We start from the raw sequence: 115,343 nt of genomic DNA, 5'->3' as shown, positions 1-115,343 counted from the left end.
TCCGGTGCATTGCCCATTGCTACGCCTAATCCCACGCTTTCTAGCATATCTAAATCGTTAAAGTTATCACCGAAAGCAACACATTCCTCCATCTTCACATGAAAGTAATCTTCGAGAAAACGTACTGCATTACCTTTTGTCGCGGATTTATGCATCACTTCAAGGAAATTCGCATGAGAACGGCAAATACTTAAATGCGGGAATTTCTCTTTCAAGATTTGCTCAATAGCAATCACTTCATCTGTTTCACCAATGATTTGAATTTTATGTGGAGAATAGACTGCACTTTCATCATAAGGATCAATCTGAATGCCTGTCACGCTACGTTCATAAATCACCCATTTATTATCCAAATCGCGAGCGACGCAATCATCATAGGTATAATAATTGACACCTAGTGCAGGATAGTCTGCTAATACTTGATTAATGGCTTGAATATCAGCAGGATCAATTTGTACCGAATAAATAGGCGTAGCGTTTTTATCTAAAATCAAGGCACCACTGAATGCCACAATGATATTGTAATTTTCAATAAGTTTCGCATAAGGCCAAATACCCAGCGGCGAACGCGCAGAGATTGGTGTAAATGGGATACCTTGTTTTGTAATGCGTTGAAGTGCATCTAAGGTTTTAGGCGAAATTCGATGATCGGAAGTTAATAAAGTACCATCAAAATCGCTGAATACGGCTTTATACATAATTGCTCCAAATCGTCATTATTTTTCGGAAAGATAAGGGTCAGCAAAGCCCAAACCCTGCATAATTTCAGTTTCTAAACTTTCCATTTCTTCGGCTTCATCATCTTCAATGTGATCGTACCCCAACAAATGTAAGCTGCCATGCACAATCATATGCGCCCAATGTGCCATTAAAGGCTTTTCTTGCTCGATAGCTTCACGCTCCACCACTTGACGGCAAATCACCAAATCACCCAACAACGGCAACTCCACTTCATCAGGGCATTCAAAAGGGAAAGACAACACATTGGTTGGACGATCTTTACCACGATAAGTCAAATTCAAGTCATGACTTTCCGCTTCATCCACAATACGTACTGTCATTTCAACATTATCACTTTCTGGTTGAACTGCAGCGGTTGCCCATTGCAGAATTTGTGCTTCTGATGGCAAGCCTTCTGTATTTTCACAGGCCAGTTGCAAATCGATAATCATATTGCCCATGTTATTCTCCTAAATTCGTTTCATTTTCTGACCGCACTTTTTGTTCACGTTCAGCTCGACGCTGCGCTGCGATTTCTTGGCGACGAATTTCATCTTGAGCTTCCCATTCTTCGTAAGCTTGCACCACTTTTGCCACCACAGGATGTCGTACAATATCTTTACTCTCAAAGTAGTTAAAGCTCAATTCCGACACTTTGCTTAATACTTCCATGGCGTGGCGTAAACCCGATTTTGTGCTGCGCGGTAAATCGATTTGAGTCACATCCCCTGTAATCACGGCTTTAGAATTAAAACCAATACGGGTCAAAAACATTTTCATTTGTTCGACCGTCGTATTTTGGCTTTCATCTAAAATAATAAAGCTGTCATTAAGTGTTCGCCCACGCATATAAGCCAATGGTGCGATTTCAATCACATTACGCTCCATCAATTTTTGTACGCGTTCAAAGCCAAGCATTTCAAATAACGCATCATAAAGTGGTCGCAAATAAGGTTCAATTTTTTGGCCTAAATCACCCGGCAGGAAACCTAATTTTTCGCCCGCTTCCACCGCAGGACGAGTCAGTAAAATACGACGAATTTCTTGGCGTTCTAATGCTTCAACTGCCGCTGCTACGGCTAAAAAGGTTTTCCCCGTTCCAGCAGGTCCAATCCCAAAACTAATATCGTGCGTAAGAATATTGTGTAAATACTGAATTTGATTTTCACCACGCGGTTTAATCAAACCTCGCTTGGTTTTAATTGTGGTGCTATAAACGTGATTTTCACTGCGTGACTCACTGCCTTCTTGCGATAACATTCTGCTCTCTTGCAAGGCAATATGCACATCTTCTAAATCAAGCTCTTTCACTTTCCCTTTAATTGGTGCAGTCTCCACATATAATGTTTGGATTAATTTAGCCGCACGATCAATTAATTGCTCATGGTAAGATTTAGGATTTTCATCATTTGATTTCACGGTAAAAGTGAAATTATTGCGGGAAATATTGAGGTTAAATTCTTTTTCAATCAGTTTGATATTTTCATCAAATGCACCACAAAGGGATTGCAGACGATCATTTTCTTGAGGTTCTAAGGTAAAAGTTGTCATTAAATTTCATTTTAGAATTGTGAATACTATCTCCATTTTAGCCTAATTACGATGAATGTAAAACGGGCTTCACCAACTGATGAAGCCCGATAACCAAATTAAGGCAATTCAGGGAAAAGCATCTTAATCACATTCATTGTCAATCGTCGAGATTGTCCACTAAATGGGAAAATATGCATCATCATCATAGGATTAAAATTTGCCTCAATCACACCCCACGAACGCAAACTCGGTTCTGCCGGCTGTTTCAAATCAGGAATAATTAAATCTACGCCACAAACTGCCGCCCCCATTGCCTTGCTAATCCCTACCGCAATTTCTTTGTAACTGGCATGCATTTCATCCGTCATATCAATAGAATCACCACCTGTACTAATATTAGAATTTGCACGTAATTGAACAAGTTGATCTTTTGCAGGAATAGAATCCACGGTTAATCCTTGCTCCTTAAGCTGCAACTGCTCAATATCCCCCAATGCTATTTTTTTCAATGGCGTACGACTGCCATCGCCCCGTAAAGGATGATCATTTTTAGCGGCAACTAATTCAGCAACAGTATGTACACCATCTCCAATGACATTTGCTGGAACACGTAATAAGACGGCTAACGTTTGATCCCCCAGTACAAAAAAGCGATATTCAGTGCCAAGTAGATAATCTTCAACCATGATCTCTTTATCTTCACGGAAAGCAATCTCTACTGCTTTTGCAAAATCATCTCTATCCGTTACACCTTGTTGGAAAATACTGATCCCTAAACCAAAATTCGTTGATTTTGGCTTAATCACGACAGCTCGATTCTCAAAAAGTGGGAAATTTTCGACCGCACTTTTCACATCGGTAAACTCGATGCTTTGCGGTACATTAAATCCGGCTTTCGCTAACACTTTCTTCGTCACCACTTTATTTTCCATAATGAGTGGAGAAATATAGCTATCGTGAGAAGTCATATTACCGTTTTTCACATATTCCAAATGATCGCCAAATTGAAGACTGATAAATTGATCACGTTCATCTAAAATCTCAATCTTTAGCCCTTTTTGGATTGCATCAAACAATAACGCTTGTGTGGACAGTTCCATATTATCAAACGCAGTTAATGCATAAAAACGTTCAAAGGCTTTTGCTTTATTAGATTGCGCAATATCGGCCCCTAATTGTTGGTAACTACCGACCTGTTCAATTGCCGCAACCACTTTTGCACAAAGCGTTTGGCTTGGATCCGCAAATTGTCCTAATTTGTCTTTAACAATCGTTTTAATCTCATCACTCACATTAAGTTGCTCAAGCATTTTGAGCATTTCAAGGAGGACTAATTCACCTTCTACCGCATAAACACTTTGCTGTCTTGGATCTTCCCATGCCACTTCAGCAAGACGTGCTTTGCCTAATTTTATACCTTCTTGATCAGCGGTATCATCAAGCCATGCCATTAACAAAATAAAATAATGAATGAATTTCGCATCTGCAAGTTCCATTCCATAAGGTGCAAACGGATTGAGATCAAACAAACGAAATTCTAAATATTGAATTCCTTTTTCAAGTAAATCGCGCGCTTTTTTAGCGCCACGCAAACGTACGCTTGAGTAAAACTCTTTTTCCGCAATCAAATCACCCGATTTCACCCAGTGTTCTAACGTCTCAACATACTCTTGCAAACTGTCATAAGAAACGTGGATCTTCGGATCATTCACATAACCATATTTCCCTGAACGTAAACTCCGCACATATTGATGCGATTTAAGTGGTGAATTACCGCTGAAATATTTTTCCTCTACCGTCGGTGTCGCAGAAAACAGATAAAGCAGAATCCATTGATAGCGTAAGAAGTTTTTGGCTATTTTTAGGTAAAAATCATTTTGAAAATCAACCGCACTTTGTGTTTCATTTTGCGCATGAAATAAAGCATCAATAAACTTAGGGTCAATTTGAAAATTGTAATGAATACCACTGACCATTTGCTTATATTTACCGTAAGACTGGACTAAATGCTCACGATAAGCCACATCTTCCTGATTATCTAATTGTGCAACCTTAATGTGTTCTTCTGGCGGTAATCCTGCAGGCATACTAAAAGGAAAAATAAATTCATCCTCCGGTAAAGTTCGCAAAGTCACTTCATGAATGGCTGAAAGCCAACGTAGTGTATCCTCTAACTTTTTCATAGGGGGAGTCACCAATTCCAACTGACTTTCTGCAAAATCAGTTTGAATATAAGGGTGAAAACGACGATTACCAAAGGCTTTAGGGTGCAATGATGTAACTATTGAACCATCTGCATATACCCGTTGACTTTCCTTTTCAATCCCAAACGACCCTTGCTGGAATAAGAGCTCTAAATGATGTTGTTTAATGATTTGCTGAATATTCATATCCGTCCTTATTAGAAATTTCTACTAGACATTATGGAGAAAAATCAACATAGGACGAAGTAAAAAAATAGAATGGGATATGAAATTTTGATATAAGAGAAAAACATCTGAGAATTATTTGCATTATCTCTTTTAAATATATTAGAATGGGATGAATTTTATTTTCAGAAAATGGGCGATTTGCCCGATAACATAAAGGAGTTTTCATGAAAATTAAGCACTTCCAAATTGCCGCACTAACCGGCTTAATGGCGTTTGCAGGCTTCGCTTCTGCAGATATTACTGTTTACAATGGACAGCACAAAGAAGGTTCTCAAGCTGTTGCTGATGCATTTACAAAAGCAACGGGCATTAAAGTGACCTTAAACAGTGCTAAAAGTGATCAACTTGCAGGTCAATTAAAAGAAGAGGGCGATAAAACCCCTGCTGACGTATTCTTTTCTGAACAAACTGCACCTTTCGCTGCCCTGTCTGATGCAGGCTTATTAGAACCGCTTTCTGCAGATACTATTAAACAAACTGCACACAAGGGCGTTCCTCTTGCACCGAAAAAAGACTGGGTCGCATTAAGCGGTCGTTCTCGTGTTGTGGTTTACGATCACACTAAATTATCTGAAAAAGACATGGAAAAATCCGTGTTAGATTATGCAACACCAAAATGGAAAGATAAAATTGGTTACGTTCCAACTTCAGGCGCATTCTTAGAGCAAGTTGTTGCGATTACCAAATTAAAAGGTAAAGATGCCGCTCTTAAATGGTTAAAAGGCTTAAAAGAAAACGGTAAACTTTATGCGAAAAACAGCGTTGCTCTTCAAGCGGTTGAAAATGGTGAAGTACCCGCAGCGTTAATCAACAACTATTACTGGTATACACTTGCAAAAGAAAAAGGTGCTGATAACCTCAAAACACGTCTTTACTTCATTCGTCATCAAGATCCAGGTGCATTAGTGACCTATTCTGGTGCAGCGGTATTAAAAGGTTCTAAAAATAAAGAAGAAGCGAAAAAATTCGTTGATTTCTTAGCAAGTAAAGAAGGACAACAAGCGTTTGTTTCAGTACGTGCAGAATACCCACTTCGTACCGATGTGGTTTCTCCATTTAACATGGAACCTTATGCGAAATTAGAAGCGCCTGTTGTTTCGGCAACCACTGCTGAAGACAAAGACAACGCCAATAAACTTATTGAAGAAGCTGGTTTGAAATAAGTTTAATTTGCTATGCAATATAGGGCGTGTAATACACGCCCTTCTGTTATTTACTCTACACTAATATTTTCAAAGGATTTTTCTGTGTCTAATCGCCCACCTCGCTGGCTTATAGCCTTAATCGTGCTGATTAGTTTGCCATTATTACTCCCTTTTTTATATGTTATTGAGCGTGCTGCAGATGTCGGATTGGCTCGCAGCATTGAATTACTTTGGCGCCCAAGAATGTGGGAATTGCTCAGTAATACCCTACTTTTAATGGTATTTGTCACACTTTTTGCCATTATTCTCGGCACACTATGTGCGTTTTTATTAGAACGTTATCGCTTTTGGGGAAAAGGCTTTTTCCAAGTAGCCATGACGCTCCCTCTTTGTATTCCGGCTTTTGTCAGTTGTTTTACGTGGATCAGTCTTACCTTCAGAGTGGAAGGCTTCTGGGGAACCATCGGCATTATGACGCTGAGTTCTTTCCCGCTTGCTTATCTCCCTGTCGCGGCGACCTTAAAAAGACTCGACCGCTCTTTAGAAGAAGTGAGCCTTTCATTAGCTAAAAGCCATGCTTACACATTTTGGCATGCGATTTTTCCACAACTCAAACCCGCCATCGGTAGCAGCGTATTATTAATTGCGCTTCATATGTTGGTAGACTTTGGCGCCGTGTCTATTTTAAATTACCAAACCTTCACTACGGCAATTTTCCAAGAATATGAAATGGCCTTTAATAACAACACCGCCGCCTTACTTTCTGGTGTGTTAATGGTGATCTGTATCTTTGTTGTGATGGGGGAAATTCGTTTTAGAGGCACACAAACACTCTATCAAAGCGGCAAAGGCGTAATACGTCCGTATCCATTGAAAACCCTCTCAGCAGGAAAACAAATTTTAGTCGTAAGCTTTTTCACGACCATTTTTGTGCTCAGTATTGGTGTGCCGATTACTATGCTGATTTATTGGCTAACCGTGGGAAGTTCCATTGAAGGTGCGGTCGATTTTGGGGAATTTTTTACCGCCTTCACAAATTCACTGACTATATCAACACTGGGTGCAACACTTACCGTTATTTGTGCACTACCATTGGTATGGGCTGCGGTACGCTATCGCAGTAAATTGACGATTTGGCTTGATCGAATCCCTTATCTACTTCACGCTGTGCCAGGGCTTGTTATCGCATTATCATTGGTCTTCTTTACCATCAACTATGCCTATTCCCTTTATCAAACCTTTACCATGGTTATCGTTGCCTACTTTATGCTTTATCTTCCAATGGCGCAAACGACCTTGCGTAGCTCGCTTGAACAAATGTCTAGTAACATTGAAAAGGTAGGGCAAAGCTTAGGCCGTAGCAACTTTTATATTTTCCGTACCTTAGTCATTCCAGCTATGTTACCGGGGATTGCGGCTGCCTTTGCTTTAGTATTTTTAAACTTAATGAAAGAGCTCACCGCAACCTTATTACTGACCCCTAATGACATTAAAACGCTTTCAACTGCGGTGTGGGAATACACCTCTGATGCACAATATGCGGCTGCAACGCCTTATGCCATTATGTTAGTGCTATTTTCAGGGATTCCTGTATTTTTACTGAAACGATACGGTTTTAAATAACGAGAAGATAAAAATGACAACATTACTCGACATTAAAAATTTGAATAAATCCTTTAACGGACACCAGGTTCTGCACAATATCTCTCTGCAATTAGAGAAAGGTGAAATTCTATTTCTTCTTGGCGCATCTGGTTGTGGAAAAACCACCTTATTGCGTAGTATTGCTGGTTTTGAACAACCAACAAGCGGTGAGATTTGGTTAAAGAATCAACCTATTTTTAAAGAAAATCTCAATGTGCCGACCCAGCAACGCAAATTAGGCTATGTGGTACAAGAAGGCGTGCTATTTCCTCATTTAAATGTTTACCGCAATATTGCTTATGGCTTAGGCGATGGCAAAGGGAAAACGGAAGAGGAAAAACAACGCATCGAAGAAGTGATGAAACTCACGGGTATTAGCAGCTTAGCGGACCGTTTCCCTCATCAGCTTTCTGGTGGTCAACAGCAACGTGTTGCACTTGCTCGAGCACTTGCACCAAGCCCTGAGTTAATCCTGTTTGATGAGCCATTTAGTGCGTTAGATGAACATCTAAGAAATCAAATTCGTTACGATATGTTACAAGTATTAAGAGAAAGTGGTTCCTCTGCCGTATTTGTAACCCATGATCGCGATGAAGCACTATGTCATGCTGACAAAATCGCAGTGATTCAAGAAGGGAAAATTCTCCAAATTGCGACACCTAAAACGCTCTATTGGTCACCTCAGTATTTGTCTATTGCTAAATTTATTGGGGACAGCATTATTCTTCCTGCAACATTAAAAAACGATAGCATCGCGACCTGTCAATTAGGTGAAATTGCCATCGAAAATAAAGGAAATGGCCATACGCAAGGGAAAGTGTTATTCCGCCCTGAGCAATTCTCTCTTGCGAAAAAAATCCAAGACCCGACCGCTTCTTTTAAAGGTGAGATTAAGCGAATTGAATCAAGAGGACGAGCTATCAATATTTGTATTGATGTTTGCGGTTATGAATTGAATATCAATGAAGATCTCATCAACGAATACCATACTGACGAACAAGTCACCATGTATTTGTATGGGAAAGGGGTATTCTATAATGACTAAAAAAAGGCGGAACACATTGTTCCGCCTTTTTATATGATTTAATGACCAAGTGATTTTCGCATTTTGATGTTGAGCATTTCAACTACTGTTGAGAAGCCCATTGCAAAGTAAATGTAGCCTTTTGGAATATGAATATCCAAACTTTCAGCAATTAAACTTACTCCAACTAAAATTAAGAATGCTAAGGCTAAAATCTTCAATGTCGGATGGGTATCAACAAAATTACCAATTGGTTTCGCTGCAAACATCATCACACCTACTGCAATCATAATTGCCAAAATCATCACTGGAAGGTGGTTTGCCATCCCTACCGCAGTAATCACTGAGTCTAAAGAAAACACAATATCTAAAATCGCAATTTGGATTAATACACCCAAATAACTGACTTTCTTCTTATTATTCTCTTCTTCATGATGTGATTCAGGATGCATCGCTTCTTTGATTTCACCTGTACTTTTCATAATCAGGAATAAGCCCCCAAGGAATAAAATCAAATCGCGACCCGAAATTTCCTGACCGACTAAAGTGAATAGTGGCTCCGTTAATTTCATCATCCAGGAAAGAGAAACAAGAAGTAAAATACGAGTAATCATCGCTAATCCAAGACCGATAATACGACCAGATTGGCGTTGATTCGCGGGTAAACGTCCTACTAAAATACTAATAAAAATAATGTTATCAATACCCAAGACGATTTCAAGAGCGGCCAAAGTAAGCAATGAAATCCATGCTTCAGGATCAACAAGCCATTCAAACATAATATGTTCCTATATAAAATCCGAAAGGTTGAATCATAGACAGTTCACGTAGAAAATCAAGATTTTTCCTAACTTTTTAAGGTCTCGAAAATCTTTTCGGCTAACGCTTTAGAAATACCGGGTACAGAGGCGATTTCATCCAACGTGGCATTTTTGACACCTTGCAATCCACCTAAATATTTCAACAAGGCTTGACGTCGTTTAGCACCTACCCCTTCAATGGTTTCCAATCCACTTTGGGTAAAGGCTTTTTGGCGTTTTTGACGATGACCGCTAATCGCATGATTATGGCTTTCATCTCGAATATGTTGGATTAAATGCAACGCAAGACTATCATCCGGCAAATGGATTTCACGATCTTGTTTGCTGATAATCAACACCTCTTGTCCTGCTCGACGATCTACACCTTTTGCAACACCAATTAAGTGCGGTCGGTTTTTATCCCATTTTACGTTGAGGTGATGAAAAACCTCTAAGGCACGATTAAGCTGCCCTTTACCACCATCAATAAAAATAATATCGGGAATTTTATCTTCATCAAGATCGCGGTCGTAACGTTTCTTTAAGGCTTGCTCCATCGCTGCATAATCATCACCACCCGTAATACCTTCAATATTAAAACGGCGATAATCTGATTTCAGTGGGCCTTCTTGATTAAATACCACGCAAGATGCCACGGTTTGATTACCCATCGTATGACTAATATCAAAACATTCCATGCGTTTAATTTCAGGCATATCGAGCAATTCACAAAGCGCTTGATAACGTTCGTACATTCGGGAAGATTGTTTAAGTTGAGTCGCTAAGGCCGCTTTGGCATTAATTTGTGCCAACTGCAAATACTTGCCTTTATCGCCTTTAGCAGATTCTTGTATCACCACTTTTCGGCCGGCTTGTTCAGTTAATAAGGCCTCAAGCTCCGCTTTTTCATCTAATTTATGATCCACAATAATACTATTAGGAATACTTCTGCCCTGATGACCTTGCAAATAGAACTGCCCAACAAAAGTGGCTGTGAGTTCAGATAAATCTGTATTAGCAGGCACTTTCGGAAAATAACTGCGATTGCCCAATACTTTGCCTTGACGAATAAACATTACCTGAACACAAGCTAAACCGTGCTGATACGCAATGGACATAATATCCATGTCATCCAAACGCTCATTGGAAACAAATTGTTTTTCGATAACAGCACGAACCGCTTGAATTTGGTCACGATAACGTGCCGCGCCTTCAAAATCCAAGTCTCGGCTCGCCTGCTCCATTTTGCCAATGAGATAATCTAATACTTGCTGATCTTTTCCTTGTAAAAATAGTCGTGCTAATTCAACTTGTTGGTTATATTCCTCATCAGTCACATAGCCTGGCACACAAGGTGCGGAGCAACGCCCGATTTGATATTGCAAACAAGGGCGGGAACGATTGTTATAAACCGAATTTTCACATTGACGAACAGGGAATAATTTTTGCATTAACGACAAGGTTTCACGCACTGCACCCGCATGAGGATAAGGCCCGAAATACTCGCCTGCAATTTTTTTCGTTCCGCGATAAGAAGTAATGCGAGGATGGCGTTCTTTTGTCAATAAAATAAAAGGATAGGATTTATCATCTCGCAATAACACATTATAACGAGGTTGATAAAGCTTAATGAAGTTGTGCTCTAGCAATAACGCTTCAGTTTCTGAAGAAGTAATCGTCGTATCAATATGATGAATTGACGACACCAAGGCTTCTGTTTTTTTGCTGCTTAAGTTTTTTCGGAAGTAGCTGGAAAGGCGCTTTTTGAGATCTTTCGCTTTGCCCACATAAATAACCTGATCTTTATCGTCATACATACGATAAACACCAGGTTTATGAGAAACGTCAGAGAGAAACTTTTTAGAATCAAACATCAGTAAAAACTACGCCAAAATTGACCGCACTTTTTCTAAATCTTCTGCTGTATCCACACCAACAGCTGGAACTTCTTTCGCCAATTCCACATGGATACGCTCGCCGTACCACAATACACGGAGTTGCTCTAATTTCTCTAAGTTTTCTAATTGTGTTGGTGCCCATTGCACATATTGTTTAATAAAGCCTGCACGATAAGCATAAATACCAATATGACGGAGATACGCATCAGCCAGTTGCGCCTTTGAGGTATCTTCTAATTGCATAAACTGGTCACGATCATAAGGAATCACTGAACGGGAAAAATATAAAACGTAGCCATCTTTATCCGTAACGACTTTCACGGCATTTGGGTTAAATAACTCTTCCGCTTCGTGAATTTTTACCGCAAGTGTCGCCATATTCACGTTAAATTTCGCTAAATTCTCTGCCACTTGACTCACAATAACGGGTGGAATTAACGGCTCATCCCCTTGGATGTTTACAATAATTTCATCATCAGCAATACCAAGCTTACTTACCACTTCCGCTAAACGCTCAGTACCAGAATTATGTGCTTCTGATGTCATACACACTTCTGCCCCAAAAGCTTTTGCTACCTTTTCAACTTGTTCGTTATCTGTCGCAATAATGACTCGGCTCGCGCCTGATTGTTGAGCTTTCTCAAAAACATGTTGAATCATGGGTTTACCAGCAATATCAGCTAAAGGTTTACCTGGTAAGCGGCTCGATGCAAAACGAGCAGGGATAATAACTGTAAATGACATAAGTATTCCTTATTCTTTTAATGTTTCGGCTTTTTCTGCCAACAAAACCGGCACGCCGTTTTCAATAGGATACGCCACTTGCTCAAAAGGGCAAATGAGCCGTTGATTTTCTTGATCGTATTTCAATCTTGCCAAACATCGTGGGCAAGCGATCACGTCTAATAATCGAGGATTAAGTTTCTCACGCATATTTCACTCGAATAGAGTTAAACTAAATGACGGATTTTTTCCCACAATTGTGGAAGTTTTTGGCCTTGATTTTCAGCCTCTACAATCTCTGCATCAACGGGAACATACCACCAATTCTCTTTAGCAAAAGCTTGGCATTTTACTGCGTCCTTTTCGGTCATAAAGAGCGATTGGTTTTCAGCGAGTTTTTCTAATAATTGCGGCTCAAAATGTTGATGATCTTGAAAAGCTTTCGTATTTTCTAAACGAATATTTAAATTTTCCAACATCGTGAAAAAACGTTGTGGGTTACCAATTCCCGCGATGGCTGAACCTTGAGTAAATTCACTTAACAAGCGTTTTTCTGCCGTCACTAAATTAATCGCATAGTGAGGAACTAATTGCATAATGGCATCAGAATAAGCATTTTTTCCGCCATTAGTAATCACAAAGTCCACATTTTTTAAACGACTTGGTAACTCACGCAAAGGCCCAGCAGGTAACACAAAGCCGTTCCCTAAAGCGCGTTCTGCATCCATCACCACAATTTCAATATCACGTCGCAACTTATAATGTTGTAATCCATCATCCGAAATAATCAGATCGCAATCTTGTGTTTTCAAGAGTAATTCGATAGCTTGTTGACGATTCGGTGAAATCACCACAGGCACACCTGTTCTTTTGGCGATTAAAACAGGTTCATCGCCCCCTTGAAGAGGATCGGTTTCTGGTGTAACAAGTAAAGGATAGGTTTTAGATTGGCTACCATAGCCACGAGAAATCACGCCTACACGTAATCCTTGTTTTTGTAACTCTTCAACTAACCAAACAACGACAGGGGTTTTACCATTTCCACCAACAGAAAGATTACCGACAATAATGATGGGTTTCGGGGATTTATAAGAGGATAAGATATTAAGAGAAAATAGTGCTCGGCGAATTTGGCTAATCAACCAAAATAGCAGTGAAAAAGGAAGGAGCAACCAAGCTAGCTTTGAATTAGAGTACCAAAAAGGCATTTCATTTATCCTATATTGATTTTGGGCGAACTCATTGGTTCGCCCTTATTATTTTATCCGCTAAACTGCATACTGTGTAATTGTTTATACGCACCATCAAGCGCTAATAAATCTTGATGCGTACCACGTTCTTTAATTTCACCGTGCTCAATGACTAAGATTTCATCGGCATTTTCAATGGTTGATAAACGATGCGCAATCACCAATACTGTACGATCTTTTTTCAGTTCTTCTAATGCAGACTGAATCGCACGTTCAGATTCGGTATCAAGTGCAGAAGTCGCTTCATCTAAAATTAAGACAGGTGAATTACGCAATAACGCACGAGCAATGGCTAAACGCTGGCGTTGACCACCAGAAAGACTCGCGCCATTCTCACCAATAACGGTATCAAAACCTTGTGGAAGTTTCTCAATAAATTCTAGGGCATAAGCCGCTTTTGCTGCTTCGATAATTTGCTCACGGCTGTATTTATCTTCTGCTGCATAGGCAATATTATTGGCAATCGTATCATTAAATAAATGCACTTGTTGAGAAACAACAGAACAATTCTCACGTAAATTAGATAGACGATAATCTTGAATTCTCACGCCATCTAATAAAATCTCACCCTCATCAATATCGTAGAAACGCGTCACTAAATTGGCAATAGTCGATTTACCCGAACCTGAACGCCCCACTAAAGCCACGGTTTTGCCTGCAGGCACATTAAAAGAGATATTATTTAAGGCTTTCTCTTCTTTACCCTCATAAGCAAAACTTACGTTTTTAAATTCTAAATCACCTTTTGCGGGTTCTGCTTTATATGTGCCATTATCTTTTTCAGTTTCTAAATCTAAGATCGAAAATAATGTCTGACAAGCCGCCATGCCTCGTTGGAATTGTGAGTTTACATTCGTCAAGGATTTTAACGGACGCATCATCGCTAACATGGAAGAAAATACGACAGTGAAAGAACCCGCAGTTAAATTATCATCAGCAATTAATGGTGTCGTTGCTAAATAAAGCACTGCTGCCAACGCCAAAGAAGCAATCACTTGCACAACTGGATCAGAAATGGCATCTGCAGTGACCATCTTCATACCTTTACGACGCATATCGTTACTGACTTTATCGAAACGCTCTTCCTCCACTAATTGCCCACCAAAAGAAAGCACTACCTTATGCCCTTTCAGCATTTGTTCCGTCGCAGAGGTTAATTCCCCCATGGAATCTTGCATATTTTTACTGAGCTTACGGAAAATCTTAGATACCATGCGAATCAGTACTGCAATAATCGGGCCAATCACAAAAAGCACAAGTGTTAATTCCCAACTGGTATAGAACATCACAACAAGCAACGAAATTAAATAGGCTCCTTCGCGAACAATCGTCACTAATGAACTAGATGAAGAGTTAGCAATCATTTCTGAGTCGTAAGTAATACGAGAAAGTAATTTTCCTGTTGAATTACGATCAAAAAAGCTCACTGGCATAAACATTAAATGTTTAAACAAACGGCGGCGCATAATCATCACTACTTTACCGGATACCCACGCTAGGCAATAAGTAGAGACAAAGTTGGTCACCCCACGCAATATAATCATGCCAACCACAACAAACGCCATCAGTTTTAGGAAGGAATGATCGGCTTTCCCAAAACCATCATCGAGCAACGGTTTAAGCATATAAATCAGGCCAGAATCAGCCAATGCATTAAAAACGAGAGCGACAGCAGCGACAAATAAACCCGATTTAAAAGGTGAAATCATCGGCCATAAACGCTTAAAAGTTTGCGAGGTTGAAAAATCTTTATCTTGCATAGTTTGTTCTTGCATCACATTGTCTTAATAAAAATTGGCTGCATTGTACCTGTTATTTTGGGGATAATCCAATTACACGGGCAAACCAAGGTGAAAAATCCCCTCTCGCCTTTTCAACTTCAATCCTTTTTTCAATAAAATTTAACCTTATATGACCTGAAATAGCCGTATTTTCGACCGCACTTTGATAACGATTTAATCGTTCAATGACTGTTGGATGAGGAAAATTCCACGCATTCCATCGTCCACTTGAAATTAAGGCGATATCCGGTTTTGTCTGTGCCAATAAAAACTCGCCTGTTGAAGTTTTACTGCCATGGTGCCCTACCTGTAACACATTAATTTTGCCTAGTTTTTCAGCAAAAGATTTTTCTGTCGCCACATCCGCATCACCGGTTAAAAGAATCTGGTACTGTCCATCCGTGAATACAATCACGCAAGATTGGGGATTCTCCGCCCTATCTGTTATTTGCGTTGGTGAAAGAACTTTAAAATCAAGTCCTCGCCACTGCCATTGTTTCCCCTGAAGACAAAAAGTGCGGTGCGTTTCACCATAGTTTTTGCGAGAAGGTGTAATCAGATCAATCTCTGGATATGCGGCTAAAATCGCTTTAGCGCCACCTGAATGATCATTATCATCATGGCTTAAAATCAAGGTTTCAAGTTCAATGCCTTCCCGTTGAAGATAAGGTAATATCTCTAATTCCGCCATAGAAGAGCTACCTATTCCACTCTGCCAAGCAGGCCCCGTGTCATACAACACGCCTTTCCCCTCTTTCACAATTAAGGTTGCTAAACCTTGTCCAACATCTAACGTATCTAACTGCCATTTGGGTTTCGTGAGATATCGATACCCAAGCGTACTCATACAAACACTTAAAATAAGGATTACGCCCAATAGGGCTTGTTTATACTCTTCTGGCAGTAAGATTTTTGTGTTATTTAACGTGAAAAATCGACTCGATTTTAACGGTGTATTTTTTGTTTGTGCTTGAGATGCAAAATACAATCCATATAACACTCCGCCAAAAACAAGGCTTAAAAGTGCGGTCAAAATGAGGGATAAATTAATTGAAATCGGCATATACGATCCTTGGAAAACACTGAGGCATTGTGTAATACCTTGAGCAATCGCATTTGAAAGAGGCCAAGAAGAAAATGCGCCATTCGTTAACACCGCAAAGAGAATCAAGGGTACCAGTAAGAAGCTATACAAGGGCACGGCAATTAAATTCGCAAAAAAACCATTTAACGCTAAGCCATTAAAAAAGAAAAGCTGAATAGGCGTGAATAAAATCAACAGCCCTAACTGCAAATGAAACAAGCCTAAAATCCACCGCACTTTGCGGGATAATTTTTGATGTTGCCATTCAATGATTGATAAGGGAACATATCGATACCACACAATCAGACAGGTAACGGCACCAACTGAAAGCCAAAAGCTCACCGAAAGCGGCATAAGCGGCTCACAAAAAAGCAAAAATGCCACCACCAAACACAGCATTTGTAAAGGCGTGTAATATCGTCGCGAAAATTGAAGGATTGCAATAAAAAGCAATGCCATCATTGCACGAAAAGTCGGTAAACTAAATCCAGCTAAATAGGCGTAACCTAAGGCAATCAACACACCAAAGCAAAGCGGAAACCAGGGTGAAATAAAGCGTGTAGGCAGTGAGAGTTGCAATAATCGAGCAAAGAAAAAGCCTATCCCCATTGCTAAACCGATATGGAGTCCTGAAATGGCAATTAAATGTGCTGTATTCGTTTGTTGGTAAATCAGCCACGTTTTATTATCTAACCAAGCCCGCTCACCAAATGCCAATGCAATAAGCAAGCCTTGTAAAGAAAGCCCTTCCGTCTGCTTGAGGCTATTCTGTAGAAAATCTGTGCGGTAAGAAAAATCGTCCCCAATTTTGACCGCACTTTTCACATTCCCTACGGCAATAATTCTTTTGGAAAAATACCATTGCTGTCGATCAAATCCCCCATGGTTTAATCTCGCCGAAATAGGGCGAAGCTTTACATCCGCCCGCCAAGTTTCGCCAAGTTGTGGTTTTTCTGACGCTCTCCAATTAATAAAAATTTTTTGTTCTTTCCCATCAAATAAAGACGCCGTAGCAACCAACGTTTGATAATCTTGCTGATGAAGAATTTCTGAGATGTGGAGATCTAAGGTGATTTTATTCGGTAAACTTGAAATTCTCTCTGCTTGTCCCAATAACGATAAGGCTGATGAATGCGCATAAGCCAAAGTAAGTAAAAACAAGATACTACTTATGCAAAAATTTCTGGCTTTAAAATAATTGAACCAATGGAAACAAAGTGCGGTCATAACCAACATTAAAATGCTCAGCCCAGCCTGTTGCCAAGTGAGCAGTAAAAAATCTGGCACGACAAGCAAGGATAAGGCTGAGACAATGAGCATCATGCACAGTTGAAATAGCGTGATTTTCATTTTAAGTGTGATTTATAGCGAGAAAGTAAGGCAAACTAGCCTTAACCTCATAGATAAGCAAATAAACATACTGTTTTTTGCGATCACGATCGCAAATTTGAAATTTCTAAGCTAAATTTATTTGCTAAATAGGTGAAGTTCTGCTATTTATATCGCCCTTAAAAAACAGGGTTCTTATGTCAGCTATTTTTTAGCCGATAAGAATCAATCAAAACAACAAGACAGGAAGTCGTTAAAATCTTTACTACATTAGGAGTTATCAATGTCTAAGGCATCTCTAAGTTTGCTGGATTTAGCCGGTGTTACACCTTATCAACCAAAGAAAGGTGAAGAATACATGAATGAAGATCAAATTCTTCATTTCAGAAAAATTTTAACTGCATGGCATGAGCAAATTGTGGAAGAGGCATCAAGAACTGTTGCTCATATGCAAGATGAAGCTTCAAACTTCCCAGATCCAGCAGACCGTGCGACCCAAGAAGAAGAATTCAGTCTTGAATTACGTAACCGCGATCGCGAGCGTAAATTAATGAAAAAGATTGAATACACATTGAAAAAATTGGACACCGATGATTTCGGTTACTGCGATTCTTGTGGGGAAGAAATTGGCATTCGTCGCTTAGAAGCACGTCCTACTGCTGATCTTTGTATCGATTGCAAAACCCTTGCTGAAATTCGTGAAAAACAAGTCGCAGGTTAATTGATTCAAATAACCCAATGAAAAAGTGCGGTCAAAAACAACCGCACTTTTCGTGTTTTTATCAAATGTGCATTTAACACAGAGAATGGAGTAAATTATTCTTACTTATATAAAAAATTTATTTGGTAAAAAAACTAAAAAAGAAACTGAAACCAATATAAATTCGCCTGTCCCAAAAACAGCGCCAAAAACTGAAAAACCAAACGTTTCAAAAACAGAGCGTTCACAACCCAAGATCGCCCCGTCCTCTTCTCACCATAAAAAAACCAACACCCAAGCGCATCGTCACGACAAACATAGCGTGAAAGCCTCTCATTTCGGCATTAATCCACGTATGTTTAGCCGTAATGCCATCACTGTGGTAGAAAAATTGCAACGACAAGGTTATGAAGCTTATATCGTTGGGGGGTGTTTGCGTGATTTATTATTAGGTAAACATCCAAAAGATTTTGATGTGGCAACGAATGCACGACCCGACCAAATTCAAGCGGTATTCCAACGTCAATGTCGTTTAGTTGGTCGTCGTTTCCGCCTTGCGCATATTATGTTTGGTCGCGATGTGATCGAAGTGGCCACGTTCCGTGCTAGCCATTCGGATGCGCGCAGTGAAAATCAAGCGAAACAAAGTGATGAAGGGATGTTACTGCGTGATAACGTGTACGGCACCATTGAACAAGATGCTGAGCGTCGTGACTTTACCGTAAACGCCCTTTACTACAATCCGCAAGATAATACGTTGCGTGATTACTTCAACGGAATTGATGACCTGAAAAACGGGAAATTACGTCTGATTGGCGATCCCGTTACCCGTTATCAAGAAGATCCTGTGCGTATGCTACGCTCTGTGCGCTTTATGGCGAAATTGGATATGTTCTTGGAAAAACCAAGTGAACAGCCAATTCGTGAGCTTGCACCATTGCTGAAAAATATTCCACCGGCGCGTTTATTCGATGAAAGCTTAAAATTATTGCAGTCTGGCAATGGTGTAAAAACCTATAAATTACTTCGTCAATATGGCTTATTTGAACAGCTTTTCCCAAGCTTAACGCCTTATTTTACCGAAAAAGAAGATAGCCTTGCGGAGCGTATGATTTTAACGTCGTTAAATTCAACTGATGAACGTATTGCCGATAAATTACGCATTAATCCAGCCTTCTTATTTGCGGCATTCTTCTGGTATCCATTGCGCGAAAAAGTAGATGTGCTGAAAAATGAAGGTGGCTTAAACAATCATGATGCTTACGCCCTTGCAGCAAATGAGGTGCTTGATCAATTATGCCGGTCATTAGCCGCACCTCGTCGTCATACATCTGTCATTCGTGATATTTGGATGTTGCAATTACAACTGCTTAAACGCACGGGTTCGCACCCTGCTCGCACGATGGAACATCAAAAATTCCGTGCAGCCTTTGATTTATTGGCGATGCGTGCCGAAGTGGAAGGTGGCGAAACCGTTGAACTCGCAAAATGGTGGCATGAGTACCAACTCAGTAATCAAGAACAACGTCGCCAATTGGTTCAAGAGCAACAAAAATTGCATCCTGCACCGAAGAAAAAATATTATCGCAGACGTAAACCTAAGGCGGCTAACTAATGGTTCAAGTGTATATTGCCCTTGGCAGCAATTTAAATACGCCTACAGAACAATTAAATTCGGCATTAGAGGCAATCTCTGCGCTACCTAATACCGAATTAAAATCTGTCAGTGGATTTTATCAAAGCAAACCATTAGGCCCGCAGGATCAACCGGATTATGTAAATGCAGTGGCGATGATCGAAACCACTCGCCCACCTTTAGCTTTACTCGATGAATTGCAACGTATCGAAAATGAACAAGGTCGCGTGCGTTTACGTCGTTGGGGTGAGCGTACACTGGATTTGGACATTCTGCTTTATGGCGATCAAATCATTCAAAATGAACGCTTAACCGTGCCTCATTACGATATGAAAAACCGCGAATTCGTGATTGTGCCGCTTTTTGATATCGCACAAGATTTGATTTTACCGGAAGGCGAAAAAGTCGCCGATTTGGTGAAAGCTTTTGAAAATCATCAAATGCATAAAATCAAAAACAGCGAGAAAATTGACCGCACTTAACTCAAAACAAAAGGGCTGATATTTACTATCAGCCCTTCTTTTTTACCTATCAATCTAGGCGGCAACGGAAACAAAGATTTCTGTGCCGATAATCACACAAATAAAACCAACCAACATTGGGACAGACATACGTTTTACGATTTCAAATGGTGAGATTTTTCCCATACCGGATACCGCCACAACCACGCCGGAAACCGGTGATAAACCACGACCTAAGTTAGAGGCTTGTAACATTGGAATGGTTAAGAACGCTGGATTGACGCCCATTTGGGTAGCTAATTTTGGAATTAATTCTGCAAAAGCATAGAACGCCGCGTTACCTGAACCTGTCGCCATGGTGGCTAAAATGGTAATCACCGCAAGCACTAACATCATAAAGAATGCTGAACCACCGAAGGTTTGTGCTGAGTCGATTAAATTAGTGATAAAGCCGATTGTACTTAAACTTTGTGCAAATACACCTGCCGCCACTAAAAGCATCACTACGCCCGCAAAGGCATCTGCCATACCGCGATATGCCACCACAAGATTATCGAAGGTTTGTTTTGCGTTAAAGCTACGTAAGAAATCCACTACTGCAGTAATGATAAAGCAAAGCACCATCACGGTAACAATGTGTAAATTTGGCAAGCCCCATTTACCGTCAAAAATCAACACGCCAATAATAGGTAATAATGGCAAAATCGCATAGTAATTTGGTGCAGTGGTTTTAATTTCATCTGCATTCAAACGTTCTACTTGTACACCTTCTTTTTTATCTAAATAACGCTGCCAGAAGAAGTGCGCGACAGCAATCCCTAGAATCGCAAAAATCGAAACTGGTAATGCGGTGCCAAAGGCAAACTCACCTAAAGGAATTTTTGAAATTTCAGCAGAAAGCACCACGTCGCCCGATGTTGGAGAAAGGATAATAGAAATTGGCGATGCACAAATTGCCGCTGCAGCCCCACGTGAAATCCCCACGTTTACCATGACAGGGAATAATGTCGCCATTAATAACACACCTAAACCTGTTGCAGATGACACAGCAAAAGACATTAAACATGCAAGGAAATAAGCAAATACCATTAAAATATAAGGTGAACGGATATTTTTCAGTGGTTTTGACACCAATTTCACCACCACATCGTTCGCGCCAAGATGAGTCATGTACACGGAGAAACCACATAACACCATGATCATCAAGCCTAAACCGCCGCCACGATTACCGAGTAGATATTTCACATATTCTAAAATATCAAAATAGGTGGAACCGGTGCTTTTCACACCTTCTGGTAAAATCGAATGTCCCATCAGCACTGAAATGAATAACAAGACCAAGCCACCGAACATCAACACGCCAGTCGCTGAGTAGCCTTTCACGATATAATATGCCACCAAGACAATGGCAATCAAACCTATAATCAGATCCATAATTTACCTCTTTATTAAAATAATATCAGCAAGATAGCGATTGAATTGGCTGTTGTAAATCAGTTCAATACGAAAATTTGAGGTAGATCACAAAAAGAGTTTTGGGGAGAAAGTGCGGTTGGTTTTGGAGGTGTTTTAAGAAGTAGTTTTTACACACCTTTATTATTGCTATCATTCGATTAGAACTATGAAATATAGAAACATTATGAACATGTTTTTTTAGACATTTTTAATCTCTTGAGCATTTCCTTTTTATAATCATCAGAAGATTTTGAAAAATGACTCTCATCAAGATACAAACCAATAATCTCTGGAGGAATTAAGAATTTTACCTCTCGCTCTATTAAATATTCTAAAAGGAAGGTCACTTCAGAATCTTCATAATAATTAACTGCATATAATCCCCAACATTGATAAATAAAAGGGTCAATTATTTCATAAATATATTGTATTGAAAGTTGTGAACAATCTGTAGATTCTGGGTAAGCGAAATGCTGTATAGAATTTCTCAACCGCCCAAACTTTTTATATAAATCTACATTCTTAATAGTAACTCCTGTTGTAGCCCACAAGTGTTCTGGTAAATCTGAATACTGCACAGTTTTAGCATTATTTAATAATGATTCATAATCTAAATGCTTAACCTGGGAAGATTTAGGTAATGAATCAAAAATTAATAACGGATGTTCCTGCGCAATTCTCGCCTTGATTAATATCTCCATAGCATGTGCTACTTGCAAAACAGATAATTCTGCCCACATATCATTTTCAAATGAAAAATAATTTGCATGTGTATTAGCGTGACTTAACGCAGCCAATCCAAGACGTAACATTCTTTTAGGAACATCATCTAACTTATGCTTCATAAAATATCCACTATTTTATTGATTAAAATTCGTCCTCAGACACTAGCTAAAACTTATCAATAATGCCCAAAATCCGCTTATCCGACACCTGATACTTCGTGCCTAATTGTTGCGCAAATAAACTCACACGCAATTCCTCAATCATATAGCGAATCTCCGCAATTTCATCAGAAATTGGTTTAGATTTTGGCAGTTTAGTCAGCAATTGTTGGTAAGCCTGTTGTACCTGTTCCACGCGTAGCATCGCCGCACGGTCACGATTCACATCTTGAGCCAGTTTATCAATACGTTTATCAACGGCTTGCAGATAGCGCTGTAAATCAGGTAGGCGATCATAACCGCTCTTTTGCACAAAACCTGGATAAATCAGCCCGCTTAATTGCGCCTTAATATCGGAAAAGGCAAACGCCATCGTGAAATCCATTTTGCCTTTTAAACGTTGGTTTAAGGCATGGTTGAGGGAGAGAATTTGTTCCACTTTCTGCGCAATATCCACGGTCACTTCGTTAAGGTTTTCTCGAACGAAATCACGTAATTTTTCAAAGCCTGCTTCATCCCATACAAACCCGCCAAAATCGGCAATCAGTTTATCCACCGCACAAGCGATACAGTCATCGATCAAATCCAATACTCGACCGAATGGGGTAAAATACAGCCCTAATTTGGCTTTATTCGGCAATTTTTCATGCAGATACTTAATTGGTGATGGCACATTGAGTAGCAACAATCGACGCAAACCTTGTTGCATCGCCACCGCTTGCTCAAACTCTGTTTCAAATAGCTTAATACCTACCGCATCTTTTTCATCCACAATAGCAGGGAACGCTTTGACGCTGAAACCTCGTTGTTTTTGTTCGTAACATTGTGGTAAATCTGCAAAGCTCCAAATATGCAGCCCGCTTTGCTCAATGCCATCATCGGCCACAGCAGAAATACTTTCCTGCACGCGATCTTTTAAGTTGAATTTCAGCTCATCCAAATTCATGGATTCAGCAATTTTCTTGCCGTCTTCATCCACCACACGGAAAGTCATTTTCAAATGGCTTGGAATTTGTTCCCAATTCCAATGTTCCGCTTCTACGGTAACGCCCGTCATACGACGTAATTCATAAATTAGCGTATCTAATAACGGTTTTTCCAATGGCACAGCTCTGCTTAAAAAGGCTTGGGCATAATTAGGTGCAGGCACGAAGTTACGGCGATAAGATTTCGGCAACGATTTAATCAACGCAATCACCAATTCTTCACGCAAGCCTGGAATTTGCCAGTCAAAGCCTGTCATTTCCACTTGGTTGAGCAATGGCAACGGAATATGCACGGTCACGCCGTCCGCATCGGTACCCGGTTCAAATTGATAAGTTAATTTGAGTTTCAAATTGCCTTGATGCCAGAAATTCGGGAAATCTAGCTTACTCACTTGTTCCGCATCATCATTAATCAAAAATGAGCGTTCAAAATTAAGTAATTCGGGATCTTTTTGCTGCGCCTTTTTCCACCAGGTATCAAAATGTTTTTGAGAGACCACTTCCGTACCAATACGCTGATCATAAAATTCAAAAAGCGTGCGGTCATCCACCAAAATATCGCGACGGCGGCTTTTGTGTTCCAACTCTTCTACTTCTCGAACGAGTCGTTGATTTTCTTTGAAGAATTTATGTTTGGTATTCCAATCCCCTTCCACTAAGGCAGATTGAATAAAGATCTCACGGCTTACCGCCGGATCAATAGCACCGTAATTCACTGGTCGTGCAGCTACAATCGGCACACCGTAAAGCGTGACTTTTTCATCGGCAATCACGGCGCCACGGGATTTCGACCAACGCGGTTCGGAATAGGATTTTTTAATTAAATGCTCGGCAAGTGGTTCGATCCATTCTGGCTCGATTTCCGCCACCATACGCCCCCAAAGTTTGGAGGTTTCCACTAACTCTGCCGCCATCACCCATTTCGGTTGTTTTTTGAAAAGCACAGAATTGGGGAAAATCGCAAAATGAGCATTACGTGCGCCAAGATATTGTTGTTTCTCTGCTTCTTTTAAACCAATATGAGAAAGCAAGCCGCTTAAAAGTGCGGTATGAATTTGCTGATATTCTGCTTTTTCAGAATTAATCGGCAAGCCCATTTCACGCACGGTTAAACGAATTTGATGATAAATATCCTGCCATTCGCGAATGCGTAAATAATTTAAGAAATCCTTTTGGCATTGACGACGGAATTGGTTTTTACTTAATTCTTTTTGTTGTTCTTGTAGATAACGCCAAAGATTGAGGAAAGCCAAGAAATCCGATTTTTTATCGGCAAAACGACGATGTTTTTCATCGGAAGCTTGCTGTTTTTCTTGTGGACGCTCGCGAGGATCTTGAATGGATAACGCGGCAACAATAATCATCACTTCATGCAACGCACCTTGTGAGACAGCGGTCAGCAACATCTTCGCTAAACGAGGATCTACAGGGAGTTGAGCTAATTGACGACCTACTGCGGTTAATTGACGTTTCTCGCCCGCTTTGGTGCGAACCATTTCAAAAGCACCTAATTCTTCCAACAGTTTTATACCATCTTGAATATGGCGTTTATCTGGGGCATCCACAAATGGGAAGGCTTCAATATCATCCAAACCCAATGCTGTCATTTGCAAAATAACGGAGGCTAAATTGGTGCGCAGAATTTCAGGATCGGTAAACTCTGGACGAGAATTAAAATCCTCTTCCGAATATAAACGAATACAAATCCCTTCACTTACACGACCACAACGACCTTTACGCTGATTCGCAGAAGCCTGTGAAATGGGTTCAATCGGTAAACGTTGCACTTTGGTGCGATAGCTATAACGGGAAATGCGTGCTGTACCTGGGTCAATCACATATTTAATGCCCGGCACGGTCAATGAGGTTTCTGCGACGTTGGTCGCTAATACAATGCGATTTAATCCGCTCGGATGGAAAATTTTATTCTGTTCTTGTGCAGACAAGCGTGCAAAGAGCGGTAGAATTTCCGTGTGTTTTAGATTTTGTTTTTGTAAAGCTTCGGCGGTATCACGAATTTCTCGCTCACCGTTCATAAAGATCAAAATATCGCCCCGACCTTCCGCTTGCAGTTCATCCACCGCATTAAGAATGCCTTGTAGCTGATCTTGTTCGTCTTCTTCTACTACGGGACGATAACGCACTTCAACAGGATAGGTTCTGCCTGAGACTTCGATAATCGGGGCATTGTTGAAATGTTTGGAAAAACGTTCCACATCAATGGTCGCGGAAGTGATGATAAGTTTCAAATCACGACGACGTGGTAAAAGCTGTTTTAGATAACCAAGAATAAAATCATTGTTCAGGCTTCGTTCGTGGGCTTCATCGATAATCAAACAAGAATATTGATTGAGAAAACGATCGTTTTGAATTTCTGCTAACAGGATCCCGTCAGTCATCAATTTGATTTGTGTATCATCACTGATTTGATCGTTAAAACGAACCTTATAACCAACTAAACCGCCAAGTTCTGTTTCCAGTTCTTCCGCAATACGCGCCGCCACAGAGCGTGCAGCAATACGGCGAGGTTGAGTATGACCAATCATGCCCAAATTGCCGAAACCTAATTCCAAACACATTTTTGGCAATTGGGTGGTTTTACCTGAACCGGTTTCCCCTGCCACTACAATGACCTGATGTTCAGAAAGCAGTTTTTGAATTTCTGCTTTACGTTGGCTAACCGGTAAACTCTCTGGAAAAACAATCGGATTTTTGACCGCACTTTTACGATTTTCTACACGTAATTGGGCCTGTTCAATCTGAAGCTGAATTTCAGCAGCCACAGCTTGTTGAGCTTCTTGGCTTTTAATTTTTCCAATACCATGAATGCGGGCAGATAAACGACGTTGATCCACCAGCATGATATCCTTGAGTTTCGAAAAGAGAGATTGTTGTATCGGGTTTAATTCACGTCTGACTGATTTATTCTTCATATCTATTTACTTTTAAAACCACCGTAAGCCAAGCAAAGCCAACCAATTAAAAATAACGTTCCGCCAATTGGTGTTACCCAAACAAGGAATTTGCCTGCCCCAAGGGCAAGTGCATAAAGACTGCCGCTAAAAAGAAGGATTCCGTACGTCCAACTCCCTGCAGCAACATTAGCCATTTTGTTGGTAACCAATGACTCACGGCACAATTGCAAAATGCCAATCGATAAAATGGCGATAGTGTGGAATATTTGATATTTCACACCGGTTTCAATCCACGCCAATTCTTTAGGTTCTAAAACTTTGCTTAATCCATGAGCGGCAAAAGCACCAATACTCACACATAAAAAGCCGCTCAACGCGGCAATAAATAACCATTTATTTTTCATCTAAAATTTTCCTACTAATATCGCTAAAATACCGGCGGCGATAAGTGGACCTACCGGAATCCCACCTAAGAAAGACACACCAATAATCGTACCAATTAATAATCCAGTCACTAAAACGGGTTGTTCTCCCATTAATGGCACGCCTTTGCCTGCAAGCCACGCCACTAACGCCCCGATTAAAATAGAGATGCCCATTTTCCAATTTAAAAATGAACTGAGATCGGGCAGTTGGATTTTCCCCGAGACTAACGGCGCAAGCACACCAATCGTTAAAATGATGATCCCAATTTTTATCCCGTATTGCTCAAGTATGGGAATGTATTTGGATAATAAGGTTTGCTGCATGATTAATAACACAGCCGCTGAGATGGTGATTGCGCTGTTTTGACTCATTAAACCTAAAATGATTAAGAAAACCAACAACAACGCTACCATATTGAATTGTAATGACATAATACCTCTAAAGTGCGGTCAGAAAAATGACCATTTTTGGCATGTAAAGTTTTTGTAAATTATACCAATTTCTTGCTTTTCTGTGTTTTTTATTTACCCAAAAAAAGCTAGAATACAAAAGAACTTACTTCTCATCCTCCCTGTTTTTACTAAGGTTCCTTTGCCCTATGTCGAATGTCGTCAGCCCTGAATTGATTAAAACTGTTGTTCTACTCGCCACCAGCGTAACCATCGTGCCGCTTTTTAAGCGTATTGGCTTAGGTAGCGTATTAGGTTATTTAGTGGCAGGCTGTTTAATTGGTCCTTCGGTATTTGGCATGATAGAAGATGCGGAATCAGTTCTCCATATGGCGGAACTGGGCGTGGTGATGTTCTTATTCATTATCGGTTTGGAAATGCATCCAGAACGCTTATGGGCAATGAGAAAAGCAATCTTTGGGCGAGGTTTTCTACAAGTCGGGCTATGTGGTGTTCTGCTTACCTTTGCCGGTATCTATATTTTACATCTTCCTAAAGAAGTCGCGTTTATTGCAGGTATGGGCTTTACGCTCTCCTCTACTGCTATCGTAATGCAGGTATTAGAAGAACGCGGCATTACGAATACACCAAAAGGCCAACGGGTGATTTCAACCTTAATTTTTGAAGATTTATCCATTGTGCCATTATTGGCTTCTATTGCCTTTTTAACGCCTGAAACCAAACATATTGAACATCAAACCAACTGGACATCCATTGCTATTGCACTCGGTGCTGTTGTGGGTTTAGTGGTTGCGGGTAAATGGTTAATGAACCCTATTTTCCGCTTAATTTCAAAAGCTCACATTCGTGAAATGATGACAGCTGCCGCCTTGCTTGTGGTATTAGGCGCCGCCTTAGCCATGGAAGCGAGCGGACTTTCAATGGCGATGGGCGCATTCGTCGCCGGTGTGATGCTTTCAGAATCGGCATTCCGTCACCAACTCGAAGCGGATATTGAACCGTTCCGTGGTCTATTGCTCGGTCTTTTCTTTATGGGCGTAGGGATGTCACTTGATTTAACCTTGGTGTTCGACAATGCACTTTGGTTATTAGGTATCGTGTGCCTTTATATCATCGGCAAAGCCTTAGCCGTTTACACTGTTGCACGTATTACGAAACTTGATCGAAAAGAATCCGCTGGACGAATGACCATTATGGCGCACGGTGGTGAATTTGCATTCGTACTCTTCTCTGCCGCGACTACGGCTGGTGTAATGACAAAAGATCAAAATGCAACTTTTACTGCAGCTGTCATTATTTCGATGCTATTCTCCCCATTGATTGGTTTATTGATGCGTAAAATCAACCAACGTAAATCAACAAATCAAGAGGAAAAAGTAGATACTAGCGATCTTGATCCAATTGTGGATTTAGAAGATAGCGTACTCGTGATTGGTTTTGGTCGTTTCAGTCAAATCGTCTGTCAATCGCTTCTTGTTCGTGGCATTAACGTATCGGTGATTGACCGTAACATCGAAAACATCCGTGCGGCAGCCAAATTTGGTTTTAAAGTTTATTACGGTGATGGTATTCGTCTTGATGTGTTACGTGCTGCCGGTATCGAAAAAGCGAAATGTGTCGTCATCGGGATTAACGATACAGATCGTATTGAAAGCATTGTTCAGAACTTGAAAGATGCTTATCCGAAACTCCCTATTTTGGCGCGAACTTATGACCGTAAAACAACAGTAAGCCTGATTAAACGAGACGTAGACTTTATTGTACGTGAAACCTTTGAGTCTGCACTTACGCTCAGCCATGCAACATTAATGCAATTAGGTATCAATAAAATTGAAGCGGATGAAGTGATTGCAGAAGTTCGTTACTTAGATCAAGAACGATTGAATGAAGAAGTTTTGCATGGTTTTTCTACGGACATCATCCGAAAATATTGGATGCCTAAACCTTTCATTAAACCACATTCTGATGCTGAAGCACTAAACGAAGAAACGGCTGAGATTTTAGAAAAAGAAGATGACACCAATGACGAAGCAGCGGTTGAAACCCTTCTTCATGATGATTCTGAAGCCGAAAAACAAAAAGAAGTCGAATAATAAAAAAGCCCGATAAATCATTATCGGGCTTTTTGTTAGGCTTTCATTGTTACAATCCAGCAATTGTGGATTTGTTTATTACGCTCAAAATCAAGTGGTAAGGTTTTCGCTGAAATTTCGACCGCACTTAATCCCAATTCATCTAACGCCTCAAAATCCATTTTAAAACCTCGTTTATTGTTCGAGAACACGATGGTGCCGTTAGGGCGTAAAATACGTTTGAGATTACGCATTAATTTGATGTGGTCACGTTGAACATCCCAACTGTCTTCCATACGTTTAGAATTCGAGAATGTTGGCGGATCCACGAAAATCAAATCAAACTGGCGATCACATTTCTCTAACCACTGCAAACAATCTGCCTGAATGAGCTTGTGCTGCTTGCCTTCAATATCATTTAAAATCAGGTTTTGCTCTGCCCAGTTTAAATAGGTGTTAGACATATCCACGGTCGTCGTTGATTTTGCCCCACCTAATGCAGCATGCACCGTAGCTGAACCGGTATAAGCAAAAAGGTTGAGGAAATCTTTGCCTTTTGCCATTTCACCAACCATTTTACGGGTTAAGCGATGATCTAAGAATAACCCTGTATCTAAATAATCCGTTAAATTCACCCAAAGCTGTGCGCCGTATTCATTTACATAGAAATATTCGCCTTTATTGGCCAATTTTTCATATTGATTGGTGCCTTTTTGTTTTTGACGGACCTTCAAAATCAGTTTATTGGTTTCAATACCAGTGACTTGCAAGGTTGCAGTCACTGCATCCAATAAACGTTGACGGGCTTTATTTTCATCAATATTTTTCGGTGCGGCATACTCTTGCACCACAATATGATCGCCATAACGATCCACCGCTACGTTATATTCCGGTAAATCAGCATCATATAAACGATACGCATCAAGGCCTTGCTGTTTCGCCCATTTTTCAATTTTCTTGATATTTTTCTGTAAGCGATTCGCAAAATCCACCGCTACCGTTGAAGTGCGGTCAAATTCAAGAGGATTTTCAACCGCACTTTCTTTGCGTTCTGAAATTTGATAATTCTTTTGAACACAATCTAACGGACCATTTTTCGCTTTAAATTGACGATGTGAACGCATACGCAAGCAATCAAGCAACGTAGATTCACTACTGAAAATTGACGCATTCCAACCTCCAAATTCATTTTTAAGGCGTTGTCCAAAGACTGAATATAAAGCAATCAAAGCAGGAGTTGTGCCTAGACGTTCACCGTAAGGCGGGTTACAAATCACTGTTCCCACTTCATCTGGACTTGGATTTTTTAATGCGGCGACATCACCTTGTTTCCACTGGATTAAATGTGCCACACCTGCATTTTGTGCATTTTTTTGTGCTTTTTTCAGTACGCGATGATCGAGATCGAAGCCATAAAAATGCGGTTTAGGATTTTGATTAAAATAAGTTTCCGCTTGCTGTACCGCTTCTGCTTTCACCTTATCCCAAGCATCTTGATTATGCCCTTTCCAGCAATCAAAGCCCCAATGTAAACGATGTAATTGCGGTGCAATTTGTGCTTCCATCTGTGCCGCTTCGATTAACAAGGTACCTGAACCGCACATTGGATCCACTAAAGGCGTCCCTTTTTTCCAACCTGAACGCAGCACTATCGCAGAGGCTAAGGTTTCACGTAAAGGCGCTTGCCCTGTATCTTCACGATAACCACGTAAATGTAATGCTTCTCCACTTAAATCGAGTGAAACGACGAGCTCTTCTTTATTCAAATAAACATGAATTCGCACATCTGGATAGTCTTTATCCACATTTGGACGCGCTTTCCCTTGACGTTCAAAATAATCCACAATGGCATCTTTCACACGCATCGCACCAAATTGAGTGTGACGAATTTCTTGGTTTGTCCCGTTAAAATCGACAAAAAATGTGGATTTCTCATCAAAATAACTTAACCAATCCAGCCCTGTCACAATTGAATACAAGTCTAAATCACTATATATCTTGCCATTTACAATAGGTAACAAAATACGTGAAGCTAAACGTGACCATAATAAGCTGCGATAAAGTGTTTCATCATCAGCCTGAAAATGTACGCCGCCTTGTGCAATTTTACATTCCGTTGCACCAAGCTCTGTCAGTTCGACTTTTAAGAGTTCTTCAAAACCACGGGCAGTTGTGGCAAATAATTGTTTCATGCGTTTTCTCGATAGGGAAAAATTGGGCGGATTATAGCACGAAAGTGCGGTTAAATTTGGGGATATTTCAAGAATATTCCCCCTCTTTTGTAAAGAGGGGGCGAGGGGGAGATTTTTGATTATTTACTTAAACATTGAGCATAGCTATCAGCGGTGGCTTGAAGGAAATTCGCATAGGAATTTGGACCAAGCTGTACGTTATCACCAATAGGATCTAAACGACCAACATTAACTTTTGTACTTTGCGCAAGCGTATCAATCACTTTTGGTGTGAATTGAGGCTCCGCAAAAAGACAATTTACACGATGTTCTTCAATTTCTTCTTTGATGTGAGCAATGGTTTTTGCACCAGGTGCCACTAATGGATTAATGGTGAAATAACCGGTTTGATTTAAACCATAAGCATCGTTGAAATAGCTATAAGCATCATGGAATACAAAGAAGCCTTTATCTTTGAGTGGGGCTAATTGCGCTTTGATCTTATCGCTTTGCTCGGTCAACGTGCGGTTAAAATCGGCTAAGTTTTTCGCGATGAGCTCTTTTTTATCCGGGTGTTGTTCTGTTAATTTATCTGCGACTTTCTGTGCCACAATTTGGCTGATGGCTGGTGAATACCATAAATGCCAGTTCACGCTTAATCCATTTTCATCCACATCGTGGTGATGATGCTCATGGTCATGACCATGTTCGTGCTTATGATCGTGCCCATGTTTATGATCATGTCCGTGCTCGTGTTCATCGCCTTCATGATAATGTTCATGATGGACTTTGCTTAAAAGCGGTTTAATTTCTGGAATATCAGAAATATTGATGACTTTTTTGCTGTCAATTTGGCTAATCGGTTTTGCTAAGAAAGCATCAATATCTTCACCAACCCAAAGCACTAAATCCGCCGATTTCACTTTTTGCACATCTGAAAGTTTTAAGCTGTAATCATGTGGAGAAGCGCCTGCCGGCACTAAAACCTGTGTATCCGTCACACCGTTTGCAATAGATGATGTAATAAAACCGAGCGGTTTCACGGAGGCCAATACATCAGCATTTGCCATCATTGGAAGGGTTAAAAGTGCGGTAGAAATTGCACTCATTTTTAATACTTGTTTCATGTTTGTTTCCTTACTTTTATTGGGAATTATTCTCAAAGCCAACATAGACTACGCCTTTTTGATAAAATTGCAACATTCCAACTAAAAAAATGAAGTGATATTTCTTCATCTTGTTAAATACTTTCATTCATAAAGAAAAAGCAACGTTTTCACGTTGCTTCATTTCTTTATTTTAATAACTTATCGATTACCCTAGAAACGGCAAAAAATCCAAAGGTTGCGGTGATCATGGTTGCTGCACCAAAACCATTTGCACAATTCATGGTAGCTGATACTTCACAGCCCTCGCCCATTTTAGGGAAAATCAGAGGCTGGGTTGAAAACACCGCATCAACTGCAAATTTACGTTGTGGATTTTGGGTAAAATTAAAATCCTTACGTAAAACTGACCGCACTTTCGCCAATAATGGATCTTGGATCGTTTTGCTTAAATCAGCAATTTGGATTTTGGATGGATCTGTCTGACCACCTGCGCCACCAATAGTAATAATCTTGATTTTATTACGTTTGCAATAGGCAATCATCGCCGCTTTGGTTTTCACATTATCAATGGCATCAATCACATAATCATAGCCACGATTTAAGTATTCGGCTTGATTATCCGGTGAAATGAAATCATCGATAATATTCACCACACATTCTGGATTAATCAACTTAACGCGCTCTGCCATCACTTCCGTTTTAAGCTTGCCAATATTGCCGCTTAATGCAGGAAGTTGACGATTAATATTGGTGACACAAATATCATCCATATCAATCATAGTGATCTGCCCTACACCGCTTCGCGCCAATGCTTCCACCACCCACGAACCTACGCCGCCAATACCTATGACGCACACATGAGCCTGACACAAACGCGCCAAGCCTTCTGGTGTGTAAAGGCGGCCAATGCCGCCAAAACGTTGTTCGTAGTTATCGACTCGAGCCATTATTGTAGTACCCAAACGCGTCCATAGTGTTTTGATAACCCCGCAATATGACCCGCTTGATCGCCAATACCACGGTATAAGTCAAAGTGGTGACCATTAACTGCACCACCCACATCAAGCGCCACCATTAAGTGTAATTTGTGTGTGCCCATCCAGTTACCATCATTATCAATATCCGGCACTTCAACCAATAATACGGTTCCAGAAGGAATGACATTGCGATCAGAAGCAACAGCAGCCATTGGCACTAAAGGTACACCAGCAGAACCTTTCACTTTACCTGTCGGATCGTTTTTAAAGAAAACATAAGATGGGTTACGTTCTAACAATTCTCGTACTCGAGATGGGTTTGCTTTCCCCCATTCACGAATCGCTTGAATAGACATTTTTTCTTTTGGAATTTCACCATCTTCTACTAACAAACGACCAACCGCTTGATATTTATAGCCATTTTGGCCAGCATAGGCTAAATAATTTAAATTGCCATCACCGTAATCAACATAGCCACTCCCCTGCACGCCTAATAGGAAGTTATCCATCATTGAATCACTGTAAGCGAGCTCTAAGCCTTGTCCTGCCAATGCACCATTATAAATTTCTGCACGGCTATAACGTTTATAGCTTGGCATCGCATAAATTGGATGTTGATATTGACCTTGTGCAGTACGGCGTGCATGAATCACCGGCGAATAATAACCTGTCATCAACACGTTTTGATAACCATCAAAACCTTTCATAATCTGAGGATTAATGCCGTATTGTGCTAATTCATTTACATTTGCTCCTGCAAGCACCCAGTTAGTGATTTTGCCATAATTCGCCGCAAAGCGATTTGTTAATGAATTTGAATAATCTCGAACATTCGTCAACTGCGTTAAAAAATCACCTTGGTTAACGACCGCACTTTTGTTCTCCACGGAGGCTACTGGACTTAAAATAGCTTGTTGATAAGTACGTCCACTATACTTTGCTCCGAATTTTTGAGGATCGTCGCCTGTCGCAGTACGCGGCAAGCTAGAATTATTTTTTGAAGAGACTTTACTTGGTGCTGAACCACATGATGCAAGCACTGAAACAGCCGCCATCACAGAAAGAATTTTTACGGCGAGATTTTGACGAAATTTCATTCTTATTTTCCTAAATTAAACTAACTAATACAAAGTTGCATACGCTATCAAAAATTCCCTTTTTGGACTAGTACTATTTCATAAAATGATTAATTAATATTCACATTGTTTATTTTCTTAACAAACGGAAAGTCAAATTCAGTTTAAATCTTGCAATAATTTTTGAAACGAGTATATTACGCGCCATCAGACGCGGGGTGGAGCAGCTTGGTAGCTCGTCGGGCTCATAACCCGAAGGCCGTCGGTTCAAATCCGGCCCCCGCAACCAAATTACAAAGCACCGAAATTTCGGTGCTTTTTTTGTATTTGGATAAAGGTAAATTTAATCGAAATAAAAAAGCACAATGCTGTGAAACATTATGCCTTTATCCATCAATCTTATTAGATTTGATACTTTGTCTTATCGCCAATATCAAAATGCAATGGCATTCGCCATTTTTGAACCGCAAGAATCAATAATAATCCACCGACGATCAACGATAAAATTCGGGCAATCCAGCCACCTTCAAATACCCAAGCAAACCAAAGTGCGGCGACAAATGCAGGTTGTAAATTTAATAGCGGTACTCTAAAACAGAAGTATTCTTTAAAGCATAAACCGCCCAATGTGACCAATGCACCACCTAACGCTAATTCATGCCAACCTAAAAGCGCACATAAGAGTGCGAGCCACGTGGCAAATTGGAATGTTAAGCGGAAATGTTTTAAATAAATATGAAGGGATGATGCACAACAAGTTGCCGCAACCAACACGGCAATTTGAGCCTGTTGAGGATACCAAGTTAAAGCCAAGATGCTAAATGCCGCAATGACAAAGCCTGTGCGATAAATAATGACGGTGAGTTTATCCCAAACATCCATTGGAGATTGAATATGTGGATCGGCCATGTAATTTCCTTATTTTTGATGATAAAAAGTGCGGTCAAAAACACTCTCATTTTTGACCGCACTTTACATTGAGATTATTTTAATCGATCTAAAATCTTTTGATGAATGCCACCAAAGCTACCGTTTGACATCACAAGAATGTGATCCGTTGGTTTTGCTTCCGCCACAATCATATCGACTAACTTATCAATGCTTCCTGTGTAATGTGCCGGTTGAACACATTGTCCTGCAATTTCAGCCACATCCCATGGAATATTATCTGGTTGTAGCATAAATACGGCATCGGCACGTCCAAGTGCGGGTGCAATTTCATCTTTATGGACGCCCATTTTCATGGTGTTTGAACAAGGCTCTAATACGGCAAGAATACGTACGCCACCGCCAACTTTGTCACGCAACGCAGTGAGTGTCGCAAGAATGGCTTCTGGATGGTGAGCGAAGTCATCATAAACCGTAATCCCGTTTACTTCCCCCTTCACTTCTAAACGACGTTTTGCATTGATAAAGCTGCCTAATGCCTGACATGCATCTTCAATTTTCACACCCGCATGGTAAGCCGCCGCAATCGCCATTAAAGCATTGTGCATATTGTGCTGCCCAACAATATTCCATTTCACTTCTGCAACTTTTTGGCCGTGATGGAATACGGCAAATTCAGAGCAATCATTAGTAATACGTTCCGCAAACCATTCCTTATCTTTACCGATAAATTGCTGTTCTGACCAACATCCCATATTGAGGGTTTCTTTCACGCTCTGTTCATCTGCAAAAGAAAGAACGCGTCCTGTAGAAGGAATGGTGCGGATCATATGATGGAATTGACGCTGGATCGCGTGAAGATCATCGAAGATGTCAGCATGATCGAAGCTAATGTTATTAATGATCAAGGTTTTCGGATTGTAATGTACAAATTTAGAACGTTTATCAAAGAACGCCGTATCATATTCATCTGCTTCAATCACGAAGAACTCGCTTTCCCCTAAACGAGCAGATGTACCAAAATTCCCCGCAATACCACCGATTAGAAAACCGGGTTTTAATCCATTTTGTTCTAAAATCCAAGTCAACATGCCCGTTGTTGTGGTTTTACCATGTGTACCTGAAACCGCCAATACCCAACGATTACGCAACAAATGGTCGTGTAACCATTGCGGGCCAGATGTATAAGGCAACGCATTATCCAAAACATATTCCACACAAGGATTACCACGTTTCATGGCATTGCCAACAATCACCATATCGGGTGCAGGCTTAAGTTGAGCCACATCATAATTAGGAATAATTTCAATACCCTGCTCTTGTAAAAAAGTGCTCATTGGCGGGTAAACATTGGTATCGGAGCCCGTTACTTTATAACCCATTTGTTTGGCAATCATCGCAACACCACCCATAAAGGTCCCGCAGATGCCTAAAATATGAATATGTTTCATTGTTCTTCTCTAGTTGCTAAAAATGCTGACTATGATAAATCAACTCAAAGATTGAGTAAATAAGGGCTGTTTACATAAACAGCCCTCTTTCTTATTTGATTCGGTCAAAGCCTTCTTGAAGATCGGCAATTAATTCATCCGTGTCTTCAAATCCAATATGCAGACGAATTAATGAACCTGTTAATTTGCGCTCAATACTCGGACGAATTTTCGCAATTTCTTCTGGTTGATTACATAAAATGAGCGATTCAAACCCACCCCAAGAATAAGCCATTGTGAAAAGATCAAAATGATCCATAAAGGCAGAAAGCTCTTCATCGTTTAAACGTTTATGTAATTCAAAAGAAAATAAACCGCTTGCACCAGTAAAATCACGTTTAAAGTTTTCATGACCTGGACAGCTTGGTAACGCTGGATGATAAACTGCTTTCACTTGTGGTTGTTCACTTAACCATTTGGCGACTTTTAAACTACTTTCATGATGTTGTTTTAATCGCACACCTAAGGTACGAATACCGCGTGCTGTCGTATAAGCAGAATCCGCATCGACCATTTGTCCCATTAAATAGGAATGTTCGCGCAATTTATCCCAAGTACGCGCATTAGCCACTGCGGTACCGATCATAATATCAGAATGCCCCACTAAATATTTGGTCCCAGCTTGAATAGAAATATCAATACCGTGTTCTAACGCTTTGAATAGTACGCCTCCTGCCCATGTATTATCGATCATAATGACGATTTCAGGACTTACGGCTCGAACCGCTTTAACAATCGCAGGAATATCTGGCACCTCCATTGTTAAAGAACTTGGTGACTCTAAAAATAAGACTTTCGTGTTTGGCTGCACAAGTTTCGCAATCTCCGTGCCTATCATGGGATCATAATAGGTCGTATCAATATGCATTTTTTTCAAAATCACATTGCAAAAATCTTGTGTTGGCTCATAAGCAGCACCTGTCATTAAAACGTGATCGCCCGTTTCTACAAAGGATAAAATAGCATTGGTTACCGCTGCGGCACCACAAGGATAAAGGTAACAACCAGCCCCCCCTTCCATTTCACACATTAAATCTTGAAGTGCAAAGTGTGTTAACGTGCCACGACGTCCATAGAAAAGCTCTCCCTTGTAACGATTTTTTGTACAATGTTTTTTATCAGCAATAGTGTCAAACACTAAAGAAGAGGCACGTTGGACCACTGGGTTTACCGCCCCTTGGGTAAAACGTTTTTTACGTCCGGCATGAACCAGTGTCGTTGATAAAGTATGATGTTCTGACATATATTTCACCTGTAACTTAGACAATATTAATTAATTCAATAGATAAAAACAGCTGTTAAAGTGTGGTTAATTTTTTTAGAATACTAACCGAGTTTTTGCGTTAGCAAAATTTTTATTAACATTTATATAGGAATTATGACTATGGTATTAGTAACTCGTCAAGCTCCAGATTTTACTTCCTCTGCAGTTTTAGGCAATGGTGAAATCGTTAACAACTTCAATTTCAAAAAACACGTTAATGGTAAAGCTGCGGTATTATTCTTCTACCCATTAGACTTTACTTTCGTTTGCCCATCTGAATTAATCGCATTCGACCACCGTTATGAAGAATTCAAAAAACGTGGTGTTGAAGTTGTTGGTGTATCTATCGACTCAGAATTCACTCACAATGCATGGCGTAATACCCCAACTGAAAACGGCGGTATCGGTGCAGTTAAATATGCATTAGCAGCTGACGTTAAACACGAAATCGCTAAAGCATACGGTATCGAACACCCAGAAGAAGGTGTGGCATTACGTGCTTCATTCTTAATCGACAAAAACGGCGTTGTTCGTCACCAAATCGTAAACGACTTACCATTAGGTCGTAACATCGATGAAATGTTACGTATGGTAGATGCGTTACAATTCCACGAAGAACACGGTGAAGTTTGCCCTGCTCAATGGGAAAAAGGCAAAGAAGGTATGAAAGACAGCCCAGAAGGTGTTGCTAAATACTTGAAACAAAACGCTGACAAACTTTAATTTTAAGAAAAAGCCACATTAAGTGGCTTTTTTTATTTTTGTAGATCCTTTAAAATGAACGTATCTTTAACCAAAGTGCGGTTATTTTTATGAAATATAATGTTCCCATTTTCCTGACGATTCTCCGAGTGATTTTAATCCCATTCTTCGTTTTGGCGTTTTATCTCCCTATCCCTTCAGCGCCTTTTATTACCACTCTTATTTTCTTTATAGCTGGTGTCACTGACTGGTTTGATGGCTATCTTGCTCGAAAATTAAAACAAACAACTCGCTTCGGTGCTTTCCTTGATCCTGTAGCTGATAAAGTGATGGTGATTACTGCCCTTGTGTTAATCGTGGAATATCAACATTCTTTCTGGATTACTATCCCTGCTATTATTATGATTTCACGTGAAATTATTATCTCTGCTTTACGTGAATGGATGGCTGAATTGGGTGAACGTAATAAAGTGGCCGTTTCATGGTTGGGAAAAGTGAAGACAACCTCTCAAATGCTAGCTTTAGGTGGATTACTCTGGCGATATAACGTTTATATGGAAACATTGGCAATCATACTACTCTACTTGGCTGCGATTTTAACAGTGTGGTCAATGCTCCAATACTTGAAAGCAGCTAAAGGCAGCTTGTTAGATAACATTGAATTATAGAATTGGCTAAATTTTAAATAAAAGGTGCGGTTATTTTAATCGCACCTTTTGTTTTTGAATTATTTTTAACCAATCAAAAAAATTTTTTACGAATTTTATTTGACACAATAAGATAAATCCGTAAAATACGCCCCGTTGTTTGGCAACAAGCAAATGCGGGAATAGCTCAGTTGGTAGAGCACGACCTTGCCAAGGTCGGGGTCGCGAGTTCGAGCCTCGTTTCCCGCTCCAATTTGCCCGAGTGGTGGAATCGGTAGACACAAGGGATTTAAAATCCCTCGCCTTTCGAGGCGTGCCAGTTCAAGTCTGGCTTCGGGCACCATTTCAAAATCATACCAGTGGGTCGTTAGCTCAGTCGGTAGAGCAGCGGACTTTTAATCCGTTGGTCGAAGGTTCGAATCCTTCACGACCCACCACTTTAAATCAGCACCTTAACGGGTGTTTTTTTATACCTAAAATTTAGGGGAACGACTTACCTCCCCCTTTTTCTAAAACACATAAAAAAATAACCGCACTTGCGTACGGTTACTTATCTATAGTTATTTTAAACGATTAGCCGTGATAACGTCCTACGCCTAATTCATCTTCTTTACGAGTACGGTTCATCACTTCTTGTGGAGATTGAGCAATACGTAATCCCATTTGATCTTCAGTACGTACCACATCGCCACGTAGAGAGTTAGTATAAACATCGGTAATCTTGATATCGACAAACTTACCAATCATATCTGGAGAACCTTGGAAATTCACAATACGATTGTTTTCAGTACGTCCTGTTAATTCCATAATATCTTTCTTAGACGGCCCTTCCACCAACACACGTTGCTCTGTGCCAAGCATACGACGGCTATATTGCGCCGCTTGTTGGTTGATACGCTCTTGTAAAAGATAAAGACGTTGTTTTTTCTCTTCTTCAGTGACATCATCTGACATGTCTGCTGCAGGTGTACCTGGACGCGCAGAATAGATAAAGCTAAAGCTCATATCAAAATTCACTTGTGCAATTAGATTCATTGTTTGTTCAAACTCTTCATTGGTTTCACCTGGGAAGCCAACAATGAAATCTGAGCTGATTTGGATATTTGGACGCACTGCACGTAATTTACGAATGATCGATTTATATTCTAACGCGGTATGACCACGTTTCATCATGGTTAAAATACGGTCAGAACCAGCTTGTACCGGCAAGTGAACGAAGTCCACTAATTCTGGTGTATCGCGATACACGTCAATAATATCGTCAGTAAATTCGATTGGGTGACTCGTGGTAAAACGTAAACGGTCGATACCGTCAATAGACGCTACTAAACGCAATAAGTCCGCAAATGTACAGATACCGCCATCAAATGTCGGGCCACGATACGCATTTACGTTTTGGCCTAATAAATTGATTTCACGAACACCTTGATCGGCTAACTGCGCAATTTCAAATAATACATCATCAACAGGACGGCTCACTTCTTCACCACGGGTATAAGGCACCACGCAGTAAGTACAATATTTATTACAACCTTCCATAATAGACACAAACGCAGTTGGACCTTCTGCGCGAGGTTCCGGTAAGCGGTCAAATTTCTCAATTTCAGGGAAACTCACATCCACCACCGAACTTTTACCGCCACGAATTTGGTTAATCATTTCTGGTAAGCGATGTAAAGTTTGCGGACCAAATACGATATCCACATAAGGTGCACGATGACGAATATGCTCACCTTCTTGTGAAGCCACACAACCGCCCACACCAATCACTAAGTTTGGATTTTGTTTTTTTAATTCTTTCCAACGACCTAACTGATGGAACACTTTTTCTTGTGCTTTTTCACGGATAGAACAGGTATTTAGAAGTAACACATCTGCTTCTTCTGGAATATCAGTTAATTCCAAACCATGTGTATTTAAGAGAAGATCGGCCATTTTTGATGAATCGTATTCATTCATCTGACAGCCCCATGTTTTAATATGTAATTTTTGCGTCATATTGCTTAAAAAATAAAGATTAGTAAAAAGATAAAATCGGTCGGCTATTGTACAGATTTGTAGGAATGCTGGCTAGTGTAAAATGGACTTTTACCCCTTTCGGTATAGAAAAAGTGCGGTTAAAATCACCTGAATTTTAACCGCACTTTGTTTAGTATCCTTCTTCCTCCATATTTGGCAGGAATGTTTTTTGTTTAATTCGTTTCACTCTCGTTTCAATTCGTCCATCTGGATATAGCTCAATTTCACGCCAACCTGGTTGTAAGGTATCTAAAGCAAAATGGTTGCTGTCCGGTTTAAATTGAATACACGTCGCTGGTGTTGCCATGGTTTGATAACCTTGCCAATAGCCATCAACTTCTTGATGAATATGACCGTATAAAATCCCTTTTACATTGTTGAATTGAGCCAGAACCAATGAGAATTCATGAGCATTCCGTAAGTTATGCTGATCAAGCCATGCTGAATTTGTTGGCAATAAATGGTGATGTAAGACGACTAAGCTATGACGCGCTGGATTTTCCGCTAATTTCATTTTTAACCAATCTAGCTGATAAGCACTTAATTCGCCATGAGGCACACCAGAAACTTGGCTATCTAACAAAATCACTTGCCAATGTTTTCCAAGAAGTAAATGTTTTGACGCATTAATAGGCGGTTGGCTTAAATGCTCGACCATTTTGGGTTGAAAATCATGGTTACCCGGAAGCCAAAATACTGACTTATTTAACGGTTTAACCATTTCAATAAATCGTAGATAGCCTTCATCGCTACTATCTTGTACCAAATCACCGGTTGCAAGCACGACATCATAATTAAAAGACTCTGCCTGAATTTCTTTTAATACCTGAGAAAAGCTTTCATGCGTATTGATGCCTAATAAGTCTTTGCTTGTATCCTTAAATAAATGAGGATCGGTAATTTGTAATAATTTGACGATCTCACTCGCGAATTCGCATTCAAATGTATTGCTCATGGGACTCCTATTGCCAGCGCTGCCGCAATTGGGCGTAATTTAATTGAAGCCATTGCAAGCCCATTACTGCAATGCCATTATCAATTTTGCCATTACACATCCATTGATAGGCTTGCTCACGTTTCACCACATGAACACGGATGTCTTCATTTTCTTCAGCTAAACCATGAATACCCTTGGCTTGCGAGCTATCTACTCGACCGACAAACAGATGAATACGCTCGACTACGCCACCCGGGCTATCCCATACACTTAAACAATGAGTAAGATCTTGAACTGATACACCAGCTTCTTCTTCACTTTCACGCAAAGCCACTTCTTCAGGTTGTTCACCCTCTTCGACCATGCCGGCGATCAATTCTAATAACCAAGGAGAACGAGCTGAACCAGGTTGATATGCACCAATACGTACTTGTTCCACTAAAACCACCGAATCTTCTTTCGGATCGTAAGCAATCACGGCAGAAGCGGCACCTTTGACCAACAACTCTCGTGTTACGACACCACTTTCGCCACCAGCAAAAAGCTTATGTTTAAACTGTACTTTCTTAAGTGTAAAAAAACCTTTATAAACAGTTTCTTCATTAAGAACTTCTATATCATGCTGACTAAACTGTTGAATTTCTGACATCATTACTCTCCTAGTATCGAGGTCGCATAATACTCCCATAAAAAAATAAAAAAAACTGAACCCTCTATTTTTTTGTCGAAACTTTGAAGCCGGTCACAAAAAAAGAAAACCTATGATGATTTATTATTCATCATAGGTTTACATTAAAAATTTATTTAAATTAACAAACGCGGCTGGTTATTTCCCCATCTGCCACCTTCGTTTTAATGGTGTCGCCTGTTTTGACTTGTTTCACACTCACAATAGCATGTCCTTTGACATCTTCCGCGATGGAATACCCTCGCGCTAATACTTTTAATGGGCTTAATCCATCTAACTTGCCACACAATGTCGCTAATTTATTTTGACGTTCCGTGACTTGACGATTCGCCCCTAAATTTAACCGCACTTGTAACTGAGCTAAATACTGCGATTGTTTTTGCAATCGATAAGGCAACGGATTTTGTTTTAAGCGCGCTGAAAGTGCGGTCAATTTTTGCTGCGTTTTATCCATTTGACGCTGCATCGCTAACAAGAGACGATGATGTAATTGCGCCGTTTTGGCTTTTTGCATCAATAATTGATTTTGCGGATGTTGGTTTTGCAGGCGTAAACGTAACTGTTGTAAACGTTGTTGTTGATGACTAAAAATACGATCCAACGCCATCTCTAAGCGCTGTTGTTTATAGGCTAACTGTTGAAGTAATTCCTGCTGATTGCGACTCACTAACTCCGCAGCAGCAGAGGGGGTTGGTGCACGTAAATCAGCCACAAAATCGGCGATAGTGACATCGGTTTCGTGACCTACTGCGCTGATAATCGGTAAATTTGAACGAAAAATCGCACGAGCGACTTCTTCTTCATTAAAGCACCAAAGATCTTCTAAAGAACCACCACCACGGCCGACAATCAATACATCCACTTCTTGACGTTCATTAGCGAGTTCAATCATTTGGACGATTTCAGCCGTTGCCTCTTTGCCTTGCACTGCTGTTGGATAAATCACTACTTTTAAACTGGGATCGCGGCGAGCCAAAATATGCAGGATATCTTGTAAAGCTGCACCAGTAGAAGACGTAATAATCCCCACCGCTTTAGCAAAGTCCGGTAAGCTTTTCTTCAAGTTTTGTGCAAACAATCCTTCAGCCGCCAATTTCATTTTGAGTGCTTCAAATTGCTGTTGCAATAATCCTTCGCCAGCAGGGTGCATGGATTCAATAATCAGCTGATAATCACCGCGAGGTTCATATAAACTGACATTTGCCCGTACCAAGACTTGCATGCCGTTTTGCGGACGAAATCCCACTCGCAAATTTTTCATGCGGAACATCGCACCGCGAACCTGGGCATTTTCATCTTTCAGCGTTAAATACCAATGCCCAGATACAGGTTGAGTGAAATTGGAAATCTCCCCTGTAAGCCAAATCTGTGAAAAATTCCCTTCCAGCATTTGGCGGGCGGCGCTGTTCAGTTGGGAAACAGAGTAAATGTTTTCAGACATTATTCAATCAATACCCAACCGTCATCCAGCCAGTTACAAATCGAATCAAGTAATAATTCCATCGTGCTTTCAGGATCTTCTGTATCATTCACTAAATTATTTAAGAATGTCCAATCTAGCGCTTCACCATCAGAAAGACGTTTCAGCACTTCCGCTTCAATAACATTCACTTCATCTAACCATTCGCCATTAGCATAAATTCGGAGCGGATTTTCGGTGTAAAGCAATTTGCAGTTATTGTCCTGCATTAATACACCTTGTTCCTCTTCTAAAATTGACCGCACTTCATCAGGATCGGACATTTCATCGGATACTAACATTTCATAGTAACGCGAACTCACTGTGCCTGCTACCGCTTGTTTGAACAAGGCATCAAAGGCTTCAGACTCTGCCAATTTTGCTAAGAATTGTTTTTTCATTGCCTGAATATTTTCATCTGCCAATTTGCCCGTACTCTGCTCTGCTTGCGTTAAACGTAACGGTAATTGGAATTCGCTTAAATTCAATTCAGGATCTTGATGACAAAACGCTTTATTCACGTTATCGAAAATATCCGCTAAATTCGGATAACGCAAACCAAAAGAAAAGGTCAAACAATCATCTTCAGCCACACCATAATGCGACATGCGAGCTGGAATATAAAGAATATCACCTGGATTCATCACTTCATCAATCACCAATTCGCCCATATCATCAAAAATACGAATCGGCTGATTCGGTTTAAATTCTGTAGAAGAATCACACCATTTACCTAACTGCCAACGGCGATGACCATAACCTTGCACCAAGAATACATCATATTCGTCATAATGCTTACCAACGGAACCGCCTTTAGGTGCATAAGACACCATAATATCATCGCGTTGCCACTGTGGTATAAAGCCAAACTTATTCCAAAGCTGACCGAGTTCAGTGCTCCATTGTTCTAGATTTTGTATAAGCACCGACCATTTCTCCGGTACATCCGCAAAATCATCTTCGGATAACGGACTGAAAAACACTTTCCAATTATCATCTGAAAAGGTTTTCACTAAACGTGCAGTCACATCTTCGCCTTGTGCTAATTCGATAATATCATCAGGCTCGAATTGACCAACAATTTCAGGCAAACCATTACGAATAATCAATGGTTTTTTCTGCCAATAATCACGCAGGAAAATTTCAGGGGTCATGCCATCAGGCAGACAATATTGGTTGGAAAGTGCGGTCATTTTTTTACTCCTTTTCCTGTTTTTCTTGTTGGGCTTTTTCTTGTGCGGCTTTGGCTTGTTCTGCTGCACGTTTACGACGAATTTCTTTAGGATCCGCTAATAATGGACGGTAAATTTCAATACGATCGCCATCTTTTAATTGATCCGTTAATTTGGCTGGCCGGGAATAAATCCCCACTTTATTCTCGCGCAAATCAATCTCGGTAAACTGTTGTAAAATGCCCGATTGTAAAATAGCCGTTTGGATCATCGTGCCTTCATCCACTTTGAAGGATTTTAAATAATAACGATCCGGCAAGGCATAAGCGATTTCAATATTAATTTGGTTCATGTCTTATTCTGTCTTGATGAGTTTTCCGTTATTATAGCGGAAAAGTGCGGTCAATATTAACGATAAAATAGGAGCACATTATGAATTGGGTATTTTTTGCTATTGGTTCAGCCTTTTTCGCTGGACTTACCGCTATTTTAGGCAAATTAGGGGTTGAAGGCATTAACAGCAATCTCGCGACCTTTATCCGTACAATTGTGGTTTTACTGGTCACGGCAGGCATCATTAGTGCCCGTAATGAATGGCAACTACCACAACATATTGCGGCAAAACCACTCACCTTTTTAATTCTTTCAGGTGTTGCTACGGGTCTCTCTTGGCTTTGTTATTATCGTGCGTTGCAAATGGCGCCAGCCTCTTGGGTTGCCCCTATTGATAAACTCAGTGTCGTGATTGCCATCATTTTAGGTGTAGTTTTGTTAGGCGAACCCTTAAGTATGAAATTAGTCATGGGAAGTCTATTAATTCTCTCAGGCGTTTTAGTCTTAGCCTTATAGATTGAGAAATTAGCCCTTTTTCGCTACAATACGCCACTATTTTTATTCAAGCAGAAAACTATGTCTGAAATTAAACTCATCGTGGGGCTGGGAAACCCTGGCGATAAATATGCAGAAACCCGCCACAATGCAGGTGAATGGCTGATTGAGCGTTTGGCTCGTCGCTTTAATGTTTCGCTTAATGCAGAAAATAAATTCTTCGGTTATGTAGGAAAAACACTAATTAATGGTAAAGAAGTCCGTTTTTTAGTGCCCACAACGTTTATGAATTTAAGCGGAAAAGCTGTGGGGGCACTTGCTAATTTTTATCGCATCAAACCAGAAGAAATTTTAGTGCTACACGATGAATTAGATTTACCGCCGGGCACCGTAAAATTAAAACAAGGTGGCGGACATGGCGGTCACAATGGTCTAAAAGATATCGTGGCTCAGCTTGGTAACAGCAACAATTTCTATCGTTTACGCATTGGTATTGGTCATCCAGGACATCGTGATTTAGTTTCAGGTTTTGTGCTTAATAAACCTGCGCCTGCAGAAAGAGAAGCACTCGATAAAGCGTTAGATGAAGCCACCGATTGCATCGAATTGCTTTTTAAAGAAGGCATGGTGAAAGCCACCAATCGCTTAAACAGTTTTAAAATTTAACTCAAAAGTGCGGTAAAAAAATACCATAAATTTTAACCGCACTTACGCTTACAATAAGGAAAACATCATGGGATTTAAATGTGGTATCGTTGGTTTGCCAAACGTCGGTAAATCTACCCTTTTTAATGCATTAACCAAAGCCGGTATCGAAGCGGCAAACTATCCGTTCTGTACAATCGAACCAAATACTGGTGTGGTACCAATGCCGGATCCGCGTTTAGATGCATTAGCGAAAATTGTTAAACCTGAACGTGTATTACCCACCACCATGGAGTTTGTGGATATCGCTGGTTTGGTTGCGGGTGCAAGTAAAGGTGAAGGCTTAGGGAATAAATTCTTAGCTAACATCCGTGAAACTGATGCAATTGGTCATGTTGTTCGTTGCTTTGAAAATGATGACATCGTGCATGTTGCGGGTAAGATCGATCCATTAAGCGATATCGAAACCATCAATACTGAATTAGCCCTTGCTGACTTAGACAGCTGCGAACGTGCGATCCAACGTTTACAAAAACGTGCTAAAGGTGGCGATAAAGACGCAAAATTTGAGCTGTCTGTGATGGAAAAAATCCTTCCTGTACTTTCTGAAGCAGGCATGATTCGTTCTGTTCCTTTAGATAAAGATGAGTTATTAGCAATTAAAAGCTATAACTTCCTTACATTAAAACCAACCATGTACATTGCGAACGTGAATGAAGACGGTTTTGAAAATAACCCATACTTAGACAAAGTACGTGAGTTTGCAGAAAAAGAAGGCTCTGTTGTGGTGCCTGTGTGTGCGGCGATTGAAGCGGAAATTGCTGAACTTGATGACGATGAAAAAATCGAATTCTTACAAGATCTTGGCATTGAAGAACCAGGCTTAAACCGTGTAATTCGTGCAGGTTATGCTTTATTAAATCTTCAAACCTACTTCACTGCGGGCGTGAAAGAAGTACGCGCATGGACGGTTTCTGTTGGTGCAACCGCTCCTAAAGCAGCAGCCGTAATTCACACTGACTTTGAAAAAGGCTTCATCCGTGCAGAAGTAATTGCTTACGATGACTTCATCCAATTCAAAGGTGAAAATGGTGCCAAAGAAGCAGGCAAATGGCGCTTAGAAGGTAAAGACTACATCGTCCAAGATGGTGATGTCATGCACTTCCGCTTTAACGTATAAAAACGCTTCAGACCGCATAACTATGCGGTCTTTTTGTATTTATAAAAGGAAAAAACAATGTCGGATAAATTAAATCAGCTCATCGAATTGTTAAAATTAGAAAAAATTGATGATCTTATCTTTCGCGGAGCCTGTGAAGACTTAGGTTTTCGTCAAGTGTTTGGTGGCCAAGTCGTGGCGCAATCTCTTTCTGCCGCGATGCAAGTTGCACTACCTGAGCGCATACTCCATTCCTGCCATGCTTACTTTTTAGCACCTGGCGACAGCCAATACCCGATTATTTACGATGTAGAAACATTACGTGAAGGACGCAACTTCTCTGCATTACGCGTAAAAGCGATTCAGCATAAAAATGTGATTTGTCATGTCACTGCTTCATTTCAAGTCCCTGAAGAAGGCTTTGACCATCAATCAGCCATGCCGCAGGTACCAGGCCCTGAACAATGTATTGATGAACACGAAATCATGTTAAAGGTAGCGCAGACCTTGCCTGAAAGCTTGAGTGAAAAATTTGCTCAAGAGCGTCCATTTCAGATTCATAGCCGATATTTGAATAATCCATTTGATGGTCGAGAACTGCCACCGGAACAATATGCTTGGTTTAAAACCAACGGAGAAGCACCATTAGATTTGCAGACGCAACAATGTCTTTTAGCGTATTTTTCTGATTTCCACTGTATTTTGACCGCACTTCACCCACATGGGAAAGGCTTTTTGCAGAAAGGAATGAAAGTGGCTACGATTGACCACAGTATTTGGTTCCACCGTCCTTTCAATTTAAATAATTGGCACTTACATGCCATTGAAAGTAACAATGCTTTTGCGGGACGAGGTTTAGCGAGAGGACAAATTTTTGCTGCAGATGGCACATTAATTGCCACCACACAGCAAGAAGGGTTAATTCGTTATCAAGAATAACCGCACGTTAAAACCAGGTGCAGACTACCCTTCGTAACCGATATCTTCGAAAGTTGGGTTTTCTGCGCCTTGTTTGGCTAATTCATCACAAATTTCATTTTCACGATGACCTGAATGCCCTTTCACCCACTGCCAATCAATGTTATGAGTTTGAATCGCCTGATCTAATGCAATCCATAAATCCTGATTTTTTACCGCTTTGCCCGTACTCGCTTTCCAATTGTTTTTCTTCCAATTGTAAATCCATTGTGTAATGCCATTTTTCATATATTGGCTGTCGCTATAAAGCGTCACATGGCAAGGCTCTTTTAAGCTATTTAAAGCCTCAATCACAGCTCGTAATTCCATGCGATTATTGGTGGTTTTGAAATACCCTTTTGAAATATGTTTTTCATGCTGTTTATAGCGCAAGACAATTCCTATTCCCCCTGCGCCTGGATTGCCTAGGCAAGATCCATCCGTAAAAATTTCAATCTGTTTTTGCATAACTAATTCGAGCTTGTGTAAAATAGGCCGTATTTTAAAGGAAACAGATAGGTAGAACAATGATAAATCCGGATCGCCAAATTGTACTGGATACTGAAACCACCGGTATGAACCAAATTGGTGCGCATTACGAAGGACATTGCATTATTGAAATTGGTGCCGTGGAAATGATCAACCGCAAATATACGGGCAATAATTTCCATATTTATATTAAGCCGGATCGTTTGGTTGATCCCGATGCCATTAAAGTTCACGGTATTACGGATGAAATGCTGGCGGATAAACCGGATTTCAAAACGATTGCACAAGACTTTATTGAATATATTCGTGGTGCTGAACTACTTATTCACAACGCCCCCTTCGACGTGGGCTTTATGGACTATGAATTCCGTAAACTTGGGTTAGATATCAAAACGACCGACATTTGCCTGGTCACCGATACGTTGCAAATGGCGCGCCAAATGTACCCTGGAAAACGGAATAGCTTAGATGCGTTATGTGATCGTTTAGGCATTGATAACAGCAAACGAACACTCCACGGCGCGTTACTGGATGCGGAGATTTTAGCCGACGTTTATTTGTCCATGACTGGTGGGCAAACCAGCTTATTTGATGAAGAGCATGCGGATAGTTCGATTATCCAAACGACAGCCAATGTTCAAGATCTTCAAAGTGCGGTCAATTTTTCGCAAAATTTAAAAGTGTTACAACCCACTGATGACGAACTCCAAGCTCATTTAGATTTCCTTAAATTGGTCAATAAAAAAAGCGATGGCAAATGTTTTTGGTCGATTCGTACGGGGGATGAAACCTCACATTAATCGGTCATCTATTAATCAGATAAACATAAAAAAGAAAAAAAAGATTGACGGTTTTAACGTTCATCATTATTATACCCAGCACTTAGCGGAGTGGTAGTTCAGCTGGTTAGAATACCTGCCTGTCACGCAGGGGGTCGCGGGTTCGAGTCCCGTCCATTCCGCCAATTTAAAACTTGTCTTAATATACTCACGGAGTGGTAGTTCAGCTGGTTAGAATACCTGCCTGTCACGCAGGGGGTCGCGGGTTCGAGTCCCGTCCATTCCGCCAATTAAGCCGAGATAATGAAGCACCTGAAGGTGCTTTTTTTATGCCCGAATTTTACCTGCCAGCCAACATTCGCTATAATTAACCAAATTTACATTTTACAGAGATATTTTTTATGACAACTCCTGTCGTTGCCTTAGTGGGTCGCCCAAACGTAGGTAAATCCACCCTATTCAACCGTTTAACCCGTACTCGTGATGCACTTGTTGCTGACTTCCCTGGCTTAACCCGAGATCGTAAATACGGCCATGCCAATATTTCTGGCTATGATTTTATTGTGATCGATACCGGCGGTATTGATGGCACAGAAGAAGGCGTTGAAGAAAAAATGGCGGAACAATCCTTATTAGCGATTGAAGAAGCCGATGTCGTGCTTTTCTTAGTGGATGCGCGTGCAGGTTTAACGGCTGCAGACATTGGCATTGCCAACTACTTACGCCAACGTACTAATAAAACAACCGTGGTTGTAGCAAATAAAACTGACGGTATTGATGCAGACTCACACTGTGCGGAATTCTATCAATTAGGCTTAGGTGAAATTGAACAAATTGCCGCATCACAAGGTCGTGGTGTAACCCAGTTAATGGAGCAAGTACTTGCCCCTTTAGCAGAGAAATTACAAGAAAATGAAGCAGAAAATGACCGCACTTCTGATGAAGAAGAAAAAGATGAATGGGATCATGAATTTGACTTTGATTCAGAGGAAGATACGTCATTAATTGATGATGCATTGGACGAAGAGCTTGAAGAAGAACAAGATAAAAATATCAAAATTGCGATTGTAGGCCGTCCAAACGTCGGTAAATCGACATTAACCAATCGTATTTTAGGTGAAGATCGCGTGGTAGTTTACGACATGCCAGGCACAACACGTGACAGTATCTATATTCCAATGGAACGCGATGGTCAGCAATACACCTTAATTGACACAGCAGGTGTGCGTAAACGTGGTAAAGTGCATTTAGCCGTTGAGAAATTCTCTGTCATCAAAACATTACAAGCGATTCAAGATGCAAATGTGGTGTTACTCACAATTGATGCGCGTGAAAACATTTCAGATCAAGATCTCTCTCTACTTGGCTTTATCTTAAATGCAGGTCGTTCGCTCGTGATCGTCGTAAATAAATGGGATGGTTTAGATCAAGATGTGAAAGATCGCGTCAAATCCGAATTAGATCGCCGTCTTGATTTCATCGACTTTGCCCGTGTGCATTTTATTTCAGCTTTACACGGCAGTGGCGTGGGTAATCTTTTTGATTCGATTAAAGAAGCTTATGCTTGCGCAACGCAAAAAATGACGACGTCCCTTCTTACCCGCATTTTACAAATGGCAACGGATGAGCATCAACCACCAATGATTGGCGGTCGTCGTATTAAATTAAAATACGCTCACCCAGGCGGCTATAATCCACCGATTATCGTGGTACATGGTAACCAAATGGATAAATTACCGGATTCATACAAACGTTATTTATCTAATTATTATCGTAAGAGTTTGAAAATTATTGGTTCGCCAATTCGCTTGCTATTCCAAGAAGGTTCAAACCCATTCGCGGGTAGAAAAAATAAACTCACACCAAACCAATTACGTAAACGTAAACGCTTGATGAAGTTTATCAAAAAAGCAAAACGCTAATCTTAACAAACAAAGAGCGGTCAAAAATCTCTGTGAATTTTGACCGCTCTTTTTATTGAAAAATAAATTATTCGTCTATAACCACTTTACCAATATAGCCTAGATTACGATAACGTTGAGCGTAATCAATACCATAGCCGACAACAAATTCATCCGGAATAGAAAAACCAATCCATTCAACCGGTACTTCCACTTCTCGGCGAGAAGATTTATCTAATAAGGTACAAATCGCCAAGCTTGCAGGATCGCGTAAATTTAAAATGCTGCGCACTTTTTCAAGAGTGTAACCCGTATCAATAATGTCCTCAACAATCAGCACATGTTCATTACGAATATCCCCTTCAAGATCTTTCGTAATTTTCACATCGTGATTACTTGTCATTCCGCAACCATAGCTTGAAGTTGTCATAAACTCCACTTCTACCGGTAATTTTAATTCACGCACGAGATCGGCCATGAACATAAATGAACCACGTAAAAGCCCGACAACAATCAGTTTATCAATGGCTTTTTGTTGATAAAAACGCGTAATTTCCGCGCCAAGTTCAGCTATGCGACTACGGACATCCGCTTCTGAAATCATAATATCGACATGGTGTTTTTTCATGGTCTTTCCTTTTTAATTTAATCGTTTGCGTATTCTACAATAAAAAAGGCTGAAGTTTAAACCTTCAGCCTTTTTAACCCTAACGAATTTACTTTCTACTCTACCTGTTGAAGCAACCTGCAATCGCTACGAAACAGATGTGCGTATAGTAGCAGAAAGAAATTACATGTCAATAAGAATTATTATCATTTTAAAAAAATATTAATTTCCTGAAATTTTCATCTTATCTAACAAGATTGAACCGGTTTGGATATTGGAACGATGTTCAATATCATCTGCTACTGCCACAATATTTTTTAACATATCCTTCAATTGACCAGCAATAGTAATTTCAGCAACTGGATATTGGATCTCGCCATTCTCCACCCAGAAGCCTGCTGCGCCACGGGAATAATCCCCCGTCACAATATTTACACCTTGCCCCATGACATCTGTCACCAATAAACCGGTGCCCATTTGGCGCAAAAGTGCGGTCAATCCGCCCGTTAAATTTGGTTTCACAAGCCAGTTATGAATACCGCCTGCATGACCGGTACTTTGCATGCCCATTTTTCTACCGCTGTAACTGGTGAGCAAATAGGTTTGCAATACGCCATCTTGAATAATTTCAAGATCCTGCGTTCGCACTCCTTCGCTGTCAAAAGGCGTGGAGGCTAAACGTTTTAACAAATGCGGACGCTCACTAATTTGGAACCAATCTGGCAATACTTGTTTTCCAAGATGATCGAGCAAGAAACTGGATTTACGATATAAGCTGCCGCCACTAATCGCGCCCGTTAAATGAGAGATTAATCCTGTTGCCACATCATTTAAGAAAATCACGGGCACTTCACGTGTCGTTAATTTTTGTGGATTTAAACGCGCAATCACTTTTTTAGCACAATTCTGCCCTACCCAATCCGCGGAAGAAAGCGCATCAAACTCACGTGAAACCGTATATTCGTAGTCATTTTCAAGTTGATCTAGCTCGCCACCAATCACCGAACAAGATAAAGAATAACGGCTAGATAAGTAACTTTGTAACATGCCATGTGTATTCCCATAAACACGCACACCGGTATGTGAATTAAAGCTTGCACCATTGCTATTCACAATTTTTGCATCGTATTCCAAAGCCGCTTTTTCAGCTTCTAAAGCTAATTTCGTAGCCTGTTCAACATCAACACTTGCCCCATGATAAAGTGCTAAATCTGGCGCTTCAAAAGCCATTAGTTCTTTATCGGCTAGCCCTGTACAATCATCTGGCGAGGTATATTTTGCAATAGTGATCGCGGCTTCAACGGTGTTTTTGATGGCTTCTTCGCTTAAATCTGAGGTAGAGGCATTACCTTTTTGTTGGCCTAAATAAACAGAAATGCCTAATGCCCCATCGTTAGTAAATTCAACATTTTCAATCTCTTGCAGACGGGTTGAAACCGATAAACCACTCACTTTTGTCACGCCAACTTCCGCGGTAGCGCCCGCTTTCTGTGCAGTTTCAATCGCAAAACTGACTGCATCACGCAATGTTTGCTCTTGAGATTTTAAAAGTGCGGTTAAATTTTCTGCTGTTTTCATGGTGATAATCCTATTAAAAATTTGCGCCATTTTATCTTATTTTGAAAGTTTATGCTAAAATGCACCAAATTTTTCATAAGGTAACAGAATGGCAAAACGTAAGAAAAAAGAAGCCTTTGATTGGGAAGATGAAGACCAAGAAGAGATTATTTGGGTAAGCAAAAGTGAAATCAAACGTGATGCTGAGGATTTAAAACAGCTCGGCGAGAAATTGGTGAACTTAACCAAAGCAAATCTGACTAAGGTTCCATTAGACGATAGCTTGAAAGATGCCATTGAATTAGCGCAACGTCTACAAAAAGAGGCACGTCGTCGCCAATTGCAATACATCGGTAAGCTCTTACGCTCAATTGATGCAGAGCCTATTCGTGAAGCTTTAGAAAAAATTGAAAACAAACATAATCAACAACAAGCGATGCTGCATAAGTTGGAAATCTTACGTGATGAATTGATTGCAAAAGGTGATGCAGCTCTGACTGATTTGTTAAATGAACATCCTTCTGCAGACCGCCAACACTTACGCAATTTGATTCGTGCAGCGCAGAAAGAGAAGGAACAAAATAAGCTGTCAAAAGCTTATAGAGAGATTTATCAGATCTTAAAAACACTTATTTTAGAAGACTAAAATACAGCTATTTTTGACCGCACTTTGTGTCAAAAAAGTGCTATGATTAGCTACCCTTTTAATAAGGAAAAAACATTATTTATGAATATTCGTTGGAATATTATTTTAGGTGTCATCGCCCTCGCTTTATTAGGTTGGTATTATTCGCTTAATCAAGATCATAGCGATTTACAAAGCCTAATTAAAAAACCTGATAGCCCAGAATACGTCGGTAATAAAATGGAAACCACTGTATTCTCGCCTGAAGGTAAAAAACAATATCTCGCGATTTCCGACAAAGTGGAATATTACACACAAGACGGTCATACGGATTTTATTTCGCCGTTAGTCTATCTTTTTGATGTCTCTTTAGATAATAAAGACAAAGAAGCGAAAACCGATAAAATTCAATTAGAAAAACAAAATTGGAAACTTAGCGCGAAAAAGGCAAAATTAACGAAAGATCAAATGCTCTATCTTGAAGGTGGTGTGGTTGCCGAGAGCCTTGATCCTTTATCTCGCCTACAACGTGTTGAGACTGAAGCCGCAGTAATTAATTTAAAAACACAAGACATTACTTCCGATACGCAAGTAAAAATTAACGGATTAAACTTTAACTCTAGCGGATTGAAGCTCGTCGGAAATTTACGTCAGCAAATTGCAACTCTAAAGGAACAGGTAAAAACATATTATGAAATCAACAAACAATAAAATTCTGCTTTTAACGGCGTTAATGATGACTTCTTTGTCTGCTTTTGCGTTAAAAGACGATACCAATAAACCGATTAATATCGTCTCAGATAATCAATCTTTAGATATGGAAAACAGCGTGGTAACCTTTACGGATAACGTTGTAATTACGCAAGGTTCCATTTTGATTAAAGCCAATAAAGTGATCATTACTCGTCCACCTGAAAATTCAGGTAAAAAAGAAACTGTTGAAGCATTTGGTAGCCCTGTTACCTTCCATCAACAACTTGATGATGGTAAACCTGTTGACGGTAGAGCGAATAAAGTTCACTACGATTTAGGCACTGAATTCTTAACATTGACCGGTAATGCTGAATTAAAACAATTAGATAGCAAAATTAACGGTGAACGCATCACTTATGATGTGAAAAAACAACAGTTAAAAGCCAATGGTAATGGAAAATCACGCGTGCAAACCGTCTTAATTCCGACCCAATTACAACAAAAAGGTAAAAAATAACCGATGTCTGTATTACAAGCTGAATTTCTCGCAAAAAGCTATAAGAGCCGAAAAGTGGTTTCTGATGTGAGTTTAACCGTAAACTCCAATGAAATTGTTGGCCTACTTGGTCCAAATGGTGCAGGTAAAACCACTACTTTCTACATGGTCGTCGGTTTAGTGCGTCATGATCAGGGAAAAATCACCATTGATGGCGATGATATTAGCGTATTACCTATGCATGAACGTGCTCGTCGAGGAATTGGCTATTTACCACAAGAAGCCTCTATTTTCCGTCGTTTAACGGTGTATGAAAATCTTATGGCGGTATTAGAAATTCGCAAAGATCTCACCGCTGAGCAACGCCGAGAGAGAGCGGATGAGTTAATTGATGAGTTCAATATTGGCCATATTCGTGATAGCCTGGGACAATCACTTTCTGGTGGTGAACGTCGTCGTGTGGAAATTGCACGCGCATTAGCGGCAAATCCAAAATTTATTTTATTAGATGAACCTTTTGCAGGTGTAGACCCAATTTCGGTGACGGATATTAAGAAAATCATCACAGATCTCCGCAATCGTGGCTTAGGCGTGTTAATTACCGACCATAACGTACGCGAAACCCTTGATGTTTGTGAACGTGCTTACATTGTTGGTGAGGGGAAAATTATCGCGACCGGTACACCGGAAGAAGTCATGAATGATGAGCACGTTAAACGTGTCTATTTAGGCGAACAATTTAAACTATAACCTATGAAATTTACGACATTGCTCTCCCCTGATGATATTCGTCAGGGGGTTGCTTTTTCTAGCAAGAAACGATTATTTGAATCTATTGCCGCTTTCGTTGTGGAAAAACTTCACTGCGAAAATGGTGAACAGGCTTGTTTTGAATGTTTATTTGAGCGGGAAAAATTAGGTAATTCAGGATTAGGTAATGGCGTTGCCATGCCTAAAGCCAAGTTACCTGCGACTGTCTCAGATAAAATCCTAACGGTATTTATGCAATTAGAAACGCCTGTCGAATATGATGCTGCCGATAATAAACCAGTGGATATCGTTTTTGCTGTGCTCGTACCCGAAAATCACTGCCAAGAATATATTCCTGTTCTGGCAGAACTCAATGAAAAATTAACTGATAAAAACTTAATTAAGCAACTTCGTTCAGCACAAAGTGCGGATGAAATTTGGCAAATTTTTGAATGTGCCGATCATTCAGAGGAATCTGAAGACGACACAAATTTAGATAATATTGAACCTCAAGAGGTATAACCTAACCAACTAACCATAAGGAATCACGCAGATGGAAATTATTATTATCAGCGGTCGCTCCGGCGCAGGGAAATCTGTCGCATTACGAGCTTTGGAAGATATGGGCTATTATTGCGTGGATAATCTCCCTCTCGATTTACTTCCTCAACTCACCAATATTCTCGCCAAAACTCAAACGGCTGTTGCCATCAGCCTCGACATTCGAAATCTCCCTCATTCAAGTGCTGATTTAGACAAGATTCTGACAGATATTCAAGCCACTTATTCCGTCAAAATCATCTTTCTGGACAGCGATCGTAGTACACTTATTCGCCGTTACAGCGATTCACGTCGTCTTCATCCACTTTCAGCACAAGATCTCCCACTTGAATCAGCGATTGATCTAGAATATCAACAGCTTGAGCCTTTAATTCAACATGCTAATTTTATTATTGATACCGCACCACTTTCTACTCATTCATTATCTGAACGGTTAAGAGAAGTTTTACGCGGTAATACAGATAAAGAACTTAAAATCGTGGTTGAGTCATTCGGCTTTAAATATGGTATTCCGCTTGATGCCGATTATGTCTTTGATGTACGTTTTCTACCTAATCCGCACTGGAACCCGGAACTTCGTCCAATGACGGGGCTTGATGAACCTGTTGCACAATTTTTACTTGTGCATGATGAAGTAAATAATTTTATCTACCAAACGCGTAATTACATTGAAACGTGGTTACCGATGTTAGAGCAAAATAATCGAAGCTATCTCACCATTGCCATTGGTTGTACGGGTGGTAAACATCGTTCTGTTTACATTGCTCAACAAATTGGTGAATATTTCCAAGCCAAAGGCAAGAATGTGAAAATTCAACATAAATCCTTGGAAAAGAATAAAAAGAATTAATCAAACCATAAAAAACGCAGCGACTCGCTGCGTTTTTTGTTAAACCACATATTGCTCAAAAATCTCAGGCAAGTGTGTAATTAACGTTTCTTTTCCAGCCACGGTTTCATGCTGCCAAACCTGCAATAGCACATCTGGCGTAAATAATCGTGATGCCTGCTCTGCCAACGGTAAATAACTAATATGCCAAGGCTCTCGGCCAATTTTTTTACCTTCTGGCTGAATTATAAATGGCAAAACAAAATCAAAATGCGGTAGATTTTCAGTGAGAAATTCACTAAGTTCAAAGAAATAACCACCCTTTTCATATTCCCAAGGTTCAAGTTGTAAAGATTGACCTTGAGGCAAAAGATCAGGATCAAAAATATCGATTTCCGTTCCCCAATGATGACGACTTCCTCCTGGAAGCGCTGACCAACGTAAAATAGCTTGTGCTTTTTGCCAATCATCGAACGACGCTAAATCTAATGGATTTCCTTCATCATCATGAACCTTGCGTTCGCCGTTAAATTTACCGTTCCAAATGAGTTGTTGACGTTCAAAATCACGAAAGCTACTCGCAGGTTGCAAATTAAAGCCATTTTTGGCCGCACTTTGTTGCAATCCTTGAAATGCTATCATTGCCTCTGCTTGCAAAAAATGATTCGGAGAATGAGGGGCAGGCAAATTGATCAAATGTTCACGAGATTTGCCGGTTAACATTTCTGGCGTTAATTTCATCTTACTAGTCCAATAAATTCACTAACATTTGATGATAAATCTGACCGCACTTGGCTAGATCATCAACGTTTACACATTCATTTACTTTATGAATCGTCGCATTAAGTGGCCCAAATTCCACCACTTCAGCCCCCATTAACGCAATAAAACGCCCATCAGAGGTGCCACCGCCTGTTTCTGCTTGTGGTGCAATACCGGTTGTTTGCTCAATAGCCGTCGTTAATGCATCTAATAATTTGCCTGGTTTCGTTAAAAATGGTTTACCCGATAAATTCCAATCAATACGATATTTCAAACCATGTTTTTCGAGCATTTCTGCCACTTTCTGCTTAATAATTTCATCAGTCACTTCCGTACAATAACGTAAATTGAATTGCACATAAAGCTCACCAGGAATGACATTATTACTCCCTGTGCCTGCATGAATATTCGCAATTTGCAAACTGGTCGGCGGGAAAAATTCGTTGCCATTATCCCATTGATATGTGGTTAATTCATGTAAGAACGGTGCTGCTTTGTGAATTGGGTTTTCCGCTAAATGAGGGTAAGCTACATGACCTTGAATACCTTGAATATAGAGGTTACCTGTAATCGAACCTCGACGACCATTTTTGACTACATCGCCTAATATTTTCGAACTAGACGGCTCACCTACCATGCAATAAGTGATTTTCTCACCGCGCGCCATTAAGGTTTCAACAACACGCACGGTGCCATCTTTCGCGGCAGCCTCTTCGTCAGAAGTAATCAACAAAGCAATCGTACCCTTATGATTCGGATTGGCTTTCACATATTCTTCCGCCGTCACAATCATTGCTGCTAATGAGCCTTTCATATCTGCCGCACCACGACCATAAAGCACATCATCTACAATTTCGGCAGAAAACGGCGGATAAGTCCATTGCGTTTCATCGCCCGTTGGCACCACATCGGTATGCCCTGCAAAGGCGATAACGGGCTCACCACTACCATGCTTCGCCCATAAATTTAAGGTATCGTTGAAAGGCATCCATTCAATGTGAAAGCCGAGTTTTTCCAAACGCCCAGCAATCATTTGCTGGCAGCCCTCATCATTTGGACTAATAGAGGGGCGACGAATGAGATCTTGTGACAAAGAAATCACTTTTTCTTTCATAAAAACTCCTAAGAAATACTACTCTTTTAAGCAAATGCTGCACTATATTCTTTTTCGTTGAAGCCAATCAATGCTTTACCATCTTGCAAAATAATCGGACGTTTAATTAACGTTGGATTTTCAGCTAATACTGAAAATGCGGTGGATTTTGAGAGTGTATTTTTCACATTTTCATCAAGATTACGCCACGTTGTACTACGTTTATTGACTAAATTTTCCCAACCAAATTGTGCTTCTGCTTGTTGTAAGAATTGAGTATCTAATCCATCAACACGGTAATCATGCAATTTATGTTCAATATTATGTTCAGCTAGCCACTTCAATGCTTTTTTCACCGTATCGCAGTTTTTAATGCCATAAACGATAATCATATTCTCACCTCTAAAAATAAAAAATCCTCGATTTCATTTAGAACGAGGATTTTAACTGCTACATGAATTAATCACAAATAGATTAACCCTATATAACTTATGCATCCAAAAGAAAAAGTGCGGTAAAAATCAACCGCACTTTTCAAAAGGGAAATTAGAATTCGTAACCTACGCCCACTTTAGCGCCATAGTTATTCACTTTAGTATCGTCAAAGCTACCTAAACGGTTATATTCTAAACCACCGTTTGCATACACTTTGTCTGCTAATTTATATTTAGCACCCGCAACTACACCATACCCCACTTTGGTTTCAGAAGAGCTTTTATAACGTTGTTCTGCGCGATCTTCAAATTTAAAACGGTTAGCCGCAAGACGAGCACCTACATAAGGTTCAATTTGAGAGTTGGTATCGAAGTCATAGAATACTGTCGCACCTAAACCTTGAACTTTAGTGCCTTGGAAGTTACCGTGATGAGTATAATCACCCGCTACACGCACATTACCTAATTTGTAACCTACTGCAACACGAGGTTCAATTTTAGTTTTGCTTGAACCTCCATTGGTTAATTTAGTTCTTGAAAGACCAAGATCACCTTCTGCATATAAACCTGCATTTGCAGTTGAAGCAACCGCTAATGCACCGACAACGATAGCTAATAATGATTTTTTCATTGGATAACCCCTGTTATTTGATTGAAAACACTAGAAATATACCACACTGCTTATGAATTTTCACTATGAAAAACCAATTTCCCCTGACATTTTCGGCATAAATAGGCAATTTTATCGCGTTGAATACGATTATGCCGACGAATCGTTAAGTAATGGGTCTGACATTCACATTGATAAGCAAACATTTTGCCTTGCACATTCTCTACATTAAATTGATGACAAGTATCAGCCGGAAGATTAAATAACTGCGTCATCACCGCTTGCCATTCCTGTCCATGCGGTTTCACTCGACCAAATACTTGATACACAATAAGATGGGCTAATTCATGGGGAACAACCTGACGAATAAATTCATCTAAGTTCTCAAGTAGCAAAGTGCGGTTAAATTTAATCTCATTTTTCTGCAAGTATGCGACACCTGCCTTTACACCTCGCAAGTCATAACTGATTGTCGGGACTGGAAACTTCCTTTGAAAGTGATTTTCAGCGAGTTGTAATGTTTCTGCAAGCTTGCGTTGCACCTGCATTTTTAAATGCCGAAACTGAGTTTGAGATGACATCATCATACTAAGTAAACAAAAACCGCTAAATTAGCGGTTTTTATCATATACATTTAATTTACTTATTTTAGACCTGCTGCACGCAATTCTTCTGCACGATCTACTTTTTCCCATGGGAATTGTTCACGACCGAAGTGTCCATACGCCGCAGTTTGGCGATAGATTGGTTGAATTAAATTTAACATTTTAATTAAACCATAAGGACGTAAATCGAAGAATTCACGCACTAACTTAACCAATAATTCGTTTGATACTTTTCCTGTACCGAAGGTTTCCACCATGATAGAGGTTGGCTCAGCCACGCCAATTGCATAAGAAAGTTGAATTTCACAACGATCTGCAAGACCTGCTGCAACAATATTTTTAGCCACATAACGTGCTGCATAAGCAGCTGAACGGTCTACTTTTGATGGATCTTTACCAGAGAATGCGCCACCACCATGACGAGCCGCACCACCGTATGTATCGACAATGATTTTACGACCCGTTAAGCCACAGTCGCCCATTGGGCCACCAATCACAAAACGACCAGTTGGGTTAATGAAATATTTTGTTTGTTGAGATAACCATTCGCTTGGCAAAATTGGCTTGATGATTTCTTCCATCACACCTTCGTAAATTTCTTTTTGTGACACTTCTTCACTGTGTTGTGTAGAAAGAACAACCGCATCCACGCCCACGATTTTGTTATCTTCGTATTTTAAGGTCACTTGGCTTTTCGCATCAGGGCGTAACCATGCTAATTTTCCGCTTTTACGCACTTCTGCTTGTTTTTCCATTAAACGATGCGCATAAGTAATCGCCGCAGGCATCAAGACTTCGGTTTCATTTGTCGCATAACCAAACATAATCCCTTGGTCACCCGCGCCTTGATCTAATGGATTCTCACGATCCACACCTTGGTTAATATCAGATGATTGCTTACCAATCGCATTTAATACCGCGCAAGAATTGCCATCAAAACCCATCTCTGAGTGTTTGTAACCAATATCACAAATGACTTGGCGAGTGAGATTTTCAATATCAACCCATGCTGATGTCGTAATTTCACCACCGACTAACGCCATCCCTGTTTTTACATAGGTTTCGCAAGCCACACGAGCTTTAGGATCTTGTTTTAAAATTTCATCAAGTACCGCATCAGAAATTTGATCGGCAATCTTATCTGGATGTCCTTCTGAAACGGATTCAGAAGTAAATAAATAGCTAGACATAAGTTCTCTTCTTTTGGATGTATTGACGTATAGACGTCTATAATACGCTTTTTTGACTAATAAGCAAGCATTCCTATCAAGTATTTTTGAAATGTGACAAGAAAATAAGCTTTCAGGCAAAATTCATCTACTTCACTAAATCCAACATTTCTTGCGCATTCGCCAAGGCAAGCTCTGTAATTTCACTGCCACCGAGTAATCTTGCAAGGGCAGAAACGCGTTCTTCTTGAGAAAGTGCGGTCATTTTAGTTTCAGTTTTATCATCAACGGTAAATTTCTCTACATTAAATTGATGATGCCCATGGCATGCCACTTGTGGTAAATGGGTTACGCAAAGTACTTGGCATTTATCGCCTAATTGACGTAATAATTTACCCACTACACTCGCCGTTTTACCGCTAATGCCAACATCGACTTCGTCAAAGATCAGCGTTGGAATCGCCGATTGATCGGACGTTAATACTTGAATCGCTAATGAAATACGAGACAACTCACCACCAGATGCCACTTTTGCTAGCGGTTGTGCTTGTTGTCCTAAATTACTGCGTAAAGTAAAGACAATATTATCTGCCCCATTTGCCGTCACTTTAGTTAAATCTGAATTCACTTCAATGAAAAACTCGGCATTTTCCATTGCAAGCCCTTTGATAGAATGTGTAACCTGTTGTGCTAATTTTCCCGCAGCTTGGCTACGGCTTTCATGTAATTGTTTTGCCGTATGTTGCATTTTCTCAAAGGCAGCTTTTTCTTCTAAAATCAGGCGTTCTTCACTTTCTGAAAAATCTAAAAGTGCAGTCAATTCCGCTTTTAATTTTTGGTGCCGCTCCACTAACTCTTCAGGTTTCACATTGTGCTTACGTGCAAGTTGTAAAGCTTGCCCCAAACGTTGTTCAATCTCTTGTAACAACATCGGATCTTGCTCAATATGAGAAGCAAGATGCTGCACTTCACTTGTCGCCTCTTGCACTTGGATAAGTGCATCATTCAACATTGTTTGAACGGAAGCATAGCGAGGATCTAACTCACTTAACTCATCAATATACTGCGTCGTACGATAAAGCATAGAGTCAATACTCACTGTCTCATTTTCGCTGAGTAGCTGTAAGGCTGATTGTGATAACTGTGTCAATTGTTCGCTATTTGATAGACGGCGTTGATCCTCTTCCAACTCCAAATATTCATTTGGACGAAGGGCAAACTCATCCAACTCCTCAACCTGATATTGTAAAAGCTGTTTCTTCGCTTCATTTTCAGAAACTTTTTGTTGGAAGGTTTTAACTTGCGTTTGAAGATTTTTCCACGAGCGATAATCTTCTCGCATTTGTGCGAGCAAATCATGGTGATGTGCAAATGTATCCACCAACTGAAGCTGATAATCATTTTTCAATAATAATTGTGAAGCATGCTGCCCATTAATATGAATAAGATATTGACCAATTTCTTTTAATTGAGAAGCTGATACAGGCGTGCTATTAATAAAGGCTTTAGAACGCCCATCTGCATTAATGACACGGCGTAAAATACAATCAGAGGGATTATCAGGATCTTGCAATTCTTGCTCTTGCAACCATTGATAAGCGGGGTTCGTTGGTTCAATAAAAAAGGTGGCGCAGATTTCGGCTCTTTCCTGCCCTTCTCGAACCATAGACGTTTCAATACGTTGCCCTAAGCATAACCCCAATGCATCAATAGCAATGGATTTTCCTGCGCCAGTTTCCCCCGTGATCACAGACATTCCTTTCGCCAATTCAATCTCTAATTGACGAACAATTGCAAAATTATTGATGGTAAGTTGGGTTAGCATAAAAAAATCTCCTTAACTGTATATCCATATATTATAACTGATGTAATATACAGTAAAGAGGTTTTTAAACTTTTGGGATTAGAAATTTTTAAGCCAGCCTAATTTTGTGCTTAATACATTGTAATAATTATAATTTTTTAGGTGTAATAGGCGCAGTTTATGCGGGCTTTTTTCAATATGAACGATATCATCAGGAGAAAAATCTAGCGCAATTTGACTATCACAGCCTAATTCCAACTGTGAAGTATTATGTTCTGCAAAGCGAATTGAAATTTTGCTATCGCCATCAATTACTAATGGTCGAGAAGAAAGTGTATGTGGGAACATCGGCACAAGGGCAATCGCATTTAAATTTGGCGTTAAAATTGGGCCGCCTGCGGAAAGCGAATAAGCGGTTGAACCTGTGGGAGTGGAAACAATTAAACCATCTGAACGCTGAGAAAACGCGAATTTATCATTGATGTAAACATGGAAATCAATCATGTGCGCAATTTTAGCCGGATGAATCACCGCCTCATTTACGGCATTGCTACTGGAGATAATTTCGCCGTTTCGTTCAATTTTAGCTTCCAATAAAAAACGCTCTTCCACAAAAAACTCACCATGTTCTAAACACGCTTCGAGCTGTGCATAAGCATTTTTCGGGTCAATATCGGTCAAAAAGCCTAAGTTGCCTCGGTTAATACCAATCATTGGAATATTATATTTAGCCAAAATGCGAGCACGCCCTAGCATATTGCCATCACCACCGATTACAATCACGAGTTGAGCTTGCTCTCCAATTTCTTCAACCGTTGCTAACACCTCTTCCGGTAAACCGAATTTTTCACCCACCTCTTTTTCGACTAAAACTTGATATCCTCGCTCTTTCAGCCATTGATACAAGTTTTTATGCATTTGCAAATTAATGTCGCGACGTGGTTTTCCCATCAAGGCGATGGTTTTAAATGATTTGACTAATTCATCCATAACTATGATTGCTCCCAAGTGCAAACTCACCGATTTCTGACCGCACTTGAATTTAAAATTTTAGCCATTATATTACATAGCAATTCAGTTTTGCTAAAATAGCACTAATTTTTGATAAATGGAGAAAAAGATGTCAGAACAAGCACAAAACTTAAATGAAAATGAAGAACTTGTTGAAGAAGTTCAGCAGGAAACCACCGCAACGGAAGATCCGTTAGAAGAAGCGATTGCCCGTGTACAAGAACTTGAAGAACAATTAAAAGCACAAGTAGAAGAAACCTCTAAAAAAGAGCAAGATTTATTGCTCCGTACGCGTGCAGAAATTGATAATATGCGTCGTCGTAGCGAACAAGACATCGAAAAAGCACATAAATTTGCGCTCGAAAAATTCTCAAAAGACATTTTAAATACCATTGATAACTTAGAGCGTGCGCTTGCCACACCAGCCAATAAGGAAGATGAAAACATCAAAGCCCTATTCGATGGTGTCGAGCTGACTTTAAAAGAGTTACTCTCAACGGTTTCTCGCTTTGGTGTCGAGCCTGTTGGTGCAGTAGGCGATACCTTTAATCCGGATCTTCACCAAGCTATCTCTATGCAACCAGCAGAAGGCTTTACAACTAATCAAATCACCACCGTTTTACAAAAAGGTTATACCTTAAATGGTCGAGTGATTCGCCCAGCCATGGTAATGGTTGCAGCTTAATTTCTTTTCTATGACTTAAAGAGCGGACGATTTTTCGTCCGTTTTTTTATTGCCAAAAATCTTGACATAGATCAAATTTATTAAAAAATAATTTGAGAATAATTCTCAATAAAAACTCTCTTGATTTCCAGATTTAGCAAGGTTCCTCCACAATTTCAAGCATCAAAAAACATAAAACAACACTACATATTGTGTGTTGATCTATTAAATAAAACTATATATAGTGCTTTCGTTTTTTTTTAAAGTTAGCCTATATAGGAGTCATAAAATGAATGCTTTCTTCGTGATTAAGCGTGATGGTTCACGAATTGGGTTTGACCTACAACGTATTACTAATGCAATCAGAAAAGCGGCAAGTGCGGTCAATATTGTTGATGAAATTTATATCCATGATCTGAGCCAGCGAATTAATACCGAGATTTTTAGTCACTATCAGCATGAAATTGATATCAACCAGATTCAAAAAATCGTTGAAGATCACTTAATGACAAGCAAGTATCCACAAATTGCACGTGCTTATATTGAATATCGTCACGATCGTGATCTTGCTCGTGAAAAACGCAGCCAATTAACCAAAGAAATTGAAGGGCTGATTGAACAAAGCAACGTCGAATTGCTTAACGAAAATGCGAATAAAGATGCGAAAGTGATCCCGACCCAGCGGGATTTACTGGCAGGTATTGTGGCCAAACATTATGCTAAACGTCACATTCTGCCAAGAGATGTCGTGGAAGCTCACGAAAAAGGCGAAATCCATTATCACGACTTAGACTACGCGCCATTTTTCCCAATGTTTAACTGCATGCTCGTTGATCTAAAAGGCATGCTTTCACATGGTTTTAAAATGGGTAATGCCGAAATTGAACCGCCTAAATCTATCGGCACAGCAACAGCAGTTACCGCACAAATTATTGCTCAAGTAGCCAGCCATATTTATGGCGGTACAACCATTAATCGTATTGATGAAGTGCTTGCACCTTATGTTCAACTCAGCTTTGAAAAACATTTGAAAAATGCCGCCCAATGGCAAATTCCAGATGCTGAAGGTTATGCAAAAGCGCTAATTGAAAAAGAATGTTTTGATGCGTTTCAATCCCTTGAATATGAAGTTAACACGCTCCATACGTCCAATGGCCAAACGCCGTTTGTTACCTTTGGTTTTGGCTTAGGCACAAGTTGGCAAGAACGTTTAATTCAGCAATCAATCTTGAAAAACCGTATTCGTGGCTTGGGTAAAAATCACAAAACGCCAGTCTTCCCTAAACTGGTCTTTACCATTAAAAAAGGTGTGAACCAAAACGAACAAGATCCAAACTATGATATTAAAAAACTGGCATTAGAATGCGCATCAAAACGCATGTATCCAGATATTTTAAACTATGATCAAGTAATCAAAGTCACTGGCTCATTCAAAGCGCCAATGGGTTGTCGTAGCTTCTTGGGTGCTTATGAAGAAAACGGTCATGAAGTGCATGATGGTCGCAATAATTTAGGTGTGGTGAGTTTGAATCTACCTCGTATTGCTCTTGAAGCACAAGGAAACGAAGAAAAATTCTACCGCACTTTAGATGAACGCTTAGCCCTAGCCAAGAAAGCCTTGCTTACACGTATTGCTCGCTTAGAAAATACCAAAGCCCGTGTCGCGCCAATTCTTTATATGGAAGGTGCTTGCGGCGTTCGATTAAAAGCTGATGATAACGTTGCCGATATTTTCAAAAATGGCCGAGCATCAATTTCTTTAGGCTATATTGGCATTCACGAAACCATCAATGCACTGTATAAAAAAGGACATATTTTTGACGATGAACAACTACGCGAAAAAGGCATCGCAATTGTGCGTCGTTTAAGTGAAGCAGTCAAACAATGGCAGAAAGAAACCGGCTATGCATTTAGCCTTTATTCCACACCAAGTGAAAACTTGTGCGATCGCTTCTGTCGTTTAGATACCAAACAATTTGGTGTGATTGAAGGCGTTACCGATAAAGGCTACTACACTAATAGCTATCACTTAGATGTAGAGAAAAAAGTGAATCCATACGATAAATTAGACTTTGAAATGCCTTATCCTGAATTAGCAAGCGGGGGCTTCATTTGTTATGGCGAATATCCAAATATTCAACATAACCTAAAAGCACTCGAAGATGTGTGGGATTATAGCTACGATCGCGTGCCTTATTATGGCACTAATACGCCAATAGATGAATGTTACGAATGTGGCTTCACAGGAGAATTTAATTGCACAAGTAAAGGCTTTGTTTGTCCGAAATGTGGCAACCATGACAGTGCAAAAGTCTCTGTAACCCGACGAGTTTGCGGTTATCTCGGCAGTCCTGATGCTCGCCCATTCAATGCGGGTAAACAGGAAGAAGTAAAACGCCGTGTAAAACATCTATAATGGTCGTTTCGTTATTATGATAAAATAGCTCATCAGAAATGAGCTATTTTTATTTCAATAAATAAGGAAGAATCATGCCAACACTTAGTCAAATCACACAATCCATTATGCAAGACCCCGACAATCAATCTTTTACGTTACAAGGCATTGAACCGCTTTTTGCTGCACCAACGACAGCTCGCATTAACATTGTCGGACAAGCTCCCGGAATTAAAGCCCAAGAAAGTCGTTTATATTGGAATGATAAAAGCGGTGATCGCCTACGTGAATGGCTCGGTGTGGATCGCGATACCTTCTATCATTCTGGTTTGTTTGCTGTCATCCCGATGGACTTTTATTACCCTGGAAAAGGCAAATCCGGTGATTTACCACCGCGCAAAGGCTTCGCAGAAAAATGGCATCCGCTAATTCTCGCTAATTTGCCTAATATTGAGCTGACGATTCTTATTGGACAATATGCACAAAAATACTATTTGCCAGAAAATAACCTTAATGTCACTGAGACAGTTCAGCATTTCCGTGATTTTCTCCCTCACTTTCTCCCGCTCGTTCATCCTTCTCCACGGAACCAAATCTGGCTCAAGAAAAATCCATGGTTTGAACAAGAGATAGTGCCAACATTGCAAAAGCAAGTGAAAGCGATTTTATCTCGTTAAACAAATATTCCACTCATAAAGTGCGGTCAAAAATCAGGAGGTTTTTGACCGTACTTTGCTTTAATACTAATCAATTTTTAGTATGCATTATTTTCTGATTAATTACTCTTGTGCTACAATCGGCGGCCATAAAAAATATAAGGAGAAATATGCAATCAATCCCCGTCACCAATTCTCAACGAAAAGCATGGAATAAACAAACCATTATATTCCTCTTTGATGTCGCGCTCTTTTTTATTTTACTTAATACCCTTCCTTTTGAACCTGCGGCAAACAAAGGATTATCTTTACTCGCGTTTGTAGCTATTTTATGGCTTACCGAAGCCGTCAGTGTAACGATCACTGCATTGTTCGTGCCCATTTTATCTGTCCTGTTAGGATTGGCTAATAGTCGTGAAGCGCTTGTTGCCTTTGCGGATCCGACCATTTTCTTATTCTTTGGTGGTTTTGCCCTTGCTACTGCATTAAATGTGCAAAAAATTGACAAAATGATTTCGAATAAAATCATGCAATTAGCAAAAGGTCGTCTCTTTGTTGCGGTGCTTTACCTCTTCTTAGCAACAGCATTTTTATCTATGTGGATGAGTAATACGGCCACGGCGGCGATGATGATCCCACTTTCAATGACTATTTTGAGTCAGTTAGATCGTAATGAAGATCACAATACTTACGTATTCGTGTTATTAGGGATTGCCTATAGTGCCACCATTGGAGGGATGGGAACACTTGTGGGAAGTCCACCTAATGCGATTGCAGCCTCCCAACTTCATTTAGGTTTTGCTGACTGGTTAATGTATGGCACGCCAGTCATGTTAATTTTATTCCCGCTTATTATTGGTTGGTTATATCTTGTATTTAAACCCAAATTAGGCCTTCGTTTTGCTGCTGAATTTGAAAAAATTCACATGACCAAACAACGAGTTTTAACGTTGGTTATTTTTATCACTGTAGCAATTCTGTGGATTTTTGGTGGGTACCTTAACCCTATTATTTCTCAATCATTAGGCTTACCCAAACCTATTGGCAGCTTTGACAGTATGGTTGCACTCTCCGCAGCAATTGTCATTTGTGTAACGGGGATCGCAAGCTGGAAAGAAGTACAAGACAATACAGAATGGGGCGTATTATTCCTCTTTGGTGGCGGCTTAACCTTAAGTTCTGTACTCACCCATTCAGGTGCAAGTAAAATCATGGCAGATGGTATTGTCTTTATTATTGAAGGCGGTCACTACTATGTAATGGCATTAATTGTTGCTGCCTTTATTGTCTGCTTAACTGAGTTTACGTCAAACACAGCAAGTGCAGCTTTACTGGTTCCAATCTTTATTTCTATCGCACAAGCACTGAATATGCCACCACTTGGTTTTGCGATGATTATTGGCCTAGGTGCATCTTGTGCCTTTATGATGCCAGTTGGTACACCACCGAATGCAATTGTGTACTCGACAGGTTTTGTTAAACAATCAGAAATGATCCGCGTGGGTAAATTTATTGATTTAACCTGTATGCTAATCATCGGGACAATTGCTTATATCTTCTGGATGTAACCCTTAAAATCGAATAAGTGCGGTTAAAAACAAGATGATTTTTAACCGCACTTTTTTATTTTATTTACGCAAACGTTTGCCTCAAATCAAAATTAACGTATAATTCGCACAATTTTTTTACTTAGGGAAACCAAATGAATAACAACCTGCTTTATACGGTGGAAGACAAACCACCTTTCGGATTGAGTTTACTCCTTGCCGCACAACATTTACTTGCTGCACTAGGGGGAATTATTGCCGTACCATTAGTCATTGGTAACGTCTTAAAATTACCGACTGAAGATACCATTACATTAGTTAATGCGGCGCTTTTAATTTCTGGAGTGGTAACCGTTATCCAATGTAAAGGCTTAGGGCCTATTGGCATTCGTTTACCAAGTGTGATGGGGACCAGTTTTACTTTCGTTGCTGCTGCACTTGCCATTGGTTTCAGTGAATATGGCATCGCTGGTATATTAGGTTCTTCTCTCATTGGTTCCTTAGTGATGATTATCGGCAGTTTCTTCATGCCATATATTCGTAAATTGTTCCCACCACTTGTGACGGGGACTGTCGTCATGATGATCGGCTTAAGCCTCATTCCTGTTGCCGTTGACTGGTTCGCAGGTGGTCAACGTGGTGATGCAAATTATGCGACGCCAGAAAATTTAATAATGGCGAGCTTTGTCTTAGTGATCGTGGTAGCCCTCGTACAATGGGGAAAAGGGATTTTCTCTGCAGCAGCCATCGTTATTGGGATGATGACTGGTTATATCGTTTGTTTAGCCATGGGCTGGGTAAGCTTTGAAGGCGTAAAACAAGCGCAAACCTTCGCAATTCCACAACCACTACACTTTGGTTTAGCCTTCCCTATTTCAGGGATTATCGGCATGTCCATCGCGTACTTAGTCACGATTGTTGAATCAAGCGGTAACTTCTTAGCGCTAGGTAATGCCACTAAAACCGAAATCACTGGCAGACATTTACGCGGCGGAGTTTTAGCCGACGGTTTAGGATCTGCCTTGGCAGCCATTATGTCCACCACGCCATTCTCTTCATTCTCACAAAATATCGGCGTGATTTCCTTAACTGGTGTAGCAAGCCGCCACGTGGTTGCGCTAACCGGTGTGCTTCTAGCACTAGCGGGCTTATTCCCTGTATTCGGTGCATTAATTGTTTCAATTCCATTGCCTGTATTAGGCGGTGCAGGCTTAATGATGTTTGCGATGATTATCGCCGCGGGTATCCAAATGTTGGATAAAGTGGCGCGTAGCAAACGTAATGGTTTAATTATCGCGATTTCAATTGGTTGTGGCTTAGCCGTGACAACTCGTCCAGAATTACTTGATAAATTACCGCACTTTTTCAAAGAAGTGCTTGGTTCAGGCATTACTGTTGGCTCATTACTTGCCTTAATTCTTAACCTTGTGCTTCCAGAAGATAAAGTGGAAGAAACAAAAGAATAAAAATGCATCTCAACTAAGGGCAGATTAACACTGCCCTTTTCTTTTCCTGTAAAACATTTCTAAAACTGACCGCACTTTGTTAAAATCAAGCATCATTTTCCATTTATGAAGGAATAAAAATGGCAGATTTACCTTTCTTAGTTGAGCTCAACGAACAAAATCTTACTGAAACGTTGCAACGTTCTGTTGAAACACCACTTGTCATTAACTTTTATGCACCAAGTCATAAAGAATCAGCTGATTTTGCAACAGTCCTACAACGTGTTGCAGAACAACATCAAGGACAATTTATCCTCGGCTTAGTGAATTGTGAGACTGAGCAAATGATTGCCGCACAATTTCGTATTCAAGCGTTACCAACAACCTATCTTTTCAAAGAGGCTCAAGCAATAGATGCGTTCCCTGGAGCATTAGATGAAACCAGCTTATTGCAACGTTTGAGTGCGATTTTGCCAAAAGAAGAAGATTTAAAATTCCAAAAAGCCTTGGATTTTTTACAAGTAGAAGATTACAACTCGGCCCTTCCATTACTGAAAGAAGCCTGGGAACTTTCGGATAAGAAAAACAGCGATGTGGCATTACTTTATGCGGAAACCTATATTGCGATGAAGAAAACGGAGCCGGCGGCAGATATTTTAGCGCAAATCCCTATTCAGGATCGCGACAGCCGTTGGCATGGATTACAAGCGCAGATTGAGCTTTTAATTAAAGCGGCTGATACGCCAGAAATTCAGCAATTACAAGCAGATTATGCGAAAAATCCAACGCCTGAAATTGCGTTGAAATTGGCAGTTCAGCTACATCAAGCTAATCGAAACGAAGAAGCATTGGATTTATTATTTAGCATTCTTAAACAAGATCTTTCTGCGGAAAATGGTGAAGTGAAACAACAGTTTTTATCTATTTTATCAGCCATTGGTAACGCAGATCCTATCACCAATAAATATCGCCGATTGCTGTATTCATTGCTTTACTAATACGATCAACTATTTTTTTATGCATGAAGGCTTTATAATGAACGAATTCCAAAAGCCTCATGCTTTATTTTATAAACAAAGGATTCTTTATGTCAGACGTTAAACACAGCAAATTATTAATTTTAGGTTCAGGCCCGGCAGGTTATACCGCCGCTATTTACGCCGCACGTGCAAACTTAAAACCTGTTTTAGTGACCGGTCTTCAACAAGGTGGCCAACTTACTACTACGGATGAAATTGAAAACTGGCCAGGTGATTTTGAAATGACCACGGGTCCAGGTTTAATGCAACGTATGTTGCAACACGCTGAAAAATTTGAAACGGAAATCGTGTTTGATCATATTAACAAAGTCGATTTATCTTCTCGCCCATTCAAACTTTATGGCGATATGCAAACCTTCACATGTGATGCATTAATCATCGCAACAGGCGCATCAGCACGTTATATCGGATTAGAATCTGAAACCGCTTATAAAGGCCGCGGCGTTTCAGCTTGCGCAACCTGTGATGGTTTCTTCTATCGTAATAAACCCGTTGCCGTTGTCGGTGGCGGAAATACCGCAGTGGAAGAAGCACTTTACTTAGCGAATATTGCTTCTGAAGTACATTTAATCCACCGTCGCGATAGTTTCCGCGCAGAAAAAATCTTAATCGATCGCTTATACAAAAAAGTCGAAGAAGGCAAAATCGTGCTTCATACTGACCGCACTTTGAATGAAGTGTTAGGCGATAACATGGGCGTAACAGGTGTACGTTTAGAAAACGTGAAAACTGGCGAAAAAGAAGACGTGAAATTAGACGGTTTATTTATTGCTATCGGCCATGCACCAAATACTGAAATCTTCCAAGGCCAGCTTGAACTTAATAACGGTTATATCGTCGTTAAATCAGGTCTTGAAGGCAATGCGACAGCGACCTCTGTGGAAGGCGTATTTGCAGCAGGTGATGTGATGGATCACAACTATCGCCAAGCCATTACTTCAGCAGGAACAGGCTGTATGGCGGCATTAGATGCTGAACGTTATTTAGATGCACAAGAATAAGTGCACTAAATTCTCATGTAAGGTGCGTAAAACAAGGTTTCACGCACCTATTATTTTTCAAAGGTAGATTTTTTAATCCTCCATCCAACTCATCCTATCCTAGGATAAATAAAAACAATGGATAAACTTCGCCAAAAATATTTACAAAAATGGCTTCGTGCGCAACAAGAACCTGTTAAAAAATTAATGCGCACCAATATTGCCCTTGCCACACTTTCCTCCTTAATTCTTGTGGCTCAAACCTATTTTCTTGCGACATTGCTCGACAAGCTCATTATGCAACATGTCGATCGCGCTGAACTGGTTCCCTATTTTATTGCATTAATCATCACTTTTGCTTTACGTGCGGTCATTTTATGGCTACGCGAAAAAATTGGCTTTAAAGCAGGTCGATTACTGCGCAATCACATGCGTCAAAAGATTTTAGATAAAATCCATCAAGTGGGACCTGCGACTATCAATAACAAACCAGCTGGTAGCTGGGCAAGTATCATGCTTGAACAAGTGGAAAATCTGCATAACTTCTATGCGCGTTTCTTACCACAACAAAGTTTGTCTGCCATTGTACCAATGGTGATTTTAATTGCTTTATTCCCGCTCAACTGGGCCGCAGGACTGATTTTGATGGTCACTGCACCGCTTGTACCGATTTTTATGATTCTAGTAGGGATTGCAGCAGCAGATAGCAGCCAAAAAAATATGGCCACTCTTTCTCGCTTAAGTGCACAATTCTTGGATCGCTTACGCGGTTTAGAAACCTTACGTCTTTTCAACCGCACTTCAGAACAAACACAACATATTGAAAGCACAACGGAAGACTTCCGTGAAACGACCATGACTGTACTTAAAATGGCGTTTCTCTCTTCTGCCGTGTTAGAGTTTTTCACCTCCATTTCCATTGCTTTAATGGCGGTGTACTTTGGTTTTAGCTATTTAGGCCAAGTCGAATTTGGTACTTATGGCACCACGCTAACCTTATTTACCGGCTTTTTCTGCTTAATTCTTGCGCCAGAGTTTTATCAACCATTGCGAGATCTCGGGACTTACTATCACGATCGTGCAGCTGGTATTGGTGCAGCTGATGCCATTGTCGATTTCTTAGAAGCAGATTATTTAATTGCACATCAAGGTAATGAACAAATTCCAGCACAAAGTGCGGTCGAGATTCAGGCTGAAAATTTAGTAGCACTTTCACCACAAGGTCAACCATTAACGAAGCCTCTTTCATTCCATATTCCGAAAGAAAGCCATATTGCTCTTGTCGGCCAAAGTGGTGCAGGAAAAACCTCTTTAATCAATGTATTACTCGGTTTCTTGCCTTATGAAGGAAGCTTAAAAATTAATGGTGTAGAACTTAACCAAAGCTGTTTAAGCGACTGGCGTAAACAAATTGCGTGGGTAGGACAAAACCCATTACTGCTACAAGGTAGCATCAAAGAAAATCTACTTTTAGGTGATATTCAAGCAACTGATGAGCAAATTGAGCAAGCCTTGGTTTCTGCTCAAGCGAAAGAATTTACTGATAAATTAGGCTTGGATAGTGAAATTAAAGATGGAGGCATTGGTGTATCCGTAGGCCAAGCCCAACGATTAGCTATCGCACGCGCTTTACTACGCAAAGGCAATTTATTATTACTCGATGAGCCAACGGCTAGCCTTGATGCTCAGTCTGAAAATCTGGTACTTGCTGCCCTTGCAGAAATGAGCCATAACCAAACCACCTTAATGATCACACACCGTATTGAAGATCTAAAACAATGCGACAACATTTTAGTGATGCAAGAAGGTGAAATTGTTCAACAAGGCCATTTCAACCAATTAAAAGATCAAGGCTTCTTTGCCGAATTATTGGCTCAACGAAAAGAGGATATTCAATAATGCGTGCCTTACTTCCCTTTTTACGTTTATTTAAATTCGCCAAGTTGCCTTTATTTTTAGGCTTGGTTTTAATGATCACTGGCCTCGCATCCAGCATTGGCTTGCTGACTACTTCGGGTTGGTTTTTAGCGGCAACGGCAATTGCGGGTCTTGGCACGTTATTTAATTTCTTCTACCCTTCCGCTTCTGTGCGCGGACTTGCTATTAGCCGCACCCTTTTCCGTTATTTCGAAAAGTTGGTGACTCACGATGCGACTTTCCGCATTTTAGCTAAATTACGGGTACAAGTTTTTGAGAAGATTATTCCCTTAAGTCCAGCTGTGTTAAATCGCTACCGTAACAGCGATTTATTAAACCGCTTAGTGTCAGATGTAGATACACTCGATAGCCTTTATCTTCGCTTAATTGCGCCATTTATTACGGCTATTTTTGTGATTCTAGCTATGTGTATTGGCCTAAGTTTCGTCAATGCTCCTTTAGCCTTAGGTCTAGGTGTGAGCCTGCTTATATTGGTATTCGTTATTCCAACCGTTTTCTACCAACTGGGTAAAAAATTTGGTGACAAACTCGTGCATTCTCGTGCACTTTATCGCACGCAATTCTTAGAGTTTATTCAAGCTCAAGCGGAATTATTGCTCTTTAATGCTGAAGATAAATTGAAAGATAATATGGCTAAAACCGAAGCAAATTGGCAAGCAGATCAACAAAAAGAAGCCAATTTAAGCGGATTTTCAACCGCACTTTCACTCTTCTTAAATGGTTTGATTATTGCCGCCATGTTGTGGTTTAGCTCACAAGCGGAATTTGGCAACGATGAATATCGCATGGCGTTTATTGCGCTCTTCACTTTTGCTGCCCTTGCATCGTTTGAAATCTTAATGCCATTAGGCTCGGCGTTCTTACATATCGGGCAAGTAATCGCGTCAGCTGAACGTGTAACAGATATTATCGAGCAGCAACCATTAGTGACTTTTAATGGCAAAGCGGAGTTCGATCAAAACGCTACTACATTAATTGAAGCAAAAGATCTTTCTTTTACTTATCCTGAACATCAAAATCGTGCTTTAGAAAACCTGAATTTAACCATTCAAAAAGGCAAAAAAATCGCAATTTTAGGTAAAACAGGTAGCGGAAAATCCACGTTATTACAGCTTTTAGTGCGTAATTATGATACCAACCAAGGAGAATTATTCCTTGCAGGTAAGCCAATTGCTGATTATGCAGAAGACACATTACGCAGCCAATTCTGCTTTTTAACACAACGTGTACATGTATTTAGCGATACACTTCGTCAAAATCTGCAATTCGCAAGTGCGGTCAATATTCCTGATGAAAAAATGATCGAGGTGTTAAATCAAGTTGGTTTAGGCAAATTGTTGGAACAAGAACAAGGCTTAGATATTTGGTTAGGTGATGGCGGCCGTCCACTATCAGGTGGAGAACAACGTCGCTTGGGCTTAGCGCGTATTTTGCTTAATGATGCACCAATTTTATTATTAGATGAGCCAACCGAAGGTTTAGATCGCGAAACGGAACGCCAAATTCTGCGTTTGATTCTTGCCCATGCTGAGAATAAAACCTTAATTATGGTGACTCACCGCTTAACGGCGATTGAGCAATTTGATGAACTTTGTGTGATTGATGAAGCGAAGCTAATTGAAAAAGGCACTTATACAGAATTATTGCAATTAGAAAAAGGGTTCTTCAAACAATTAGTTGAGCGAGTGTAAAATAAGAAAGGATAAGTTGGGTGGAAATCTTCCCAGCTTATTCTCGGCACACAGAAATTCCGACTTTGGCTGCTTTCTTCCGAACCTGACCGAGTAAACCGGACACCGTTGCGAGAGACCGAGAAGATTTCCATTGATATCGCAATGCGATTAGGTGGGCTATTATGCAAGAATTGGCCCTGTATTGCAAAGGTTAATTTATCAATTCGGTGAATTTGACGAGAAAATCAACCGCACTTTTAAGGCAAAACCATGAACTATCTCCAATACTACCCGACAGATGTTGTAAATGGCGAAGGCACCCGTTGCACCCTTTTCGTTAGCGGCTGTACGCATGGTTGCCGTGGTTGTTACAATCAAAAGAGCTGGTCTTTTGATAATGGCGTATTATTCGATGAAGCGATGGAACAACAGATCATCAATGATTTAAAAGATACGCGCATTAAACGTCAAGGGCTCACGCTTTCAGGTGGAGATCCGATGCATCCTCGTAATGTTGAAGCCTTACTTCCTTTTGTACAGCGTGTAAAAAAAGAATGCCCTGATAAGGATATTTGGGTGTGGACGGGTTATAAACTGGATGAACTTGATGATTATCAACGTCAAATGTTGCCTTATATTGATGTGCTTATTGATGGAAAATTTATACAAGAACAGGCTGACCCAAGCTTGGTTTGGCGTGGTTCAGCCAATCAAGTGATTTATCGTTTTAAGGTTTAACCGAATAAGGTTAAGCTATTTTGCCAAGCCGTTTCTTTAATGACTTCAGCATTTTCACTTCTTAAACGGCATAATGCCTCAAAGGTGTGAACTATCCGCTCTGGTCGATTAGGTTGTCCTTGAAAGCCAAACACTGGCATATCAGGCGTATCCGTTTCTAACACCAACGCCTCTAATGGTAACTTCGCAATCGCTTGGCGCGTTTTATTCGCGCGTTCATAAGTAATGGTACCACCTACACCAATTTTATAGCCTAAATCCACAAATCGTTTTGCTTGATCGTAACTCCCTGAAAATCCATGCACCACACCATATTTTGACAAATTGGCCTGTTTTAAAAAGCGGGATAATTGCTCATGGGATTTTCGACTATGTAAATTGACCGACAGATTGTATTTCTTCGCTAAATAAAGCTGACTTTCTAAAAAGTGCTGTTGCTTTTGCCATAATTCATCAGTCAATAAATCTGGAATCGCACATTCTAAGCCTATTTCTGCTACGGCTGTACAATTTTGATTACGAACGGATAATGCCGCATCCAATATCTCTAAATCATGCTCTTGGTGTTCTTTGATATAAAGAGGATGCAACCCAAGCCCACAATAAAGATGCTCAGGGAAAAGTGCGGTCATATTTTGGATCGTTTTAAAATCCGACTCTTTTACCGCCACAATTAAGATTTTCTGTACATCAGCTTGTTTAGCATTCTTCACGAGCAGAGCTAATGGATCTCCCGTGTCATGATGAAGATAATCGAGGTGGGTATGAGTATCGAAGAAAGGCATAGTGTTATTTCACTTAAGAAAAAAGGTGTGTAGATTACGCATCCACACACCGAGTTAATTATTCTACAGACACCGATGTAATTACGACATCTTCTGTTGGAACGTCTTGGTGGAAACCTTTATTACCAGTTTTTACTTTTTTGATTTTATCAACCACATCCATGCCTTCAACCACTTCACCGAATACGGCATAGCCCCATTCTTGTACCACTTCACGACCAAACATCTCTTTTGAACGGTAGTTTAAGAAGTCATTATCTGCCACGTTAATGAAGAATTGTGCCGTTGCAGAATGTGGATCAGAGGTACGCGCCATGGCGATTGTGCCACGTTTATTGCTTAAACGATTGTTTGCTTCATTTTGGATCGGTGCATTTGTTGCTTTTTCACGCATTCCGCTTTCCATACCACCGCCTTGGATCATAAATCCATCAATAACACGGTGGAAAATTGTGTTATTATAGAAACCGTTTTTACAATAATTTAAAAAGTTTTCTGCGGTGATTGGCGCTTTATCAAAATCAAGTTTAATTTTAATATCGCCAAAATTTGTGTGTAATGTAACCATGTTGTTTTCCTCTTGAAAATTAAGGCATTCATTATTCCACAAATGGCGAGAAAGTGCCACCATGAGCAGAAAAAGTGCGGTCGTTTTCCAACCAGTTCTAAGAGAAAAAATATGTTAAAGATCTTTAATACCCTCACTCGAGAAAAAGAAGTGTTCAAACCTATCCATGAAGGAAAAGTGGGTATGTATGTGTGCGGCGTGACCGTTTACGATTTATGCCATATTGGCCACGGCCGTACCTTTGTGTGTTTTGATGTGATTGCTCGCTACTTACGCTCTTTAGGCTACGATTTGACTTATGTGCGTAATATCACGGATGTAGACGATAAAATCATTAAACGTGCATTAGAAAACAAAGAAACCTGCGATCAACTTGTGGATCGTATGGTGCAAGAAATGTATAAAGATTTTGATGCATTAAACGTATTACGCCCTGATTTTGAGCCTCGTGCAACACACCATATCCCTGAAATTATTGAAATTGTGGAAAAATTGATTGCTCGTGGTCATGCTTATGTTGCAGACAATGGCGACGTGATGTTTGATGTGGAAAGCTTTAAAGAATACGGCAAATTATCGCGCCAAGATCTCGACCAGTTACAAGCGGGTGCACGTATTGAAATTAATGAAATCAAGAAAAATCCAATGGATTTCGTGCTTTGGAAAATGTCAAAAGAAAACGAACCAAGCTGGCCATCACCATGGGGCGCAGGTCGTCCAGGTTGGCACATTGAATGTTCGGCAATGAACTGTAAACAACTTGGTGAGCATTTTGATATTCACGGTGGCGGTTCTGACCTAATGTTCCCGCATCACGAAAATGAAATTGCGCAATCTTGCTGTGCTCATGGCGGCCAATATGTGAATTATTGGATCCATTCCGGCATGATCATGGTAGATAAAGAAAAAATGTCGAAATCTCTCGGCAACTTCTTCACTATTCGTGATGTATTAAACCACTACAATGCAGAAGCGGTGCGTTATTTCTTATTAACGGCACACTATCGCAGCCAGCTTAACTACAGTGAAGAAAACCTGAACTTAGCACAAGGTGCATTAGAACGTTTGTACACGGCTTTACGTGGCACCAATCAAAGTGCGGTCGCTTCAGGCGGTGAAAATTTTGTGGAAGCCTTCCGTGAAGCAATGGACGATGATTTCAATACGCCGAATGCCCTTTCTGTCTTATTTGAAATGGCGCGTGAAATCAATAAATTGAAAACTGAAGATGCAGAAAAAGCCAATGGTCTTGCTGCTCGTTTACGTGAATTAGCGGGTATCTTAGGTTTACTTCAACAAGATCCAGAAAAATTCTTACAAGCTGGTTCTGACGATGATGAAGTCGCAAAAATTGAAGCGCTTATCAAACAACGAAACGAAGCCCGTGCCGCTAAAGATTGGACTGCAGCAGATGCGGCACGTAATGAACTTACGGCAATGGGAATTGTGTTAGAAGACGGCCCTAACGGCACGACGTGGCGTAAACAATAATCTCACTTTGATACAAAAACTGCGGTCAAATTGACCGCAGTTTTTCTTTTAAGAAGAAAGCATTACATTTTCGGTTTTTCCATTGTTTTTGCTTTTTTCTTCATTTCTTTTACTTTCATTTCTTTTGTTTTCATATCATCAGATTTCATTCCTTCTGATTTCATATTATCCATTTTCATGTCGTGAGATTTCATATCATGAGATTTCATCATCCCATCAGATGCCATTTTGTCATTTTGCATTGGCATAGCGTCTTTTGTCATCGGCATGGAATCTTTTGCCATCGACATTTCATTAGATTTCATATCGGTCGCATAAAGACTGGTTGCGAAGAAAAGTGCAGCAATAGCAGTAAAGGTTGTTTTTGAAGTAATATTTTTCATTTTGAATCTTCCTTAATTTGTGAATAATTAGCATTGGATGGAAAGGTTTCCCCTTTCATTATCATTAGACGAATGAGAAATCTATTTCTTACACTTTTTTCAAGGAAAAAATATGGAAACTGGAATTTCCAATAAAGACTTGGCTCAAATTAGAGAGCAAATGCTGAAATTTGCCACATTACAGGTGGGCGATTCTGTATTAGCTGAAGATTTGGTGCAAGAGAGTTTTTTAAGTGCATTTAACCATCTTGAGCAATTTAAACGACAAGCGGCATTTAAGACCTGGGTCTTTGCTATCTTAAAAAATAAAATCATTGATTTTCTTCGCCAGAAAGGCAAATTAGTGCTAGAAACCGAAATTGAAGATGAAGAACAAACTAATCATTTCTTTGATGAAGGTGGACACTGGAAAGCTGAACATTCTCCACTCGATCTCGAACTGAGCGAAAGTGCGGTCTATTCTGAAGAATTCTGGCTGATTTTTGAAACTTGCTTAACTTGCCTGCCCGCCAAACAAGCCAAGATTTTTATGATGAGAGAGTTTTTGGAATTATCTTCCGAAGAAATTTGCCAAGAAAATCAACTAAGCATAAGTAACTTGCACACGACACTCTATCGTGCCCGCTTACAACTTCAAAACTGCTTATCTCATAAACTTTAGGGAGTGACTTTATGAAATGTCGCCAAGCAACTCGCCTCATTTCAGATGCGCAAGAACGCCCATTAATGACTAAAGAAAAAATTGGGCTCAATTTGCATCTTGCCATCTGTACACACTGCCGTAAATTTCAACGAAATTGTGGCACATTGAGAAAATTAATGAAGGATTTCAAAGGATAAAAAAGCGGAAGACAACTTCCGCTTATTACTTTATTACTTCGCCATTAACGCTGTTGCACGTGAAATCACTTCTTTGACTTCATCATCCGTCAATTTCCCTTCTTTCACAAATTGCACTTTGCCGGTTTTATCAAGCAAAATAATCACGCTGTCTTTTTCACGTAATCCCCATGCATTTTTAACCGCACTTTTATCATCTAAAATCACTTGGCTATGGGCATTTTCTTTTTTACCTTTTTCTGCACTACTTTTTACAAACATGCCCGTGCCCACAACAGCATCATCAGCGTTGATAATCGTCGTGGTTTGATATTTAGCTTGGTTAAAATGAGCAGCTTTGATGGCTTCGATCATCGCTTGATTTTTCTCTTTCGCTGCACTTCTGCCCGCAATATGTTGAATCACTCGTACTTTTCCTGGCAATGCCGTTGAGCTCCACGATTTATACGCTACATCATTACCATCTAAAGTGATTTCACCTTTATCCGAAACCGTTACATTGGCTAAAAGTTGGTTAGGTTGAATATTGTGCGCGAATGCATTAACTGAGATTAAACTCCCCATCACAGCGCTCAAAAGCATAATTTTTTTCATAAATACCTCATAAATTCCGTGAAATTGCCCATTTTTTGGCGAATAGTCACTTTTTTGTTATACTCCGTGCGCATTATACTTTGCTTAAATCAGATAAAGAAGGAAAAAGAAATGGATCAAATGCCAGCTTGCCCAAAATGTAAAGGCGAATATGTTTATCACGATTCTGTGAATTTTGTTTGCCCTGATTGCGGTAATGAATGGAATGGTAACGAAGCAGTTGAAGCCGATGACGATCAACTGATTGTTAAAGATAGCAACGGTAATTTATTAGCCGATGGTGATGATGTGCTTTTAATTAAAGATTTAAAATTAAAAGGCTCATCTGAAGTGTTGAAGAAAGGCACTAAATTCAAAAATATCCGTTTAGTTAACGGAGATCACAACGTCGATTGTGGCAAAATCATGTTGAAATCCGAATTCTTGAAAAAAGCTTAAGAATTCACAATAAAAAGAGCGGTCGATTTTAACGTTGTTTTAAATCGACCGCTCTTTTTTTATTTTCGTTATACCTTCGCAGGTTTCACAATTTCACTTGGATAACAACCAAGCACTTTCAGATAATTACTGAATTGCTTAAGCTCCTCCAAGGCAATTTGGGTATCTGGATGATGAATGTTTCCTTCAATCTCCAAATAGAACATTTCTTCCCAAGGTTTGCCATAAATTGGACGAGATTCAAGCTTGGTCATATTAATACCGTGCTTTTTAAACACAAGTAAAGCATCCACTAGAGAACCCGCTTGTTGCGATGTTGTCATCAACAATAAAGTTTTCGTATGAATTTGTGGTGAAACTTCACGAGCTTGTTTGGCTACCACAATAAAACGAGTAATGTTGTTTTCTTGGTTAGCAATATTATGTTTTAACACATGTAAGCCGTAAAGCTTGCCGCCATCTTCATTACCTAATGCCGCAATATTCGGTTTATTCAAACTTGCTACGAGCTGCATTGCATGAGAGCTACTTTCGCAGTACTCGATATGCACACGCTCAAGACTTTGAATAAATTGACTACACTGCTGGATCACCTGTGGATGGCTATAAAGTGTATCAATTTTGCTTAAATCATCTTGCTCATTCACTAAAACACAATGCTTGATAGGATAAGCCAACTCGCCTACCAAAGATAAGGTGGTATGTTGAAGCAGATCATAAACTTCATTAATTGCACCTGACGTGGTGTTTTCTAAAGGCAGTACACCATAATCAGCTTCTCCACTTTCAACCTTTTCAAAAATTTGAGCAAAGGAATCACAACTGATTTCAGCAAACTGCTGATTATAACGAGCCGCATAATTACGCGCAGCCAAATTAGAGTAAGAACCACGCTTGCCTAAGAAAGCAATATGTAACGTTTCTTCTCGTTGCTCATTGAGCTTTTTCTGCAAATACACTTGTTGTGTTAATACAGAATCTTCAATGATTTTTTCGAAGACTGACGTAATATACTGTGGTTCAAGCTGATAATTTTGACTTTCAGCAAATTGCACAAGCTCTTGTAAGAGCTGTTGTTCACGCTCTAAATCACGCAACGCTTTTTGCGTCACTTCTTTGCTTCTTACTACATCATATGCCAGGCGGTGGCGCTCTGAAAGCAGCTTTAACAAGCTGCGATCAATTTGCGTAATTTGCTGACGAATTTCTGATAAATCTAATGCCATTTCATTCCTTATTTAAAGGTTACTTCATTATGAGGGATGTATTTTTCAGCATTAATAGGTGAATTTTTCTCAAAAAATTCTTTTAAAACATCCGCATCAATAAAACCAGTGTTTACGAAAGTTGGATTTTTTGTCATGACTGGATAACCATCTCCACCCGCCGCATTATAACTTGGTAAAGAAATACGGTAAGTTTTATTTAAATCTAATGGTTTACCTTGAATTTTCACATTTTCAACTTTCTTCTCCGCACGATTTACTGTCATGCTGATACCTGAATATTGTGCATAGGCACCAGAATCCACTTCTTTCAATGCGACTACATTTAAATAATCCAGTAATTCTTTACCGGTTAATTCAAAATAGCTCACAATATTACCAAATGGATGGATTTTTAAAATATCTTTATAAGTTACATCACCTTCTTGGATAGAATCACGAATACCACCTGAGTTCATAATACCAATGTCAGCTTTCGCTTTTTGGCGTTGTGCTTCTGCAATTAAGTGGCCAAGGTTAGTTTGTTCAAAACGGATGATAGTACGATCGCCTTCTAACTTACCTTTTAGTTTACCCACTTTTTGGCTTAATAACGCATCACCCTTATCTTGGTAAGTTTTTAAAAGTTTTTCCATTTCTGGATCTTGTGGAATCTCTTCGGCATAGTTCACATATTCTGTTTTACCATCTTCTTTTTTCACTTTTTTCTTCAAGTTCACTGGAATTAATTGATAATTCACTAATTTTAATTCACCATTTTTGAACTCAAAGTCAGCACGACCAACATATTTACCCCATTCAAATGCTTGCATAATCCAAGTACCATTTTGGAAATCTGGTTTACATGGCTGAGTTGGTTGATAATCTTTAATCCATACGCCTTTATCATCCACACAAATCGGATCATGACTGTGGCCACCGATAATCATATCGAATGCGCCTTTATCTAAATTACGTGCAAGACTCACATCACCCGGCGCATTTGAACCATGTTTAGCATCATAGTAATAGCCCATATGTGTTAAAGCAATTTTTACATCTGGCTTAACTTTTTCATTTAGCTCTTTTAATGTGGCTTTTGCTACCGTTGTTGGATCTTCAAACTTCACATTATGAAGGTATTCTGGGTTGCCTAATTTTGCAGTATCCTCAGTAGTTAAACCGACCACTGCAATTTTAAGATCTTGTTTATTTAAAATCGTATAAGGCTTAACTAAGGTTTTACCTGTTTTCGTATTAATCACGTTTGCAGATAAGAATGGGAAGTTTGCCCATTTTTCTTGCATATCAAGAATTTGTAGTGGATTATCAAACTCGTGGTTACCTAATACAGTTGCCTCATAGCCCATTGCGTTCATTGCTTTAATATCTGGTTCTGCTGTTTGCATATCTGACTCAGGTACACCAGTATTAAAATCACCTGCATTTAATAAAATGAGTGAGCCCCCTTTTTGCTCCACTTCAGCTTTTACGCGATTAACAATTGTTTTGTGAGCAGGAAAACCATATTCACCTTTTGCATTCGGCCAAAAATGTCCGTGCGTATCATTAGTGTGCAATATGGTAAATTGATAGGTTTTGTCCTGTTCATATGCCATTGCAGCAGAAGTTGCTAGCACAAGAGGAAGCACGGTAAATAATTTTTTCATATAAAAATACCTCTATTTTTGACCGCTCTTTACCTTCGCAGAAAACAAAAATAATAGAGCAAGATGAGAAATAAAAAAGCTATACTCCCGAAAGAAGTATAGCTTTTCAACAAAACATTGTTATATGAGTACCTGCGCAGGTGCAACATAACCTTGTGGAACTTGTTTCTTATCTTCAAAGGTAACAAATTCCCACGCTTCCTGATCGGCAAGTACAGCACGGAGTAACTTATTATTTAAACCGTGACCAGATTTATAAGCTTTGAAATCACCGATGATATTATAGCCACACATATAAAGATCACCAATTGCATCAAGCATCTTGTGACGAACTAATTCATCTCTAAAGCGTAATCCATCTTCATTTAAGATTCGGTAATCATCTAATACGATAGCATTATCTAAGCTACCACCTAATGCAAGACCTTGAGATTGAAGATACTCAATATCTTTCATGAAACCAAAGGTTCTTGCACGACTGATTTGATGTACGAATGCTTGTGCAGAAAAATCCATCACATAATTACGTACATTTTTACTAATCGCTGGATGATCAAAGTCGATGGTGAAATCTAAACGGAAACCATTATAAGGTTTGAATTCTGCCCATTTATCACCGTCTTCTACTCGTACGTTTTTCTTAATACGAATAAATTTCTTCGGTGCATTTTGTTCTTCAATACCTGCATCTAAAAGCAAGTAAATGAATGGGCTTGCACTACCGTCCATGATTGGAATTTCAGGTGCATCAACTTCAATAATAATATTATCGATACCTAAACCTGCTAATGCTGCGTTTAAGTGTTCTACGGTTGAAACACGCACACCTTGTTCATTCACAAGTGCAGTACAAAGCATTGTATCGCGCACTGAATCCGCATTCGCAGGGAAAGTCACCGGCGGATTAAGATCAGTACGGCAGTAAATCACCCCAGTATTTGGCATAGCCGGACGCAACGTTAACGTTACTTTTTTGCCGCTATGTAAGCCTACACCTGTGACTTTAATGCTTTGTTTTAATGTTCTTTGTTTAATCATCTCTTTTACCTTATTGCTTCACAACAAGATTACTTCTACTCTTATTTCTCATCACGACCAAATGATGCCGGATTAAAGAAATTAGGATTATTTCTTAACTGTTCTAAACGGCTTGGATCAAGCGGTTTATTTAAGTTACCGTATTGCGGATTTTGTTCCTGTGCTGGTTCTGGCTGTGAATTATGTCTTAATGCATCTAAACCATGTAAACCAACTGGCGGTTGTGGCTGAATCGTTTCTTGTGCTACAGGTTGTTGAACTGGCGCTTGTTGCACTGCTGCTTGAGGACGAGCAATCACTACCGGCTCAGCCGCAACAACATCACCCAAACCTGTTGCAACGATCGTTACACGAATTTCATTGCTCATTTCAGGGACTAAACTGGTACCCACAACGATAGTCGCGTCTTCTGATGCAAAGCTACCTACTGTATCACCTACCACGTTAAATTCGTCAAAGCCGAGATCCATACCTGAGGTAATATTAACAAGAATACCTTTAGCATTAGAAAGATCGACTTTCTCTAATAAATCATTTTTAATCGCAAGACGCGCTGCTTCTTCTGCACGACCTGCACCTGGTTCACTTTGAGCTGAACCGAAACCAATCATTGCTTGGCCCATTTCCGACATAACGGTTCTTACGTCTGCAAAGTCCACGTTGATTAAACCAGGAGAGGTAATCATATCGGAGATACCCATAACAGAGTTACGTAATACGTCATTTGCAGCAGCAAAAGCATCAATTAACGTTGCATTTTTCGGGAGAACTTTTTGGATTTGTTGGTTAGGAATAATGATCATTGAATCCACGTATTGTGAAAGATCTTTAATACCTAATTCAGCAAATTGCATACGTTTTTTGCCTTCAAAGCTAAATGGCTTAGTAACAACAGCAACAGTTAGAATACCTAATTCTTTCGCAACTTTAGCGACGATTGGTGCGGCACCAGTACCTGTACCACCGCCCATACCAGCAGCGATAAAGACCATGTCTGCACCTTCAAGCATTTTACGGATTTCTTCTTGGTCATCTTCAGCCGCTTTACGACCTACATTTGGGTTTGCGCCTGCACCAAGACCTTTAGTTGTTGCCCCACCGATTTGTACAGTTTGTTGAACTTGGCTTTTGCGTAATGCTTGCGCATCGGTATTCACCGCATAGAATACGATTTTACCGTGTTCTTCGCTATCAATTGCACTTTCGCCCAAGAAATTACCATTGAATTCTTGTTGCACCATGTTAGCAACCATGTGGTTAACTGCGTTACCGCCGCCTCCACCGACACCGACAACCTTAATCAGTGCACCTGTTTGCTCTTCAAAATCACCATACTCTGGGTATAACATTTGCTGTTCTCCGTTACTGCTAATACTCTGCTAGCACATTAATAAAAGTTAAATTTTTTCTATTGTAAATGAAAAAGCCAAAATGATCAAAATTCTGATTTCACTTTATTGAAAATATTTTTAAGACCTTTCCAGAATTTTTTGCCTAATGCTTCATCGCCATAGTTACTATCCACAGGATCATTATCACTATTCTGATGATGGTATTGTAATAATCCCACTACAGTTGAATATTGTGGGCGATTCACATAATCTGTTAAACCCGTAATATTTAATGGACTACCAATACGTACCTGGCAACCAAATACACTTGAGGCACAATCTTTTAAGTCTTCAATCTGTGCACCACCACCGGTGATAACAACACCCGCAATTAATTCAAATTTAATATGTTTGGTTTCTAAATCTGCTTTGAGCTTATCTAATTCGTCCTTAACAACGCCTAATAGTTCAATATATCTTGCTGAAGTGATTAAAGATAAATCACTTTTTGTTAAAGCGCGTGGTGCTCGACCACCAATACTTGCCACTTCAATTTTCTTATCACCATGTAAACGTGCCGGATACAATGCACTCGCATAATTCACTTTAATGCGCTCTGCCTCTGCACGAGAAACGGTACATGCATGAGCAATATCGTTCGTTACAATATTTCCAGCGTAAGGAATAACCTTGCTGAAACGCAATGAGCCATTGGTGTAAACCATCATATTCATGGTGCCTGCACCGAAATCAACTAAGCAAACACCAAGATCTTTTTCATCTTCAGTTAAAACAGAATGTGTTGCTGCAAAGCCGGAGAACACAACTTTATCAACTTGTAATCCACAACGCTCAACTGCTTTTTTCAAGTTATTTTGCCAGTCTTGGTGACACGCAATTAAGTGTACGTTTGCTTTTAAACGAACACCTTGTAAACCTAATGGATTTTTAATATTAACTTGCTTATCTACTGCATATTCTTGTGGAATGATGTGTAATAAAGAAAGGCCTTCAGGTAATTTTACTGAGCTCGCTGTATGCAAAGCATCATCAATTTCATCTTGAGTTACTTCATTTTCAGAAATAGCAACAAAGCCGCTCTCATTCAGGCTTTGAATATGTTCACCTGTAATCGCAAGAGTCACGCTCATAATTTGACAATCGGCCATTGATTCAGCTGCCTCAATGGCACGTTGGATAGAGTTAACGACGGCATCTAAATCAGTAATACTGCCACGATCAATCCCTTTTGATGGACAACTACCCACGCCAAGTACATTTACTACTCCATCAGGAAGCACTTCCCCAACGACAGCAACAACTTTTGATGTACCAACTTCAAGACCTACAATTACTTTCGGTTCCAACTCTTTTGCCATTTTCTTATTACACCCAATGAATTATTTTTTATTTCTCTGTCAATCCAACCGCTGCTGATGCAGATGCATAGCGCAAATCTACATAATCAATTCGTTTACCTTCAGGCACTTCAATTTGTGGATAAATCGTTACAAATCGATCTAATTTTGCTTTCCAATCTCCACGCCCAAGTTTCAATACTATATCATTATCTAGCGTAACTTGCCACGCACCACGATCATCAATTGTCACGCCTTTAACCACCAAATTTTTCGCCTTAAAATCAGCAAAAATTTGATTCCAAGCTTCTAATACTTTTAAGCTTTGATAATCAGGCCCACCTAAATAAGGTAAAGCTTTTTCTTTTAACTTATCCATCGGTAATTGGAAAACCGTTCCCTCTTTTGTGACAAACTCTGTTTTGTTCCAAATGGCGACTGGCTGATATTCTGATAACCAAATACTTAAACGATTTGGCCAAATTTTACGAACCACCGCACCTTTTACCCAAGGAATCGTTTCAAGCTGCTCTTGAATTTGCTTAACGTCCTGTCCCCAGAAACCCTTAAGTGAACCCATTTTGAGCAATACGTCTTGCACATCCGGATAAGTAGTAAATTCATTTTGACCTACTAATGCATAGGCAGTAATTTTTCTATCACCGTCTAAGCTTTCGAGCCAACTTTGCCAGTTTGAATAAACGAAATACCCTAACCCCGCACAAAGTAACACCAAAGCAAGTTTAATCTGCAACATAAAACGGAATTTACCTTCTCCATTAGATGAGCGACCAAATTGCGTTGGCGGTGTATTTTTGCGCTTAATTACATTCATTACGCACTCAACTCCAAAATTTTCACGACGAGTTGTTCAAATGAAATGCCGACTGTTGACGCAGATTTAGGGAACAAACTGTGACTTGTCATGCCAGGATTTGTGTTTACTTCGACTAAACGGAAATTACCTTGTGCATCAGTCATCACATCAATGCGGCTCCAACCACGACACCCTACGACGTCATAAGCACGTTTAACTAACTTCGCTAATTCTTGCTCACGTTCAGCTGAAAGGCCAGCAGGGCAAAAATATTGAGTGTTATCTGAAATATATTTCGCATCGTAATCATAAAACTCACCTTCTGGCACAATGCGAACAGCAGGCAATACTTCGCCACCTAAAACAGGCACAGTTAGTTCATCACCCGCTAACCATTCTTCAATCAAAATAGTGTTATCAAATTTAAGTGCGTAATCGACCGCACTTTTTAATTCTTCGACTGCTTTTACTTTTGTTAAACCCACACTTGAACCTTCAAGAGATGGCTTAACCATCAAAGGTAAACCTAATTTTTCGACCACAGCTTGTGGGTTTAGTTCGTGAGCGTTTTCTTTGGTCACGATCTCCATATCGGCAACAGGTAAACCAAAAGCTTTCCACAACATTTTGGTACGCATTTTATCCATAGTTAATGCTGAAGCCATCACACCACAACCAGTGTAAGGCAAACCAATTTGTTCTAATAAACCTTGCATGGTGCCATCTTCACCACCGCGACCATGTAAAATGTTAAAAACGCGATCAAAACCATCTGCTTTTAAATTCGCCACATTATATTCTTTAGGATCGATACCGTGTGCATTATAACCTTGGCTTACTAAGGCGTTTAACACAGCTGCACCAGAATTAAGAGACACTTCACGTTCAGCTGATGTGCCGCCTAACAACACGGCAATTTTTTCTTGTTTTAAATTCATTGTTTTATCCTGTTTTCTTTTTATTTTTCATCAAAAGTGCGGTTATTTTTCGATGTATTTATGCTTTCCAACGTTCTGCTAAACCGCGAGAAATTTTGCTTACACTTCCCGCGCCTTGGGCAAGAATTAAATCGCCATCTTGAATAATTTGATCTAATACATCGCCAAGTTGTTCCGTATCAGAAACTAAAATTGGATCGACTTTTCCTAGATTACGAATAGAACGACAAAGTGCTTTACTATCTGCACCGACAATTGGCGTTTCGCCAGCCGCATACACATCTAACATAATCAATGCATCCACTTGGGATAATACCTGTACGAAATCATCAAATAAATCGCGAGTACGTGAATAACGGTGTGGTTGGAAAATCATCACAATACGTTTATCACCCCAGCCTTCACGTGCTGCTTTGATTGTCACGCCAACTTCTGTTGGGTGATGACCATAATCATCCACTAAGCGTACTTTACCATTTGGACGAATAAACTCGCCTAATTGGTCGAAACGTCTGCCTGCGCCTTGGAAATCTGCAAGCGCTTCTAAAATCGCTTCATTGCCAATGCCTTCTTCTTTTGCGACTGCAAGTGCCGCGGTTGCATTTAACGCATTGTGTTTACCTGGCACATTCAATAATACATTGATGCGTTCACCACTTGGACAAACTACGGTGTAATGACCTTGGAACCCCGTTTGTTCATAATCTTCGATACGATAGTCAGCATGTTCACTGAAACCATAGGTTAATACTTGACGTCCAACTTGAGGAACTAGTTCCATTAACACAGCATCGTCAGCACACATCACCGCTAAGCCATAGAACGGCAAGTTATGTAAGAATTTTACATAAGTGGCTTTCATTTTCTCAAAGTCACCTTCATAGGTATCCATATGATCCGGTTCAATATTAGTCACCACAGAAACCATTGGCTGTAAGTGTAAGAAAGAAGCATCACTTTCATCTGCTTCAGCGATTAAATAACGACTTGCACCTAAATGTGCGTTTTTACCAGCTGATTTAACTAAACCACCATTAACGAAAGTTGGATCCAGTTTCGCTTGAGTATAAATCATCGAAATCATGGCTGTTGTTGTGGTTTTACCGTGAGTTCCTGCAACCGCAATGCCATGACGGAAACGCATAATTTCCGCTAACATTTGTGCTCGCTGAATCACGGGAATACGATTTTGTTTTGCGGCGATTAATTCAGGGTTATCTTCATGGATCGCGCTTGATACCACAACCACACTCGCCCCTTGCACATTTTCAGCTTGGTGACCGATGAAAATTTTTGCGCCAGCTTGAGCAAGACGTTGAGTCACAACACCATCTGCAATATCGGAACCAGAGATATCATAACCTTCATTTAATAAAATTTCGGCAATTCCACTCATACCGGCACCACCGATACCAATGAAATGGATTTGTTGAACCCGACGCATCTCAGGGATAATCTTTCTAATTTCGTCCGAAATATGTTTCATATTATTTCACCTTTATTTTTAACCGCACTTTTAGATTAAGGGTCTATTTACTTCCCCTTAACTTCTCTGTTCTTATTTCGCGTTCTCTACAATGACATCAGCTACACGTTTAGCCGCTAATGGTGCTGACATTTCTTTTGCCTTAATTGCCATCGCTAGCAAGGTTTCACGATCTATTTTTTCTAAGAAATCAACTAACACATCCGCATTTAATTCATTTTGTTGAACGATTTTTGCTGCACCGACATCGGCAAGATATTTGGCATTTAAATATTGTTGTTGATCTTTATGCTGGAATGGTACGAAAATTGCTGGAGCCCCCACTGCAGCTAATTCACATACTGTTAAGGCACCAGAACGACAAATCACCACATCCGCCCAGGCATAGGCTTCTGCCATATCATCAATAAATTCTGTAATTTTGACCGAGCCAGCGTGTTCACCATAAAGTGCGGTCACACTTTCAACTGAACCTTTACCCACTTGATGACGCACTTCTAGTTTATCTGCCAAACGTGCTACTACTTGTGGAATCGTTTGATTGAGTACGCGAGCACCTTGACTCCCCCCCACGACAAGCACTCTCAATTTTCCACTTCTTTCTGAAAAACGCGCTTGTGGTGATGGCATTTCAAATAAATCTTGGCGAACCGGGTTTCCTACCACTTCGGCATCTTTGAATGCAGTTGGAAAAGCTTGTAATACACGTGTCGCAATTTTAGCTAACCATTCATTGGTTAAGCCCGCTACGGCATTCTGTTCATGTAAAATAACCGGCACGCCACAAAGTTTTGCAGCGATACCACCTGGGCCTGATACATAACCGCCCATACCTAATACTGCATTAGGTTGATATTCTTTGATAATTTTGCGAGCTTGCAATACCGCTCTTAAAATAGCAAAAGGCGCACCAAGTAACGCTTTAATGCCTTTACCACGTAACCCTGAAATTTGAATGAAACGAATCGGAATACCATGTTTTGGTACAAGCTGTGCTTCCATTCGATCTTTTGTGCCTAACCAGCAAATTTCCCAACCTTCTTTTTGTAAGGTTTGAGCAACCGCGATGGCGGGGAAAACATGTCCACCAGTACCACCCGCCATAACTAATAATTTTTTACTCATAAATATTCCTAGTCATCTCTCAAACGAGCTTGACCACCTCGTTGTAATCTATTCTCATGGTCAATACGCAATAAAATCCCTACGGTTGCCGACATAATGATGATACTTGAACCACCGTAACTCACTAATGGGAAAGTTAAACCTTTTGTTGGTAACATCCCTAAGGCCATGCCTAGATTGACAAAACCTTGGAAGAAAATCCAGAAACTAATACCTAAAGCAAAAAAGCCTCGGAAACGTTGTTCTAACATGAGTGATTCACGTCCGATTTTCATCGCTCGGAAAATCAATAGACCTAAAAGAATCACAACAACCAAAATACCAATAAAGCCGAACTCTTCACCAATAATCGCCATGATAAAGTCGGTATGTGCTTCAGGAAGATAATCGAGTTTTTGAATGGAGTTACCGAGCCCTTCTCCGCTAATTTCACCACGACCAAAGGCCATCAAAGAGTTAGTCAGCTGGAACCCTGTTCCGTAAGGATCTTTAAACGGTTCTAAGAAACCGGTAAAACGTTTTAAACGATAAGAGGCAGCGAGAACCAGCCATACAAAGAGAAGTATGCCTGTACCAATTAGCAAAATAAATTGCCAAAAATTTGCACCGACAATAAAAAGCATACCAAAGGTAATAACGAAAAGTACGACGGTACTACCTAAGTCAGGCTGAGCTAGTAAGAATATCCCTAATACGCCCATCACAATGAAAGGCTTAGCAGCACTGAATTTTTTACCACGTACTTCATCATAACGACGCGTAAAATAGCTCGCCAGGAAACAAGTCAACGCTAACTTCGCAAATTCCGCAGGCTGGAAATTTAAAATTCCTAAAGAAACCCAACGTTTAGCACCATTAACAGAAGTCCCGATACCAAGAACCAGTATTAATAAAACAATAGCTAACAAGAAGACTTTTGCGTGCCACTTTTCCCATTGGGAAGAAGAAATTTGGAGAGTTAAATAGCAGGTTGCTAAAGAAAGCAAGACATAAACGGCATCACGTTTAGCAAAATAGAATGTATCATTAAATACGCGTGCACTGTAAGGCATAGAGGCAGAAGTTACCGCTACTAAACCAATCAGTAATAGCACGACAAAAAGCCAAAACAATGCGCGATCATAGAGCAACCCTTGCGGCGTCACTCTCGCCCATTGTTCATAATTTTGTTTAATTTTATTGATAAATTCCATTACTACCCTAATTTTTTAAGCTAATTTTGCTAAACGAGTAAACTCTTCGCCACGTTTTTCAAAAGAGACAAACTGATCCAAACTTGCACAAGCAGGAGATAATAACACCATATCGCCTGATTTTAAATGTGGACGTAAAAATGAAATGGCTTGTTCCATGGTTTCAAACAAATGACTTTGGCTTGAAAGTGCCGCAAGTTGTTTGCCATCTCGACCAAAACAATACGTTGAAATATGAGGTTGATTGATTAAATCAGCGAGTTCAGAAAAATCAGCACCTTTGCCATCACCACCTAATAAAAGATGTAATGTTCCTTCAACATATAAACCAGCCAATGCCGCAACTGTACTGCCCACATTGGTTGCTTTGGAGTCATTAATCCAACGAATACCATTCGCTTGGTGTGCTAATTGGAAACGATGATCTAAGCCTTTAAATTGACGAAGTGCGGTACGAGTTGCCTCTAAATTTATCCCTACTGCTTGTGCTAATGCTGTAGCAGCTAAAATATTCATGTAATTATGACGACCAACCAAGGTGGCTTCATCACAAGGTAAAATGACTTCCTCTTTTGCCATTAAGTACTGTTTACCATTTTCGGTTTTCAACCAGTAATCCGCTTGATTTTCAGCAAAAGACACCACCTTCTTAGCCTGATTTTCACCTTCGCCAAAAGTGAGTTTATCTTCTAAATTCACTACTGCTGTTTCCGCATTGTGGTAAATACGTAATTTTGCTTGGCGATAATCTTCTAAATCCACATAGCGATCCATGTGATCTTCTGTCACATTAAGCACAGTCGCTGCAGCCGCTTTCAAACTGTAAGTGGTTTCAAGTTGGAAACTGGAAAGCTCTAACACATAAAGATCGCAATCTTCATTTAATAATGACAACGCAGGAATGCCAATGTTTCCGCCCATGCCCACTTTTATTCCTGCCGCTTTTGCCATTTCATAGACTAATGTTGTTACGGTGCTTTTACCGTTAGAGCCCGTAATTCCGACAATTGGCTTGGTGGCAGCTCGGCAGAATAATTCGATATCCCCAATCACTTCCACACCAGTTGAAAGTGCGGCCTGAATTTCAGGTGTTTTTACCGCGAGTCCTGGGCTAATGACAATAATATCGCTTTCAAGTAACCATTGTTGATTTAGGCTACCTGTATGTAAGGGAACATTTTTAGGTAATTTATCCGCACCTGCTGGATGTTGACGTGTATCAATCACTCGGATGTTAGCTTGTTGAGATTGAAGATATTCAACGCAAGAAAGGCCTGTTTTCCCAAGGCCTATGATGGTGATAGTTTTATTTTGGTATAGAGTTGTCATGTTATTTTTCTTCTCTCGTATTCTGGGATCACGCAGGGTGCAACAAGTGCACCCTACAAAAATTATCTTAGTTTGAGCGTTACAAGCCCCATCAACACCAACATCAAGGAAATAATCCAAAACCGAATAATCACTCTTGGTTCTGGCCAACCTTTTAATTCAAAGTGATGATGAATCGGCGCCATTCTAAAAATACGTTGTTTTCTTAATTTATAAGAACCCACTTGTAAAATCACGGACAAGGCTTCAACAACAAATACACCGCCCATAATCACTAATAAGAACTCTTGGCGAACAAGGATGGCAACAACACCAAGTGCGCCACCTAGTGCTAGAGAGCCAACATCGCCCATAAAGACTTGAGCCGGATAAGTATTAAACCATAAGAAACCTAAGCCTGCGCCTACGATTGCAGTACAGAATACCACCACTTCAGAACTATGTTTGATGTAAGGAATATGTAAGTATTCTGCGAAATTAACGTTACCTGTCGCCCATGCGATTAAAGCAAATGCACCTGCGACTAACGCTGTTGGCATGATAGCAAGCCCATCTAAACCGTCAGTTAAGTTTACCGCATTACCTGTACCGACAATCACAAAGTAAGACAGCACAATATAGAATAGACCCAATTGCGGCATAATATCCTTGAAGAATGGAATCACTAAACGAGTTGCATCTGTATCATGACCTAACCAATACAACCAAATGATTGCCACTAATGCCACCACTGACATCCAAAAATATTTCCAACGAGCAATTAAACCATCGGTATTTTTACGCGTGATTTTACGGAAATCATCCACAAAGCCAATTGCACCATAGCCAAACAATACAAATAAGCAAATCCAGACGTAAGGATTCGTTAAGTTAGCCCATAATAATGTACTCACACCGATGGAGAATAAAATCATCACACCACCCATGGTTGGCGTACCTTTTTTCGCAAAGTGACTTTCAGGACCGTCATTACGCACTTCTTGACCAAATTTTAAAATTTGAAGGCGTTTGATCACTTTCGGACCAATCCATAAAGAAATGAAAAGTGCGGTTAATAATGCCAAAATCGCACGGACGGTAATATAGGAAATGGCATTAAATGCCGTTTCATAGCGAACTAAGTATTCAGCAAGCCAAACTAACATAAGCTATCCTTTAATGAATAAATCGTCTCTTCCATTTTCATTGAGCGAGAGCCTTTCGCTAACACGACGATTTTTTGGTTTTCTTGTAATTTCTGTTTAATAATATCTAACGCATAAGCTGTCAATTCAGCTTTATCTTTAAAATGTTTTCCCAAAACAGCTTCAGAAATGACCGCACTTTCTGTTCCGTAAGAAAGCACCAAATCTAATTGAGCTTGTTTTGCATGCTCACCCACTGCTTGATGACATTTTAGGCTATCCTCGCCTAATTCTTTCATATCGCCCACAAGTAGAATACGGAAAGCATCATAACCTTTTAAAACATCAATCGCAGCTTGTAAAGAATCAACATTCGCATTGTAAGTATCATCTAATAAAAGTAGATTTTCATTCACTTGAATCGGGAATAAGCGTCCTTTTACTTGAGAACGATGTTCAAGACCTACTTTTACATCAGCAAGACTCGCGCCCACATTCATAGCAAGTGCGGTCGCTGCCAACGCATTTTTTACATTATGCTCACCTAAATAAGGCAAATTAATTTCAATGCTGCCTTTTGGCGAAACTAACGTAAACGTTGATCCATTAGGTGAATGTTTTACATTTTCAGCTTTGTAATCGCCACCATTAAAATATTGAATAGCATGCGAACCAATTTCTTTTTGCCACAATTCAATATAATTATGTTCGCTGTTAATAATGGCCATACCATTTGGGGTTAAACCGCGATAGATTTCACCTTTCGCACGCGCTACACCCTCAATTGAGCCAAAGCCTTCTAAATGTGCGGCTGCCACGTTATTCACTAACGCAGCTTCTGGCTGCGCAAGATGCGTGGTGTAATCAATTTCACCTTGATGATTTGCACCTAATTCAATAACAGCAAATTTATGTTGTTCGGTTAAGCGTAATAACGTTAATGGTACGCCAATATCGTTGTTGAAATTACCATTCGTGAATAACACGGCCTCAGGATTGCCTGCTGTTTGTTGCAGAATCGACGCAGTCATTTCTTTCACTGTGGTTTTACCCGATGAACCTGTCATCGCCACGGTACGAGGATTAATTTTTTCACGCAACCATTTTGCTAATTGACCAAGGGCTAAGCCCGTATCTGCAACAACTAATTGTGGCGTTGCAATTTCGGTGTTAGCTTGTTGCACAACTAAGGCCGCCGCACCTTGCTCAACGGCTTTATCTAAGTATTGATGGGCATCAAAATGCTCACCTTTTAATGCAAAAAACAGCGAGTTAGATACCGCTTTGCGCGTATCTGTATTGATATTTTCAACAACGGCCTGCCCATCACCAATAAGATTGGCATTTAAAATTTGGGCAAGCTGTTGGGTAGTAAGTTTAATCATTATGTTTATTTTTTTGTTAAATAGGCTTCAGCCACTTCTTGATCAGAGAAATGAAGTGTTTTATCCCCAAGGATCTGATAGTTTTCATGACCTTTACCGGCAATAACAATCACATCATTTTCAACTGCATTCTCAATGGTAAATCTGATGGCTTCTTCACGATCCGGAATCACACCAACATCTTCCATTCGACTAAAACCAGTAAGGATATCTGCTTCAATTTTATTTGGATCTTCTGTACGCGGATTATCTTGGGTTACGATCACTAAATCTGCAAACTGCTCAGCCGCTTTTGCCATCAGCGGACGCTTGCCCGCATCACGATCACCGCCACACCCAAAGATACACCAAAGTTTACCTTTACAGTGTTCACGCGCAGCATTTAATGCCTTTTCTAATGCGTCCGGAGTATGGGCATAATCAACGATAACTGTTGGCTTTCCTGCTTTTTTAATCAATTCCATTCTTCCATTTACCCCTTTTAGCTGTGAAACAGTACGGATAAGATCATTGAAAGAATAACCTAAAGCCAATAAAACGGCTGTGGCTAACAACAGATTACTCACGTTAAAAGCGCCAATTAATGGGCTATGTAATATGCCATTACCCCAACTTGAAGCAACATCAATTACAGCACCTTCGTGAGTAAAACGAATCTGTGTTGCATAAAGCCATTGTTTAGATGTTGGATGGAAATCTGGGTGACAGCTGACTGCGATACCATTTGGTAATTCACTTAACCATGCGGCTCCAATTGGATCGTCAGCATTAAGAATTTGTAATTCGGGCGCTAAATCAATGAAAAAGCGTTTTTTAGCTTCTGCATACTTTTCCATTGTTTCGTGATAATCCAAGTGATCACGACTTAAATTGGTAAAAATAGCAACTTTAAATTTGAGTGCTTCAACGCGATGTTGAACCAACCCATGTGAAGACACTTCGATAGAAGCAAAATCTGCCCCTTTCTCTACAAAATCAGCGAGGTTTTCTTGAACTTCAACGGCTGAACCTGTGGTGTTTTTTGCTTCTTTGACTTGACCTAATAAACCATTGCCAATGGTGCCCATGACAGCTGCTTTGTGGCCTAATAGCGTAGCCCATTGGGCTAATAATTGAGAAACCGTAGTTTTACCATTTGTTCCAGTGACACCAACTAACGTCAATTTTTCGGAAGGATTGTCATAAAATTGACCTGCCAATGCTGAAAGATTAGCTGATAAATGATTGAAATGAATCACTGGCACATTATTTTGCCATTGGATGTTCAAATGCTCGTTTTCTAAATCTGTCTCTAAAACGACCGCACTTGCACCAGAAGAAATAGCTTGAGGAACAAATTGACTCGCATCAAAACGATGCCCTTTTACTGCCACAAATAGATCTCCTTGAGTCACTTTGCGGCTATCTAACACCATCGCCTTCACATTAATGTCTGAAAGCACCGGAAGATCAAAAAGTGCGGTCAATTTTTTCATTGTTTTGCCTTTTCTTAATTCATTTTTTCAAGTTTTTGATCGCTTAAGCGAACAGTGCGTCTTGCTGTTTTTTCTGTTGGTTCTGCATCTGGCGCAATACCATTTGCGCGCAATGCATAGCCCATAATGCTTGAGAATACTGGCGCAGATACCGCACCACCATAGTACTGCCCTGCTTTCGGATCGTTGATCAAAATAACTAATGCATAACGTGGATCGCTAATTGGTGCAATACCCGCTGTAAATGCCACATATTTATTAACATAGTGACCATTTTCAATTTTACGTGCCGTACCTGTTTTCACACCAACACGATAACCTTCAACCATCGCACGTTTATTTTTGATCGCGACTTTTTCTAACATGCCCACTACGTCTTTCGTGATTTTCTCAGAGAATACACGTTGACCAATGACTGGTGGATCAACTTTCGTGATAGAAAGCGGACGATAAATCCCGAAGCTGCCTAAAGTGGCATAAGCACGTGCAATTTGTAATGGCGTTGAAGTAATACCATAACCATAAGCCACCGTTGCACGTTCGATATCGGCCCAACGTTTACGGTTTGCATTTAATACCCCACGTTGTTCACCGATTAAGCCTAACTCAGTATCTTTACCTAAGCCTGCATTTTGGTAGGTTTCCATTAATGCTGAAGGTGGCATACGTAACGCAAGGCGGCTCACACCACGGTTACTAGAGTTAATCAAAATCTCATCTAAGGTTTGTTGTGGGCGAGGTGCCACGTCGACAATTTCTTTACCACTTACGGTAAATGAACCCGTATTAATTACCTCATCACGTCTCACTGCGCCACGTTGAAGTGCGGTCAACACAACGAAAGGTTTTACGGTTGAACCAGGTTCAAAGGTATCGGTAATTGCACGGTTACGTTTTAACTCATCTTTTACATTAGCTAAGTTATTCGGATTGTAGGAAGGCGCGGTTGCCATGGCTAATACTTCACCCGTACGTACATCCACCAATACCGCAGTACCAGATTCAGCTTTGTTCTCAGTTACTGCTTTTTTGATTTCACGATACACCATGGATTGTAATTTTTCATCAATACTTAAGGTAACATCTTGTGCATCGTATTTTTTCTCATCGGCAATATGTTCAACCACATTACCACGTTTATCTTTACGAACAACACGCGCACCGTCTTTACCCACTAGCATTGAGTTAAAGCTTGCCTCAACCCCTTCAATCCCTTTACCATCAATGTTGGTAAAGCCGATTAATTGTGCCGCCTCTTCTACACGAGGATAAAAACGACGTGGTTCAGTTTCTAATGAAATACCTTTAATTTTGAGATCACGGATATAATTTGCCTTGCTCGCTTCTACTTGGCGCGCTAAATACAAGAAACCTGATTTGGCATTTTTCTCAATTTTTTTCACCAACTCGGCTGGCGTCATATTTAATTCATTTGCGAGAGCTTTAATACGTTCTTTATCATCTAATGCATTTTCTTTTAACATTAAACGAGGTTCAGCCACAATTGCACTCATCGGTACACTCACCGATAACAATTGGCCGTTACGATCTAAAATTGAACCACGAACAGAAAGGACGTCATCTTTACGTAATGAACGTTTGTCCGCTTCACCAGAAAGGGTTTCAGAATTAACTGATTGCACATAAGCAGCACGAGCCACTAATGCGCCTAATCCTAAGAAAATAAAACTTGTCGCAATAAGATAACGACCACGAAGGAAGCATTTCTCAAACACCATCTTCGGTTTATTTGGTTTTACTGACGCAGGTTGAGCCAATTTTCTAATTGTTTTCTTTGGCTTTCCTGGTTTCTTAGAGGAATTAAATCTAACCATTTTATTCAAAATCCCTATTCAAAAATAACTACTTCTTGTTCACTTTGAACACGTTGCATTTTTAATGTATCGATTGCAATGGATTCAACTCTTGTATTATCACTTTCGGTTGCTTCTTGTAATTGCAAATTGCGATATTCGTTTTCAAGGGCTTGGTGTTGTAATACCAACTGCCCGTTTTCAGAAATCAAGCCTCGTGTTTGATGGGTCATCCAAATTGTGCCCATTGCAGAAGCTAAAATTAATAAAAGTAGGACGACAATTAATTTATTAGAAGAAAAAATATCTTCAACGAGAATATGTTGTAAAGGATAACGTTCGCTATTATCTAACATCTTATTTCACCCTTTCCGCTATACGTAACACCGCGCTTCTTGAACGTGGATTCGCTGAAATTTCTGCCTCACTTGGCTGAATTGCCTTACCAATGATTTTTAATTTTTGATTACGTTGGATTTGATCTTCACGTAATGGTAAACCTCTCGGGATATCCTCACCTTTACTTTGTTTACGCATGAAATGTTTTACCATTCTGTCTTCAAGTGAATGGAAACTGATAATCGATAAACGCCCTTCTGGTGCCAACATATCTAATGCAGAATTTAATACACTTTCTAATTCATCTAATTCTGCATTAATATAAATTCGAATGGCTTGGAAACTACGCGTCGCTGGATGCTTATGTTTATCTTTAAACGGTACGGCTTGAGCAATTAATTCAGCGAGCTGAGAAGTACGACTTAAACATTCTGTGCCATTTTTAACCGCACTTTTATTAAATTCGACGATAGCAGTAGCAATTCGTTTTGCAAAACGCTCTTCACCAAAGGTTTTTAACACCCAAGTTAAATCATCAACAGATACCTGTTTTAGCCACTCTGCCGCTGATAAACCTTGTGTGGTATCCATGCGCATATCTAAGGGGCCATCTTTCATAAAACTGAACCCACGCTCGGCTTCATCAAGCTGTGGAGATGATACGCCTAAATCCAGCAAAATACCGTCAATTTTACCAACTAAATCGAGTTTTTGACAGATATCTGGAATGTGTGAAAAGCTATTATGTTCAATATGAAAACGAGGGTCTTGAATTTTTTCAGCTTCAGCAATCGCACGAGGATCACGATCAACGGCAATCAAACGACCATTTTCAGAAAGCTGAGAGAGAATTAGACGAGAATGACCACCACGACCAAAGGTCCCATCAATATAAATCCCATTTTCTTTCAACGCCAAACCATTCACCGCTTCGTGAAGCAAAACCGTGATATGTTCAGGTGCAGAAAAGGAATTTTGCGTAGTCATAAGTAAAAAGTAAAAGTTAAATCAAAATCGATAAAGAGAAGATAGAGCGGCGCAAGCACCGCTTATCCTGCTAGTGCTGCTGTTCTATAATGACAGCATTTTTAGTTCTTCAGAAGCACCGAATTCAGCACTTGAGCCAATTTCGATATCCTCATCAATTTGTGCGTACCATTCAGTATCGCTCCAAATTTCAAATTTGTTCAACTGCCCTACCAACATTAAGCCTTTTTCTAATTTTGCGTGTTGACGTAATGGACCACTTAATAAGATACGACCTTGCGCATCCATTTCACATTCTGTGGCATAACCGAGCATTACACGTTGTAAGCGGCGTTGATTTGGGTCAAAGTTGGAAAGTGAAAGTAGTTTTTGTTCGATTTTTTCCCATTCATCTAAAGGATAAAGTAATAAACAAGGCTGACGAATATCAACGGTACAAACCATTTGACCTTGGTTCTTTTCCATGATTTCAGCACGATAACGAGTAGGAATCGCTACACGACCCTTCGCATCTAAATTTACCGCTGCTGCACCACGAAACATTTCTCTACCTTTAAACGTCTATTTTTGGAAAAATTTGGCAGAATTTTCCACAAAATTCCACTTTTCACCACTTTGCGTAAGTTTATCGGTTGTAGCCTTAACTTGCAAGCAATTAAAACGTAAAGATTGGTAAATTTTGGCAATAAAATAAACAAAAAAACCGTTTAAGGTTTCCCTCAAACGGTTTTTCAATTTTTAACTCAATTTAATTAGTTATTTACATACGCTTCTTCATCACGATCACCTAATGGTTTAAGCTGTGTGAAGAATAATATCAAGCAAAGAACAGTTAAGCCTAAGCCGATATAAACAGATAATTGATAGTCTAAACCGAAACCGATTTTGTTGTATGCAAGATAAGTAAAACATACAGTACTGATAAATGCCGCAGGGATTGTACATACCCAGTGGAATTTATTATAACGGTATAAGTACGCTGCTGCAGTCCATAACATAACCATCGCAGTGGTTTGGTTTGCCCAAGTGAAGTAACGCCATAAGATAGAGAAATCCACTTTTGATACGATATAACCAACCACGAATAATGGTACAGCAATAATTAAACGTTTAGCTAAGGTTTTTTGTTCTAAATGGAAAAATTCTGCAATAACAAGTCGTGCTGCACGGAATGCTGTATCACCTGATGTAATAGGAAGAACAACCACACCTAATACTGCAAAAATACCACCAACAAGACCTAAGAAGTGGATTGAAGAATCATAAACCACTTTAGAAGGCGAACCCGCTTTAATCGCAGCTAACAAATCTGGTAAAGAATCATAGAAACTTAAACCAACTGCACACCATACTAATGCAATCACACCTTCACCGATCATGGCACCGTAGAAAATGAAACGCCCTTCTTTTTCGTTTTCAGTACAACGCGCCATTAGCGGGCTTTGTGTTGCGTGGAAACCAGATAATGCACCACAAGAGATAGTTAAGAACAAGAGTGGCCATAATGGTAAATCTGCACGGGTTTCAAAGTTTTGGAAGAATTTCTCAAAAGACATACCGTCCACAGAACGATAGAAAGAAATTGGATCTGCTGAGCTAAGATCTGCACTTACTAAACCATATACCATACCTACAGACATAAAGAGTAATAATGCACCGAAGAATGGGTAGATACGACCGATGATTTTATCAACTGGAAGTAATGTCGCAAGAATATAGTAAATGAAGATGATACCAGTCCAAACACTGATAACTGTCGCTTTATCCATACCCCAAACGGTAATACCACCTGCTTCTGCTACTTGATGGATTTCTTCTGCATTACTAATAGAGATGCTACCTGATGCAGCACCGAATACATCCATTGTAATCGTCCCCATTAACTGCGCTGGACTTGCAACGAATACCACACCTACTAATAATAAAAGTACAACAGCTAAGATATTAATAAATGCTTTAACCGGACGACCTAAGTATTTACCTGCAAGATTAGGCATAGATGCCCCGCCATTACGCACACTTAACATCCCGCAGAAATAATCGTGTACCGCACCAGCAAAGATACAACCCACTACAATCCAAAGCATTGCAACTGGTCCGTATAACGCACCAAGAATTGGACCAAAGATTGGACCTGTACCAGCAATGTTTAATAATTGAATTAACCAAATCTTAGTTTTAGACATTGGCATATAGTCAACGCCATCATTCATGGTATAAGCTGGCGTTTGACGGTTTGGATTGATCACAAAAATGCGCTCAATGACACGACTATAAATGAAATAACCTGCTAGCAATAACGCCACGCAGAAGAAAAACCACAACATAAAAAATACTCCTCAGGAATAAATGAATACCGAAATTTAGTCATATACTAGACTTCGTCGGCGGTATTCTAAGTGAAAATCATCAAAATCAAAATTTTAATTTTTATATTGTTTCAATTTTGTGATCCATGTCACGTTTATCATTACGTTTTTTTCACTTACAATATATTTATAAATTAAAATAATTAAAAAAGGATCATCAATGGCTCTCACCCGCTGCCCAGAATGTCGTAAAAAAATCAGCGAGTCCGCTCAATTTTGTCCAAATTGTGGGTTCTCTTTTAAAAAAGAAGATCTTGAAATTTACAAACAAAAACTCGAACAACGACGCCAACAAAATGCCGAAATTAATCGAAAAAGCACTAAGCTTCACCTTATTTGGTTGGCTATTTTTACTATCGTTATCTTATTGGCAAGTTGGCTAACTGGAGAATAAAAAGTGCGGTCAAAAAACAATCAGAATTTTGACCGCACTTTATCTTTATTGCTTAGCTACAGATTAATCTTTTATTTTATCTAACAATACGCTCACTACTTTCGGTACGCCCTTCCCTGCTTTTTCTTTTATTGCGATGACTTGTTTACGGACAAAGCCTGTATTGGGATTTGGATCGATCAAGTAAATTGGCGCTTTGCTTGGCGCTTCATTAACTAAGCCATTCGCAGGATACACTTGCAAAGAAGTACCAATCACTAACACGACATCTGCTTGTTCTACGATATCAATTGCTCGCGCTAACATCGGCACCATTTCACCGAAAAAAACAATATATGGACGCATTGGATGCCCATTTGGATCTTTATCTTCCAATTTCTGATCACCAAAACAATCTACGATATAGCTTTCATCAAAGCTACTGCGAGCTTTATTTAATTCTCCATGTAAATGTAAAACATTTGAGCTTCCTGCGCGTTCATGTAAATCATCCACATTTTGCGTGATAATTCTCACATCATAGGCTTTTTCTAATTCAACTAGTGCGAGATGTGCAGCATTTGGCTTAGCTACAGCCGCATTTTTTCGTCGTTGGTTATAGAAATCTAATACTTTCGCACGATTCTTTTGCAAGGCTTCAGGCGTACAAACCTCTTCGACTTTATGCCCTGCCCATAAACCATCTTCCGCTCTAAATGTGGGAATACCACTTTCGGCACTAATTCCTGCGCCTGTTAATACGACACAAATAGGTTTCATAATACCCTCCTCAGTACTTTATATTATAATCCTGAAAAACAGATTCACTTCGAATTTATAATAAAAAATCGGGCAATTTTTAAACTGCCCGATTTGTTGCTATTTTTGACCGCACTTTATGCTTTTGCGGTATCAATACGTTCAAATGCTAACACTTTATTTTCTAACTGACGAAGTAATAAAGTGGCAATGCCGGTAATGATGAGATAAATTCCACCTGCGATACCGTAGATAGTGAGTGCATCATATTCGGTACCGTAAAGTTGGCGTGCATATCCCATGATATCCATGATCGTAATAGTAGAAGCTAATGCTGTACCTTTAAATACTAAGATAATTTCATTGGTATAAGAAGGAAGCGCACGTTTTAATGCATAAGGAATTAGGATTTTTAACGTCTGCATACGACTTAACCCTAATGCCGCACAGCTTTCCCATTGACCTTTAGAGATCGCTTTGACTGCTCCATGGAATAATTGGGTTGAATAAGCGGCACTATTCAATGCTAAAGCTAATGCTGCACAGAACCATGCGTTGGAGAATAATCCCCATAATGGGCTGTCCACCAACCATTGGAATTGTCCTGGACCTGCATAAATTAAGAAAAATTGCACTAAAAGTGGGGTACCTGTAAATAAAACAAGGAACAAATTGACCGCACTTTTCACCAATTTATTGCCGATAGAAAGCAAGAAGGTTAAACCCAATGCTAAGAAAAAGGCAATAAACAAAGACACAACTGTAAGCAACAGGCTAGTCGGAATGCCTTGAGCAATCACTGCTAAATACTCTTGAAACATTATTCGACTCCCCGTTCAAATCGAGTGAAACGTAATTCTAATTTGCGAATACCCGCTTGGCTGATCAACGTAATCACTAAATAAATTAATGCTGCAATGCCATACCAAGTGAAAGGCTCATGGGTGTTTGTATTGATATATCCAGCCTGACGCATTAAATCATCGACACCGATTAATGACACCAATGCCGTATCTTTTAATAACACGAGCCATTGATTGCTTAAGCCTGGTAAAGCATGTCGCCATACTTGTGGCATAATCAAATTAATGAAGGTATAAGGACGGCTTAACCCTAAAGCTGCACCTGATTCCCACTGTCCTTTTGGAATGGCTTGAATCGCACCACGTAAGGTTTGTGAAGCATAAGAGGCAAAAATCAAAGACAATGCAAATACACCACAACCAAAGGCGCTGAATTCGATATACTCACCCGTTAGCATTTCTACCACTTGGGTTGAACCAAAATAAATCAGTAGAACCACTAAAATTTCGGGTAAACCACGCAATAAAGCGATCACAACAGAAGCTGGTTTTGCAATAAAGACATATTTATTTGCTTCTAAAGCCGTAAAAATAATACTGAGCAATAAACCGACAATTAACGAGCAAATAGCAAGCCCTAAGGTCATTAGGGCTGCATGTCCAATTAATGTAAGATAATCATAAAACATAGATTATTTTGTCATCCATTTGTCATAGATTTTTTGGTATTCACCATTTGCTTTCACAGTTTCTAAACCTTTATTTAAGCTTTCTAGCAATTCTTTGCTTGATTTATTCACCGCGATACCTAAACCATTACCGAAATATTTTTTGTTAGTCACTTTCTCGCCAACAAATTGAATTTCAGGCTCTTTAGAAATCATATCAGACAATACGGCTGTATCACCGAAGATGATATCAATACGGCCATTTTTTAAGTCTAAGATCGCATCTTGTAAGCTTGCATAAGATTTTGCATTATATTGTTTGGTTTCTGCTGCGGTATATTGTTGGAATGTTGTTCCGTTTTGAACACCAATTGTTTTTGCCGAAGCTAAATCTGCTTTGCCTTTTAAAGCAACATAACTTGCTGTGCTGTCATAATACGCATTAGAAAATGAAACTTGTTTTGCGCGCGCTTCAGTAATATCCATTGCAGAAATCGCTGCATCAAAACGTTTTGCTTTCAAGCTTGGAATCAAGGCATCAAAAGCTTGGCTTTTGAAGTGACAAGTTGCTTGGATTTCCTTACAAATTGCATTCGCCACATCAACATCAAAACCAATGATTTCGCCTTTTTCATTTGTTGTTTCAAATGGTGGATAGCTCGGCTCCATCGCAAAAGTGATTTCTTGTGCATTCGCAGCAAAAGCTGCCCCCATTAACATTGCGCTTAAAAGTAATTTTTTCATGTTGTGTTTCCTTATTCTGAGTGTGAAAGATATTGTTTAAATTGTTCGGTTTTTGGATTATCAAAGCAATCTGCACTGCCCATTTCAATAATCTTACCTTGTTCCATATAGACGACCTTAGTCGCCACTTTTTGTGCTACGTTCACTTCGTGGGTCACAATCACCTGAGTAATACCGGTTTGTTGAAGTTCTTTAATGATATCAACCACTTGAGCTGTAATCTCAGGATCCAGTGCTGCCGTTGGTTCATCAAACAACAACACTTGTGGTTTCATCATTAATGCTCGAGCAATAGCAACACGTTGTTGCTGACCGCCTGATAAATGAAGAGGAAAACGATCGGCATGCTCTTCCAAACGTAAACGCTTTAAAAGTTCTAATGCATCTTTTTTCGCTTCTTCTTCGCTAATGCCTAATACTTTTTGGGGCGCTTCAATCAGGTTTTCAATTACCGTTAAATGCGGCCAAAGATTGTATTGTTGAAATACCATGCCGACATCTTGACGAAGTTGACGAATGGCTTTCGGATTATTATTCGCTTTAGATAAATCAAAATGATTATTCGCAATATGCAATTCGCCAGAGGTCGGCACTTCTAATAAATTTAATGTACGTATTAACGTACTTTTTCCTGCGCCACTTGGTCCGAGTAACACCACGGTATCGCCTTCTTGTGCATCAAGATTGATATCAAACAATGCCTGTGATGAACCATAAAAGAAATTCAAATTTTTAACACTAATCGCCATACTAAGTTTACTGCTATCCTCTCTTGATTCTTAAGAATGAATAAATATTACTTTTTAATGATTAATTATGCAAGTGTTTTGATAAAAAAATCCCAAAAAAGTTTTTGGGATCTTTAAATCATTGAATTTTAAACCGCACTTATCGCGAATTAGGCCTCTTTCGCCATCTCAAATTCAACTAACATCATCAAAATATGAATCACTTTGATGTGGATTTCTTGAATACGATCTGCATAACCGAAGTGTGGCACACGAATTTCAACATCCGCTAAGCCTGCCATTTTACCGCCATCTTTACCAGTCATCGCAATCACTTTCATGCCTTTTGCTTTCGCGGCTTCGATCGCATTTAAGATATTTTTAGAATTCCCAGAGGTCGATAATCCAAATAAAACATCGCCTTCTTTACCCACTGCTTCAACAAAGCGAGAGAATACATATTCATAACCAAAGTCATTACTTACACAGCTTAAATGACTTACATCTGAAATCGCAATCGCAGGATAACCCGGGCGGTTTTCACGATAACGACCAGTGAGTTCTTCTGCAAAGTGCATGGCATCACAGTGAGAACCACCATTACCGCAAGATAATACTTTACCGCCATTTTTAAAACTTTCTGCTAATAATTTAGCCGCTTTTTCAATGAGTTTGATGTTGTTATCATCTGAAACAAACTTATTTAATACGTCTTGCGCTTCCACAAGCTCAGCTTTAATTTGATCAAAATACATTTTATTCTCCTTAAAAATTAAAATTCGAAATAGCGTTGGCATTGTATAGCGTTCATTTCAAATAATCTAGCGCTCTTTTTATCACTCCCTTTTTCAGCTTACGTATCATTATTTTGCGATATCTATCGCAAATCCAGCTAAAAACACTGTAAAAAATGACCGCACTTTTTAAACTCAATAAATTTAAAAAGGAGAGATTATGCGAGCGATTTACTTATTACTTTACCTTCTATTCAACCAAATAACTTGGGCGAACGAGCGTGATTTAATGCTATTAGGCACTTATGAAAACCAAGATATTCAAGGTTGGGTAATGTCTGAAAAATTGGATGGGATACGAGGTTATTGGGATGGCAAAACATTATTAAGTCGTCAAGGGCTGCCCTTGCCCGCACCGACCTATTTTACTGCTCAATTTCCGCCTTTTGCCATTGATGGTGAGCTTTTTAATGAACGTAATCAATTTGAAGAAATTGCTTCTATCACAAAATCCTTTAAAGGTGATAATTGGGCAAAATTAACACTTTATGTTTTTGATGTGCCTAATGCATCAGGAAACCTTTTTGAACGTCTCAAAACCTTAGAAGATTATTTGAAAGATCACCCTACGCCTTATATCAAGATTATTCCGCAAATTCCGATACGAGATAAAACACATTTATTCGAGTATTTGCATGAAATTGAAGGGAAAAAAGGTGAAGGGATTGTATTACGTAATCCTCATGCGCCTTACGAAAGAAAACGCAGTACACAAATTTTAAAGTTAAAAAGCACTTATGATGAAGAATGTACCGTGATAGCACATCACAAAGGGAAAGGACAATTTGAGAATATACTCGGATCGCTCACCTGTGAAAATCATCATGGAAAATTCAAAATCGGTTCAGGATTTAATCTGAGTGAGCGCGAAAATCCACCGCCTATTGGTAGCACGATTACCTACAAATATCGTGGATTAACTAATTCTGGAAAACCTCGTTTTGCCACTTATTGGCGAGAGAAAAAATAAGAGCGGTCAAAAACATCACTATTTTTGACCGCTCTTTATGTTTAATAACTCAATTATAGGTGTTGATTAATAAACGCCGCTAATTGATTTTTTGGTAATGCACCCACTTGTGTTGCAACAAGTTGGCCATTTTTGAAAAGTAGTAAAGTTGGGATACTACGTACACCAAATTGACCTGCCACTAATTGGTTGTCATCTACGTTGATTTTAACGATTTTTGCTTTACCTGCGAATTCAGGTGCGATTTCATCTAAAATAGGCGCAATCATTTTGCAAGGGCCACACCATGGTGCCCAGAAATCTACTAATACAGGGATATCAGATTGCACAACAGTAGTTTCAAAATCTGCATCATTAATATGTAATACTTCGCTCATTTTTGTTTCCTTATTTAATAAGGTGCTGACGAATCAACACCTAACGTTAATTAATGTTGTGCATAATAACACAAGGTATATTGGATTGCACAGATTAGTCCGATTGATAAAAACTAATTACTTAAGCTGTGCAAATGCCTGTAATAAATCGGCTTTAATGTCTTCTACATCTTCTAAACCAACAGAAAAACGCAATAATGTGTTTGTAATACCACGAGCGACGCGTTCTGCTTCTGGAATATCCATATGGGTTTGGGTTGCAGGATAGGTAATAAAACTTTCTGTACCGCCTAAGCTTTCCGCAAAGGTAATCAATTTGATTGATTTTAAGAACGTATTTACCCAATTTTCATCTTTCAAACGGAAAGACAGCATACCGCCTTTGTTTGGATATAACACACTATCAATTTGTGGCTGTTCGCGTAAGAATTCCGCAATCGCCTTCGCATTATCTTGATGGCGTTTCATACGTAATGAAAGGGTTTTCATTCCACGCACGGTTAACCAAGAATCAAACGGTGAAAGTACGGCACCTGCACCATTTTGAATATAGGCGATACGATCACAAAGCGCTTGTCCTTTTGCAATAATCAAGCCAACTAAACTATCATTGTGACCTGCAATATATTTTGTGCCACTGTGGATTACAATATCCGCGCCTAAATCTAATGGACGAGATAGCACAGGAGTTAAGAAAGTATTGTCTACAATCATTAACAAGTTGTGTTTTTTCGCTAATTTTGAAATTTCTACCACATCACACTCTTCCATTAATGGATTTGATGGGGTTTCAATAAAAATCGCTTTTGTATTCGCTGTAATCGCAGCTTCAATTTCAGCTAAAGAAGCAGTATTCACATAAACAGGTTTTACGCTGTTGTTATTTTTATAGGCAAAATCCAATAGGCGATAGGTTCCACCATATACATCACTTGACACAATCCATTCATCTGGGCCTTTAAATAAATTCATCAGCACTTGAATTGCCGCCATGCCGGAGGAAAAGGCAAAACCACGATCACCATTTTCTAATTTTGCTACGGTATCTTCCAAAACACTACGCGTTGGGTTTTTCGTGCGCGTATAATCGAATCCGGTGCTTTCACCAATCCCGTGGTGGCCATAAGCCGTTGAAAGATAAATCGGCGTAGAAACCGCACCAGTGCGCTCATCACTGCGATTTCCCGCTTGGGCTAATAATGTATCAATAGAATATTGTTGTGTCATAATTTACCTCTAAAACATGCAAAAATTTGACCGCGCTTTTCTTGATTTAATGGCGAACAAAACGCTCCAATTTTGTCACAAACCCAATCACGATAAAAGTAGAAATTGAAAACTAAGCTAAAATTATATTCTTGTGTCAAATTTTGCTGTAATTTCAACCGAAACGAAGATTTTTTCAACATTTGAATTTTTTTTTCATATCTTCGATTGACAGAGTTTAAAATTTCCGTAAAATTCACCGCACTAACAGCGTATGCGGGAATAGCTCAGTTGGTAGAGCACGACCTTGCCAAGGTCGGGGTCGCGAGTTCGAGCCTCGTTTCCCGCTCCAAACTAACGGCGTGTTAGCAAAGCGGTTATGCACTGGATTGCAAATCCATGTAGCTCGGTTCGACTCCGGGACACGCCTCCATAACCACGCAGTTAGTTAATCACTCGATGCCCGAGTGGTGGAATCGGTAGACACAAGGG

Annotated in this window: 108 protein-coding genes, 8 tRNA genes and 1 other RNA gene (1 of these 117 only partly in view); 45 read left to right on the top strand and 72 right to left on the bottom strand. The window is 39.8% G+C overall.

Annotation, left to right across the window (positions count from 1 at the left end; all coding sequences use genetic code 11):
• The 4 genes from HMPREF3020_RS05395 to gshAB all read right to left on the bottom strand — a co-directional run.
• Positions 1 to 698, bottom strand: the 5' portion of a protein-coding gene (locus HMPREF3020_RS05395) for a Cof-type HAD-IIB family hydrolase (protein ID WP_049385136.1). 88 nt of this gene lie to the left of the window's left edge; 698 of the gene's 786 nt are visible here — the first part of the coding sequence; it begins with the start codon at positions 696 to 698; its stop codon lies beyond the left edge, outside the window.
• An 18-nt stretch (positions 699 to 716) separates the two neighbouring features.
• Positions 717 to 1,181: an rRNA maturation RNase YbeY gene (gene ybeY / locus HMPREF3020_RS05390; protein ID WP_049374391.1), complete on the bottom strand. Its 465-nt coding sequence runs from the start codon at positions 1,179 to 1,181 to the stop codon at positions 717 to 719.
• A 1-nt stretch (position 1,182) separates the two neighbouring features.
• The gene (locus HMPREF3020_RS05385) at positions 1,183 to 2,271 is read right to left on the bottom strand and encodes a PhoH family protein (RefSeq protein ID WP_070775794.1); all 1,089 of its coding nucleotides are present in this window, start codon (positions 2,269 to 2,271) and stop codon (positions 1,183 to 1,185) included.
• A gap of 98 nt (positions 2,272 to 2,369) precedes the next feature.
• Positions 2,370 to 4,643, bottom strand: coding sequence for a bifunctional glutamate--cysteine ligase GshA/glutathione synthetase GshB (gshAB, locus tag HMPREF3020_RS05380; RefSeq protein WP_070775793.1), 2,274 nt, complete (start codon positions 4,641 to 4,643; stop codon positions 2,370 to 2,372).
• Positions 4,644 to 4,849: 206 nt separating this feature from the next.
• Here gshAB and HMPREF3020_RS05375 point away from each other — a divergent pair, with 206 nt between their 5' ends.
• From HMPREF3020_RS05375 to HMPREF3020_RS05365, 3 genes are all read left to right on the top strand, one after another.
• Entirely contained in the window at positions 4,850 to 5,848 is a 999-nt protein-coding gene (locus tag HMPREF3020_RS05375; RefSeq protein WP_070775792.1) for an iron ABC transporter substrate-binding protein, read from the top strand.
• A gap of 84 nt (positions 5,849 to 5,932) precedes the next feature.
• Positions 5,933 to 7,453 (top strand): ABC transporter permease, encoded by a 1,521-nt coding sequence (locus tag HMPREF3020_RS05370; RefSeq protein ID WP_070775791.1) that lies wholly within the window; start codon positions 5,933 to 5,935, stop codon positions 7,451 to 7,453.
• A gap of 13 nt (positions 7,454 to 7,466) precedes the next feature.
• Entirely contained in the window at positions 7,467 to 8,519 is a 1,053-nt protein-coding gene (locus HMPREF3020_RS05365) for an ABC transporter ATP-binding protein (protein ID WP_049370160.1), read from the top strand.
• A gap of 38 nt (positions 8,520 to 8,557) precedes the next feature.
• On the opposite strand, the gene HMPREF3020_RS05360 is transcribed toward HMPREF3020_RS05365, so the two are convergent.
• The 7 genes from HMPREF3020_RS05360 to HMPREF3020_RS05330 form a co-directional block, all read right to left on the bottom strand.
• Complete coding sequence (locus tag HMPREF3020_RS05360; protein WP_049372408.1) at positions 8,558 to 9,277, bottom strand: TerC family protein; 720 nt, start codon at positions 9,275 to 9,277, stop codon at positions 8,558 to 8,560.
• 68 nt (positions 9,278 to 9,345) lie between these two features.
• Positions 9,346 to 11,172, bottom strand: a complete 1,827-nt coding sequence (uvrC, locus tag HMPREF3020_RS05355) for an excinuclease ABC subunit UvrC (protein WP_070775790.1) — start codon at positions 11,170 to 11,172, stop codon at positions 9,346 to 9,348.
• Positions 11,173 to 11,181: 9 nt separating this feature from the next.
• Positions 11,182 to 11,940, bottom strand: a complete 759-nt coding sequence (gene kdsB, locus HMPREF3020_RS05350) for a 3-deoxy-manno-octulosonate cytidylyltransferase (RefSeq protein ID WP_070775789.1) — start codon at positions 11,938 to 11,940, stop codon at positions 11,182 to 11,184.
• A 9-nt stretch (positions 11,941 to 11,949) separates the two neighbouring features.
• Positions 11,950 to 12,129: a Trm112 family protein gene (locus HMPREF3020_RS05345; RefSeq protein ID WP_049372406.1), complete on the bottom strand. Its 180-nt coding sequence runs from the start codon at positions 12,127 to 12,129 to the stop codon at positions 11,950 to 11,952.
• Between the two features lie 17 nt (positions 12,130 to 12,146).
• A complete protein-coding gene (gene lpxK / locus HMPREF3020_RS05340; RefSeq protein WP_070775788.1) occupies positions 12,147 to 13,127 on the bottom strand; it encodes a tetraacyldisaccharide 4'-kinase in 981 nt (326 codons plus the stop codon).
• 53 nt (positions 13,128 to 13,180) lie between these two features.
• Entirely contained in the window at positions 13,181 to 14,944 is a 1,764-nt protein-coding gene (gene msbA / locus HMPREF3020_RS05335; RefSeq protein ID WP_070775787.1) for a lipid A ABC transporter ATP-binding protein/permease MsbA, read from the bottom strand.
• A gap of 37 nt (positions 14,945 to 14,981) precedes the next feature.
• A complete protein-coding gene (locus tag HMPREF3020_RS05330; RefSeq protein WP_070775786.1) occupies positions 14,982 to 17,384 on the bottom strand; it encodes a DNA internalization-related competence protein ComEC/Rec2 in 2,403 nt (800 codons plus the stop codon).
• A 262-nt stretch (positions 17,385 to 17,646) separates the two neighbouring features.
• Between HMPREF3020_RS05330 and dksA the strand changes: the two genes are divergently transcribed.
• The 3 genes from dksA to folK all read left to right on the top strand — a co-directional run bounded on the left by dksA (position 17,647) and on the right by folK (position 20,181).
• Positions 17,647 to 18,084 (top strand): RNA polymerase-binding protein DksA, encoded by a 438-nt coding sequence (gene dksA, locus HMPREF3020_RS05325; RefSeq protein WP_049370154.1) that lies wholly within the window; start codon positions 17,647 to 17,649, stop codon positions 18,082 to 18,084.
• A 235-nt stretch (positions 18,085 to 18,319) separates the two neighbouring features.
• On the top strand, positions 18,320 to 19,678 hold the full coding sequence (gene pcnB / locus HMPREF3020_RS05320) for a polynucleotide adenylyltransferase PcnB (RefSeq protein WP_083315434.1): 1,359 nt from the start codon (positions 18,320 to 18,322) through the stop codon (positions 19,676 to 19,678).
• Complete coding sequence (gene folK / locus HMPREF3020_RS05315) at positions 19,678 to 20,181, top strand: 2-amino-4-hydroxy-6-hydroxymethyldihydropteridine diphosphokinase (RefSeq protein ID WP_070775784.1); 504 nt, start codon at positions 19,678 to 19,680, stop codon at positions 20,179 to 20,181. Before pcnB ends, folK begins: the two co-directional genes overlap by 1 nt.
• A gap of 54 nt (positions 20,182 to 20,235) precedes the next feature.
• Here folK and dcuC read toward each other — a convergent pair whose 3' ends face one another.
• The 5 genes from dcuC to HMPREF3020_RS05290 form a co-directional block, all read right to left on the bottom strand.
• Positions 20,236 to 21,594 carry an anaerobic C4-dicarboxylate transporter DcuC gene (dcuC, locus tag HMPREF3020_RS05310; RefSeq protein ID WP_070775783.1) on the bottom strand — a complete coding sequence of 453 codons (1,359 nt, stop codon included), beginning with the start codon at positions 21,592 to 21,594 and terminating at the stop codon, positions 20,236 to 20,238.
• Positions 21,595 to 21,797: 203 nt separating this feature from the next.
• Positions 21,798 to 22,460: a hypothetical protein gene (locus HMPREF3020_RS05305; RefSeq protein ID WP_070775782.1), complete on the bottom strand. Its 663-nt coding sequence runs from the start codon at positions 22,458 to 22,460 to the stop codon at positions 21,798 to 21,800.
• 46 nt (positions 22,461 to 22,506) lie between these two features.
• Positions 22,507 to 26,418 (bottom strand): ATP-dependent RNA helicase HrpA, encoded by a 3,912-nt coding sequence (hrpA, locus tag HMPREF3020_RS05300; protein WP_070775781.1) that lies wholly within the window; start codon positions 26,416 to 26,418, stop codon positions 22,507 to 22,509.
• A 2-nt stretch (positions 26,419 to 26,420) separates the two neighbouring features.
• Positions 26,421 to 26,804, bottom strand: a complete 384-nt coding sequence (locus HMPREF3020_RS05295) for a DUF423 domain-containing protein (protein ID WP_070775780.1) — start codon at positions 26,802 to 26,804, stop codon at positions 26,421 to 26,423.
• The gene (locus tag HMPREF3020_RS05290; RefSeq protein WP_005697212.1) at positions 26,805 to 27,257 is read right to left on the bottom strand and encodes a DUF441 domain-containing protein; all 453 of its coding nucleotides are present in this window, start codon (positions 27,255 to 27,257) and stop codon (positions 26,805 to 26,807) included.
• 167 nt (positions 27,258 to 27,424) lie between these two features.
• Between HMPREF3020_RS05290 and HMPREF3020_RS05285 the strand changes: the two genes are divergently transcribed.
• The gene (locus HMPREF3020_RS05285) at positions 27,425 to 29,329 is read left to right on the top strand and encodes a monovalent cation:proton antiporter-2 (CPA2) family protein (protein ID WP_070775779.1); all 1,905 of its coding nucleotides are present in this window, start codon (positions 27,425 to 27,427) and stop codon (positions 29,327 to 29,329) included.
• Between the two features lie 35 nt (positions 29,330 to 29,364).
• Here the strand turns inward: HMPREF3020_RS05285 and rlmKL are convergent, their stop codons facing one another.
• From rlmKL to mltA, 4 genes are all read right to left on the bottom strand, one after another.
• Positions 29,365 to 31,500: a bifunctional 23S rRNA (guanine(2069)-N(7))-methyltransferase RlmK/23S rRNA (guanine(2445)-N(2))-methyltransferase RlmL gene (gene rlmKL, locus HMPREF3020_RS05280; protein WP_070775778.1), complete on the bottom strand. Its 2,136-nt coding sequence runs from the start codon at positions 31,498 to 31,500 to the stop codon at positions 29,365 to 29,367.
• A 119-nt stretch (positions 31,501 to 31,619) separates the two neighbouring features.
• Positions 31,620 to 32,606 (bottom strand): zinc ABC transporter substrate-binding protein ZnuA, encoded by a 987-nt coding sequence (gene znuA / locus HMPREF3020_RS05275; protein WP_070775777.1) that lies wholly within the window; start codon positions 32,604 to 32,606, stop codon positions 31,620 to 31,622.
• A 167-nt stretch (positions 32,607 to 32,773) separates the two neighbouring features.
• A complete protein-coding gene (gene tcdA, locus HMPREF3020_RS05270; RefSeq protein ID WP_070775776.1) occupies positions 32,774 to 33,535 on the bottom strand; it encodes a tRNA cyclic N6-threonylcarbamoyladenosine(37) synthase TcdA in 762 nt (253 codons plus the stop codon).
• Positions 33,535 to 34,662 (bottom strand): murein transglycosylase A, encoded by a 1,128-nt coding sequence (gene mltA, locus HMPREF3020_RS05265; RefSeq protein ID WP_070775775.1) that lies wholly within the window; start codon positions 34,660 to 34,662, stop codon positions 33,535 to 33,537. Before mltA ends, tcdA begins: the two co-directional genes overlap by 1 nt.
• A gap of 191 nt (positions 34,663 to 34,853) precedes the next feature.
• Here mltA and HMPREF3020_RS05260 point away from each other — a divergent pair.
• Positions 34,854 to 34,930 (top strand) — tRNA-Met (locus HMPREF3020_RS05260).
• Between the two features lie 113 nt (positions 34,931 to 35,043).
• On the opposite strand, the gene HMPREF3020_RS05255 is transcribed toward HMPREF3020_RS05260, so the two are convergent.
• The 3 genes from HMPREF3020_RS05255 to metC form a co-directional block, all read right to left on the bottom strand.
• Positions 35,044 to 35,550: a DUF2301 domain-containing membrane protein gene (locus HMPREF3020_RS05255; RefSeq protein ID WP_070775774.1), complete on the bottom strand. Its 507-nt coding sequence runs from the start codon at positions 35,548 to 35,550 to the stop codon at positions 35,044 to 35,046.
• A gap of 74 nt (positions 35,551 to 35,624) precedes the next feature.
• On the bottom strand, positions 35,625 to 36,980 hold the full coding sequence (gene mpl, locus HMPREF3020_RS05250; RefSeq protein WP_070775773.1) for a UDP-N-acetylmuramate:L-alanyl-gamma-D-glutamyl-meso-diaminopimelate ligase: 1,356 nt from the start codon (positions 36,978 to 36,980) through the stop codon (positions 35,625 to 35,627).
• Positions 36,981 to 37,071: 91 nt separating this feature from the next.
• Positions 37,072 to 38,262, bottom strand: coding sequence for a cystathionine beta-lyase (gene metC, locus HMPREF3020_RS05245; protein ID WP_070775772.1), 1,191 nt, complete (start codon positions 38,260 to 38,262; stop codon positions 37,072 to 37,074).
• Positions 38,263 to 38,403: 141 nt separating this feature from the next.
• On the opposite strand from metC, the gene HMPREF3020_RS05240 reads away from it, so the two are divergent.
• From HMPREF3020_RS05240 to HMPREF3020_RS05220, 5 genes are all read left to right on the top strand, one after another.
• Complete coding sequence (locus HMPREF3020_RS05240) at positions 38,404 to 39,006, top strand: peroxiredoxin C (protein ID WP_049370140.1); 603 nt, start codon at positions 38,404 to 38,406, stop codon at positions 39,004 to 39,006.
• 89 nt (positions 39,007 to 39,095) lie between these two features.
• Positions 39,096 to 39,653, top strand: coding sequence for a CDP-diacylglycerol--glycerol-3-phosphate 3-phosphatidyltransferase (gene pgsA / locus HMPREF3020_RS05235; protein WP_070775771.1), 558 nt, complete (start codon positions 39,096 to 39,098; stop codon positions 39,651 to 39,653).
• 155 nt (positions 39,654 to 39,808) lie between these two features.
• Positions 39,809 to 39,884: transfer RNA gene (locus HMPREF3020_RS05230), tRNA-Gly, on the top strand.
• A 4-nt stretch (positions 39,885 to 39,888) separates the two neighbouring features.
• Positions 39,889 to 39,975, top strand: a tRNA-Leu gene (locus HMPREF3020_RS05225).
• Between the two features lie 18 nt (positions 39,976 to 39,993).
• A tRNA-Lys gene (locus tag HMPREF3020_RS05220) sits at positions 39,994 to 40,069 on the top strand.
• Between the two features lie 136 nt (positions 40,070 to 40,205).
• On the opposite strand, the gene miaB is transcribed toward HMPREF3020_RS05220, so the two are convergent.
• The 6 genes from miaB to HMPREF3020_RS05190 all read right to left on the bottom strand — a co-directional run bounded on the left by miaB (position 40,206) and on the right by HMPREF3020_RS05190 (position 46,259).
• Positions 40,206 to 41,630 (bottom strand): tRNA (N6-isopentenyl adenosine(37)-C2)-methylthiotransferase MiaB, encoded by a 1,425-nt coding sequence (gene miaB / locus HMPREF3020_RS05215; RefSeq protein WP_070775770.1) that lies wholly within the window; start codon positions 41,628 to 41,630, stop codon positions 40,206 to 40,208.
• A gap of 151 nt (positions 41,631 to 41,781) precedes the next feature.
• Entirely contained in the window at positions 41,782 to 42,606 is an 825-nt protein-coding gene (cpdA, locus tag HMPREF3020_RS05210; RefSeq protein ID WP_070775769.1) for a 3',5'-cyclic-AMP phosphodiesterase, read from the bottom strand.
• A 7-nt stretch (positions 42,607 to 42,613) separates the two neighbouring features.
• Positions 42,614 to 43,237 carry an ADP-ribose diphosphatase gene (gene nudF, locus HMPREF3020_RS05205; RefSeq protein ID WP_070775768.1) on the bottom strand — a complete coding sequence of 208 codons (624 nt, stop codon included), beginning with the start codon at positions 43,235 to 43,237 and terminating at the stop codon, positions 42,614 to 42,616.
• 160 nt (positions 43,238 to 43,397) lie between these two features.
• The gene (gene xseA / locus HMPREF3020_RS05200) at positions 43,398 to 44,717 is read right to left on the bottom strand and encodes an exodeoxyribonuclease VII large subunit (RefSeq protein ID WP_070775767.1); all 1,320 of its coding nucleotides are present in this window, start codon (positions 44,715 to 44,717) and stop codon (positions 43,398 to 43,400) included.
• A complete protein-coding gene (locus tag HMPREF3020_RS05195; RefSeq protein ID WP_070775766.1) occupies positions 44,717 to 45,928 on the bottom strand; it encodes a ribosomal protein uL16 3-hydroxylase in 1,212 nt (403 codons plus the stop codon). The genes xseA and HMPREF3020_RS05195 overlap by 1 nt, the downstream gene beginning before the upstream one ends.
• Before the next feature lie 4 nt (positions 45,929 to 45,932).
• The gene (locus HMPREF3020_RS05190) at positions 45,933 to 46,259 is read right to left on the bottom strand and encodes an RnfH family protein (RefSeq protein ID WP_005696455.1); all 327 of its coding nucleotides are present in this window, start codon (positions 46,257 to 46,259) and stop codon (positions 45,933 to 45,935) included.
• 80 nt (positions 46,260 to 46,339) lie between these two features.
• On the opposite strand from HMPREF3020_RS05190, the gene HMPREF3020_RS05185 reads away from it, so the two are divergent.
• The 4 genes from HMPREF3020_RS05185 to tesB all read left to right on the top strand — a co-directional run bounded on the left by HMPREF3020_RS05185 (position 46,340) and on the right by tesB (position 49,478).
• On the top strand, positions 46,340 to 46,756 hold the full coding sequence (locus HMPREF3020_RS05185; protein WP_049381608.1) for an EamA family transporter: 417 nt from the start codon (positions 46,340 to 46,342) through the stop codon (positions 46,754 to 46,756).
• Between the two features lie 60 nt (positions 46,757 to 46,816).
• Positions 46,817 to 47,401 carry an aminoacyl-tRNA hydrolase gene (gene pth / locus HMPREF3020_RS05180; protein WP_014065080.1) on the top strand — a complete coding sequence of 195 codons (585 nt, stop codon included), beginning with the start codon at positions 46,817 to 46,819 and terminating at the stop codon, positions 47,399 to 47,401.
• Positions 47,402 to 47,468: 67 nt separating this feature from the next.
• Positions 47,469 to 48,560, top strand: a complete 1,092-nt coding sequence (ychF, locus tag HMPREF3020_RS05175; protein WP_070775765.1) for a redox-regulated ATPase YchF — start codon at positions 47,469 to 47,471, stop codon at positions 48,558 to 48,560.
• A 57-nt stretch (positions 48,561 to 48,617) separates the two neighbouring features.
• Positions 48,618 to 49,478, top strand: a complete 861-nt coding sequence (gene tesB / locus HMPREF3020_RS05170) for an acyl-CoA thioesterase II (RefSeq protein WP_070775764.1) — start codon at positions 48,618 to 48,620, stop codon at positions 49,476 to 49,478.
• A gap of 24 nt (positions 49,479 to 49,502) precedes the next feature.
• Here tesB and rnhA read toward each other — a convergent pair whose 3' ends face one another.
• A complete protein-coding gene (gene rnhA, locus HMPREF3020_RS05165) occupies positions 49,503 to 49,964 on the bottom strand; it encodes a ribonuclease HI (protein ID WP_005699219.1) in 462 nt (153 codons plus the stop codon).
• Positions 49,965 to 50,023: 59 nt separating this feature from the next.
• Here rnhA and dnaQ point away from each other — a divergent pair, with 59 nt between their 5' ends.
• From dnaQ to der, 4 genes are all read left to right on the top strand, one after another.
• Entirely contained in the window at positions 50,024 to 50,785 is a 762-nt protein-coding gene (gene dnaQ, locus HMPREF3020_RS05160) for a DNA polymerase III subunit epsilon (RefSeq protein WP_070775763.1), read from the top strand.
• Positions 50,786 to 50,872: 87 nt separating this feature from the next.
• Positions 50,873 to 50,949 (top strand) — tRNA-Asp (locus HMPREF3020_RS05155).
• 27 nt (positions 50,950 to 50,976) lie between these two features.
• Positions 50,977 to 51,053, top strand: a tRNA-Asp gene (locus tag HMPREF3020_RS05150).
• A gap of 112 nt (positions 51,054 to 51,165) precedes the next feature.
• Positions 51,166 to 52,686 (top strand): ribosome biogenesis GTPase Der, encoded by a 1,521-nt coding sequence (gene der, locus HMPREF3020_RS05145; RefSeq protein WP_014065076.1) that lies wholly within the window; start codon positions 51,166 to 51,168, stop codon positions 52,684 to 52,686.
• A 67-nt stretch (positions 52,687 to 52,753) separates the two neighbouring features.
• On the opposite strand, the gene hpt is transcribed toward der, so the two are convergent.
• The gene (hpt, locus tag HMPREF3020_RS05140) at positions 52,754 to 53,293 is read right to left on the bottom strand and encodes a hypoxanthine phosphoribosyltransferase (RefSeq protein ID WP_070775762.1); all 540 of its coding nucleotides are present in this window, start codon (positions 53,291 to 53,293) and stop codon (positions 52,754 to 52,756) included.
• 201 nt (positions 53,294 to 53,494) lie between these two features.
• Positions 53,495 to 54,850, bottom strand: coding sequence for a metalloprotease PmbA (pmbA, locus tag HMPREF3020_RS05135; RefSeq protein ID WP_070775761.1), 1,356 nt, complete (start codon positions 54,848 to 54,850; stop codon positions 53,495 to 53,497).
• 88 nt (positions 54,851 to 54,938) lie between these two features.
• On the opposite strand from pmbA, the gene yjgA reads away from it, so the two are divergent.
• The 6 genes from yjgA (at position 54,939) to rapZ (ending at position 58,804) form a co-directional block, all read left to right on the top strand.
• A complete protein-coding gene (gene yjgA / locus HMPREF3020_RS05130) occupies positions 54,939 to 55,475 on the top strand; it encodes a ribosome biogenesis factor YjgA (RefSeq protein WP_070775760.1) in 537 nt (178 codons plus the stop codon).
• An 81-nt stretch (positions 55,476 to 55,556) separates the two neighbouring features.
• Complete coding sequence (gene lptC, locus HMPREF3020_RS05125; RefSeq protein ID WP_070775759.1) at positions 55,557 to 56,165, top strand: LPS export ABC transporter periplasmic protein LptC; 609 nt, start codon at positions 55,557 to 55,559, stop codon at positions 56,163 to 56,165.
• On the top strand, positions 56,146 to 56,664 hold the full coding sequence (lptA, locus tag HMPREF3020_RS05120; protein ID WP_070775758.1) for a lipopolysaccharide transport periplasmic protein LptA: 519 nt from the start codon (positions 56,146 to 56,148) through the stop codon (positions 56,662 to 56,664). Before lptC ends, lptA begins: the two co-directional genes overlap by 20 nt.
• Positions 56,665 to 56,667: 3 nt before the next feature.
• Positions 56,668 to 57,393 (top strand): LPS export ABC transporter ATP-binding protein, encoded by a 726-nt coding sequence (gene lptB, locus HMPREF3020_RS05115; protein WP_005696470.1) that lies wholly within the window; start codon positions 56,668 to 56,670, stop codon positions 57,391 to 57,393.
• Positions 57,394 to 57,396: 3 nt separating this feature from the next.
• Positions 57,397 to 57,915 carry a PTS IIA-like nitrogen regulatory protein PtsN gene (gene ptsN, locus HMPREF3020_RS05110; protein WP_070775757.1) on the top strand — a complete coding sequence of 173 codons (519 nt, stop codon included), beginning with the start codon at positions 57,397 to 57,399 and terminating at the stop codon, positions 57,913 to 57,915.
• 31 nt (positions 57,916 to 57,946) lie between these two features.
• Entirely contained in the window at positions 57,947 to 58,804 is an 858-nt protein-coding gene (gene rapZ, locus HMPREF3020_RS05105; RefSeq protein ID WP_070775756.1) for an RNase adapter RapZ, read from the top strand.
• Positions 58,805 to 58,843: 39 nt separating this feature from the next.
• On the opposite strand, the gene HMPREF3020_RS05100 is transcribed toward rapZ, so the two are convergent.
• The 8 genes from HMPREF3020_RS05100 to HMPREF3020_RS05065 all read right to left on the bottom strand — a co-directional run bounded on the left by HMPREF3020_RS05100 (position 58,844) and on the right by HMPREF3020_RS05065 (position 66,250).
• Positions 58,844 to 59,524, bottom strand: coding sequence for a M15 family metallopeptidase (locus tag HMPREF3020_RS05100; protein ID WP_070775755.1), 681 nt, complete (start codon positions 59,522 to 59,524; stop codon positions 58,844 to 58,846).
• A gap of 4 nt (positions 59,525 to 59,528) precedes the next feature.
• Positions 59,529 to 60,659, bottom strand: coding sequence for a succinyl-diaminopimelate desuccinylase (gene dapE / locus HMPREF3020_RS05095; RefSeq protein WP_070775754.1), 1,131 nt, complete (start codon positions 60,657 to 60,659; stop codon positions 59,529 to 59,531).
• Positions 60,660 to 60,685: 26 nt separating this feature from the next.
• On the bottom strand, positions 60,686 to 61,030 hold the full coding sequence (locus HMPREF3020_RS05090) for an ArsC family reductase (protein ID WP_070775753.1): 345 nt from the start codon (positions 61,028 to 61,030) through the stop codon (positions 60,686 to 60,688).
• Between the two features lie 154 nt (positions 61,031 to 61,184).
• A complete protein-coding gene (locus HMPREF3020_RS05085; RefSeq protein ID WP_005696480.1) occupies positions 61,185 to 61,703 on the bottom strand; it encodes an opacity family porin in 519 nt (172 codons plus the stop codon).
• A gap of 50 nt (positions 61,704 to 61,753) precedes the next feature.
• Complete coding sequence (locus HMPREF3020_RS05080) at positions 61,754 to 62,269, bottom strand: SprT family zinc-dependent metalloprotease (protein ID WP_070775752.1); 516 nt, start codon at positions 62,267 to 62,269, stop codon at positions 61,754 to 61,756.
• Between the two features lie 56 nt (positions 62,270 to 62,325).
• Complete coding sequence (gene metK / locus HMPREF3020_RS05075) at positions 62,326 to 63,477, bottom strand: methionine adenosyltransferase (protein ID WP_070775751.1); 1,152 nt, start codon at positions 63,475 to 63,477, stop codon at positions 62,326 to 62,328.
• 127 nt (positions 63,478 to 63,604) lie between these two features.
• Positions 63,605 to 65,281, bottom strand: a complete 1,677-nt coding sequence (gene recN, locus HMPREF3020_RS05070) for a DNA repair protein RecN (protein WP_070775750.1) — start codon at positions 65,279 to 65,281, stop codon at positions 63,605 to 63,607.
• Between the two features lie 78 nt (positions 65,282 to 65,359).
• Positions 65,360 to 66,250, bottom strand: coding sequence for an NAD(+) kinase (locus tag HMPREF3020_RS05065; protein WP_005696488.1), 891 nt, complete (start codon positions 66,248 to 66,250; stop codon positions 65,360 to 65,362).
• A 130-nt stretch (positions 66,251 to 66,380) separates the two neighbouring features.
• Between HMPREF3020_RS05065 and grpE the strand changes: the two genes are divergently transcribed.
• The 9 genes from grpE to cydC all read left to right on the top strand — a co-directional run bounded on the left by grpE (position 66,381) and on the right by cydC (position 78,627).
• The gene (gene grpE / locus HMPREF3020_RS05060; protein WP_014065056.1) at positions 66,381 to 66,956 is read left to right on the top strand and encodes a nucleotide exchange factor GrpE; all 576 of its coding nucleotides are present in this window, start codon (positions 66,381 to 66,383) and stop codon (positions 66,954 to 66,956) included.
• A 268-nt stretch (positions 66,957 to 67,224) separates the two neighbouring features.
• Positions 67,225 to 69,351: an anaerobic ribonucleoside-triphosphate reductase gene (gene nrdD / locus HMPREF3020_RS05055; protein WP_070775749.1), complete on the top strand. Its 2,127-nt coding sequence runs from the start codon at positions 67,225 to 67,227 to the stop codon at positions 69,349 to 69,351.
• A gap of 74 nt (positions 69,352 to 69,425) precedes the next feature.
• Positions 69,426 to 70,007: a uracil-DNA glycosylase family protein gene (locus HMPREF3020_RS05050; RefSeq protein WP_070775748.1), complete on the top strand. Its 582-nt coding sequence runs from the start codon at positions 69,426 to 69,428 to the stop codon at positions 70,005 to 70,007.
• 149 nt (positions 70,008 to 70,156) lie between these two features.
• The gene (locus tag HMPREF3020_RS05045; protein WP_070775747.1) at positions 70,157 to 71,554 is read left to right on the top strand and encodes a DASS family sodium-coupled anion symporter; all 1,398 of its coding nucleotides are present in this window, start codon (positions 70,157 to 70,159) and stop codon (positions 71,552 to 71,554) included.
• Positions 71,555 to 71,688: 134 nt separating this feature from the next.
• Positions 71,689 to 72,999: a nucleobase:cation symporter-2 family protein gene (locus tag HMPREF3020_RS05040; protein ID WP_070775746.1), complete on the top strand. Its 1,311-nt coding sequence runs from the start codon at positions 71,689 to 71,691 to the stop codon at positions 72,997 to 72,999.
• 119 nt (positions 73,000 to 73,118) lie between these two features.
• Positions 73,119 to 73,976 (top strand): co-chaperone YbbN, encoded by an 858-nt coding sequence (locus HMPREF3020_RS05035; RefSeq protein ID WP_070775745.1) that lies wholly within the window; start codon positions 73,119 to 73,121, stop codon positions 73,974 to 73,976.
• Between the two features lie 89 nt (positions 73,977 to 74,065).
• On the top strand, positions 74,066 to 75,019 hold the full coding sequence (gene trxB, locus HMPREF3020_RS05030) for a thioredoxin-disulfide reductase (RefSeq protein ID WP_005699879.1): 954 nt from the start codon (positions 74,066 to 74,068) through the stop codon (positions 75,017 to 75,019).
• A gap of 117 nt (positions 75,020 to 75,136) precedes the next feature.
• On the top strand, positions 75,137 to 76,897 hold the full coding sequence (gene cydD, locus HMPREF3020_RS05025; protein ID WP_070775744.1) for a heme ABC transporter permease/ATP-binding protein CydD: 1,761 nt from the start codon (positions 75,137 to 75,139) through the stop codon (positions 76,895 to 76,897).
• Positions 76,897 to 78,627: a heme ABC transporter ATP-binding protein/permease CydC gene (cydC, locus tag HMPREF3020_RS05020; RefSeq protein ID WP_070775743.1), complete on the top strand. Its 1,731-nt coding sequence runs from the start codon at positions 76,897 to 76,899 to the stop codon at positions 78,625 to 78,627. The genes cydD and cydC overlap by 1 nt, the downstream gene beginning before the upstream one ends.
• A gap of 26 nt (positions 78,628 to 78,653) precedes the next feature.
• Here the strand turns inward: cydC and ffs are convergent.
• Positions 78,654 to 78,752, bottom strand: an RNA gene (gene ffs / locus HMPREF3020_RS05015) — signal recognition particle sRNA small type.
• Positions 78,753 to 78,879: 127 nt separating this feature from the next.
• Here ffs and nrdG point away from each other — a divergent pair.
• On the top strand, positions 78,880 to 79,347 hold the full coding sequence (nrdG, locus tag HMPREF3020_RS05010) for an anaerobic ribonucleoside-triphosphate reductase-activating protein (RefSeq protein ID WP_005696501.1): 468 nt from the start codon (positions 78,880 to 78,882) through the stop codon (positions 79,345 to 79,347).
• Here nrdG and HMPREF3020_RS05005 read toward each other — a convergent pair.
• A complete protein-coding gene (locus HMPREF3020_RS05005) occupies positions 79,344 to 80,132 on the bottom strand; it encodes a TatD family hydrolase (RefSeq protein WP_070775742.1) in 789 nt (262 codons plus the stop codon). The genes nrdG and HMPREF3020_RS05005 overlap by 4 nt on opposite strands.
• 58 nt (positions 80,133 to 80,190) lie before the next feature.
• Positions 80,191 to 80,700 carry a peptidylprolyl isomerase gene (locus HMPREF3020_RS05000; RefSeq protein WP_005699853.1) on the bottom strand — a complete coding sequence of 170 codons (510 nt, stop codon included), beginning with the start codon at positions 80,698 to 80,700 and terminating at the stop codon, positions 80,191 to 80,193.
• A gap of 111 nt (positions 80,701 to 80,811) precedes the next feature.
• On the opposite strand from HMPREF3020_RS05000, the gene cysS reads away from it, so the two are divergent.
• A complete protein-coding gene (gene cysS / locus HMPREF3020_RS04995; protein ID WP_070775741.1) occupies positions 80,812 to 82,191 on the top strand; it encodes a cysteine--tRNA ligase in 1,380 nt (459 codons plus the stop codon).
• A 62-nt stretch (positions 82,192 to 82,253) separates the two neighbouring features.
• Here cysS and HMPREF3020_RS04990 read toward each other — a convergent pair whose 3' ends face one another.
• The gene (locus HMPREF3020_RS04990; protein ID WP_070775740.1) at positions 82,254 to 82,574 is read right to left on the bottom strand and encodes a hypothetical protein; all 321 of its coding nucleotides are present in this window, start codon (positions 82,572 to 82,574) and stop codon (positions 82,254 to 82,256) included.
• Between the two features lie 112 nt (positions 82,575 to 82,686).
• Between HMPREF3020_RS04990 and HMPREF3020_RS04985 the strand changes: the two genes are divergently transcribed.
• Positions 82,687 to 83,235 carry a sigma-70 family RNA polymerase sigma factor gene (locus HMPREF3020_RS04985; protein WP_049366227.1) on the top strand — a complete coding sequence of 183 codons (549 nt, stop codon included), beginning with the start codon at positions 82,687 to 82,689 and terminating at the stop codon, positions 83,233 to 83,235.
• An 11-nt stretch (positions 83,236 to 83,246) separates the two neighbouring features.
• Positions 83,247 to 83,414 (top strand): zf-HC2 domain-containing protein, encoded by a 168-nt coding sequence (locus HMPREF3020_RS04980; protein WP_005696517.1) that lies wholly within the window; start codon positions 83,247 to 83,249, stop codon positions 83,412 to 83,414.
• Positions 83,415 to 83,447: 33 nt separating this feature from the next.
• Here HMPREF3020_RS04980 and HMPREF3020_RS04975 read toward each other — a convergent pair whose 3' ends face one another.
• Positions 83,448 to 84,008, bottom strand: a complete 561-nt coding sequence (locus HMPREF3020_RS04975) for a YtfJ family protein (RefSeq protein ID WP_049384407.1) — start codon at positions 84,006 to 84,008, stop codon at positions 83,448 to 83,450.
• 111 nt (positions 84,009 to 84,119) lie between these two features.
• Between HMPREF3020_RS04975 and HMPREF3020_RS04970 the strand changes: the two genes are divergently transcribed.
• Positions 84,120 to 84,446 carry a zinc ribbon domain-containing protein YjdM gene (locus HMPREF3020_RS04970; protein ID WP_049367797.1) on the top strand — a complete coding sequence of 109 codons (327 nt, stop codon included), beginning with the start codon at positions 84,120 to 84,122 and terminating at the stop codon, positions 84,444 to 84,446.
• A 68-nt stretch (positions 84,447 to 84,514) separates the two neighbouring features.
• Here the strand turns inward: HMPREF3020_RS04970 and pheA are convergent, their stop codons facing one another.
• From pheA to HMPREF3020_RS04875, 19 genes are all read right to left on the bottom strand, one after another.
• On the bottom strand, positions 84,515 to 85,672 hold the full coding sequence (pheA, locus tag HMPREF3020_RS04965; RefSeq protein ID WP_070775739.1) for a prephenate dehydratase: 1,158 nt from the start codon (positions 85,670 to 85,672) through the stop codon (positions 84,515 to 84,517).
• A gap of 8 nt (positions 85,673 to 85,680) precedes the next feature.
• Complete coding sequence (gene ushA / locus HMPREF3020_RS04960) at positions 85,681 to 87,321, bottom strand: bifunctional UDP-sugar hydrolase/5'-nucleotidase UshA (protein ID WP_005697704.1); 1,641 nt, start codon at positions 87,319 to 87,321, stop codon at positions 85,681 to 85,683.
• Positions 87,322 to 87,441: 120 nt separating this feature from the next.
• Positions 87,442 to 88,359 carry a UDP-3-O-acyl-N-acetylglucosamine deacetylase gene (gene lpxC, locus HMPREF3020_RS04955; protein WP_049364420.1) on the bottom strand — a complete coding sequence of 306 codons (918 nt, stop codon included), beginning with the start codon at positions 88,357 to 88,359 and terminating at the stop codon, positions 87,442 to 87,444.
• Positions 88,360 to 88,400: 41 nt separating this feature from the next.
• Positions 88,401 to 89,708: a cell division protein FtsZ gene (ftsZ, locus tag HMPREF3020_RS04950; protein ID WP_070775738.1), complete on the bottom strand. Its 1,308-nt coding sequence runs from the start codon at positions 89,706 to 89,708 to the stop codon at positions 88,401 to 88,403.
• A gap of 86 nt (positions 89,709 to 89,794) precedes the next feature.
• Positions 89,795 to 91,069, bottom strand: coding sequence for a cell division protein FtsA (ftsA, locus tag HMPREF3020_RS04945; protein ID WP_005697680.1), 1,275 nt, complete (start codon positions 91,067 to 91,069; stop codon positions 89,795 to 89,797).
• Positions 91,070 to 91,097: 28 nt separating this feature from the next.
• Entirely contained in the window at positions 91,098 to 91,883 is a 786-nt protein-coding gene (locus HMPREF3020_RS04940) for a cell division protein FtsQ/DivIB (RefSeq protein ID WP_070775737.1), read from the bottom strand.
• Positions 91,883 to 92,803 (bottom strand): D-alanine--D-alanine ligase, encoded by a 921-nt coding sequence (locus HMPREF3020_RS04935; RefSeq protein ID WP_032822683.1) that lies wholly within the window; start codon positions 92,801 to 92,803, stop codon positions 91,883 to 91,885. The genes HMPREF3020_RS04940 and HMPREF3020_RS04935 overlap by 1 nt, the downstream gene beginning before the upstream one ends.
• Positions 92,804 to 92,861: 58 nt before the next feature.
• On the bottom strand, positions 92,862 to 94,289 hold the full coding sequence (gene murC, locus HMPREF3020_RS04930; protein ID WP_070583307.1) for a UDP-N-acetylmuramate--L-alanine ligase: 1,428 nt from the start codon (positions 94,287 to 94,289) through the stop codon (positions 92,862 to 92,864).
• Positions 94,290 to 94,361: 72 nt separating this feature from the next.
• The gene (murG, locus tag HMPREF3020_RS04925) at positions 94,362 to 95,414 is read right to left on the bottom strand and encodes an undecaprenyldiphospho-muramoylpentapeptide beta-N-acetylglucosaminyltransferase (protein ID WP_070775736.1); all 1,053 of its coding nucleotides are present in this window, start codon (positions 95,412 to 95,414) and stop codon (positions 94,362 to 94,364) included.
• 8 nt (positions 95,415 to 95,422) lie between these two features.
• Positions 95,423 to 96,607, bottom strand: a complete 1,185-nt coding sequence (gene ftsW, locus HMPREF3020_RS04920; RefSeq protein ID WP_070775735.1) for a putative lipid II flippase FtsW — start codon at positions 96,605 to 96,607, stop codon at positions 95,423 to 95,425.
• Between the two features lie 15 nt (positions 96,608 to 96,622).
• On the bottom strand, positions 96,623 to 97,936 hold the full coding sequence (murD, locus tag HMPREF3020_RS04915) for a UDP-N-acetylmuramoyl-L-alanine--D-glutamate ligase (protein WP_070775734.1): 1,314 nt from the start codon (positions 97,934 to 97,936) through the stop codon (positions 96,623 to 96,625).
• Positions 97,937 to 97,998: 62 nt separating this feature from the next.
• Entirely contained in the window at positions 97,999 to 99,081 is a 1,083-nt protein-coding gene (gene mraY, locus HMPREF3020_RS04910) for a phospho-N-acetylmuramoyl-pentapeptide-transferase (protein WP_049370102.1), read from the bottom strand.
• Positions 99,075 to 100,445 carry a UDP-N-acetylmuramoyl-tripeptide--D-alanyl-D-alanine ligase gene (murF, locus tag HMPREF3020_RS04905; protein ID WP_070775733.1) on the bottom strand — a complete coding sequence of 457 codons (1,371 nt, stop codon included), beginning with the start codon at positions 100,443 to 100,445 and terminating at the stop codon, positions 99,075 to 99,077. The genes mraY and murF overlap by 7 nt, the downstream gene beginning before the upstream one ends.
• Before the next feature lie 5 nt (positions 100,446 to 100,450).
• Entirely contained in the window at positions 100,451 to 101,920 is a 1,470-nt protein-coding gene (murE, locus tag HMPREF3020_RS04900) for a UDP-N-acetylmuramoyl-L-alanyl-D-glutamate--2,6-diaminopimelate ligase (RefSeq protein ID WP_070775732.1), read from the bottom strand.
• A gap of 14 nt (positions 101,921 to 101,934) precedes the next feature.
• Positions 101,935 to 103,755 carry a penicillin-binding transpeptidase domain-containing protein gene (locus tag HMPREF3020_RS04895; RefSeq protein WP_049384419.1) on the bottom strand — a complete coding sequence of 607 codons (1,821 nt, stop codon included), beginning with the start codon at positions 103,753 to 103,755 and terminating at the stop codon, positions 101,935 to 101,937.
• Between the two features lie 14 nt (positions 103,756 to 103,769).
• Positions 103,770 to 104,090: a cell division protein FtsL gene (gene ftsL, locus HMPREF3020_RS04890; protein ID WP_070775731.1), complete on the bottom strand. Its 321-nt coding sequence runs from the start codon at positions 104,088 to 104,090 to the stop codon at positions 103,770 to 103,772.
• A gap of 1 nt (position 104,091) precedes the next feature.
• Positions 104,092 to 105,060 carry a 16S rRNA (cytosine(1402)-N(4))-methyltransferase RsmH gene (gene rsmH, locus HMPREF3020_RS04885; RefSeq protein WP_070775730.1) on the bottom strand — a complete coding sequence of 323 codons (969 nt, stop codon included), beginning with the start codon at positions 105,058 to 105,060 and terminating at the stop codon, positions 104,092 to 104,094.
• Between the two features lie 84 nt (positions 105,061 to 105,144).
• Positions 105,145 to 105,603: a division/cell wall cluster transcriptional repressor MraZ gene (mraZ, locus tag HMPREF3020_RS04880; RefSeq protein ID WP_005696540.1), complete on the bottom strand. Its 459-nt coding sequence runs from the start codon at positions 105,601 to 105,603 to the stop codon at positions 105,145 to 105,147.
• A gap of 209 nt (positions 105,604 to 105,812) precedes the next feature.
• A complete protein-coding gene (locus HMPREF3020_RS04875) occupies positions 105,813 to 107,387 on the bottom strand; it encodes a carbon starvation CstA family protein (RefSeq protein WP_070775729.1) in 1,575 nt (524 codons plus the stop codon).
• Positions 107,388 to 107,589: 202 nt separating this feature from the next.
• Here HMPREF3020_RS04875 and HMPREF3020_RS04870 point away from each other — a divergent pair, with 202 nt between their 5' ends.
• The gene (locus HMPREF3020_RS04870; RefSeq protein ID WP_049384422.1) at positions 107,590 to 107,823 is read left to right on the top strand and encodes a zinc ribbon domain-containing protein; all 234 of its coding nucleotides are present in this window, start codon (positions 107,590 to 107,592) and stop codon (positions 107,821 to 107,823) included.
• A 63-nt stretch (positions 107,824 to 107,886) separates the two neighbouring features.
• On the opposite strand, the gene HMPREF3020_RS04865 is transcribed toward HMPREF3020_RS04870, so the two are convergent.
• The 6 genes from HMPREF3020_RS04865 to lpcA all read right to left on the bottom strand — a co-directional run bounded on the left by HMPREF3020_RS04865 (position 107,887) and on the right by lpcA (position 112,259).
• Positions 107,887 to 108,582 carry an SIR2 family NAD-dependent protein deacylase gene (locus HMPREF3020_RS04865; protein ID WP_070775728.1) on the bottom strand — a complete coding sequence of 232 codons (696 nt, stop codon included), beginning with the start codon at positions 108,580 to 108,582 and terminating at the stop codon, positions 107,887 to 107,889.
• Positions 108,583 to 108,698: 116 nt separating this feature from the next.
• The gene (artM, locus tag HMPREF3020_RS04860) at positions 108,699 to 109,382 is read right to left on the bottom strand and encodes an arginine ABC transporter permease ArtM (protein ID WP_054418188.1); all 684 of its coding nucleotides are present in this window, start codon (positions 109,380 to 109,382) and stop codon (positions 108,699 to 108,701) included.
• The gene (gene artQ / locus HMPREF3020_RS04855; RefSeq protein WP_065244297.1) at positions 109,382 to 110,053 is read right to left on the bottom strand and encodes an arginine ABC transporter permease ArtQ; all 672 of its coding nucleotides are present in this window, start codon (positions 110,051 to 110,053) and stop codon (positions 109,382 to 109,384) included. The genes artM and artQ overlap by 1 nt, the downstream gene beginning before the upstream one ends.
• A 3-nt stretch (positions 110,054 to 110,056) precedes the next feature.
• A complete protein-coding gene (locus tag HMPREF3020_RS04850) occupies positions 110,057 to 110,776 on the bottom strand; it encodes a lysine/arginine/ornithine ABC transporter substrate-binding protein (RefSeq protein ID WP_070775727.1) in 720 nt (239 codons plus the stop codon).
• Between the two features lie 11 nt (positions 110,777 to 110,787).
• Entirely contained in the window at positions 110,788 to 111,525 is a 738-nt protein-coding gene (artP, locus tag HMPREF3020_RS04845) for an arginine ABC transporter ATP-binding protein ArtP (RefSeq protein ID WP_070775726.1), read from the bottom strand.
• A 149-nt stretch (positions 111,526 to 111,674) separates the two neighbouring features.
• Complete coding sequence (gene lpcA / locus HMPREF3020_RS04840) at positions 111,675 to 112,259, bottom strand: D-sedoheptulose 7-phosphate isomerase (protein ID WP_014065007.1); 585 nt, start codon at positions 112,257 to 112,259, stop codon at positions 111,675 to 111,677.
• 199 nt (positions 112,260 to 112,458) lie between these two features.
• Here lpcA and HMPREF3020_RS04835 point away from each other — a divergent pair, with 199 nt between their 5' ends.
• Positions 112,459 to 113,268, top strand: a complete 810-nt coding sequence (locus HMPREF3020_RS04835; RefSeq protein ID WP_070775725.1) for a DNA ligase — start codon at positions 112,459 to 112,461, stop codon at positions 113,266 to 113,268.
• Positions 113,269 to 113,321: 53 nt separating this feature from the next.
• Here the strand turns inward: HMPREF3020_RS04835 and trxA are convergent, their stop codons facing one another.
• Together trxA and HMPREF3020_RS04825 are read right to left on the bottom strand one after the other, a co-directional pair.
• A complete protein-coding gene (trxA, locus tag HMPREF3020_RS04830; RefSeq protein WP_005696559.1) occupies positions 113,322 to 113,645 on the bottom strand; it encodes a thioredoxin in 324 nt (107 codons plus the stop codon).
• Positions 113,646 to 113,762: 117 nt separating this feature from the next.
• Positions 113,763 to 114,872, bottom strand: coding sequence for a methionine biosynthesis PLP-dependent protein (locus tag HMPREF3020_RS04825; protein ID WP_049384427.1), 1,110 nt, complete (start codon positions 114,870 to 114,872; stop codon positions 113,763 to 113,765).
• Positions 114,873 to 115,127: 255 nt separating this feature from the next.
• On the opposite strand from HMPREF3020_RS04825, the gene HMPREF3020_RS04815 reads away from it, so the two are divergent.
• Positions 115,128 to 115,203: transfer RNA gene (locus HMPREF3020_RS04815), tRNA-Gly, on the top strand.
• A 7-nt stretch (positions 115,204 to 115,210) separates the two neighbouring features.
• Positions 115,211 to 115,284: transfer RNA gene (locus HMPREF3020_RS04810), tRNA-Cys, on the top strand.
• Positions 115,285 to 115,343 lie beyond the last annotated feature (59 nt).

The sequence above is a fragment of the Haemophilus sp. HMSC068C11 genome, assembly GCF_001815355.1.
Lineage (GTDB): Bacteria > Pseudomonadota > Gammaproteobacteria > Enterobacterales > Pasteurellaceae > Haemophilus_D.
The sequence above is the reverse complement of the archived record's forward strand: the minus strand, read 5'-3'. Positions and strand labels throughout refer to the sequence as shown.

What these genes read in the sequence shown, in the direction of transcription:
- xseA (WP_070775767.1), bottom strand. Translation starts at nt 44,717, where the DNA reads ATGTCTGAAAACATTTACTCTGTTTCCCAACTGAACAGCGCCGCCCGC.
- murE (WP_070775732.1), bottom strand. Translation starts at nt 101,920, where the DNA reads ATGAAAAAATTGACCGCACTTTTTGATCTTCCGGTGCTTTCAGACATT.
- HMPREF3020_RS05005 (WP_070775742.1), bottom strand. Translation starts at nt 80,132, where the DNA reads ATGCCTTTCTTCGATACTCATACCCACCTCGATTATCTTCATCATGAC.
- miaB (WP_070775770.1), bottom strand. Translation starts at nt 41,630, where the DNA reads ATGACGCAAAAATTACATATTAAAACATGGGGCTGTCAGATGAATGAA.
- artQ (WP_065244297.1), bottom strand. Translation starts at nt 110,053, where the DNA reads ATGTTTTATGATTATCTTACATTAATTGGACATGCAGCCCTAATGACC.
- HMPREF3020_RS04835 (WP_070775725.1), top strand. Translation starts at nt 112,459, where the DNA reads ATGCGAGCGATTTACTTATTACTTTACCTTCTATTCAACCAAATAACT.
- HMPREF3020_RS04865 (WP_070775728.1), bottom strand. Translation starts at nt 108,582, where the DNA reads ATGAAACCTATTTGTGTCGTATTAACAGGCGCAGGAATTAGTGCCGAA.
- tesB (WP_070775764.1), top strand. Translation starts at nt 48,618, where the DNA reads ATGTCGGATAAATTAAATCAGCTCATCGAATTGTTAAAATTAGAAAAA.
- yjgA (WP_070775760.1), top strand. Translation starts at nt 54,939, where the DNA reads ATGGCAAAACGTAAGAAAAAAGAAGCCTTTGATTGGGAAGATGAAGAC.
- artP (WP_070775726.1), bottom strand. Translation starts at nt 111,525, where the DNA reads ATGGCGATTAGTGTTAAAAATTTGAATTTCTTTTATGGTTCATCACAG.
- HMPREF3020_RS05285 (WP_070775779.1), top strand. Translation starts at nt 27,425, where the DNA reads ATGTCGAATGTCGTCAGCCCTGAATTGATTAAAACTGTTGTTCTACTC.
- HMPREF3020_RS05040 (WP_070775746.1), top strand. Translation starts at nt 71,689, where the DNA reads ATGAATAACAACCTGCTTTATACGGTGGAAGACAAACCACCTTTCGGA.
- HMPREF3020_RS04935 (WP_032822683.1), bottom strand. Translation starts at nt 92,803, where the DNA reads ATGAATTTAAAACAAGAAAAAATTGCCGTGTTGTTAGGCGGCACATCA.
- cydC (WP_070775743.1), top strand. Translation starts at nt 76,897, where the DNA reads ATGCGTGCCTTACTTCCCTTTTTACGTTTATTTAAATTCGCCAAGTTG.
- mraZ (WP_005696540.1), bottom strand. Translation starts at nt 105,603, where the DNA reads ATGTTTCGTGGTGCAGCAGCGGTAAATTTAGATGCGAAGGGTCGTGTA.
- cysS (WP_070775741.1), top strand. Translation starts at nt 80,812, where the DNA reads ATGTTAAAGATCTTTAATACCCTCACTCGAGAAAAAGAAGTGTTCAAA.
- HMPREF3020_RS05065 (WP_005696488.1), bottom strand. Translation starts at nt 66,250, where the DNA reads ATGGATGAATTAGTCAAATCATTTAAAACCATCGCCTTGATGGGAAAA.
- artM (WP_054418188.1), bottom strand. Translation starts at nt 109,382, where the DNA reads ATGTTTCAAGAGTATTTAGCAGTGATTGCTCAAGGCATTCCGACTAGC.
- pheA (WP_070775739.1), bottom strand. Translation starts at nt 85,672, where the DNA reads ATGGCATTAGATTTATCAGAAATTCGTCAGCAAATTACGCAAATTGAT.
- hrpA (WP_070775781.1), bottom strand. Translation starts at nt 26,418, where the DNA reads ATGAAGAATAAATCAGTCAGACGTGAATTAAACCCGATACAACAATCT.
- lptB (WP_005696470.1), top strand. Translation starts at nt 56,668, where the DNA reads ATGTCTGTATTACAAGCTGAATTTCTCGCAAAAAGCTATAAGAGCCGA.
- lpcA (WP_014065007.1), bottom strand. Translation starts at nt 112,259, where the DNA reads ATGTATTTTGATCAAATTAAAGCTGAGCTTGTGGAAGCGCAAGACGTA.
- dapE (WP_070775754.1), bottom strand. Translation starts at nt 60,659, where the DNA reads ATGAAAGAAAAAGTGATTTCTTTGTCACAAGATCTCATTCGTCGCCCC.
- tcdA (WP_070775776.1), bottom strand. Translation starts at nt 33,535, where the DNA reads ATGGCTCGAGTCGATAACTACGAACAACGTTTTGGCGGCATTGGCCGC.
- rnhA (WP_005699219.1), bottom strand. Translation starts at nt 49,964, where the DNA reads ATGCAAAAACAGATTGAAATTTTTACGGATGGATCTTGCCTAGGCAAT.
- uvrC (WP_070775790.1), bottom strand. Translation starts at nt 11,172, where the DNA reads ATGTTTGATTCTAAAAAGTTTCTCTCTGACGTTTCTCATAAACCTGGT.
- pmbA (WP_070775761.1), bottom strand. Translation starts at nt 54,850, where the DNA reads ATGAAAACAGCAGAAAATTTAACCGCACTTTTAAAATCTCAAGAGCAA.
- HMPREF3020_RS05360 (WP_049372408.1), bottom strand. Translation starts at nt 9,277, where the DNA reads ATGTTTGAATGGCTTGTTGATCCTGAAGCATGGATTTCATTGCTTACT.
- nrdD (WP_070775749.1), top strand. Translation starts at nt 67,225, where the DNA reads ATGAATGCTTTCTTCGTGATTAAGCGTGATGGTTCACGAATTGGGTTT.
- ftsL (WP_070775731.1), bottom strand. Translation starts at nt 104,090, where the DNA reads ATGTTAGATAATAGCGAACGTTATCCTTTACAACATATTCTCGTTGAA.
- rlmKL (WP_070775778.1), bottom strand. Translation starts at nt 31,500, where the DNA reads ATGAAACAATTATTTGCCACAACTGCCCGTGGTTTTGAAGAACTCTTA.
- HMPREF3020_RS04970 (WP_049367797.1), top strand. Translation starts at nt 84,120, where the DNA reads ATGGATCAAATGCCAGCTTGCCCAAAATGTAAAGGCGAATATGTTTAT.
- HMPREF3020_RS05035 (WP_070775745.1), top strand. Translation starts at nt 73,119, where the DNA reads ATGGCAGATTTACCTTTCTTAGTTGAGCTCAACGAACAAAATCTTACT.
- HMPREF3020_RS04980 (WP_005696517.1), top strand. Translation starts at nt 83,247, where the DNA reads ATGAAATGTCGCCAAGCAACTCGCCTCATTTCAGATGCGCAAGAACGC.
- HMPREF3020_RS05295 (WP_070775780.1), bottom strand. Translation starts at nt 26,804, where the DNA reads ATGAAAAATAAATGGTTATTTATTGCCGCGTTGAGCGGCTTTTTATGT.
- HMPREF3020_RS05385 (WP_070775794.1), bottom strand. Translation starts at nt 2,271, where the DNA reads ATGACAACTTTTACCTTAGAACCTCAAGAAAATGATCGTCTGCAATCC.
- HMPREF3020_RS05330 (WP_070775786.1), bottom strand. Translation starts at nt 17,384, where the DNA reads ATGAAAATCACGCTATTTCAACTGTGCATGATGCTCATTGTCTCAGCC.
- HMPREF3020_RS05375 (WP_070775792.1), top strand. Translation starts at nt 4,850, where the DNA reads ATGAAAATTAAGCACTTCCAAATTGCCGCACTAACCGGCTTAATGGCG.
- HMPREF3020_RS05195 (WP_070775766.1), bottom strand. Translation starts at nt 45,928, where the DNA reads ATGACCGCACTTTCCAACCAATATTGTCTGCCTGATGGCATGACCCCT.
- ybeY (WP_049374391.1), bottom strand. Translation starts at nt 1,181, where the DNA reads ATGGGCAATATGATTATCGATTTGCAACTGGCCTGTGAAAATACAGAA.
- trxA (WP_005696559.1), bottom strand. Translation starts at nt 113,645, where the DNA reads ATGAGCGAAGTATTACATATTAATGATGCAGATTTTGAAACTACTGTT.
- rsmH (WP_070775730.1), bottom strand. Translation starts at nt 105,060, where the DNA reads ATGACTACGCAAAATTCCTTTTCTGCACCTGAACATATCACGGTTTTG.
- HMPREF3020_RS05345 (WP_049372406.1), bottom strand. Translation starts at nt 12,129, where the DNA reads ATGCGTGAGAAACTTAATCCTCGATTATTAGACGTGATCGCTTGCCCA.
- murG (WP_070775736.1), bottom strand. Translation starts at nt 95,414, where the DNA reads ATGAGTAAAAAATTATTAGTTATGGCGGGTGGTACTGGTGGACATGTT.
- HMPREF3020_RS04985 (WP_049366227.1), top strand. Translation starts at nt 82,687, where the DNA reads ATGGAAACTGGAATTTCCAATAAAGACTTGGCTCAAATTAGAGAGCAA.
- der (WP_014065076.1), top strand. Translation starts at nt 51,166, where the DNA reads ATGACAACTCCTGTCGTTGCCTTAGTGGGTCGCCCAAACGTAGGTAAA.
- HMPREF3020_RS04990 (WP_070775740.1), bottom strand. Translation starts at nt 82,574, where the DNA reads ATGAAAAATATTACTTCAAAAACAACCTTTACTGCTATTGCTGCACTT.
- ychF (WP_070775765.1), top strand. Translation starts at nt 47,469, where the DNA reads ATGGGATTTAAATGTGGTATCGTTGGTTTGCCAAACGTCGGTAAATCT.
- dksA (WP_049370154.1), top strand. Translation starts at nt 17,647, where the DNA reads ATGTCTAAGGCATCTCTAAGTTTGCTGGATTTAGCCGGTGTTACACCT.
- HMPREF3020_RS04895 (WP_049384419.1), bottom strand. Translation starts at nt 103,755, where the DNA reads ATGGTTAGATTTAATTCCTCTAAGAAACCAGGAAAGCCAAAGAAAACA.
- lptC (WP_070775759.1), top strand. Translation starts at nt 55,557, where the DNA reads ATGAATATTCGTTGGAATATTATTTTAGGTGTCATCGCCCTCGCTTTA.
- HMPREF3020_RS05085 (WP_005696480.1), bottom strand. Translation starts at nt 61,703, where the DNA reads ATGAAAAAATCATTATTAGCTATCGTTGTCGGTGCATTAGCGGTTGCT.
- nudF (WP_070775768.1), bottom strand. Translation starts at nt 43,237, where the DNA reads ATGTCAGAAATTCAACAGTTTAGTCAGCATGATATAGAAGTTCTTAAT.
- HMPREF3020_RS05255 (WP_070775774.1), bottom strand. Translation starts at nt 35,550, where the DNA reads ATGGCCGATCCACATATTCAATCTCCAATGGATGTTTGGGATAAACTC.
- lptA (WP_070775758.1), top strand. Translation starts at nt 56,146, where the DNA reads ATGAAATCAACAAACAATAAAATTCTGCTTTTAACGGCGTTAATGATG.
- HMPREF3020_RS04870 (WP_049384422.1), top strand. Translation starts at nt 107,590, where the DNA reads ATGGCTCTCACCCGCTGCCCAGAATGTCGTAAAAAAATCAGCGAGTCC.
- recN (WP_070775750.1), bottom strand. Translation starts at nt 65,281, where the DNA reads ATGCTAACCCAACTTACCATCAATAATTTTGCAATTGTTCGTCAATTA.
- HMPREF3020_RS05000 (WP_005699853.1), bottom strand. Translation starts at nt 80,700, where the DNA reads ATGGTTACATTACACACAAATTTTGGCGATATTAAAATTAAACTTGAT.
- grpE (WP_014065056.1), top strand. Translation starts at nt 66,381, where the DNA reads ATGTCAGAACAAGCACAAAACTTAAATGAAAATGAAGAACTTGTTGAA.
- HMPREF3020_RS05090 (WP_070775753.1), bottom strand. Translation starts at nt 61,030, where the DNA reads ATGATTATCGTTTATGGCATTAAAAACTGCGATACGGTGAAAAAAGCA.
- HMPREF3020_RS04850 (WP_070775727.1), bottom strand. Translation starts at nt 110,776, where the DNA reads ATGAAAAAATTACTTTTAAGCGCAATGTTAATGGGGGCAGCTTTTGCT.
- metK (WP_070775751.1), bottom strand. Translation starts at nt 63,477, where the DNA reads ATGTCTAGCTATTTATTTACTTCTGAATCCGTTTCAGAAGGACATCCA.
- mltA (WP_070775775.1), bottom strand. Translation starts at nt 34,662, where the DNA reads ATGAAATTTCGTCAAAATCTCGCCGTAAAAATTCTTTCTGTGATGGCG.
- HMPREF3020_RS05045 (WP_070775747.1), top strand. Translation starts at nt 70,157, where the DNA reads ATGCAATCAATCCCCGTCACCAATTCTCAACGAAAAGCATGGAATAAA.
- lpxC (WP_049364420.1), bottom strand. Translation starts at nt 88,359, where the DNA reads ATGATTAAACAAAGAACATTAAAACAAAGCATTAAAGTCACAGGTGTA.
- HMPREF3020_RS05185 (WP_049381608.1), top strand. Translation starts at nt 46,340, where the DNA reads ATGAATTGGGTATTTTTTGCTATTGGTTCAGCCTTTTTCGCTGGACTT.
- murF (WP_070775733.1), bottom strand. Translation starts at nt 100,445, where the DNA reads ATGATTAAACTTACTACCCAACAGCTTGCCCAAATTTTAAATGCCAAT.
- murD (WP_070775734.1), bottom strand. Translation starts at nt 97,936, where the DNA reads ATGACAACTCTATACCAAAATAAAACTATCACCATCATAGGCCTTGGG.
- HMPREF3020_RS04825 (WP_049384427.1), bottom strand. Translation starts at nt 114,872, where the DNA reads ATGACACAACAATATTCTATTGATACATTATTAGCCCAAGCGGGAAAT.
- hpt (WP_070775762.1), bottom strand. Translation starts at nt 53,293, where the DNA reads ATGAAAAAACACCATGTCGATATTATGATTTCAGAAGCGGATGTCCGT.
- ptsN (WP_070775757.1), top strand. Translation starts at nt 57,397, where the DNA reads ATGAAATTTACGACATTGCTCTCCCCTGATGATATTCGTCAGGGGGTT.
- gshAB (WP_070775793.1), bottom strand. Translation starts at nt 4,643, where the DNA reads ATGAATATTCAGCAAATCATTAAACAACATCATTTAGAGCTCTTATTC.
- HMPREF3020_RS04940 (WP_070775737.1), bottom strand. Translation starts at nt 91,883, where the DNA reads ATGAATGTAATTAAGCGCAAAAATACACCGCCAACGCAATTTGGTCGC.
- HMPREF3020_RS04875 (WP_070775729.1), bottom strand. Translation starts at nt 107,387, where the DNA reads ATGTTGTGGTTTTTCTTCTGCGTGGCGTTATTGCTAGCAGGTTATTTC.
- HMPREF3020_RS05305 (WP_070775782.1), bottom strand. Translation starts at nt 22,460, where the DNA reads ATGAAGCATAAGTTAGATGATGTTCCTAAAAGAATGTTACGTCTTGGA.
- cpdA (WP_070775769.1), bottom strand. Translation starts at nt 42,606, where the DNA reads ATGAGCAATACATTTGAATGCGAATTCGCGAGTGAGATCGTCAAATTA.
- pth (WP_014065080.1), top strand. Translation starts at nt 46,817, where the DNA reads ATGTCTGAAATTAAACTCATCGTGGGGCTGGGAAACCCTGGCGATAAA.
- lpxK (WP_070775788.1), bottom strand. Translation starts at nt 13,127, where the DNA reads ATGCCTTTTTGGTACTCTAATTCAAAGCTAGCTTGGTTGCTCCTTCCT.
- cydD (WP_070775744.1), top strand. Translation starts at nt 75,137, where the DNA reads ATGGATAAACTTCGCCAAAAATATTTACAAAAATGGCTTCGTGCGCAA.
- kdsB (WP_070775789.1), bottom strand. Translation starts at nt 11,940, where the DNA reads ATGTCATTTACAGTTATTATCCCTGCTCGTTTTGCATCGAGCCGCTTA.
- HMPREF3020_RS05080 (WP_070775752.1), bottom strand. Translation starts at nt 62,269, where the DNA reads ATGATGATGTCATCTCAAACTCAGTTTCGGCATTTAAAAATGCAGGTG.
- znuA (WP_070775777.1), bottom strand. Translation starts at nt 32,606, where the DNA reads ATGAAACAAGTATTAAAAATGAGTGCAATTTCTACCGCACTTTTAACC.
- HMPREF3020_RS05100 (WP_070775755.1), bottom strand. Translation starts at nt 59,524, where the DNA reads ATGAAATTAACGCCAGAAATGTTAACCGGCAAATCTCGTGAACATTTG.
- HMPREF3020_RS05190 (WP_005696455.1), bottom strand. Translation starts at nt 46,259, where the DNA reads ATGAACCAAATTAATATTGAAATCGCTTATGCCTTGCCGGATCGTTAT.
- HMPREF3020_RS04975 (WP_049384407.1), bottom strand. Translation starts at nt 84,008, where the DNA reads ATGAAAAAAATTATGCTTTTGAGCGCTGTGATGGGGAGTTTAATCTCA.
- mpl (WP_070775773.1), bottom strand. Translation starts at nt 36,980, where the DNA reads ATGAAACATATTCATATTTTAGGCATCTGCGGGACCTTTATGGGTGGT.
- folK (WP_070775784.1), top strand. Translation starts at nt 19,678, where the DNA reads ATGGTTCAAGTGTATATTGCCCTTGGCAGCAATTTAAATACGCCTACA.
- msbA (WP_070775787.1), bottom strand. Translation starts at nt 14,944, where the DNA reads ATGCAAGAACAAACTATGCAAGATAAAGATTTTTCAACCTCGCAAACT.
- ftsA (WP_005697680.1), bottom strand. Translation starts at nt 91,069, where the DNA reads ATGGCAAAAGAGTTGGAACCGAAAGTAATTGTAGGTCTTGAAGTTGGT.
- trxB (WP_005699879.1), top strand. Translation starts at nt 74,066, where the DNA reads ATGTCAGACGTTAAACACAGCAAATTATTAATTTTAGGTTCAGGCCCG.
- HMPREF3020_RS05290 (WP_005697212.1), bottom strand. Translation starts at nt 27,257, where the DNA reads ATGTCATTACAATTCAATATGGTAGCGTTGTTGTTGGTTTTCTTAATC.
- ushA (WP_005697704.1), bottom strand. Translation starts at nt 87,321, where the DNA reads ATGAAAAAATTATTTACCGTGCTTCCTCTTGTGCTAGCAACTTCTGCT.
- rapZ (WP_070775756.1), top strand. Translation starts at nt 57,947, where the DNA reads ATGGAAATTATTATTATCAGCGGTCGCTCCGGCGCAGGGAAATCTGTC.
- nrdG (WP_005696501.1), top strand. Translation starts at nt 78,880, where the DNA reads ATGAACTATCTCCAATACTACCCGACAGATGTTGTAAATGGCGAAGGC.
- ftsW (WP_070775735.1), bottom strand. Translation starts at nt 96,607, where the DNA reads ATGGAATTTATCAATAAAATTAAACAAAATTATGAACAATGGGCGAGA.
- mraY (WP_049370102.1), bottom strand. Translation starts at nt 99,081, where the DNA reads ATGTTAGTTTGGCTTGCTGAATACTTAGTTCGCTATGAAACGGCATTT.
- ftsZ (WP_070775738.1), bottom strand. Translation starts at nt 89,708, where the DNA reads ATGTTATACCCAGAGTATGGTGATTTTGAAGAGCAAACAGGTGCACTG.
- HMPREF3020_RS05050 (WP_070775748.1), top strand. Translation starts at nt 69,426, where the DNA reads ATGCCAACACTTAGTCAAATCACACAATCCATTATGCAAGACCCCGAC.
- HMPREF3020_RS05365 (WP_049370160.1), top strand. Translation starts at nt 7,467, where the DNA reads ATGACAACATTACTCGACATTAAAAATTTGAATAAATCCTTTAACGGA.
- murC (WP_070583307.1), bottom strand. Translation starts at nt 94,289, where the DNA reads ATGAAACATATTTCGGACGAAATTAGAAAGATTATCCCTGAGATGCGT.
- dnaQ (WP_070775763.1), top strand. Translation starts at nt 50,024, where the DNA reads ATGATAAATCCGGATCGCCAAATTGTACTGGATACTGAAACCACCGGT.
- HMPREF3020_RS05240 (WP_049370140.1), top strand. Translation starts at nt 38,404, where the DNA reads ATGGTATTAGTAACTCGTCAAGCTCCAGATTTTACTTCCTCTGCAGTT.
- metC (WP_070775772.1), bottom strand. Translation starts at nt 38,262, where the DNA reads ATGTCAGAACATCATACTTTATCAACGACACTGGTTCATGCCGGACGT.
- dcuC (WP_070775783.1), bottom strand. Translation starts at nt 21,594, where the DNA reads ATGGATCTGATTATAGGTTTGATTGCCATTGTCTTGGTGGCATATTAT.
- pgsA (WP_070775771.1), top strand. Translation starts at nt 39,096, where the DNA reads ATGAAATATAATGTTCCCATTTTCCTGACGATTCTCCGAGTGATTTTA.